Origin of the sequence: Chitinophaga sp. RCC_12 (assembly GCF_041360695.1) — a bacterium.
In the GTDB taxonomy this organism is placed as follows: Bacteria; Bacteroidota; Bacteroidia; order Chitinophagales; family Chitinophagaceae; genus Chitinophaga.
Map to the genome: position 1 here is coordinate 57,672 of NZ_JBFUPS010000006.1, position 115,343 is coordinate 173,014.

General features: G+C 47.6%; 93 protein-coding genes (2 of these 93 cut by a window edge). 33 read left to right on the top strand and 60 right to left on the bottom strand.

Features of this window, described 5'->3' with window-relative positions:
• Both AB6805_RS18605 and AB6805_RS18610 read right to left on the bottom strand, forming a co-directional pair.
• Nucleotides 1-18: the start of an SDR family oxidoreductase gene (locus tag AB6805_RS18605; protein WP_370910950.1), read on the bottom strand. The gene continues 822 nt to the left of window position 1, outside the view; the window shows 18 of its 840 coding nt (coding positions 1-18); it begins with the start codon at nt 16-18; its stop codon lies beyond the left edge, outside the window.
• Between the two features lie 173 nt (nt 19-191).
• Nucleotides 192-542 carry a winged helix-turn-helix transcriptional regulator gene (locus AB6805_RS18610; RefSeq protein ID WP_370910951.1) on the bottom strand — a complete coding sequence of 117 codons (351 nt, stop codon included), beginning with the start codon at nt 540-542 and terminating at the stop codon, nt 192-194.
• A 107-nt stretch (nt 543-649) separates the two neighbouring features.
• Between AB6805_RS18610 and AB6805_RS18615 the strand changes: the two genes are divergently transcribed.
• Nucleotides 650-1,420, top strand: a complete 771-nt coding sequence (locus tag AB6805_RS18615) for an SDR family oxidoreductase (RefSeq protein WP_370910952.1) — start codon at nt 650-652, stop codon at nt 1,418-1,420.
• 73 nt (nt 1,421-1,493) lie between these two features.
• Here the strand turns inward: AB6805_RS18615 and AB6805_RS18620 are convergent, their stop codons facing one another.
• Entirely contained in the window at nt 1,494-1,943 is a 450-nt protein-coding gene (locus tag AB6805_RS18620; protein WP_370910953.1) for an SRPBCC family protein, read from the bottom strand.
• Nucleotides 1,944-2,214: 271 nt separating this feature from the next.
• Between AB6805_RS18620 and AB6805_RS18625 the strand changes: the two genes are divergently transcribed.
• From AB6805_RS18625 to AB6805_RS18635, 3 genes are all read left to right on the top strand, one after another.
• Entirely contained in the window at nt 2,215-3,186 is a 972-nt protein-coding gene (locus tag AB6805_RS18625; protein ID WP_370910954.1) for an aldo/keto reductase, read from the top strand.
• Nucleotides 3,187-3,285: 99 nt separating this feature from the next.
• Nucleotides 3,286-4,041, top strand: a complete 756-nt coding sequence (locus tag AB6805_RS18630; protein WP_370910955.1) for a helix-turn-helix domain-containing protein — start codon at nt 3,286-3,288, stop codon at nt 4,039-4,041.
• A gap of 17 nt (nt 4,042-4,058) precedes the next feature.
• Entirely contained in the window at nt 4,059-4,469 is a 411-nt protein-coding gene (locus AB6805_RS18635; protein ID WP_370910956.1) for an SRPBCC domain-containing protein, read from the top strand.
• 71 nt (nt 4,470-4,540) lie between these two features.
• On the opposite strand, the gene AB6805_RS18640 is transcribed toward AB6805_RS18635, so the two are convergent.
• The 7 genes from AB6805_RS18640 to AB6805_RS18670 form a co-directional block, all read right to left on the bottom strand.
• Complete coding sequence (locus AB6805_RS18640; protein WP_370910957.1) at nt 4,541-5,092, bottom strand: ferritin; 552 nt, start codon at nt 5,090-5,092, stop codon at nt 4,541-4,543.
• A 219-nt stretch (nt 5,093-5,311) separates the two neighbouring features.
• Nucleotides 5,312-6,049, bottom strand: a complete 738-nt coding sequence (locus tag AB6805_RS18645; RefSeq protein WP_370910958.1) for a protein phosphatase 2C domain-containing protein — start codon at nt 6,047-6,049, stop codon at nt 5,312-5,314.
• Nucleotides 6,050-6,136: 87 nt separating this feature from the next.
• A complete protein-coding gene (locus AB6805_RS18650) occupies nt 6,137-7,438 on the bottom strand; it encodes a RagB/SusD family protein (protein WP_370910959.1) in 1,302 nt (433 codons plus the stop codon).
• Between the two features lie 19 nt (nt 7,439-7,457).
• Nucleotides 7,458-10,610, bottom strand: coding sequence for a SusC/RagA family TonB-linked outer membrane protein (locus AB6805_RS18655; protein ID WP_370910960.1), 3,153 nt, complete (start codon nt 10,608-10,610; stop codon nt 7,458-7,460).
• Between the two features lie 168 nt (nt 10,611-10,778).
• Nucleotides 10,779-13,265 (bottom strand): glycoside hydrolase family 9 protein, encoded by a 2,487-nt coding sequence (locus AB6805_RS18660; protein WP_370910961.1) that lies wholly within the window; start codon nt 13,263-13,265, stop codon nt 10,779-10,781.
• Between the two features lie 65 nt (nt 13,266-13,330).
• Nucleotides 13,331-15,715, bottom strand: coding sequence for an ABC transporter permease (locus AB6805_RS18665; RefSeq protein ID WP_370910962.1), 2,385 nt, complete (start codon nt 15,713-15,715; stop codon nt 13,331-13,333).
• A 139-nt stretch (nt 15,716-15,854) separates the two neighbouring features.
• Nucleotides 15,855-16,223, bottom strand: coding sequence for a hypothetical protein (locus AB6805_RS18670; protein ID WP_370910963.1), 369 nt, complete (start codon nt 16,221-16,223; stop codon nt 15,855-15,857).
• Between the two features lie 58 nt (nt 16,224-16,281).
• Between AB6805_RS18670 and AB6805_RS18675 the strand changes: the two genes are divergently transcribed.
• Nucleotides 16,282-16,677, top strand: a complete 396-nt coding sequence (locus AB6805_RS18675) for an SRPBCC domain-containing protein (RefSeq protein WP_079469530.1) — start codon at nt 16,282-16,284, stop codon at nt 16,675-16,677.
• A gap of 55 nt (nt 16,678-16,732) precedes the next feature.
• On the opposite strand, the gene AB6805_RS18680 is transcribed toward AB6805_RS18675, so the two are convergent.
• Entirely contained in the window at nt 16,733-17,371 is a 639-nt protein-coding gene (locus tag AB6805_RS18680) for an SMI1/KNR4 family protein (protein WP_370910964.1), read from the bottom strand.
• Between the two features lie 39 nt (nt 17,372-17,410).
• A complete protein-coding gene (locus AB6805_RS18685) occupies nt 17,411-18,238 on the bottom strand; it encodes a metallophosphoesterase (protein ID WP_370910965.1) in 828 nt (275 codons plus the stop codon).
• 212 nt (nt 18,239-18,450) lie between these two features.
• Between AB6805_RS18685 and AB6805_RS18690 the strand changes: the two genes are divergently transcribed.
• The gene (locus tag AB6805_RS18690; RefSeq protein WP_370910966.1) at nt 18,451-19,968 is read left to right on the top strand and encodes a malate:quinone oxidoreductase; all 1,518 of its coding nucleotides are present in this window, start codon (nt 18,451-18,453) and stop codon (nt 19,966-19,968) included.
• A gap of 211 nt (nt 19,969-20,179) precedes the next feature.
• A complete protein-coding gene (locus AB6805_RS18695; protein ID WP_370910967.1) occupies nt 20,180-21,541 on the top strand; it encodes an alpha-L-fucosidase in 1,362 nt (453 codons plus the stop codon).
• Nucleotides 21,542-21,777: 236 nt separating this feature from the next.
• Here AB6805_RS18695 and AB6805_RS18700 read toward each other — a convergent pair whose 3' ends face one another.
• Nucleotides 21,778-22,173, bottom strand: coding sequence for a DUF1634 domain-containing protein (locus AB6805_RS18700; protein WP_370910968.1), 396 nt, complete (start codon nt 22,171-22,173; stop codon nt 21,778-21,780).
• 2 nt (nt 22,174-22,175) lie between these two features.
• A complete protein-coding gene (locus tag AB6805_RS18705) occupies nt 22,176-23,012 on the bottom strand; it encodes a sulfite exporter TauE/SafE family protein (RefSeq protein ID WP_370910969.1) in 837 nt (278 codons plus the stop codon).
• A gap of 144 nt (nt 23,013-23,156) precedes the next feature.
• On the opposite strand from AB6805_RS18705, the gene AB6805_RS18710 reads away from it, so the two are divergent.
• Nucleotides 23,157-23,993, top strand: a complete 837-nt coding sequence (locus AB6805_RS18710; RefSeq protein ID WP_370910970.1) for a S1 RNA-binding domain-containing protein — start codon at nt 23,157-23,159, stop codon at nt 23,991-23,993.
• A 45-nt stretch (nt 23,994-24,038) separates the two neighbouring features.
• Here AB6805_RS18710 and AB6805_RS18715 read toward each other — a convergent pair whose 3' ends face one another.
• The 15 genes from AB6805_RS18715 to AB6805_RS18785 form a co-directional block, all read right to left on the bottom strand.
• The gene (locus AB6805_RS18715) at nt 24,039-25,496 is read right to left on the bottom strand and encodes an ATP-binding protein (protein ID WP_370910971.1); all 1,458 of its coding nucleotides are present in this window, start codon (nt 25,494-25,496) and stop codon (nt 24,039-24,041) included.
• 51 nt (nt 25,497-25,547) lie between these two features.
• Nucleotides 25,548-26,969 (bottom strand): DHA2 family efflux MFS transporter permease subunit, encoded by a 1,422-nt coding sequence (locus AB6805_RS18720; RefSeq protein WP_370910972.1) that lies wholly within the window; start codon nt 26,967-26,969, stop codon nt 25,548-25,550.
• A complete protein-coding gene (locus tag AB6805_RS18725) occupies nt 26,966-27,313 on the bottom strand; it encodes a hypothetical protein (RefSeq protein ID WP_370910973.1) in 348 nt (115 codons plus the stop codon). The genes AB6805_RS18720 and AB6805_RS18725 overlap by 4 nt, the downstream gene beginning before the upstream one ends.
• Complete coding sequence (locus AB6805_RS18730; protein ID WP_370910974.1) at nt 27,306-28,262, bottom strand: DnaJ C-terminal domain-containing protein; 957 nt, start codon at nt 28,260-28,262, stop codon at nt 27,306-27,308. The genes AB6805_RS18725 and AB6805_RS18730 overlap by 8 nt, the downstream gene beginning before the upstream one ends.
• 167 nt (nt 28,263-28,429) lie before the next feature.
• Nucleotides 28,430-29,662, bottom strand: coding sequence for a DcaP family trimeric outer membrane transporter (locus tag AB6805_RS18735; protein ID WP_370910975.1), 1,233 nt, complete (start codon nt 29,660-29,662; stop codon nt 28,430-28,432).
• A 25-nt stretch (nt 29,663-29,687) separates the two neighbouring features.
• Nucleotides 29,688-31,391, bottom strand: a complete 1,704-nt coding sequence (aspT, locus tag AB6805_RS18740; RefSeq protein WP_370910976.1) for an aspartate-alanine antiporter — start codon at nt 31,389-31,391, stop codon at nt 29,688-29,690.
• A gap of 226 nt (nt 31,392-31,617) precedes the next feature.
• Nucleotides 31,618-31,956: a DUF6686 family protein gene (locus AB6805_RS18745; RefSeq protein ID WP_370910977.1), complete on the bottom strand. Its 339-nt coding sequence runs from the start codon at nt 31,954-31,956 to the stop codon at nt 31,618-31,620.
• 419 nt (nt 31,957-32,375) lie between these two features.
• Nucleotides 32,376-33,968 (bottom strand): RagB/SusD family nutrient uptake outer membrane protein, encoded by a 1,593-nt coding sequence (locus AB6805_RS18750; protein WP_370910978.1) that lies wholly within the window; start codon nt 33,966-33,968, stop codon nt 32,376-32,378.
• Between the two features lie 24 nt (nt 33,969-33,992).
• Nucleotides 33,993-37,208 carry a SusC/RagA family TonB-linked outer membrane protein gene (locus AB6805_RS18755; RefSeq protein ID WP_370910979.1) on the bottom strand — a complete coding sequence of 1,072 codons (3,216 nt, stop codon included), beginning with the start codon at nt 37,206-37,208 and terminating at the stop codon, nt 33,993-33,995.
• A 36-nt stretch (nt 37,209-37,244) separates the two neighbouring features.
• Entirely contained in the window at nt 37,245-38,192 is a 948-nt protein-coding gene (locus AB6805_RS18760) for a FecR family protein (protein WP_370910980.1), read from the bottom strand.
• A 90-nt stretch (nt 38,193-38,282) separates the two neighbouring features.
• Complete coding sequence (locus AB6805_RS18765; protein WP_370910981.1) at nt 38,283-38,837, bottom strand: RNA polymerase sigma factor; 555 nt, start codon at nt 38,835-38,837, stop codon at nt 38,283-38,285.
• Nucleotides 38,838-39,014: 177 nt separating this feature from the next.
• On the bottom strand, nt 39,015-39,866 hold the full coding sequence (locus tag AB6805_RS18770; RefSeq protein WP_370910982.1) for a DUF4249 domain-containing protein: 852 nt from the start codon (nt 39,864-39,866) through the stop codon (nt 39,015-39,017).
• A 10-nt stretch (nt 39,867-39,876) separates the two neighbouring features.
• Entirely contained in the window at nt 39,877-42,519 is a 2,643-nt protein-coding gene (locus AB6805_RS18775) for a carboxypeptidase-like regulatory domain-containing protein (protein ID WP_370910983.1), read from the bottom strand.
• A gap of 50 nt (nt 42,520-42,569) precedes the next feature.
• Nucleotides 42,570-43,547: a FecR domain-containing protein gene (locus AB6805_RS18780; protein ID WP_370910984.1), complete on the bottom strand. Its 978-nt coding sequence runs from the start codon at nt 43,545-43,547 to the stop codon at nt 42,570-42,572.
• Nucleotides 43,548-43,645: 98 nt separating this feature from the next.
• On the bottom strand, nt 43,646-44,176 hold the full coding sequence (locus tag AB6805_RS18785) for an RNA polymerase sigma-70 factor (protein WP_370910985.1): 531 nt from the start codon (nt 44,174-44,176) through the stop codon (nt 43,646-43,648).
• A gap of 106 nt (nt 44,177-44,282) precedes the next feature.
• On the opposite strand from AB6805_RS18785, the gene AB6805_RS18790 reads away from it, so the two are divergent.
• Complete coding sequence (locus tag AB6805_RS18790) at nt 44,283-45,320, top strand: quinone-dependent dihydroorotate dehydrogenase (protein ID WP_370910986.1); 1,038 nt, start codon at nt 44,283-44,285, stop codon at nt 45,318-45,320.
• Here AB6805_RS18790 and AB6805_RS18795 read toward each other — a convergent pair.
• From AB6805_RS18795 to dnaB, 3 genes are all read right to left on the bottom strand, one after another.
• Entirely contained in the window at nt 45,297-46,001 is a 705-nt protein-coding gene (locus AB6805_RS18795; RefSeq protein WP_370910987.1) for a 16S rRNA (uracil(1498)-N(3))-methyltransferase, read from the bottom strand. The two genes, AB6805_RS18790 and AB6805_RS18795, sit on opposite strands and share 24 nt — an antisense overlap.
• Before the next feature lie 54 nt (nt 46,002-46,055).
• Complete coding sequence (locus tag AB6805_RS18800) at nt 46,056-47,414, bottom strand: MATE family efflux transporter (RefSeq protein WP_370910988.1); 1,359 nt, start codon at nt 47,412-47,414, stop codon at nt 46,056-46,058.
• A 266-nt stretch (nt 47,415-47,680) separates the two neighbouring features.
• Nucleotides 47,681-49,252 carry a replicative DNA helicase gene (gene dnaB / locus AB6805_RS18805; protein ID WP_370910989.1) on the bottom strand — a complete coding sequence of 524 codons (1,572 nt, stop codon included), beginning with the start codon at nt 49,250-49,252 and terminating at the stop codon, nt 47,681-47,683.
• A gap of 472 nt (nt 49,253-49,724) precedes the next feature.
• Between dnaB and pheT the strand changes: the two genes are divergently transcribed.
• The 7 genes from pheT to AB6805_RS18840 all read left to right on the top strand — a co-directional run bounded on the left by pheT (nt 49,725) and on the right by AB6805_RS18840 (nt 56,904).
• Nucleotides 49,725-52,154 carry a phenylalanine--tRNA ligase subunit beta gene (gene pheT / locus AB6805_RS18810; RefSeq protein ID WP_370910990.1) on the top strand — a complete coding sequence of 810 codons (2,430 nt, stop codon included), beginning with the start codon at nt 49,725-49,727 and terminating at the stop codon, nt 52,152-52,154.
• Nucleotides 52,155-52,163: 9 nt separating this feature from the next.
• Nucleotides 52,164-52,472, top strand: a complete 309-nt coding sequence (locus AB6805_RS18815) for a hypothetical protein (protein WP_079469556.1) — start codon at nt 52,164-52,166, stop codon at nt 52,470-52,472.
• Between the two features lie 17 nt (nt 52,473-52,489).
• Nucleotides 52,490-52,783 carry a cell division protein ZapA gene (locus AB6805_RS18820; protein ID WP_142683921.1) on the top strand — a complete coding sequence of 98 codons (294 nt, stop codon included), beginning with the start codon at nt 52,490-52,492 and terminating at the stop codon, nt 52,781-52,783.
• 171 nt (nt 52,784-52,954) lie between these two features.
• Nucleotides 52,955-54,520, top strand: a complete 1,566-nt coding sequence (gene rny, locus AB6805_RS18825) for a ribonuclease Y (protein WP_370910991.1) — start codon at nt 52,955-52,957, stop codon at nt 54,518-54,520.
• Between the two features lie 126 nt (nt 54,521-54,646).
• Entirely contained in the window at nt 54,647-55,258 is a 612-nt protein-coding gene (locus tag AB6805_RS18830) for a DUF1080 domain-containing protein (protein WP_370910992.1), read from the top strand.
• A gap of 12 nt (nt 55,259-55,270) precedes the next feature.
• Nucleotides 55,271-56,059, top strand: coding sequence for an SDR family oxidoreductase (locus AB6805_RS18835; RefSeq protein WP_370910993.1), 789 nt, complete (start codon nt 55,271-55,273; stop codon nt 56,057-56,059).
• Between the two features lie 23 nt (nt 56,060-56,082).
• The gene (locus tag AB6805_RS18840; RefSeq protein WP_370910994.1) at nt 56,083-56,904 is read left to right on the top strand and encodes a purine-nucleoside phosphorylase; all 822 of its coding nucleotides are present in this window, start codon (nt 56,083-56,085) and stop codon (nt 56,902-56,904) included.
• Nucleotides 56,905-56,994: 90 nt separating this feature from the next.
• Here AB6805_RS18840 and scpB read toward each other — a convergent pair whose 3' ends face one another.
• The 3 genes from scpB to AB6805_RS18855 all read right to left on the bottom strand — a co-directional run bounded on the left by scpB (nt 56,995) and on the right by AB6805_RS18855 (nt 59,969).
• The gene (gene scpB, locus AB6805_RS18845) at nt 56,995-58,218 is read right to left on the bottom strand and encodes an SMC-Scp complex subunit ScpB (protein ID WP_370910995.1); all 1,224 of its coding nucleotides are present in this window, start codon (nt 58,216-58,218) and stop codon (nt 56,995-56,997) included.
• A 116-nt stretch (nt 58,219-58,334) separates the two neighbouring features.
• The gene (gene atpG, locus AB6805_RS18850; protein ID WP_079469563.1) at nt 58,335-59,219 is read right to left on the bottom strand and encodes an ATP synthase F1 subunit gamma; all 885 of its coding nucleotides are present in this window, start codon (nt 59,217-59,219) and stop codon (nt 58,335-58,337) included.
• 168 nt (nt 59,220-59,387) lie between these two features.
• Complete coding sequence (locus AB6805_RS18855) at nt 59,388-59,969, bottom strand: DJ-1/PfpI family protein (protein WP_079469564.1); 582 nt, start codon at nt 59,967-59,969, stop codon at nt 59,388-59,390.
• Nucleotides 59,970-60,187: 218 nt separating this feature from the next.
• Between AB6805_RS18855 and AB6805_RS18860 the strand changes: the two genes are divergently transcribed.
• A complete protein-coding gene (locus AB6805_RS18860) occupies nt 60,188-60,706 on the top strand; it encodes a hypothetical protein (protein WP_370910996.1) in 519 nt (172 codons plus the stop codon).
• A 77-nt stretch (nt 60,707-60,783) separates the two neighbouring features.
• Here AB6805_RS18860 and AB6805_RS18865 read toward each other — a convergent pair whose 3' ends face one another.
• The 7 genes from AB6805_RS18865 to AB6805_RS18895 form a co-directional block, all read right to left on the bottom strand.
• Nucleotides 60,784-62,292, bottom strand: coding sequence for a TlpA family protein disulfide reductase (locus AB6805_RS18865; protein ID WP_370910997.1), 1,509 nt, complete (start codon nt 62,290-62,292; stop codon nt 60,784-60,786).
• Nucleotides 62,293-62,301: 9 nt separating this feature from the next.
• Nucleotides 62,302-63,651: a RagB/SusD family nutrient uptake outer membrane protein gene (locus AB6805_RS18870; RefSeq protein WP_370910998.1), complete on the bottom strand. Its 1,350-nt coding sequence runs from the start codon at nt 63,649-63,651 to the stop codon at nt 62,302-62,304.
• Between the two features lie 10 nt (nt 63,652-63,661).
• Nucleotides 63,662-67,213, bottom strand: a complete 3,552-nt coding sequence (locus tag AB6805_RS18875) for a SusC/RagA family TonB-linked outer membrane protein (RefSeq protein WP_370910999.1) — start codon at nt 67,211-67,213, stop codon at nt 63,662-63,664.
• Nucleotides 67,214-67,490: 277 nt separating this feature from the next.
• Nucleotides 67,491-68,654 (bottom strand): FecR family protein, encoded by a 1,164-nt coding sequence (locus tag AB6805_RS18880; RefSeq protein WP_370911000.1) that lies wholly within the window; start codon nt 68,652-68,654, stop codon nt 67,491-67,493.
• 103 nt (nt 68,655-68,757) lie between these two features.
• Entirely contained in the window at nt 68,758-69,345 is a 588-nt protein-coding gene (locus tag AB6805_RS18885; protein WP_370911001.1) for an RNA polymerase sigma factor, read from the bottom strand.
• A gap of 129 nt (nt 69,346-69,474) precedes the next feature.
• The gene (locus AB6805_RS18890; RefSeq protein WP_370911002.1) at nt 69,475-71,088 is read right to left on the bottom strand and encodes a RagB/SusD family nutrient uptake outer membrane protein; all 1,614 of its coding nucleotides are present in this window, start codon (nt 71,086-71,088) and stop codon (nt 69,475-69,477) included.
• A gap of 40 nt (nt 71,089-71,128) precedes the next feature.
• On the bottom strand, nt 71,129-74,137 hold the full coding sequence (locus tag AB6805_RS18895) for a SusC/RagA family TonB-linked outer membrane protein (RefSeq protein ID WP_370911003.1): 3,009 nt from the start codon (nt 74,135-74,137) through the stop codon (nt 71,129-71,131).
• 262 nt (nt 74,138-74,399) lie between these two features.
• Between AB6805_RS18895 and AB6805_RS18900 the strand changes: the two genes are divergently transcribed.
• The 3 genes from AB6805_RS18900 (at nt 74,400) to AB6805_RS18910 (ending at nt 78,388) form a co-directional block, all read left to right on the top strand.
• Nucleotides 74,400-75,767, top strand: coding sequence for a DUF1080 domain-containing protein (locus AB6805_RS18900; RefSeq protein ID WP_370911004.1), 1,368 nt, complete (start codon nt 74,400-74,402; stop codon nt 75,765-75,767).
• Nucleotides 75,768-75,881: 114 nt separating this feature from the next.
• The gene (locus tag AB6805_RS18905; RefSeq protein WP_370911005.1) at nt 75,882-77,672 is read left to right on the top strand and encodes a DUF885 family protein; all 1,791 of its coding nucleotides are present in this window, start codon (nt 75,882-75,884) and stop codon (nt 77,670-77,672) included.
• A 359-nt stretch (nt 77,673-78,031) separates the two neighbouring features.
• Entirely contained in the window at nt 78,032-78,388 is a 357-nt protein-coding gene (locus tag AB6805_RS18910) for an MmcQ/YjbR family DNA-binding protein (protein WP_370911006.1), read from the top strand.
• Here AB6805_RS18910 and AB6805_RS18915 read toward each other — a convergent pair whose 3' ends face one another.
• The 5 genes from AB6805_RS18915 to AB6805_RS18935 all read right to left on the bottom strand — a co-directional run bounded on the left by AB6805_RS18915 (nt 78,389) and on the right by AB6805_RS18935 (nt 85,112).
• Nucleotides 78,389-79,171, bottom strand: a complete 783-nt coding sequence (locus AB6805_RS18915; RefSeq protein WP_370911007.1) for a sulfite exporter TauE/SafE family protein — start codon at nt 79,169-79,171, stop codon at nt 78,389-78,391.
• Nucleotides 79,172-79,448: 277 nt separating this feature from the next.
• Nucleotides 79,449-80,786, bottom strand: a complete 1,338-nt coding sequence (locus AB6805_RS18920; RefSeq protein WP_370911008.1) for a Gfo/Idh/MocA family protein — start codon at nt 80,784-80,786, stop codon at nt 79,449-79,451.
• A gap of 474 nt (nt 80,787-81,260) precedes the next feature.
• Nucleotides 81,261-82,628: an alkaline phosphatase family protein gene (locus AB6805_RS18925; protein ID WP_370911009.1), complete on the bottom strand. Its 1,368-nt coding sequence runs from the start codon at nt 82,626-82,628 to the stop codon at nt 81,261-81,263.
• A gap of 118 nt (nt 82,629-82,746) precedes the next feature.
• Entirely contained in the window at nt 82,747-83,958 is a 1,212-nt protein-coding gene (gene eboE, locus AB6805_RS18930) for a metabolite traffic protein EboE (protein WP_370911010.1), read from the bottom strand.
• On the bottom strand, nt 83,958-85,112 hold the full coding sequence (locus tag AB6805_RS18935; RefSeq protein ID WP_370911011.1) for a 3-dehydroquinate synthase: 1,155 nt from the start codon (nt 85,110-85,112) through the stop codon (nt 83,958-83,960). The genes eboE and AB6805_RS18935 overlap by 1 nt, the downstream gene beginning before the upstream one ends.
• Before the next feature lie 605 nt (nt 85,113-85,717).
• Between AB6805_RS18935 and AB6805_RS18940 the strand changes: the two genes are divergently transcribed.
• Together AB6805_RS18940 and AB6805_RS18945 are read left to right on the top strand one after the other, a co-directional pair.
• A complete protein-coding gene (locus AB6805_RS18940) occupies nt 85,718-87,706 on the top strand; it encodes a tetratricopeptide repeat protein (RefSeq protein ID WP_370911012.1) in 1,989 nt (662 codons plus the stop codon).
• A 12-nt stretch (nt 87,707-87,718) separates the two neighbouring features.
• On the top strand, nt 87,719-88,357 hold the full coding sequence (locus AB6805_RS18945) for a response regulator (RefSeq protein WP_370911013.1): 639 nt from the start codon (nt 87,719-87,721) through the stop codon (nt 88,355-88,357).
• A 58-nt stretch (nt 88,358-88,415) separates the two neighbouring features.
• Here AB6805_RS18945 and eboC read toward each other — a convergent pair whose 3' ends face one another.
• From eboC to AB6805_RS18975, 6 genes are all read right to left on the bottom strand, one after another.
• The gene (eboC, locus tag AB6805_RS18950) at nt 88,416-89,294 is read right to left on the bottom strand and encodes a UbiA-like protein EboC (protein ID WP_370911014.1); all 879 of its coding nucleotides are present in this window, start codon (nt 89,292-89,294) and stop codon (nt 88,416-88,418) included.
• 96 nt (nt 89,295-89,390) lie between these two features.
• Nucleotides 89,391-90,377, bottom strand: a complete 987-nt coding sequence (locus AB6805_RS18955) for a TatD family hydrolase (protein WP_370911015.1) — start codon at nt 90,375-90,377, stop codon at nt 89,391-89,393.
• A 21-nt stretch (nt 90,378-90,398) separates the two neighbouring features.
• On the bottom strand, nt 90,399-91,298 hold the full coding sequence (locus tag AB6805_RS18960; protein WP_370911016.1) for an EboA domain-containing protein: 900 nt from the start codon (nt 91,296-91,298) through the stop codon (nt 90,399-90,401).
• A 435-nt stretch (nt 91,299-91,733) separates the two neighbouring features.
• On the bottom strand, nt 91,734-93,269 hold the full coding sequence (locus tag AB6805_RS18965) for an FG-GAP-like repeat-containing protein (protein WP_370911017.1): 1,536 nt from the start codon (nt 93,267-93,269) through the stop codon (nt 91,734-91,736).
• Between the two features lie 111 nt (nt 93,270-93,380).
• Complete coding sequence (locus AB6805_RS18970) at nt 93,381-95,159, bottom strand: RagB/SusD family nutrient uptake outer membrane protein (protein WP_370911018.1); 1,779 nt, start codon at nt 95,157-95,159, stop codon at nt 93,381-93,383.
• Between the two features lie 32 nt (nt 95,160-95,191).
• Nucleotides 95,192-98,428, bottom strand: coding sequence for a SusC/RagA family TonB-linked outer membrane protein (locus AB6805_RS18975; protein WP_370911019.1), 3,237 nt, complete (start codon nt 98,426-98,428; stop codon nt 95,192-95,194).
• A gap of 602 nt (nt 98,429-99,030) precedes the next feature.
• On the opposite strand from AB6805_RS18975, the gene AB6805_RS18980 reads away from it, so the two are divergent.
• On the top strand, nt 99,031-99,405 hold the full coding sequence (locus tag AB6805_RS18980) for a transmembrane 220 family protein (RefSeq protein WP_370911020.1): 375 nt from the start codon (nt 99,031-99,033) through the stop codon (nt 99,403-99,405).
• 214 nt (nt 99,406-99,619) lie between these two features.
• Here the strand turns inward: AB6805_RS18980 and AB6805_RS18985 are convergent, their stop codons facing one another.
• The gene (locus AB6805_RS18985; RefSeq protein WP_370911021.1) at nt 99,620-101,857 is read right to left on the bottom strand and encodes an alpha-L-rhamnosidase C-terminal domain-containing protein; all 2,238 of its coding nucleotides are present in this window, start codon (nt 101,855-101,857) and stop codon (nt 99,620-99,622) included.
• Nucleotides 101,858-101,993: 136 nt separating this feature from the next.
• On the opposite strand from AB6805_RS18985, the gene AB6805_RS18990 reads away from it, so the two are divergent.
• The 5 genes from AB6805_RS18990 (at nt 101,994) to AB6805_RS19010 (ending at nt 105,197) form a co-directional block, all read left to right on the top strand.
• On the top strand, nt 101,994-102,533 hold the full coding sequence (locus AB6805_RS18990) for a DinB family protein (protein ID WP_370911022.1): 540 nt from the start codon (nt 101,994-101,996) through the stop codon (nt 102,531-102,533).
• A gap of 67 nt (nt 102,534-102,600) precedes the next feature.
• The gene (locus AB6805_RS18995; RefSeq protein WP_370911023.1) at nt 102,601-103,341 is read left to right on the top strand and encodes a 3-oxoacyl-ACP reductase family protein; all 741 of its coding nucleotides are present in this window, start codon (nt 102,601-102,603) and stop codon (nt 103,339-103,341) included.
• Between the two features lie 289 nt (nt 103,342-103,630).
• Nucleotides 103,631-104,083 carry a MarR family winged helix-turn-helix transcriptional regulator gene (locus tag AB6805_RS19000; RefSeq protein ID WP_370911024.1) on the top strand — a complete coding sequence of 151 codons (453 nt, stop codon included), beginning with the start codon at nt 103,631-103,633 and terminating at the stop codon, nt 104,081-104,083.
• A gap of 61 nt (nt 104,084-104,144) precedes the next feature.
• Nucleotides 104,145-104,579, top strand: coding sequence for a DoxX family protein (locus AB6805_RS19005; RefSeq protein WP_370911025.1), 435 nt, complete (start codon nt 104,145-104,147; stop codon nt 104,577-104,579).
• 30 nt (nt 104,580-104,609) lie between these two features.
• Nucleotides 104,610-105,197, top strand: a complete 588-nt coding sequence (locus AB6805_RS19010; RefSeq protein WP_370911026.1) for a YceI family protein — start codon at nt 104,610-104,612, stop codon at nt 105,195-105,197.
• A gap of 68 nt (nt 105,198-105,265) precedes the next feature.
• Here the strand turns inward: AB6805_RS19010 and AB6805_RS19015 are convergent, their stop codons facing one another.
• The 5 genes from AB6805_RS19015 to AB6805_RS19035 all read right to left on the bottom strand — a co-directional run bounded on the left by AB6805_RS19015 (nt 105,266) and on the right by AB6805_RS19035 (nt 108,282).
• Nucleotides 105,266-105,790, bottom strand: coding sequence for a hypothetical protein (locus AB6805_RS19015; RefSeq protein ID WP_370911027.1), 525 nt, complete (start codon nt 105,788-105,790; stop codon nt 105,266-105,268).
• Nucleotides 105,787-105,969 carry a hypothetical protein gene (locus AB6805_RS19020; RefSeq protein ID WP_370911028.1) on the bottom strand — a complete coding sequence of 61 codons (183 nt, stop codon included), beginning with the start codon at nt 105,967-105,969 and terminating at the stop codon, nt 105,787-105,789. The genes AB6805_RS19015 and AB6805_RS19020 overlap by 4 nt, the downstream gene beginning before the upstream one ends.
• Nucleotides 105,970-106,011: 42 nt before the next feature.
• Nucleotides 106,012-106,251: a hypothetical protein gene (locus tag AB6805_RS19025; RefSeq protein ID WP_370911029.1), complete on the bottom strand. Its 240-nt coding sequence runs from the start codon at nt 106,249-106,251 to the stop codon at nt 106,012-106,014.
• Nucleotides 106,252-106,352: 101 nt separating this feature from the next.
• The gene (locus AB6805_RS19030) at nt 106,353-107,636 is read right to left on the bottom strand and encodes a DEAD/DEAH box helicase (protein WP_370911030.1); all 1,284 of its coding nucleotides are present in this window, start codon (nt 107,634-107,636) and stop codon (nt 106,353-106,355) included.
• Nucleotides 107,637-107,757: 121 nt separating this feature from the next.
• A complete protein-coding gene (locus tag AB6805_RS19035; RefSeq protein ID WP_370911031.1) occupies nt 107,758-108,282 on the bottom strand; it encodes a YceI family protein in 525 nt (174 codons plus the stop codon).
• Nucleotides 108,283-108,442: 160 nt separating this feature from the next.
• Between AB6805_RS19035 and AB6805_RS19040 the strand changes: the two genes are divergently transcribed.
• A complete protein-coding gene (locus tag AB6805_RS19040; protein ID WP_370911032.1) occupies nt 108,443-109,198 on the top strand; it encodes a DUF4184 family protein in 756 nt (251 codons plus the stop codon).
• On the opposite strand, the gene AB6805_RS19045 is transcribed toward AB6805_RS19040, so the two are convergent.
• Nucleotides 109,174-109,848 carry an SMI1/KNR4 family protein gene (locus tag AB6805_RS19045; RefSeq protein ID WP_370911033.1) on the bottom strand — a complete coding sequence of 225 codons (675 nt, stop codon included), beginning with the start codon at nt 109,846-109,848 and terminating at the stop codon, nt 109,174-109,176. The two genes, AB6805_RS19040 and AB6805_RS19045, sit on opposite strands and share 25 nt — an antisense overlap.
• 36 nt (nt 109,849-109,884) lie before the next feature.
• Between AB6805_RS19045 and AB6805_RS19050 the strand changes: the two genes are divergently transcribed.
• The 4 genes from AB6805_RS19050 to AB6805_RS19065 all read left to right on the top strand — a co-directional run.
• Nucleotides 109,885-110,415 (top strand): DUF1697 domain-containing protein, encoded by a 531-nt coding sequence (locus tag AB6805_RS19050; RefSeq protein WP_370911034.1) that lies wholly within the window; start codon nt 109,885-109,887, stop codon nt 110,413-110,415.
• Nucleotides 110,416-110,487: 72 nt separating this feature from the next.
• Complete coding sequence (locus tag AB6805_RS19055) at nt 110,488-110,964, top strand: RNA polymerase sigma factor (protein WP_370911035.1); 477 nt, start codon at nt 110,488-110,490, stop codon at nt 110,962-110,964.
• A 4-nt stretch (nt 110,965-110,968) separates the two neighbouring features.
• Nucleotides 110,969-111,499, top strand: coding sequence for a hypothetical protein (locus AB6805_RS19060; protein WP_370911036.1), 531 nt, complete (start codon nt 110,969-110,971; stop codon nt 111,497-111,499).
• A gap of 61 nt (nt 111,500-111,560) precedes the next feature.
• Nucleotides 111,561-115,343, top strand: partial view of a two-component regulator propeller domain-containing protein gene (locus AB6805_RS19065; protein ID WP_370911037.1) — the 5' portion only. 267 nt of this gene lie beyond the right edge of the window; 3,783 of the gene's 4,050 nt are visible here — the first part of the coding sequence; the start codon lies at nt 111,561-111,563; its stop codon lies beyond the right edge, outside the window.

The window sequence follows — 115,343 nt, forward strand, 5'->3', positions numbered from 1 at the left end:
AACGCTACTTTCTTTCATTGTGCTATATTTTAATGAGAAGGCAAAGGTAAAAACGGGTAAAAGAAGCAACAGATACATTCCACTACAAAAAAGGAAACAAATTACTGATTGGTATAAGCCTCTCCAATGGCCATTTGCAGACTCAAGCAAGCTGAGCATATAGCCGGCCACTTACCCGTATATAATCTCCTCTATCTCCCAATTATCGTCTTCCTATGCTCCATCCCCCAGTCGGAAAGATTATTAATCACTGTCTGCAACGTTTTACCGTATTTGGTAAGTTCATATTGAACGGTTACAGGCTGTGTATCTAAAACGGTTCGTTTCACCAGTTTATTGATCTCTAACTCTTTCAGTTCCTTGCTCAACATCTTGTTGGAGATACCATTTACATCATTCAAAATGTCGGAAAACCTTCTTTTATTGTAATAGCAAAGCGCCGTAATAATAGATATTTTCCATTTTCCATTCAGCACATCCATTGCATCGTGGACCGCCATGATTTCTTTCCTGAATTCTTGTTGAAATTCGTTGTCACCCATATGTTACCAGGTTACTCAAAAGTTACTGTTACTTTTTGTTACTTAATATCAAATATAAACAATCACTGCTTAGTTTTGCAGGGTAACCAATAAAAGAATCAAAGAAGATGGAAAAATTAAAGAACAAAGTAACAGTAGTTACAGGAGGTAATAGTGGAATAGGATTCGGCATTGCGGAAGCTTTCCAACAGGAAGGAGCTGTGGGTGCAATCACAGGAAGAAACCAGGCAACCATTGAAGCTGCGGTTAAAGCACTGGGCGAGGGTTTCATAGGTATCAAAGGGGATGTGACAAACCTGGACGACCTGGAACATGTATTCAAAGAAACATTTAGCCGGTTTGGAAAAATTGATACGCTGGTAGTCAATGCAGGCGGGGTTGTAGATGGCAGCCCAATGGCAGCCGTTACTGATGTTACGGAAGACAACTATGACCAGTACATGAACTTAAATCTGAAGAGTGTTTACTTCACTGTTCAGAAGTCACTGCCCTACCTGAACGACGGTGCTTCTGTTATTCTTATTGCCTCCACTGCTGCACACCGGGCCGCACCAGGCATGACGATATATGGAGCCGCAAAAGCCGCGGTTATATCTTTAGCGAAGGGCTTGTCGCTGGATTTATTATCAAGAAATATCAGGGTAAATGCACTTTCTCCGGGTTCTATTGACACACCGGTATTTGGTAAAATAGTGCCGCAGGAACAGGTAGAGCAGGTTAAACAAATTTGGAGAGATCTGACTCCTGCAGGGCGGCAAGGCCTTCCAGCTGATATAGGAAAGGCGGCAGTATTTTTAGCATCAGATGATTCCTCTTTTATCATCGGTACCGAGCTTCTTTCAGATGGTGGGATGACAAATATCAGCCTGATGAAATAACGCTCCCCAACAAAAACAAAAAGCCGCATAAATCATGAAATTTACGCGGCTTTTATTTCCGTCCGGAATATAATCAGGCATCCGGTATATTGGGTTCTACCAGTTTCGCTAATTTCTCCAGAGATTCCTGCCAGCCTAAATAGCACATTTCTACAGGTATGGCAGCAGGTATTCCTTCCTGTGTGATTTTTATTTCCGTACCTACCATTGTTTTGTCAAGCCATACAGTAGTGATCATTTCGCCGGGCAGGTTGGGATCGTCAAATTTATCAGTGTACTTCAAAAATTCATTGGGTTTGATTTCCAGGTAAGTTCCGCCGAATGAATGACCATTGCCGGTGGTGAAATTCTGGAATGACATCTTAAAAGAACCACCTGTCTCCGCCTTCATTTCATGTACGGTACACAAAAATCCGTAAGGAGGTAACCAGGAGGCGATTGCCAGGGCGTCAGTAAATGCGCGGAATACTTTTTCCGGAGATGTTTTAAGAACTCTGTGCAGTGAAACTGTATTGTTTGACATAAGATATATTTTGTTCCTACTCATCTGGCTTTTCGGTCCCGCCCGTTTTTTGTGGTTGCTGCTCCACTTTTTTGATTACTTCGTTAAAACAAAGATGATAAGAAATGAGGATTCGGGCAGGGGGAGTATACGACAATTGAGAGGGTTATTTGCGACCCGGCCATCTCCCTGAAAAAGGTGAGCCATACAGACAAGTAAATTGAGCCATAAAAGCAAGTGGTGGTAGCCTACAAAGCCGATCTTTGTACTGTTAATCAATAAAACAGCAATCATGACAACAATAACAAAGATGCCCTTAGGCAAAAATGGACCACTCGTGTCTAAACTCGGATTAGGCTGTATGCGGATGTCGTCCGTTTGGGGCAGCAAGGCAAATGACGAAAGCGAAAGTATTGCTACCATTCAAAGCGCATTGGACAATGGCATCAACTTTCTGAATACTGGAGACTTTTACGGTAGCGGCCACAACGAGCTCCTGGTAGGCAAAGCCATCAAAGGCAGACGGGATGATGCCTTCATCAGCGTGAAATTTGGCGCCATCTTTTACGGCAATCAAATGCTTGGACTGGACCTGCGTCCCATAGCCATCAAGAATTTCATTAACTACTCCCTGGTACGTTTAGGTGTAGATACAATAGATCTTTATCAACCTTGCAGACTCGATAACAGTGTTCCGGTAGAAGATGTGATTGGAACTGTTGCCGACCTGATTAAAGAAGGAAAAGTGCGTTACCTGGGTGTTTCTGAAATCACAGCAGATCAACTGCGCAAGGCGAATAGTGTTCACCCCGTAACAGCATTGGAAATTGGTTACTCTTTGGCAGATCGACAGATAGAAAACGACCTGCTTCCTGCCGCAAAAGAGCTGGGTATAGGAGTGGTGGCGTTTGCCAATACTGCCGAAGGACTACTCACCGGCGAAATGAAAGCGCCTCTTCCGGCCAATGACTACCATCTTCACTTCTCGCGTTTCCAGGGAGAGAACCTGATCAAGAATCTCGAGAAAATCGAAGTCTTAAAGCAGATGGCAAAGGATAAAGGATACACGCCAACCCAACTGGCGATTGCCTGGGTAAATGCGCAGGGTGATCATATCATGCCATTAGTAAGCATGAGCAGGAGATCACGGCTACCGGAAAACATACAGGCCATGGAGATCAGGTTCACCGCCGATGAATTAAACTCACTTAATACCCATTTTTCGCAAGGAGCAATACTTGGAGGCACCTACCTTCAGCGATAGTGAAATGACGCATACACCCCGCCTGTTTTATATCTTTACATCATGATGAGTCCAACTGAAATAATCCCAGGGGTCATCTTTTTCTCTTATCACTCCGCCATGAGAAAGGAGAAGATTGCATTCCTGGAACATAACACGCTGGTATTGCAGGTTTTAGGCCGGTTCACATTAGAAACTGCCAACCAGAGGATCTCCATGGAGGCCGGGGAAATGTTGCTGATACGAAAAAATCAACTGGGAGAAATTACCAAGATGCCTTTGGATGGCCAGGATTATCAAACCATTGTGATTCGCCTGACGGAAGACTTGCTCAGGAAAATCGCGCTGGAGGAACAAATACAGGTAGCGCAAAAATATACAGGAGCTTCCAATCTTCTGATCCCGGGGAACGATTTTTTGCATGCTTTCTTTCAATCCCTGATGCCCTATGTCCGGCACCCGGAAAAGAAGATAACGAATGAAGTAGGTATGCTTAAAGTAAAAGAAGCTGTATATCTTCTCCTGGATATCATGCCCGGGCTAAGAGAATTCCTGTTCGACTTTTCGGAACCTTATAAGATGGATCTGGAAAAATTCATGCTCACCAATTTTCATTACAACGTTCCCATTGAGAAATTTGCACACCTCACGGGAAGGAGTCTTGCGGGGTTCAAACGTGATTTCCAGAAAATATTCGGCATGGCGCCCCGCCGGTGGTTATTGGAAATGCGGCTAAAGGAAGCGCTGCATCTTATAGAAAAAAAGAATAAAAAACCATCCGGGATTTATCTTGACCTGGGATTTGAAAGCCTCTCTCATTTTTCTCATTCTTTTAAAAAGAAATTCGGTAAGGCACCTACCGAATGGTTAATTTAAAGCTGCAAACATAACATATGAACAAACCGGTTATTACAAAGACGATTGAAATAAACGCCTCCCCAAAAAAAGTATGGCGCGTTTTCACAGATCCTAAGGTAACGAGGCAAATGGGCGGTGAATATGTTTCTGAATGGCAAGTTGGCAGCTCTTTTGGATGGAAAGGGAAAGACAGCAGCCTTTATACGAATGGAGTAATCCTTGAATTGGAACCGGAAAAATTATTAAAACATAATTTATTTGACCTCAAAGATAAAAGCAGGTTGCTTTCCGTGATAACGTATGAATTTACAAAAAATGGAGATGGAACCATTCTTTCAGCAAGAGAGGAAATTAATTATGAAATAACGGACTACCTGTTTAAAGAAGCAAACGAAGGTTGGGATGCCGCGCTTCAATTGGTAAAGTATGTAGCCGAGAAATTATAACACAAGGCTGGTTATTATAAAGGAGGGATTGCCAATGCAACCCCTCCTTTATATCATTATGAATAGCTCTACTATGGATTCTCAACTGTTTTTGTTTCTGCCAGTTCCGCCTCATCCGGTTCTTTTTCCAGATCCCTATCCAGGGCATACAATGCTTCACCGGTAGCCTTTTCCCCGCCTGCCACTTTGATCTTATCCAACAGGTTCAGCGCGAGGGTTTCTTCTTCCGTTTGTTCCTTCACAAACCACTGCAGGAAATTCCATGAAGCCCAGTCGCCTTCGTCAAAACTCATCTTCACCAATTTATAGATTCCCGTTGTGTTATTAACCTCCTGCTGAAATACCTGCTCAAAACAGTTTTGTACGCTGACAGGATTTGCAGGCGGTTGCGGAATAGCGGCTATCTCCACTTTACCACCTCTTTCCAGGATATATTCCAGGAACTTCATCATATGATTACGCTCCTCGTTCGCATGGCGGAAGAGGAAATTGGCAATCCCATTATATCCTTCACTTGCAGCCCAAGATCCATAAGACAAATATATCTGTGCTGCAAACGCTTCCTGGGTCATTTGATTATTAAGTCCCGCTTGTAAGCTGGCTGAAAGCCTGTTCTTGTTCATGATAGTAGTTTTTAGGATTTCGCTACGAAAGGCCAAATCAAAAACTACACCACAACAATGTTGCTTTGCTCCTGTGTTTGCTTCATGTGTCGGGAAACGCCGTGCCTGTATGGTATTGGCAATCAGCAGGCGGTGGGCGGGCTTAGTTCAGTAAAATATAATGGGACATCTTTCTCTTAATATCCGCGGGGAAAAATATGGACGTAATGCGGTATGAAATTATTTTATCATCCTTATCACTGCCAGATCATCTGTATGATTCAATCCAAACTTGTGCTCAATCACTTTTAATTTCATATTCAGCATTTCTTCATTACCTCTCCCGGTTTGATCATTTAACAGAAAATCTACCGGGTTTATCACATCAGAATTTTCCGGCGCTGCCACCCTGGTAAATGTTTCTATACCATCAGTAGCAATACTGATATCGATGAGTTCATGCAGAAATATTTTCTGCAACTGGCATTCATACCAATGATCAAAATCTTCCGACAGATGATAACCCAGGTAATCGGGCTTGTTATCCTGGTCAAAAGTAATAATGGCGCCATTAATGTTCACTATGCCATCTCCTACTACTAATACCAAACCTTTATCTGCTTTGGTATCTGCCAACAAAATAATTAATGTGGTTAACAACTCTTCTCTTTCCAGTTGTATTTGATTTTTGATAATTTTTAATTCTGAGAATAATTCTTTTAAGATGATTTTTAAATAGTCATCCAATGACATTTCGGGGTATTCTTTGGAATAAAACGATTTATAGCTTAGCGATTTACAGATTTTTCTCAACAGCTTACCTACCAGTGAAGAAATCAGATAGCTATCCTTTCCCATTGTACAGCCGTCCATGACGGCACAAATGATCTTATTGCTATCGATATGATCGAAGAAGAGATAGTCTTCACAGTGGTTAACATGATAGGCGCCTATCTGAAGGGTTGTATATATTTCCATACTTAAACATCAAGATAGCAACTTTGCCCTCCATTTCAAAACGTTTTACAGGTTGCCGCCACCCGCGGCAACCTGTAAAACGTTTCATTAAAATGCAGGATCATCCGGTGTATTCGGATTATCATTCCGTTCCACAAACGGATACGGGAAATAACTCCGCTTCCGTTCCAACACTGGTCTTCCAAACCGGCGGCTATCCTCCAGTTCCTGGGCGCCCATAAACAATTCTATTCTCCGGTGCTTATAGATCAACGTCAGCAATTCCGCTTCAGTGACCGCCACTACCGGCGGCAATGCCGCACCAACACCAAATGCGTCTTCAGATGCCTTCTTGGTAACAACTTTGTTAAGGTAAAGCAAGCCATTCACGATGTCATGCTGACGGGCATAAGCTTCTGCTTTAATAAGCAGCATTTCCCCCGGCAGGTAGATGGGCACTGCAGTTAAACTACTTCTGAAAAAGCCGTTGATATTAAACTTCGGCTTTGCTGGCCGGGCAATATAAAACGGTACCCGCTGGTCAGCCAGATCCGGCTGTATAGGCACCGGCAATCCCATCGTAGAGTCAACAACGTTATAGATGTTGTTGGTAGCCGTTACCAGCGAAAAGATCGGGTTGTTGATCTGCGGATTAAACGAAAGCGTAGACTGTACACCCAGGTTTACTTTATCGGCTGCACTTATTGCAGCCGGGTAGTCACCTGCGTAGAGGGCGTATCTCGCTTTCAATGCATACAGGGTATTAATGATATCCACATTCTGGGGGATATTGGCTAAAAAGGCAGTCCCTATAGGCGTAGCCGTTATAGTGCTGATCGCGTTGTCCAGTGCGGCTACTGCCATCACATAACCCTGCTTGGCCGGAACAAACTTCACCCCGCCGGATGACACAGGGGTACCGGTATTTTCCGGTACCTGCTCCCAGAAGTTCGCCTGCACGCCGAGGGCGAGGGCCTTAAAAATAGTGGTATAACCAATGAGGCCACTGGCAAAGCTCTTATCGGCAACAACCACGCCGGTACGGCGTAAAATGCTGTCGGCTTCATACCTGATTTTATTGGACACATTCCACATACCGGTAACTACCACGTTGGTGGTCAGGATTTTATTTCCTCCCGCGGCGACTTGCCCTTCATCTGCGTTACCTGGGTTGGTTACAAAGGTTTCTCCCAACAGCAAACTGCCGGAAGTAACAGTGGTGTATAACAATCCTGTGCGATCTTTTGCGTACCATGCCTGCAAACCCACTGCTGCATTCGCCAAAGTGGCGGGCGAGCTGTAAGCCTGTTCTGATGAAGGACCCGATGGATCCTGGTAATCTTTCTTACAGGCGGTGAAAATGCAGAACAAAGCGATGGCGAGGATACTATATTGCATATATCGTTTCATAATAGCTCTTTTTTTGTGATTAAAATTTTGCACGGATAGCCAGGTTATAACTCCGGGGCACCGGCACGGCGCCAAAATCAATTCCGCGCAATACGGTACTTTGTCCTGCCGCATTTAATTCCGGATCGTATCCTTTGTAGTTGTCCCAGGAAATCAGGTTCCGGCCTCCAACACTTATCGTTAAATCACTGAGTCCTTTCAGCTTGCCAAAGCTATAGCTGAAGGCAACTTCCCGCAGCTTCACAAAGGAGCCGTCATCAATTCTCCATTCCTGTATGTTGTAGTTACCTGCCACAAAACCGCGTGGAAGCAACCCAAGATCTTCCTGCTCAGCTATCTTTCCGTTATCAACACCTTGCCTGGTTCGCCAGTCGGCATTGAATACATCTCCACCCTGCACCGCATCTATCTGTATATGAAGACCCAGTTTTTTATACTGGAAATCATTGGTAAGTGTACCGGTCCAATCGGGGTTAGGGTCACCTATTTTTTTATTCAATGCCGTAACACCTGTTGTTGGCGGCAACCCGGTAGCCGGATCACGTGCAACCGTATACGTTAGTGGTGAATTTTGTTTTCCTGCTTCCGTAACCGGTATGCCGGCAGGTGTTTTCAGGAGATTACCACTTTCGTCCCTGGCGAAGAAGGTACCATAGAAAAAGCCGATCGGCTCTCCATTGGCAATGCCCACAGGAGCGCCGCCTACAGTGTTATAGAGGATCAGCGACTGTCCGATATCCACCGCTTTATTGCGGTTACGGTTATAGATAGCGGTCAGGTTCCAGTTGAAGTTAGTCGTCTTCACCGGCATTACATTCAGCACTACTTCTACACCGGTGTTTTCCAGTGTCCCGATATTATCCTGGTAAAAAGAGTAGCCTTTGGTGGGGGCGACTGCGCGGCTGATCAACAGGTTTTCGACACGTTTTTTATAGTAGTTAACGGAGAGGCCTATACGATTATTCCAGAACGCCAGGTCTGTACCTACTTCCAGTTCCTTTTGCTTCTCCGGTTTCACATCCGGGTTTGTATAAGTGGAGGGCGACTGGAAAGCAGCGGCTCCTATGAATGCGGTGGCGCCATAGGTATTGTAACGGCCATAGGCGGGAATACCGGTCAGGTTACCGGATTCACCATAGGCAGCTCTTAATTTCAGCAGGTTCCACCATGCAGCTACGGATGATTTCTCCCAGAAATCGGTGCCGGATATCACATAGCTACCGCTGAGTTTAGCATACAACTGATTCCTTTCATCTACCCCAAATACGGAGGATCCATCCACGCGCAGGGCGCCGGTAAGAAACAGTTGGTTGCGGTATTTAAAATTCTGCTGGATGTATTCTCCGGAAACAGATAACTCCGTCCGTTGATCTGCACCGGGAATAATAGTAGTGGCCTTATCTGCTGTTTGCACAAAAGGAGGCAGCCCTCTTCCCTGTTCCAGGGTGTAGTGCATGCGCTGGTATTGTACCGAGTAGCCCACCTGTGTTACCGAACTGAGTTTATCATTGATATCCCAGTTATAGGTAGCATTGAGATCGTGGTTGATCAGAAAGGAATTATTATTACCGGCGCTGGCATAACCATTCTGCGCAGGATCCAGGGTAGGACCGCCGCCATAAAAACCCGGGCTTACAAAGTAGGCGAATGCGGGCATGAAGGTGGTACCTTCCTGGTTATAGTTGTCGATACCGAGCCGGTAATCTACCGTAAGGTTTTTGATTGGCCGCAGCTTGATACCGGCGCCGGCAATCACCCTGCCTACATGTTGTTGCTGTTTAAAATCTTCCATGATAGACACGGGGTTTACGCGGCCGCGTTCCCCTACTTTCATCAGCTGGCCTAAGGCGTTACGCTTTTGTATATCATAGTAGTTACCGATGATGGTTACACCATTCATGGGAGAATAGAAAGTGTTGCCATCAGGTTTTTCATTTGCTTTGCTGTAAACATAGTTCAAACTGGCACTGAAGCTTATCCAGCTGGCCAGCTCCTGATCGAGGTTTAAGCGGAAACTGAACCGGCTGAAATCTGTTTTATTGACAATTCCCTGGTTATAAAAGTAACTGCCGGATGCGTAGTATTTTGTTTTGTCTTTGCCACCGGCCACGGATATATTATTATCCGTTCCAACGCCGGTGCGGAAAATATAATCCTGGTAGTCGTACCTGTTTACCGGTGTTTTACTCACGATAGCGGGAGTCAGGATATTTTGTGTGGAATCGTCCGGAGATCCGCCAAACTTCACCGGGGCCTGATTCACGTCCAGTTTTTTACGCAGTTGATTCACAGAAAAACTGGTGGAAAAATTAACCACCGGCGCTCCGGCGCTGCCTCTTTTGGTGAAGATCTGTACTACACCGGCGTTGGCGCGGGAACCATAGATGGCAGCCGCAGCAGCGCCGTTCAGCACTTCTATGCGCTCAATATCTGCCGGGTTGATATCAGAGATACGGCTTTGCCCTACGTTACCTACAAAGTTATTGCCTGCGCCACCTGCCGGATCCGTTGTTCCTCCAACGCCGTAGCTCGGATCTGCATTGGTTACACGCGTAGTAGAGTTATCAATGATTACCCCGTCGATGATATACAAAGGTTCTGTAGAACCTGATATGGTACTGATACCACGGAGTTTTACAGAGATGCCTCCCGCGGGGTCGCCGGAGTTCTGGGAGATCTGTGCACCGGCAGTTTTACCCTGCAAGGCTGCCAGCACATTACCCGAGCCGCTTTTGCTCAGTTCATCAGCTTTCACCGTGCTGATATAGTTACCCAGCTGCCGGCGCGTGGTTCCTTCGGAGGTACCGGTTACCACGATCTCATCCAGTTTGGACACTTCTGCCAACAATTGAATGTTTTGCGTATAGGTGGTGGTGCCGGCGCTTATTACCAGCACCCGCTCACCAGGTGCGAAGCCAATACCTGAATAACCAAGTGTGTAATTGCCTGGCGGCAGGTTGCCGCTGATGGTGTAACGTCCGTCCACATCTGTTTTGGCGCCCAGTTTTGAATTCTTCACTACTACCGTGATGCCGGGAATAGGAGATTGCTGGTTATCCGTTACCTGGCCTGAAATTTTTACCTGGGCATAGGTAGCAACGGCCAGCACGTTCATGAACAGGAATAGCAAAAAGGACCGGCCTTTAGCCATCTTCAATAGAAACAAGCTCATAGAAAAAATTTAGCGGGTTTAAGTTTGGTCGATTACAGTCATGGGTAGTATACTAACTACCGTTTCTAATTTTGGTTGTCTTTGTTTTGATTCAATTCTCGCATTTATGTGTTTATCAATACTTTAAGTTCGCTAAAAATTGGCAGGTGACCAAAAGGACCATTAATGTTATTGCAGCACCTGTGCCAGCGGATTGAAATGATATCCCCGCTGCTTCAGCGCCGTGATCAATGCCCCCAGCTGTTTGTAAAATTTATCTGTTCTGCGGGGATCCGTGCCTATATGCAGCAGCAACAGGAAGCCATTCAAACCGCCTGGGCGGTTTGCTTCATATTGCAGAATGGATTGATAAATTTCTGCGGAGGTACGGTATTGCTTTCCCAGCGCCGGATAGGTATAGTCTGCATTGGAACGGGTTCCCGGTGTAAAGTTAATCAGCTGCAAACCCACTGTGGCAGTCCATGCAGCGATGCTGTCATTGTACCATTCATACGCAGGCAAAAACCAGGGAGCAGCTTCTTTTGAAATTCCTGCTGCTGCCATTTTTTTATAATTGGCCTGCAGGTCATCGAGGAACTGTGTTTTTGTAACCAGCAAACTATCCCTGTTTTGCCAGTCGCAATACAACAGGTGCTGATCGCCATGCGCACCTAAGTAATGCCCGTCTGCTTTCAGCTGCCGGATGAGTGCCTGGTTAGCGGGTTGCTGATAAAATTTCCCGGTGAAAAAGAATGCAGCTTTCACGTGCTGTAGCTGCAATGTGTTGCGGATTACCTGTGCGCCGTCTGCATATTCATCTCCTGTGAAAACAAGTGTCAATTGTTTTTTGCTGCTATCTCCGCGGATTAATCCACCATGATCGTATTGCCGCTTCCCGGCCCCTTCCTGCGCTTTGGCCGCCAGCAGGTACACCAGGGAAGCCGTGCCATCCATGGTGGGTTCATTGGTGCTGTAATCGCCAACATCATCGTGATACACGGCGAGGTCACTTTGAAACGCCGCATATTCATCGGGGTTCGACAACCGGATGCCGATGAGGTTTTTGTAGATGTTGGTATATACAGGTCCGTCTACCAGTCCGCCATCTACCGGGTAGTGGCCAACAGCGGAGAAGGCGGCGTGCGGATCTGCAGGCGTATCGCCGTTTGCAGGCAACCCGTATACCATGCTGGTGCCCCAGGGATTACAGCCAAAAAGCCAGTCGATGTTTGCCTGCTCCAGTGCCGCAAAAGTATTCTTATGACTGAGTTGCCGGTACCAGTAACACTGGATGGCAAAGGCGGTAGTCAGGTTATTACTGCACCAGATAAATGGTATGCCGCGATAAAAAGCATTATGCTTTGCTTTGTTCCACACCCGCCGGATACCGGTCTCATAATAACTGGTGAGACGGTCCTTTTCTGCACGGTTGCTTTGCTGCGCCAACGCATAATGTCCCAGGTTGATGAATGGATACCACTGGTAATGATGCGCGGTATCGGCGCCCAGCCATGGTGTTACTTCTTCCTGCGCGGCATAGCCGGTGGCCGCCTGTTGGTATGCCGTTTCTTTTGTGATCTGGTACAGTTGTGCAGCGGCCAGCTCCATGTCATCGGTCCAGTTATCTTCTGCATAAATGTAGGGCGATAATACCGATGCTGTTTGGCATACGCCGGGTTGTTTTCTTCCCATTTTCCAGGCAGACAAAGCCCGGGTTTTCAGCAGCTGCGCATAGGTAGGCGCAGTTGTTTTGAGCAGATCGTATCCCAGTGCGAATGCGCTGGAAAACTTTCCTGCCGTAGAAGCTACGCCGGTGCTTTTGTTTTTGTATTTGCTTAGGCCCTGCGGCTCCCCGGTGCAAAAATATACGGGGCGTTCAAAGCCTTTGCCATAAAAGTTATCTTCACCGGGCAGGCGAAGACCATGATGATCGCGGTCGTCAGCTAACTGGTTAAACATCAGGTTATCCGACGGATGCATTTTCAACAGCCAGTCGAGGCCCCATTTTGCCTCATCCAGTACATCGCTGATATGATTGCTGCCCGGCAGGCCATTGGCCGAATAGCTATCTCCAAAAACACCCGGAAAATCGCGGTAAGCTGCCAGCAGGTGAAAGGTGGCATTGGCAGAAGTAGTTACATACTGGAGGTAATCGGTGGCATCATGCCAGCCGCCGGTTACATCGATGTGCGTACTGTCCGGCATAGGACCGTACATGGTGTAGCCGTCGTGCGTGTGACACGAATCCCTGAGCGTGGGATTAAATCCGCTTCGCTGCTGCCGCATATAACGCAGCAAAAAGTCCGGCGTATGCGCGTACACGTTATCGCCTATACGAAATTCAGGAGAAATGATACTGTCTGTTTTCAGGTAATATTTCCCGGGAGATGAATACGCGGAGAAGTCCAGCCGATAGGTTTGATCAAACGGTCCGTAGGCGCCGAAGGGCTTACCTGTTTCTGCTGTAAAAACAACTTTACCGGTAACCGCCGACACCAGTTGAAAGGTGCGTGGCTGCATGCTTCCTTTGCCGCCCCAAACGGCTACTTTAACGCCACCGGGAAGATAGCCGAGCTGGTTAATGCGTATCCATGCGGCAGGCGCCTGTGCATGGCCACAGGCAGCTATGCACAATAAGAATAACAGGTATGCCGCAAACAGCCGGACGTTTTTCATTATTCAAAAGCGGGTTGAGGATATTCAATAAAAATACCTTTTTTACCGCACAGGGAAAAGAAAAATTATTCTGCCCGCAGGCTCTTCACCGGGTTCGACAGTGCTGCTTTTGCGGCCTGGTAACTTACGGTGAGCAGCGCTATCAGTAAGGCTCCCAACATGGTGAACACAAATATCTGCCACACGATGGTGGTGTGGTATTCGTACTGCAGCAACCATCTGTCAAGGCAATACCAGGCTACCGGAACCGCAAGGCAACAGGAAATACTGACCAGTATCACAAAATCTTTCGACAACATTTTCCACAACTGGAATACAGACGCGCCCATTATTTTACGGATACCTATCTCTTTGGTACGCTGCTCTGCGAGGTAAGAAGCAAGGCCAAACAAACCCAAACAACTGATCATGATAGCGAGTATAGCGAAGAAGGTGGACAGCTGCCCGATGCGTTCTTCTTCACTGAATTTCTTTGCGTATTCTTCGTCGGCAAATTTATATTCAAACGGTGCAGCCGGATTATATTTCTGCATTACCTGCTGTATCACTGCCATTGCTTTACCAGTGGTCACGTCCGGGTTGATCCGGATGTTTACAAAATTGCCGGGTTCACTCAACAGGTAATAAATAGCTGGTCTTACTTCTTCATAGGGAGAAGCCATGATCATATTATGCACCACGCCGAGTACATGATACTCGAGGCTGTCCTTACGTATAATTTCACCCACTGCATTATCAAATCCCATGTACTTGGCAGCTGCTTCATTCAAAATTATTCCCATAGAATCGGAAGCAAATTGCTCGGAGAAGTCCCGGCCTGCAATAAACTGCCAGTCAACTGTTTTGCCATAACCCATTCTGCCGCCAATTACAGCGAAACCGTCCTCCTGGTCAGATCGCTGTCCTCTCCACTTGTAACCGCCGGCGCCGGCCCATATGTCGGTGAGCGGCCCCTGCGACTCCGATACAGCGGTAACCATGCCCGAACCTTCCAGTTCATTCTTGATGATCTTATAGTTCTTATAGATCTCCGGGGTGGTCATTTGTATGGAAAGCAGGCCGTTACGGGTATAACCCACAGGACGGTTCTTTGCAAACTGGATCTGCCGGTAAATAACAATGGTGCCGATAATTAAAATAATAGATACGGTGAACTGTACTACGATCAGCGCTTTACGGGGCACAGCAGCGAAGCGGCCGGCGCGGAAAGTGCCTTTCAATACTTTCAGTGGCTGAAACGAGGATAGATACAGCGCGGGGTAGCTGCCTGCCAGTAAGCCGGTGAGCAAACTAAATCCCAGGCCAATGAGCCAGAACACCGGGCTGCCCCATAATACCCCAATATGTTTGTTGGCTACCTGGTTAAACCAGGGCAGCACTATTAACACAATCAATATGGATAACACAAAAGAGAAGAATGCCACCAGCACCGATTCACTTAAAAACTGCCAGATCAGTTGCCGGCGCATAGAACCAATGGCCTTACGGATGCCTACTTCTTTTGCCCGCTTTTCCGACCGCGCGGTGCTCAGGTTCATAAAGTTGATACAGGCCAGCATTAACACAAACAAGCCTATCAGGCCAAATAATTTCACATAACGTATTTGCCCGCCGGTATTCACGCCATTTTCAAAAGAAGAATACAAATGCCACTTACGCATCGGGTGCAGGAATAATTCCTCTTTCAGGCCAGGCTCGAGGGTTAAATGCGGTGTTGCTACCTGGCTTATTTTTGCTGATACTTTGTCCATATCCGCATTATCTGCCAACTGCACAAATAGTTTCGTCATGTTGAAGTCCCACTTGTCTCTCGCGTCGCCTATCCAGGTCCAGTTATTTATAAACAGCGACCATGGCGCAATATAATCGGTGCTACTGAAAGAAGTATTTTCGGGCAGGTCTTCATATACACCGGTTACTTTCAGCACGAGGTTACGGTTGTTGTCCATCTTCACCAGCTGGTCCATTGGATCTTTGTCGCCAAACAAAGCTGCTGCTAACCGGGCAGACAGGAATACAGATGCTTGTTCTTTCAGGCCGCTATAGGTGCCTTTCAGCATTTTCAGGGAAAGCATTTCAGGGCCGCCGGGTTCTGAAAAAATACCGGTCCGGGTAAACTTTTTTTCTCCTGCAGCAATGGTATGTGTACCATCTGCCATAATTACCACCTGTTTAAAATCATCAGGATAGGAGGTCCGCAAAGCAGCTGCCAGGGGAATGGGTGTTGAATTAAAAGCGCCCGCCTCGTCGCCCTTCGACATCCGTTGCCATACCTGGGCAATACGATCGTAATTAGCGTGGTACTTATCGTACGACAATTCATTCCAGATCCATAGTCCTATGAGCATGGTTACCGCCATGCCGGCAGATAAGCCGAAGATGTTGATAAAGGAGGTGCCCCTGTTCTTCAACAGGTTCCTGAAAGCTATTTTCAAATAATTCCTGATCATGGCAAGGCGGATTTGATGGACGCCCTTAAAGACACAAGAAGACCGCCATAGTTGCATGGCCTTATCCACAAAGGATTACAAGGGAAGTATTCGTCTTCTTTTGTCCGGAAATGGACGGCAAATGCCCGGAAATGAACAATCAGGAAGGCTGCTGGAGAATCACGCACACGTCTTCTGTATCTCTCAGGGCAAATTCCAGCGCTCCCCAGGGTTGGAGTTTGATCTCCGGTAAATTGGGGTGTAGTAACTCAGGGTGACTTCCTTTCACCAGTGCATATGCTGCTTCTATATCATCGGTTTCGAGTCGTATTTCCGGCCTGTCTTTGATTGCCCATTCATGACTTTCAATCAGGTGAATCACCAGGTTGTCCCGCTTGATGATGCAAAACGGCTGTTCTCCGCTGTCGTCCCGGTAAGCCACAGAAAAGCCCAGCGTATCCACAAATAGCTGCAAACCCACATTCATATCCGAATAAAAGATATTCGGGATCAGTTTGGTTAGTTGCATATGCTCAATTTTTATAGAAAAGTAAATAATAATTCATCAATTCAGTAGCTTTGAAACCATGAAAGATTACAAAAAACATTTTATACTCGCGGCCCCGCCTGAAGAAGTATATGCGGCACTGACCAATCCCGCCACCATTCAGCTGTGGACAGGCGAAGTAGCTGAAATGTCGACAGAGCCGGGTTCTGAATTCGCTTTATGGGAAGGAAGTATTGTGGGTAAAAACCTGGAATTTGAGCAGGACAAAAAGATTGTGCAGCAATGGTATTTTATGGACGATGAAGAGGAAGAAGAAGAAAATCCATCCATTGTCACCATCAAACTGCATCCATCTCCCAAAGGAACCGATGTGGAGTTGAAGCATGTGAATATTCCGGATGAAGCCTATGAAGATATTATTGCAGGCTGGAATGAGCAGTATTTTGGCTCGCTGATAGATTTTTATAAAGATTAAAATAAGCGGGGCCGGCTAAAAATGTGACCTTACCCCAACATTTTTAGCCGGTTTGTTATCCTCTTGTCTGGTAAGGAAAGCTGCTGTCCAGCCATTCAAAGCTCATTTCTTTCTCTACAATTTCATGCAGGGCCACATTGGTCAATCTTCCAAAATCATATACTGCCTCTATAATACCTGCCTGGCGTGGTGTGAGGTAAGGTGCATGTGTGCGCAGGAAGTTGCTGCAGTTTTCTTTCATGTTACCATGTGCAATCAGCGAAGGGTTCCTGGGATCCAGGTCTGTTACTGCTTCCAGCATTTGTAAAAAAATAAAGTCCTGCAGGTTTTTAGCCAGGATGCAGGCTTCATTGGAATCATGAAACACCTGTACAATGGGCACATCGTCGCCGTTTTGCAGGTTGAAGTAAAAAGCGAACCAATCGCCGGCGCCGCTCATGGCAAAGGGAACGAATTGATGTACAGGATCCGCAAAGAGCAGTCCTTCGTCCATTTCTTCATCCACCGTGGGCAGGGCCATTATTTCGAGATCGTTGGCGTATAGCAGTAAAGGCGGTGCAGTTTTAATAGCAGGGTATACTTTATCCAGCCAGTCTTCCCCAAACTCACCCCAGTTCAGCATACCATCCTTATATAATTGTTTATAGAGCGTAGGATAGGTAAATCCGTAGTCTTTTTCAAGTTCCTCCAGCATAGATTTTCTTTTAGCATCCCGATTGGACCGGCAAAATAGCTAAACTTTCGGAAAAACCCTTTCGTTCTGTCTTTTCAGCGGGTTCATAATAAAAGAGAGCAGGCTGCCGTCTTCCTTTAACTCCACCACCCGGAAACCGTGATAGCCAACTCCCCAGCTCCCCCCTACATGACCATCGAACAGGAATGGGATGGGGCAGTTATCGAGCATTTTTACGCTGTCCTGGTCATGGTCATGCCCGTTGAAGATGGCCCTGATATTCGGATACTTCCGGATGAGCTGTTGAAAATCCTGGCAATCCAGCCCGTTATCTGTCCATTTTACCGGGGTAATATGTAAGAAGATGAATATATTTTGAGCTGTTTTATATTGTTCGAGCTTTTGTGTGAACCAATCAACATCGGGGCAGATGTATTTTCCTTTCTCATCAGCGGTGTTGCCAAGGAGGATAACATGGTTGCCCATTACGACATCGTGGTTGAGTGGCATTCCCCAGGCCTGTTCCCAGGCGGCGGCCGGCACCATGTCGTGGTTACCGTGGGTAACCAGCAGTTTGGGATGCAATTGCTTCAGTTTGGCGGCGGCAGGCAGCAACAGGGCAGGATCGTTGTGAATAATATCCCCGTTGAGCGTAAAAAATTCGCAGGGATATTGATGCTGGTATTGGTTAAAAGCGGTTTGCAGATCCAGGAAATACTGGTCGTAATTGGTTTTAGGCTCGCCGTAGTGCCAATCGGACCCCACCGCGAAGCGGAAAACGGTTTTACTGTCGAAGTGCCGGGGCGTTACGGCGTTAACTATTTTGCCGCAGGCAGAAATCACTACTGCTGCGGATACTCCTTTTAAAAACAGGCGTCTGTTCATCATAAAATAAAAATAAACTTTCCGGGCAGTCAATTATTTCATTGCCAAATGCTTAACCAAAATATAAATTTATATATACGCAACGAGAAATTCAAAACTTTCAATCCGTTCAGAAAGAATTGTAATAATATTGTTAAAGTGTAGTAAACGATCAATTTATTCTCCCTGCATAAGTGTTTTGATTGTAACTTTGCACCTCGAATAAAAATGGGGTTATGTTTAGAAGCAAGAGTACAGCTGGAACAGGTCCGGATGTGGTTTTAATCGGCGCCGGGATCATGAGCGCAACACTTGGAATGCTCCTCAAAGAGCTGGAACCTGAGTTAACCATTGCAATTTTTGAACGACTGGATGTGGCAGCTGCAGAAAGTTCCGATGCATGGAACAATGCGGGCACAGGACACTCTGCATTTTGCGAGTTGAACTACACGCCACAGAAACAGGATGGATCAGTAGACATTAAAAAAGCGGTGAACATTGCAGAGCAATTTGAAGTATCCCGCCAGTTCTGGTCCTACTTGGTAGAAAATAACATCATTTCCAATCCGCACAATTTTATACAGGCTGTTCCCCACATGAGTTTTGTTTGGGGAGAAGAGAATGTGGATTACCTCAGAAAGCGCTACAATGCCCTGCAACAGTGCCATCTGTTTAAAACGATGGAGTATTCTGAAGATCCGGAAAAGCTGAAAAACTGGATGCCCCTGGTAATGAAAGGCCGCGATGCCTCCCAGAAAGTAGCGGCTACCCATATGGAAATGGGTACAGACGTAAACTTTGGCGCATTAACCCGTGCTTTATTTAACCATCTCGCAAAAATGGATGGTGTAAGCATGCACTTCAACCATGATGTGCGCGACTTTAAAAAAGAAGACGACGGCAGCTGGACCATCAAGGTGAAAAACCGTGGTACACGCGAAAGACAATCCATCAACACTAAATTCGTATTCATTGGCGCCGGCGGCGGTTCCCTGCCGTTGCTGGAAAAGTCGGACATTCCGGAAGGAAAGGGTTTCGGCGGTTTCCCGGTAAGCGGACAATGGCTGCGTTGCAATAATCCTGAAATAATTGAACAGCACCGTGCAAAAGTATATGGCAAAGCCTCTGTAGGCGCGCCTCCTATGTCGGTGCCGCATCTCGATACCCGCATGATAGACGGACAAAGAGCTTTGCTGTTTGGCCCTTATGCGGGATTCTCCACCAAGTTCCTGAAGAATGGTTCTTTCATGGACCTGCCTTTATCTATCAAAGCCAACAACATTGTACCAATGGTGTCTGCCGGCTTGGATAATATTCCGCTGACCAAATACCTGATTGCACAGGTAAGACAGAAGCCGGAAGACAGGCTGGAGGCGTTAAGGGAATATTTCCCCGAAGCTAAAATGGAAGACTGGGAACTTGAAATTGCCGGACAGCGTGTACAAGTGATTAAGAAGGATCCTGAACATGGCGGTATCCTGGAATTTGGTACCGAAGTGGTAAGTGCTGCCGATGGCTCCATTGCAGCGCTGCTGGGCGCTTCTCCCGGTGCATCTACCGCAGTATCCATCATGCTGAACCTGCTGAAACGTTGCTTTAACGAAGACGTTGAAACCGAAGCATGGCAGATCAAACTGAAGAAAATGATCCCGTCCTACGGACAGTCGCTCCTGAATAACCCTGCCCTCTGCGATGAGCTGCGTACCTGGACTACCCAGGTGCTGGAACTCGGCGAAATGGAAATGGCGCAATAATATTCCTCCAATAGTTGGATATTTTATTCCTTCTCCCGGAATAAAATATCCAACTAAAAAAATACCAGCTTCCGGTAAAATCATCCCATTCCGGACCAGTTTTTTTATAGACATTTATGTGAATTGAGTAAAGATCGGCGCGATAAGCGCTTATTTTTAAACCCTTTTTGCAATCGTTTGCATAACCGACAATACTTTCCACATGACGTTTATGAAAAAACTCACGCTATTCCTGATGGTGCTGTTATCCGCAGCTTCTCTTCACGCACAGAACACCCTTACCCGCGACCAGCGCATGCAATGGTGGCGCGAAGCCCGCTTTGGCATGTTTATCCACTGGGGCGACTATGCCGTACTGGCCGGCAACTACAAAGGCCACCAGGTAGGCCGCGGCGGCGAATGGATCATGAACCGTGGCAAAATACCGGTACTGGAATACCAGCAATACGCTAAACAATTCAATCCCGTTAAATACAACGCCGACACCTGGGTAAAAACAGCCAGGGACGCCGGTATGAAGTATATCGTGATCACCGCCAAGCACCACGACGGCTTTGCTATGTTCAAATCTGCCGCCAGCAAATGGAATATTGTGGATGCCACTCCTTATGGTAAAGATGTACTGAAGCCGCTGGCTGCCGCCTGCAAGAAATACGGCATCAAACTCGGCTTCTATTATTCCCAGGCGCAGGACTGGAACAACCCCGGTGGTGCCGCGGCCCGCAAAGTAGCCACCGAAGGCTGGCCCAACCCCGATTCTGCCAAAATAGATGCTTATACCCAGGCACACACCGGCCACTGGGACCCTTTGCAAACCTCCGCTACCATGTCGGACTACATCACTAAAGTAGCCGTACCCCAGGTAAAAGAACTCCTCACCAACTACGGCGAAGTAGCCGTGCTGTGGTGGGACACCCCTACCAATATGACCGACGAATACGCACAGCAACTACAGGATGTGCTGAAGCTGCAACCCAATATCATTACAAACGACCGCTTAAAAAGACCCAACTTCCCCGGCGATTATAAAACACCGGAACAAAAGATTCCCAACCAGTCGGAGCTGGATGGCAGGGATTGGGAAACCTGCATGACCATGAACGGCACCTGGGGATATAAAGACTACGACCAAAAATGGAAAAGCACGGAAACGCTTATACGAAACCTGGCAGACATCGCCTCCAAAAACGGCAACTACCTCCTCAACGTAGGCCCTGATGCGCTGGGACAATTCCCTGAGGGTAGTCTTGCTGCCCTGAAAGGAATTGGCCAATGGATGAAAGTAAATGGCGCCTCCATATACGGCACACAAGGCAGCCCGCTGCCACCCCTGGAATGGGGCCGCTGCACCCAAAAAATAAAAGGAGCCACCACCACGCTATACCTGCACGTTTTCAACTGGCCAACCGATGGTAAGCTGTATGTTCCTGGTATAAAAGGAAAAGTAAACAGCGCCCGCCTGCTGTCAAACGGCCAGCAACTCTCCACCACCGGCAACGCAGAGGACCTCGTGATCTCCGTTCCCGCAACGGCACCGGACCCTATTGACGCGGTGATCGCGGTAACCCTGTAGCGAAGGTTGTCTTTCTCAGGATTACGCTGATTATACTGATTTTTGGGATTTTGTTTTTTTTGATTTTGTTTTTTGATTTTTAAAGATCAGGGAAGACAGCAGCGGATATTTTGCTTTTATCTTCCCTAATCTTTAAAATATTCGCTGATATCTCCCCCAATCCTTTATAAAATCAAAAAAAACAAAATCCCAAAAATCAGTATAATCAGCGTAATCCTGAGAAAGACAAACTCCGCTCACCCCGCTAATCCGCCCAGCATGCTGAACAGGATGATGCCCAGTACCAGGAGTGTGATGCCTACGTACAGGTAGTCCTTCTCGATTAAAAAGGCGATAACGGAAAAGGCTATACGGATGATGGGTGTGGCAATCAATAATACGATGCCCAGCTGGATGATGTTCATGCCTTTATTTTCCATTACACCCTGCCAGATGCCGGGCAGGTTGGCTAAACCTTCTCTTACACCGGTAAAGTCGCCATAGGAAGGGTGTTCATGACCATGACGGACGAGGTAAATGACACCACCAATAAATACGATGATGCTGGAAACAATTACGCCTATACGCAGTTGTTTGCCGATGAGCTGCTGGATATCCTTATCCCGGAAGTACTTTGCGAGTGCCTGTTTCATAGTTATAATTTTCCGGTTATCCCATTATAGATCATCTGTAAGGCCAGTAATCCGATTACTACGCTAAAGACTATACGCAGTCCTTTCACATTGGCACGTGTCAGCAAGCGGGAGCCTGCAAAGGCGCCGGCCAGCACACCCAGTACTACCGGCATACATAAACCCGGAGAAATATATCCCCGTTGCAGGTATACCACCGCACTGGCAGCGGCGGTAACGCCGATCATAAAGTTGCTGGTAGTAGTAGACACCTTAAAAGGAATACGCATAATATTGTCCATTGCCATCACTTTCAGCGCGCCGGAGCCGATGCCCAGCAACCCGGACATGATGCCGGCGAAGGTCATCATAAAATAGCCGCCCGGTACGTGATGCACTTTGTAATTGACCATCTCACCGTCGGAGGGATAAGTTCCGTTGAGCCGTAGCTGCTCCGCTGCTTTGCTGTCGCTATGACCTGCCGGAAACTCCATTTTCTTACGGAAAGACATCACGGACGAGAAAATAAGGACCAGTCCGAAAATAATGGCTACGATATTGGTGGGCATATATACGGCTATCAGTGCGCCCACAACGGCGCCCGTGGTTGTGGCTATTTCCAGGAACATGCCCAGCCGGATATTGGTAATGCCCTCCTTTACATAAGCAGCCGCCGAGCCGGAAGAAGTGGCAATGGAGGCTACCAAAGCGGTACCAATGGCATACCGGATATCGGTATGAAATACCAGGGTTAGCAACGGGATGATCACAACGCCGCCGCCTAAGCCGGTCAGCGATCCCAGCAGCCCAGCCAAAAAGGCCCCGCCGAGGAGGATCAGGGTGAATAATAAAATCGTCATAAGATAGTTTGGTTGGTTTTAGACCGGATACCCGGGAATTACCAATACTGCCCGGTATCTGATGCTTACAAAAGTAAGCAGAATATGATTCTCGCAATCCGGCAATCTATAAGTAACTTGCAGCCTGACAATTAATCGTTTTTTATGATAAAGGTGGGTGAATACAACCTGTTAAGGGTGAAAAAAGAAGCTGATTTTGGTGTGTACCTCGAAGGCGTAGAACAGGAGATCCTGCTACCCACAAGGTTTGTACCCGACGGTACCCGTGTAGGCGATGAACTGGAAGTATTTCTTTACCATGATTCCGAAAACCGCCTGATTGCCACTACCCAACGCCCCTACGGGATTGCAGGGGATATTGTGATGCTGAAAGCGGTAAGCGTTACCAAACAGGGCGCTTTCCTGGACTGGGGACTGATGAAAGACCTGTTTGTGGCCTCTTCCCAACAGCTTACCCGCATGGCGCCGGGACAGGAATACCTGGTAAAAATATACATCGATGAGCTGACCGGCCGCCTTGCTGCCACAGAGAAAATTGACCGCTACCTCAGCAATGAAAACCTCACCGTACAGGAAAAAGACCAGGTAAACCTGGTGATTTACCGCCGTACCGACATCGGCTACGTGGTGATCATCAACAACCTGCATACCGGTATCCTGCATCACAACGAAATATTCCGGACCATTGAAATCGGTGATAAATTACCTGGCTTCATCCGCCAGATTAAAGACGATAAAATAGATGTAATCCTGGGTAAACCCGGATTTAATAAAGTAGAAGACGAGTCAGAGAAAATAATGCGGTTACTGCAGGAAAACAATGGCTACCTGCCGTATCATGATAAATCGACACCGGAAGAGATACAGGAGTTCTTTGGGATGAGCAAGAAAACATTCAAAATGACCATTGGCAACCTGTACAAGCAACGGAAGATCGTGTTTACACAAACAGGCATCAAAGCAGAAGAAGAGGATAAATAATATCAACGGCCGGTAAGTGCTGTAAAGCATTTACCGGCCGGTAGTTTATTCACTCTGGCTTTCTCCGTCAATAGGAAAACTTATCAGGAAAGTAGTCCCTTCTCCCAATATACTATCTACTGCAATGGTACCCTTATGCTGAAGTATAATATTCTGGGTAGCCGTTAATCCCAATCCCGTTCCTTTTGTTTTGTTGGTAAAAAAGGGCTCAAAAAGTTTCGCCAGGTTCTGCGGGGAAATGCCACTACCGTTATCGGTTATACGAATAAATACTTTCTCCGCGTCTTTCCATGTATTGATGGTAAGTTTTCCTTCCCCGGCTTTCATGGCTTCAATGCCATTGATAATAATGTTCAGAAAAGCGATGAGGATCTTGTCTTCATCCGCCAGGATCATACAATCCGGATCGCACATTTCCTTTACCACGTTAACGTTGCTTAACTGCAACCTGTCGTCCGCAAGATGCAGCGCTTTTTCCACCAGCATATTCAGTCCCAGTGGCAGCATATTCAGCTCCGACATCCGGGTGGACTGCAGTAATTCGGTGACCAGGTGATTGATACGATGGCAGTTGCGCTCCATAATATCCAGGTATAAGGTGGTATCTTCTGTTTCGGCCACCGGTTCCGTTTTAAGCTGGGAAACCGCCAGCAGGATGTTGGTCAGCGGGTTACGGACTTCATGCGCTATCAGGCGGGCAATGCGCCCGGTAATCGCGAATTTTTCCTGTTGCTGCTTTTCCCTTTCCTTCCGTTTGCGGGCGGTGATATCCTGGATAATGCACAGGTATAACTGCTTTTTTTCATCCAGCAGCGAAGCGTTGATCATTACATCGAGCTGTTGACCCAATTTGCTGCGGAATATATATTCCTTTTGCACCACACCTTCATCGCTGCACAGCTGGTCAAGGAAAGCGTTGATCACTCCTTCTTCCGCAAACAGGCCCTGGAGATGGCTGCTGTACAGCTCTGCTTCCTCATACTTTAATACATTAAGTGCAGCCGGGTTAGCCGCTACAATTTTGTGCTCACAGTCTGCCAGCAGGATGAGATCATTGGATTTTTCGAAGATGCTGAAATAGCGTTTTTCACTTTTTTCAATGGCCAGGAGGTGGCTGAATTTATCGAGGGTATAACGAATCGCCCTTTCCAGCAAGGCTGCGTTGATCTCGCTTTTTACCAGGTAATCAGACGCACCGGCCAGCATGGCTTCCTTGTCTATATGATAATCGCCCTTCCCGGTAAATAAAATAACGGGGGCTTTATATCCCAGGTTGCGGAAATGATGCAACACATCAATACCTGTATGAGCGCCAAGGCGATAATCTACCAGGTAAAGATCGTGTGCGCGTGCTTCAATTGCCAACAACCCTTCTTTGTAGGAAGAAACCCACTGCAAAACGTATTGATCGGGCGAAATATCCTGTAGTAAAGAGTTTACAAGGAAAAAATCATCTTCGTCATCGTCGATCATCAATATGTGCTTCTTACCATTTGTTATCATAAATGCCGGAAAAGTTAACCTATCCTCTTCAATAATCATGCACTAAAAAAGTCAGGTATCAATGTGGACATCTGAATCTTTTAATACCACGTTCCGGCGCGGAAGGAACCAGGCTGGTATCAGGGTTATCAACAGGATAAACAGGGAAATATGAAAACCCTGCTTCAGCGCCAGGTGATGGGCATAGTGGCCTTCCTGTCCGGCCAGTACATGTTTATTGTAGGCAGCCTGGGTTACAATGGCCAGCACTGCAATGCCTATGGCGCCGCCCACCTGTTGCATCAGGGTGCTGATAGATGAGGCCATTGTTACTTCGCTTGGCCGTACTGCGCTTAATGTTGCGGCATTGAGCGGGGCGAGCAAAAGCCCCATGCCCAACCCTCTCACTGTCATGGTGATGATCACGCCGGAAATAGTACTGCCTTTATCCAACAGGGCAAACAGGTACATGGATACCGCCAGCAACGCAATTCCCAGCATAGATATCTCCCGGGAGCCGTGTTTATCGGACCAGCGCCCGGCAAAAGGCATCATCGCCGCCATAAATACGGAATTGGGGAGTATCAGCAACCCCGACATCCCTTCTGAAAAACCCATCTGTTCCTGCAACAGGAACGGCATCAGGAATAAGCCGCCGAACAGCGCAGCCGACCTCGAAATAGTTACGAGGATACAACTCACAAAAGAATAATTGGCAAAGAGATCCAGGTTAATGATCGGCTCTTTTTTATGTTTGTCTATCCAGATAAAAACAGCAAACGCAATCAGGGCCACACCCAGTGTAGTCAGTATTTCGGGAGAAGTGATCCCTACTACTTCTGCCCGTGCCACACCATATTGCAGGCAAACCAGGAATATGGTGAGCATTACAAAACCGGTAAGATCAAATGGCAGTTTCAGCTTAGGCTGCTTCCGCAGTACATCCAGGTAACGGAAAGCGAGGATCACCGTAAGGATACCGATGGGAAGATTGATATAAAATATAGAAGGCCACCCGAACTTTTCAGTGAGTATCCCTCCCAGCGTGGGCCCCATGGCAGGCCCCACCAGGTTACCAAGTCCCCACCATCCGAGCACAGTGCCCCGCACCCTGGCGGGGAACACGTAAGAAATGATAGCCATAGAGGTAGGCGCCATAGCGCCGCCTCCCAGCGCCTGGATCACCCGGGCGGTGAGCAGGCTGTCCAGGCTGGTCGACAAGGCGCACATTAAAGATCCCAGGGTAAAAAGGGAGATGGCGCCAATATAGAGATTGAAAAAGCCAATCCTGTTTTTCAGCCAGTTGGTGAGTGGCATCAGTACGGAAAAACTGAGCATGTATACGGTAATCACCCATTCAATCTCGTCGAGCGTACAGTTAAACTGCCTGCTCATAACGGGAAGGGATATATTAACAATGCTGGAGTCTATTCCCGCCATAGTGGTGCCCATGATCACTACTATGAGGATGCCTGTCCGGTTGATATCTCTCATACCCGGTCTTTCATCATAAATATCAGCTGGGCTTTCGCCACAAAAGGATTCAGCGGATTACAATTAATCATGAACAGGTAAGTAGCCAGTTCCGATAACTGCCAGTCGGTGGTAAGTTCCCCATCCCGGAAGCAGTATACTTTCTTGAAATTATAGTCCACCGGGATGTTCAGGGCGGCACACGCATGCATGGCCCTGTCGAGCGGCTCCTGTTCCATGCCCGACTGGCCATATCCCATTTCCTGCATAATTTCGCTGGCGGTATACAGCAGGCGTGGGTTATTGAGTTGTGAAATCCGTTCTGTGGAAATCACTTCTTCCAGATAATCAAAAAGTTTAAGCATGGCCATTCTCATTTAATTGTGAAAGTTGCTGAAACAATTCTTTTTCCTTGTCGGATAGCTTTGCCGGTATATGTACCATTGCTTTGAGGTATAGATCCCCGGCAGTTCCGCTGTTGTCGTAAGCGGGCATCCCCTTGCCTTTTAACCGAAAAACCTTGCCGCTATCTGTTCCGGCCGGAATATTCATATTCAGGGAAGCGCCCGGTGTGTTTACGGTCAGCTTTCCTCCCAATACGGCAGTATACAAAGGCACTGCCAGATCTGTATAAATATCTTTTCCTTTCAGTTCGTATTGCGGGTTTGGCGCCAGTTGTACCGTAATGAGCAGGTCGCCGTTCTCCCCGCCTTTGCGGCCGGGGTTCCCTTTTCCCTTTAACCGGATCACCTGGCCTTCGTACAGTCCCGGCTTCAGCTTGATATTAAGCCTGCTGCCACCTACTTCTACCTGCCGGGTAGCGCCGGTATAAGCATCCTCCAGGGATACTTCCATGGTTGCCTGCACATCGCGGCCCCTGCCAGGGCCCTGCTGCTGCCGGCGGCCACCGCCGGCGCCTGAAAACCGGCTGCCAAAAAGCTGTTCAAAGAAATCGGAGAAGTTACCTTCACCACCGCCGAACATATCATCCATATCCCCGCTGCCATAAGAGTAGGTGCGGCGCTGCCCGCCGCCACCACCGTACTGCGACCAGTCGTAGTCTTCCGGCCGGCCTCCGTGCTGCTCGTAATATTTGTAGTTTTCGCCAAACTGGTCGTACTTCTTACGCTTTTCAGCGTCACTCAGCACCTCATAGGCTTCATTGATCTCTTTGAATTTATCTTCAGCGGCTTTATCATCGGGATTCTTGTCCGGATGATACTTCACCGCCAGTTTACGGTAGGCTTTTTTAATCTGTTCAGCTGTTGCCGTTTTCTCTATCCCCAAAATCTTATAATAATCCTTTACGTCCATAGCTCTAAAACATGTTAAGGTGATAACTTGTTTTATGAATTTACGAATTAACGGGGAAAAATAACGGGTAAACAGCCACAGCATAGCCAGCAGGGACTTACGCCGCCGTCCGGCAGGATGGTCAGCTGGGGAAGCGCAACTACAGCGTTCTATTTTTATGCAGATGATCAGAATTTGAAGAATGCGCTGAACTGAGCGCGGATATCATCGCCGGAATGATCATCCGTATTCACCCTTTTCCCATACAGTACTTCGCCGGCTATTTTAAAGAAAGAAGTGAAATAATAAGTGGTGTTAAAAGAACCGTAGTGCGTTGCTTTCAGTGTGCCTACGGGCATATCGAGATCCGGCGTGTTCAGTTGCAGGTAACCATAGCCGAGAGTAGATCCGAGACTCTTTGTCCAGAAATGATCGAAGTACAGCCAGGTAGCCAGCATGCTGATATTGCTGATGCTTTTATCATCTGCCGTTGCATATCCGTCGTATCCCTGCCCGCTGATATCTTCGCTGTATTTTGCATAGCCGCTGCCATAAGCAAACTGGAATTTCACATCATCGTTTTTAGCGAGATTAATATTTCCGGAGATATTAAAGGCGCCGCCTATACTTGTTTTCGTATCTGCGTCACTGTTTTTGTAATCGATCGGGTGCAGCAGGCCGGACAGCCGTACATGGCTGGCATTCTTTTTTCCAAAGTTTTTCTGAAAAGCGGCTGTTACATCCGGGTAGATGGTTTTGCTGCTCCAGGTGGAAGGAATGGAAATATCGCCACCGGGTTGTTCTGCAGAAACGGAGAAAGTCATTGATTCAGATATGGCCTGTGTAAAGCGCAGCTGTACCTGGCGTGTCCATACATAGGAATTGGGGCCCCAGTAATCCATGATGTTAGGCCAGTTATCACCATCCATAAAGTTGCTCCAATACTGACCGAAGATCCATTTGCCGTGTTGAATATAAGCATGCCGCAATCTTGGCGCACCGGATAAATTACCCCACAGATCAAATTCCAGCACGGCTTTCAATGTGCGTCCTTTAGCGTCCGGAACACCAAAGGCAGAAAAAGCAAAACGGGACTGCCGTATGGTAAAGGCCGTGTTGCCATCACTCAACGTGGGCACCGTGATGGTAGATGGCTGCATGGCATGTATGTTGCCGATTTCGCTGAAGTCGTGGATAAAATCTGCCTGCACATACCCGCTGAACTGCAGCCGGATGCCCTTTACATCCGTAAAAAGAAAGCCCTGCGTTTTCCCGCCCTCAATCATATTACGGGTAAGTCCCTTTCCGTTTTCAGCAGTATCTGTTTGTGCATGCGCCTGCGCCGCCCACAAAAGAATGGATATAACGTAAACGACCAAACGTAAATAACGGGTAGGGGTATCTGTCACGGTGTATCTCATTTATGATGAATGGTTATTCCCAACGTCAGGTCATCAGCAGCACAATCACCACGCCCCAGATGATGAGCAGCGTATTGCCCACCGCATATGTAATGGTATAGCCCAATGCAGGCAGGTTGCTTTGCACCTCTTCCTGGATAGCGGAAAGCGCGGCGGTAGTAGTTCTGGCGCCAGCGGTACAGCCAAGCACCAATGCCGGATGAAATTTAAAAATATACTTCGCCATCAACACCCCGGATAACAACGGGATAGCCGTAGCTGCCATACCTACTAAAAAAAGTCCCCATCCCACTTCTTTGAAACCCGCCACAAAGCTGGGACCTGCGGTGATACCCACTACCGCAATGAAAGTATTTAAACCCACATTGTTCATCACCCACAATGCCGGCTCCGGAATCCTGCCAAAGGCAGGATGCTGTGAACGTAACCAGCCAAAAACCAGTCCTGCTATGAGTGCACCGCCACTGGTACTCAGGCTGAGTGGCACCCCTCCTACATGTATGCTCATGGCGCCAACAAGACCACCTAACACAATACCAAGGCCCACAAAAATCATATCTGTTTTATCAGTCGGAATATCCGCGTAACCAATTTCTTTGGCCGCTTTGTCCATATCTTTTTTGTAGCCCACCAGTTCCACATGATCTCCTTTTTCCAGTACAGCCCCGGGATACACCGGCATGGCGATGCCTGCGCGCCGGATGCTTTGTACCGGGATACCGTGCATATAATCCATGGCGCGTAAGGCTTTCACTGTTTTCCCAACTACGTTTTTATTCATCACAAATACCTGTACATTTTCCACGGGGAAATTCAGCAATTCCATATCTACTACTTCTTTACCGATACCCTGCTCTTCTCCGAGGATAAATTCCCTGCGGCCACTGAGTACAATTTCATCACCGGGATTAATTACATAATCCGGCGTTGCTTCCACCAGCTTCTTGTCTTTCCGGCGAATGCGTTCTACAAACAGGCGGTGATTGCGTTGCAGCAATTCAGCTTCCAGTTGCTGTACTGATTTGCCTGCGGCAATGGATGATGCATCAATTAAATAGGCGCGGAATGTAACCGGGATAAAGGCGGAGCGCATGCCGGGGTCCTGTGTGGGATCACCGGCGCCCATTGTTTTTTCCAGCTCTTTACATGCGGCTCTTACCTTTTCAATTCCGCCCATCATCATGGGAGCAATACTGGATAGCAACCACGCCGAACCTGCCGTTCCGAAAATATAGGTTACGGCATAACATACCGGCATGGCATTGATCCATGTAGCTTTTTGTCCGGCAGACACATTTAACTGGTTAATGGTATCAGAGGCCACTCCCATAGTAGCGGAAATGGTTTGTGAACCAGAGATCAGACCGGCCGCCTGCCCTACGTTGTAGCCACAGGCCAGCGCCAGTAACCACGGCGCCACCAGGCAAACCACGCACATCAATACAGCAAACAATACCTGTGGCAGCCCATCTTTTTTCAAACCACGAAAAAATTGCGGCCCCACACTATAGCCTACTGCAAACAGGAACATGAGGAAAAAGACCGACTTCACATTGGCAGATACCTGTATATCCATCTGCCCAACAATTACTCCGGTCAACAAAACACCGGTTACGGATCCTAACGAAAATTTACCTACCCGTATGCTACCTATAAAAAACCCTGCGGACAAAGTAAGAAATACGGCCAGTTCAGGATATTCCTGGAATGTATGCTGTAACCAACTCATTTATATGTGGATTATGAGAAGAAGAATATGGTCATCATTCAATTGTAATAGGTAACACAAGTCGTTCTGCATTTGTTCACATAAAATCAATTTTGATGATAGCTGAACAAGTAGCCATTCCGGTTGTTAAACAACAGCGCGTGCTGTCATATTCCATTTGAAGGCGGAATATGACAGCACGCGCTGATCCGGGATTATACAAGTAAAAAAAAGGGCGGCATTATCACTAGCCGGCAGACTGGTATCCGGAAGACGTTTCCAGGATATCATAGGCATCAATCAATGCCTGTACTTCCGCTGTTATATTTGCCAGTGCAGTTATTTCAGCAGGGGTTACCAACATCATCACGTGATCCGCCGGCAGGGGCAAACAAATCATCTTTTCATTTTCTGCTGTGTGATAGTGTTCATCCGATAACCGGTTGACCATCTTTTTGAAGCACTCAAATTCGGTGATATCAAGGTTAACAACCGTTGTACCAAAGGCTAACTGAATGCCTTTGCAATGCGGGCAGCGGATCACATATCCTGCAGCGCCGTGGTATAATGTCTGGTAATTACACATGGGCCTATGGGTTTGTGCCTCCAGCGACCGGGTTACGGCCGCTGTCAGGACTTAATTCATCACTCTTTACCTTTGAAAAATGGTGGTGGCAAACAACGGATGTATGGACTATGTATAGTTAATAACTCCGGGGTATTATTTATATCTCACAAAAATACAGCAGGAAATCGGGTACTAATGATCGGATCAGGAAAACGACTTACGCAAAAGGGAAAAGATCTTAGCGGATTTTGTCTTTCTCACTGATTACGCTGATTATACTGATTACTTTGATTTTTACTTTGGATTTTATAAAGGATTAAGGGAGATAGAAGCGGATAGTCGCTTTTATCTCCCTTATTATTAAAGTAAAAATCAAAAAGTAAAAATCAAAGTAATCAGTATAATCAGCGTAATCAGCGAGAAAGACAAAATCCGCGCTAGTAGCCGGGATTCTGCACCAGCTTTGGATTCAGCGTGATTTCATCTACAGGTATGGGGTAAATGCGGTGCTGGGTATTCACGTCTGATTTAAAACCCCAGGTGCCTTCAAATACGCCAAAACGGATCATATCATTCCTGCGCCACGCTTCCCAGGCTAATTCCCGGGCGCGTTCTTCCAGCAAACCGCTGAGGTTGATACCGCTTACCGACGGAGCATGTGCCCGGGTGCGGATTTTGTTCACCAATACGTCTGCATCCTGTAATTCGCCTTTCACCGCTGTGGGAGCAGCACCCCTCAGGATGGCTTCCGCCTTCATGAGCATTACGTCTGCCAGCCGGAAAACGGGCACATCATTATTGGAGTTACGTTCCGACGGTTCGGTGTTTTTATCAGGGTAGTACTTAATGGAACGTACACCGGCGGCTTTTGCCAGTTCATCATTCCCGATATCCATGGTGGTATCTACACGTAGGGTCATGGTTTTAGAGAACGTAAGCTGCCATTTGATTTCCTTCTTAGGTTCCGAGCCGGCATACTTATCATCTAATCCTTTGTTGGTAGTGGTAATCAGGATAGGCGAGCCGTCGGAGTTAACCTGCGGTCCTTCCAGCCAGGTATTATTGCGGACATCCCCTGTTAAATTGAATTTATCATAGAAAGAACCGATGGTGCTCATCGCAATACTTGGGCGGAAAGGTAATGAGTACTTTGCCACCAGGTTTGGATGTAATCCGAAACGGGAAAACTGGTTGCCTTTAATCACATATCCATCATAAGGAATCGCAAAAATAGTTTCCATAATAGCGGGACCGTTATCAGGCATAAAAATGCTGGCGTAGTTGGCATCCAGCTCATATTTGCCGTTGGTCAGGATGCTGTCTGCCATTACTACCACGTCGTTATACCTGGGTTTGCCGGTGTATACCATTGAATTCAGGTACATTTTTTCCAGCAGTGTAAATGCAAACCATACGGTGGGCTTCGAATAGGTGATTTGCCCACGTTCCCTTCTCAGCAATGGCAACACTTCTTTCAGCTCCTTTTCTATAAAATTAAATACCTCCTCGCGGGATGATTGTTCTGGCGGCGTTGGGTTACCAAATGTGGTGATGATGGGTACTTTGCCGTACAGGTCCATCAGGTAAAAGTAATACAGCGCACGCATTGCCCTGGCCTCGGCCATTGCCTGTGGTTTGGAATCGCTGTCGGGCGCTTTTTCAAAAAGCGCGAGAATACGGTTGCAGGTGTTCACGCCGCCGAAAGCCCAGCTCCACACATTTTTCACGGTGGTGTGATCTTTCGTCCAGGAATGCCTGTGCAACTGCGCGTACACGCCTCCATCCACGTAGTTACCACCGCGGGCGGGGATAATGGCTTCGTCGGTAGAGAGTTCCTGCATCCGCCAGTAGTCAACGGCGTAGCCTCCGCTCAGTTGCGTATAAATGGGGCCGGATGCGGCGATAAAGCCATCGGGTGTGGTCGGAAAATTTTCCTTTACATATTCAGATTCCACCTTTACATCCAGCTTCGTACATGCTGAAAGTAACGTAAAACTGATTGCTATTCCTGTGATAAAAATATTTTTCATGTCGCTATTTTTAACCGTCAGTTTTTAGAATGTTGCGTTTAAGCCAAAGAGGAAAGAACGTGTCTTTGGATAAAAATTGCTGTTGTCAATTCCCGGTGTAAGACCGCCCATATTGATTTCCGGGTCAATACCTGAATAATCGGTAATAACGAACAGGTTATTACCGGAAACGTATAAACGCAGTTTCCTGATATACTTATTCTGCATGGGAACCGTGTAGCCAATAGTAGCGTTATCGAGCCGGAGATAAGCACCATTTTCCAGGTAGCGGGAGGAGATGTAAGGTGCATTTACATCACTGGGCGACTCCTGTTTAGAGTACTGTGGGATATTGATAATACCCGCTTCATAAGGTGCATTCAGGTTAGCCAGGGTAGCGTTCAGTATCTTGTTTCCGGATACCCCACGCAGAAATATATTGGCATCAAAATTACGCCAGGTAAAGCTGTTGCTCCAGCCATAGGTAAAGGCCGGCTGTGCATCTCCGGTATAAACCCGGTCGGTGGAGGTTGGGCCGGTAACCAGGTTGCCTTTTGCATCGCGGAATTGTGAAAGACCGGCAGCATTTTTATCCACGTATTGCCAGAGGTAGAACGAACCCAGTGCATATCCGCCTTCCACACGCTGTGATTTATTGCCTGATTGTCCCCTGCCGCCAAGTTCCGCGGTTTCAATATATTTCACGGAAAAAATATCATTGGAGAGGGAGAGTACCCGGTTCTTATTATGCGCAATATTGGCGGAGGTAGTCCAGTTGAAATGGGCCGTTTTCACAGGTACCGCATTCACCTGGAATTCAACACCCTTATTGCTCATAGAGCCTACGTTCGCCAGCATGGTAGATACAAAATACTGTGTGGCAGGTACATTGTAGGAGTAGATCAAATCAGTGGTACGTTTATCATAGTAATCCACTGCGAAGCCGAGGCGTCCTCTCAGCGTGGTGAAATCCACGCCTATATTAGCCATGCCGGTGCGTTCCCATCTGAGGTTGGGGTTATCGTTCTGTACGGGTCCGATAGCGTTGATCAGCCTGCCGTTGTTATAAAATTTGCCGGTGATATCATACCGGAGCGTGGCGATCAACGGATCGAAGCCCAGTGAGTTACCGGTAACGCCATAGCCTGCACGCAGTTTAAGATCTTCTATCCAGGATACGCCGGAGAGGAAGCTTTCCTTATTGATTTTCCAGGCGGCGGATACAGCGGGGAAATAACCCCAGCGGTTGTTTGCGCCGAAAGCAGAGGAGCCATCCCTTCTTACAGAAGCCATCAGCAGGTACTTCCCATCAAACTGGTAATTGGCTCTCGCATAAAAAGAGATGAAGCGCAAGGTTTGAATGCGGGTGGTACCAAAGTTAGGCTGGAAGGCGCCATCGGGACTTCCCAGGCCGAGGTTATCGCCTTGCGTGGCGTCTGATACAAAGCCCTGGTTGGAGGTCTGGAATCCGTCGCCGCGGCGGTCTTCCTGCCAGGAGTAACCGGCCAGCAAACGCAGGTCGTGTTTACCAAAAAGCACGTCGTAATTGAAATAGGTTTCCAGTACTTTCCGTGTATTCGTATAGGCGCTGCGGGTAGCCCTTCCGTTAACGCCCTGTGCCAGGCCGGAAGCGCGGTTGTTATAAATGTCCCGGTTGATCTGCTCATCCTGCATGGATACATTCAGCGTATAACGCAAACCCGGCAAAAGATTCAGCTCCGCACGGGCATTCCCCAACATGATCTTGTTTTTGGTGCGGTCGCTGTTATTATTGAGGAGTGATAAGGGATTCAGGTAGTTGCGTGTACGGGAGAAATCTTCTTTATAAGTACCATCCGGGTTAAAGATATTCACGGTAGGCATATAGTTCAGCATGTTCATAAACACCAGTTCCGGGATCTGGTTTTGTGTGCTTACGCTGTTACTGATCGACAGATTTAGTTTCAACAGGTCGTTGAACGCGCGTTGCTCCAGGTTGGCTCTTACGTTTAGCCGTTCCAGTGATGACTTCTGCATGATACCATTATTTTGGAGGTAGTTCACGCTTCCGTCGAATACGGTTTTCTCATTACCGCCGCCAAAGGAAATGTTATGGCTGTGCGACAGGCCGTTGCGGGTTACGAGTTTCTGCCAGTCGTTATTAGCGTTATCATCATAAGCCGGTGTAATACTTTTGCCGTTGTCTTCCAGGTATTTCGTGAGGTCGGCGCTGGACATCATGTCAATGGAATTGGAGATGCGCTCGCTGGCTACGTAGGCATTGTAGCTGATCCAGCTTTGACCGGGTTTTGCGCGGCGGGTGGTGATCATAATCACCCCGTTGGCAGCGCGTGCACCATAAATAGCGGTAGATGCCGCATCTTTCAATACATCCATTGATACGATATCTGACGGAGATACCAGCTGGATATTAGCGCCGGGTACACCATCAATAACATAGAAAGGCTGTTGTGCTTCACCATCGCGGAAAGTGGACGGGCCACGGAGGATCACTGCGGGTGTAGCGTTTGGATCGCCGCTGCGGGTAATATTCAGGCCAGGTACTTTTCCCTGTAACAGCTGTTCCGGGGAGCTGAATACACCGGTATTAAAGTTTTCAGCGCCTACATGGGATACGGCACCGGTAAGATCGCCTTTGGTGGTTGATCCGTAACCAACTACTACCACGCTGCTTAACAGGCTGGCATCGGTTTTCAGTTTAACCGCCAACCGTTGCTGCCCGTTTAACACCAGGCGGGTGGATTTATATCCCAGGGAAGTAAATAACAGGGTATCGCCGGCGTTATCTGCCTGCAAGGAAAAAGCACCGTTAGCATCCGTGATGCTGCCTTGTGTATTTCCTTTTACCAGTACGCTGACGCCGGGTAAACCCACGCCGGTTTCTTCGTCGGTGACTTTACCGGTGACCGTTGTTTTGTTCTTTTCTTTTTTAATGATGTATACGCCTTCTGTAGCGGAGAAGTGGAACCCGCTTCCTTTCAGTAAAACGCGCAATACTTCTTCTATGGGCTGTGAACGGAAGTCCTGTGTTTTCACCGTCAGGTTCTTCAATAAAGCTGCATCGTATACAATGTCAGCGCCGCTTTGTTTTTGCAGCATTTTCAGTGCGTCGGCAAGCGGGCCTGCGGTAATATGCAGTTCCTGCACAACGGTTGTTTTTTGCTGGGACATGACGCTGCCGCATAGCGACAGCATAAGCGCTACAAGAAATATCTGTTTCACAGAGTTCCTTGTACGCAAGTGGGTACTACGTACATTCATAACCGGTGTTTTAGTTTCAGTTCAGGGAATAAATATTTATTGACCTATGTTATAATTTCCTGCGCCGGCAGGTGTTATTTTCAGCTGATGATCCGTAAGATCTTCCAGTACATTTATGATCTGCGTAATTGTTAAGTGCATGTTGAGCGATCCGCTGATCTGCCTGCCGGGCACTCTTTTAACGTGGAACTTCACCGGGTAATAATTCTCCAGTAACCTCAATGCATCCATAACGGGCATATTATCGAACACTATTTTATCCTGCTTCCAGCCATTTATATCTGGTGAGGATACAGACAACCGGGAAGAAGTATAATTATTTCTGTTAACCTGCAGTAGTTGATTGGCTGTTAAGATATCCATTACCTGGCCGCCTTTGTTAACGCTCACCTTCCCCGTATTCACCCCTATTTCCAGCAGCTGCCGGGGATAGGCCCTGATGTGAAACGAAGTGCCCAGCACCTGCACCTGCAGGCTGTCGGTGATTACGCTGAAAGGTTGTCCCGGAGCCTGGGCTATATCAAAAAAGGCTTCCCCCGATACCAGTTGTACCTGCCTGCTATCAGTAAAATGATCCGGGTATTTCAGTACGCTATTGGCGCCCAGCCAGATCCGGCTGCTGTCGGGCAATAACAGCACTTTCTTTTCACCTATGGCCGTACGCAGTTCCAGCCAGGCGACCTTTTGGGACAACCGGTAACTCATCATCCACCAGCTGCCTATGCCCACCATCAGCAATACTACCGCCGCTGCGGCCAGTTTCTTCCAGATGGGATATCTGGCTGCCGGCTCGCCGGTACGTTGCTTTATGACCTTTAAAATGCTGCGGCGCAGCCGTTCCCGGCTACGGGCATCCTGTTCCGTTACCGGACCGGCATCTTCTGCCAGTGCATCCAGCCAGTGGGTAAGCAATTGCTCCTCCCCCGGGGTGGCTTTGCCTTCCAGGTATTTACCGATGAGTGCATTTATTTTTGATCGGATCAAGGTGTGGTGTTTATGACTAAGTTGCACAAACCACCCTTTTTAACTATCCGGAATCCCGGCTTAACGTTAAGGTAACATGGAGAGGAAAAATCAGAGGAACATTAACAGGCGGTTCAGCAATGGGCGGGCTTTCTTGTAGGCGTTTCCGAGCTGGTTACGTACCGTTTGCTCGGCCGTGCCATGCATCATGGCTATTTCGCGGATGCTCAGCTCATCGAAGTGGTACCATTCAAATACCTGCCTTTCTTTTTCCGGTAAATGCTGGAGATCTTGCTGGAGTTGGTTCAGAATATCTTTATGGATCAGGGAGTTAAGGGTAAGTTCAGACCGCAGCTCACTATGGGTAATAAATTTTTCGAGGTGCTTTTCTTTTAATCCGTCGTCGCGGAACTTACGCAGGATTTGCTTCCTTACCGCGCTAAACAGGTAATAACGGATATGGGTATGCAACTCCAGCTGCTGCCGGCGCTCCCAGATACTGGCAAACAAATCCTGTATGATATCCCGTGCATCTTCTTCACTACCCGTAACCTTTGCTGCGTAGGCATACAGCTCTTCCCAGTATGTATTGAAAATCAACTCAAAAAGCTTAAAGTCACCGGCACGTAACCGGTGAATAAGATCAATGGGGAATTGTTCAGGCATATAAAAATATATATCCTAAAAATAGAGCAGGTTTTTAAGATAAAAAACGGGATAACAAAAATATAGCGAAGTATTAATATAGCGGCGTAAAACGGCTTAAAGCATGCCCGTTTCTTTAAATGGCAGCGTCTTCACTGTGATATTATCTTATTTAGCTATGTTATATCACCGCGGGGATCACTGTATTTTAAAGGTCATCTTCCTCGTATTGATACCGCCAACAATGCCATAGCCATTGGTTACATTGGTAAATACCCTTACATGGGCTCCCAGGGATATACCTGCGTCTTTTTGGGCAGCCAGGGTATTGAAGTATTGATAAGAAGTATAGGTCAGCGCACTTACCTCTACAGTGATCTCACCTGCATTCATGATGGGATCTGCTGTTTGCAAAACGAAGTTCACGGGTTTACCATTAAAGCGCTCATCATTCATGATCAGGCTGTTATAATTATCCTGGGAAAAATAGTCAACCAGGTTATTATTAAAGGCAGGGTCCAGCCTGAAAAGCAGGAAGGCGCCCTTTCCGGTGGAGGCATCTGTCATGTAAATACGGATCCGGTAATAATCCGCGGAGGCTGGCTGGTCTTTCAGTGTGAACTGCACCCGGCTGCTGCTGCGCTGCGCGGTGGCATTGTAGGCCACCGGGGCTCGCGGGAGTGTATCCGTAGCCGTTACCGCCTGTAATCCCGGCGCCGCTACGGCTACTTTGTATCGTTGTCCCAATACCGCTTTTTGATCAGACACATAGTAGGAAAGCCCTTTTATCGTTTGCAGCTGCAACGGCATCACCGATGATTCATTTGTGGTAAGCGTTACGGTGGCGCCGGGAATATCCTTATACACGCCATCGTTATACACATTAGAGGGTACGCTGCGCGTTACCCGGATATAAACCACACTATCGGGTTGTATCAGCGTGTTCACCACTATTTTATCGCCTTCATAAGGCAAACTAATTTCTTCCCGCTTTTCACATGCGCTCAATAGCATGGATAACCCGATCGCACCCACGAAAACATATTTCATACTCATCTCTTTAAAACTTAACCGAATAAGTAATACTGGGTAATATAGGCAGGATGCTTACCCTGGACAGGTACCGCTTCTGTGCTGCCGCATCTTCACTGATATAATAGAAGTAAGGATTTTTCTGGTTATAGGCGTTAAACACGCTCAGATTCCAGCTCCGGATCCAATACTTTTTTTGCTTACTCCAGGTAACACCCACATCGAGCCGGTGAACAGCCGCGCCCCGGTAATTGTTCCGGTTGTCGAAACGATCAATACTGCTATTACCGGTACCCGGCTCCCAGGGAGACGAGCCCTCCGTTCCGGCATACGTGGATACCGGCAAAGTAAACGGCGTTCCACTGTTAAAATGCCAGGAGGCAGAAAGTTCCCATTGTTTTCCCAGTTGCTGTACCAGCACCAGTTCAATATCATGCCGGCGATCATATTTATAGGGATAGATATGCCCGTCATTCACGCCGGGAAACCGGCGGGTAGACCAGGCCAATGTATAAGCCAGCCATCCCGTAGTGCTTCCTTTTTTCTTCTGCAACATTAATTCCGTACCATAGCTCCAACCTTTACCCACGGTTACATTTTCATCCCACCGGGTGGCGGCAGTAGTAATGATACCGTTGGTTTCCCGGGTTTCAATCATGTTGTGCATGGATTTGAAATAACCCTCCAGTGAAAATTCATACTTCAGGTTAGCGGAAGTTTTAGCTACGCCGGCAGCCAGTTGCCGCGAAAACATAGGCGCTACATGTTGCGTGGATGGCACCCATATGTCTGTAGGCAAAGTAGTTCCATCGCCGGACAACAGGTGAATATACTGGTTCATATGCGTAAACGCCGCTTTTACCGCCCAGTTGCGGGGCAGCACATAACGTAATCCCAGCCTGGGTTGCAGGGAATAATAAAAACGGCCTTCCACTAAAAACGCAGATGCGTGCAAGCCTATGCTGGCAAAAAAATCAGGCCTGATCTGCCAGTCATCTTCCGCATACAACGACAATTCATAGCCGGTTACTTTCAACGAAGCATCAGCCGTATCCAATGGTATCACCTGGCTGTCCCTGTCTTCGAAACTGGAGTTGCCGGGTTTAAATTTATGAATGGTAGTGATGGCGCCAAAACGAATAGAATGGCGGGGATCCGGGCGGTAGTCAAAATCTATCCTGCCACCGTTATTCTCCATCCTCGAGTTGTATTTTCCATATACATCCGCCTTTTCGCCGGAAGCGGCCAGCATATACCTATGCTCGATTTCTGTAAAAAACTCGTATTGCGAATAGTTCAGGGTTACATTGGAAAACAGCTTGGGATTATAGATGTGGTTCCAGCGTATGGCGCCAATAGTATTACCCCATCCAAGCCGGAACCGGATGCTTTCAGCAATGTACTTCGACGGACTGCTGATGCGGGAAGTATCAGGTACCGTTTGTTTCAGCAACAGGTTATCTTCTCCCTTATAAAAGCTAAAAAAGAGCCGGTCTTTGGAAGAAAAAATATGATTCACTTTTGCATTCACATCAAAAAAGAATGCCTTAAAATCCCCATCCGGGCCTAGTGTATTATCTGATTTGAAAGCTGCATTGAGCAGCAGATCCGGGTAAGAACGGCGGGCGGAAAACATGAAGGATGTTTTGTCTTTTACGATGGGTCCCTCGATATTAAATTTAGCCGCAATGAAGCCGATGGACGCATCTCCATGAAAATTCTTCATATCCCCTTCTTTCATCGAAATATCCACCACAGAAGATATTCTGCCGCCGAAGCGTGCCGGGAAAGCGCCTTTATACAGGTCGGTTGTTTTTACCACGTTGGCATTCAGCATAGAGTATACGCCGAAGAAATGGGAGAAATTAAATACCGGTGTGCCGTCTATCAGTACGAGGTTCTGATCAGGGCCACCGCCTCTTACATATAAGCCACCGGCGCCGTCGGTGCCACCGCTTACGCCCGGAAGCGATTGCAGGGCGCGCATTACATCCACTTCACCGAGTAACCGCGGCATCGCCTGCAAATCAGACGTACTAAGATGTACCCTGCTCATCTGCGTTTGCTCCTGCAGCTTGCTGCCTTCCTTTGCGCTGATCACCACCTCTTTTAGGCTGCCGAGTGGCTGCAGGTGGATGTTGATCAGCTGGTCGCCCTTAGCCTTTACCTTTTGCAGATAAGGCTTGTAGCCAATGTAAGAAATCAGCAGGCTGTTGGTGTCTTTCACGGTAGTTAAACTATAAAAACCATACTGATTGGCAGTAGTGCCCTGTTTGAGCACAGGCGAATAAACAGTGGCCCCAATCAGGTTTTCACCACTGACCGCATCTTTGACATAACCACTGATAGTACGGCTACTGCGTTGCGCGGGCGATAGCACGATCTGATCGCCTACACGGGTAAAACGGATATCATCGGGAGAAAACAATTCGTCCAGTAATTTTTTAAGACGTTGCTGATGGGCGGTTAACGTAACCTTCCGGGACAAGTTGACAAGTTCCCTGCTATATGAAAAATGAATACCATATTCTTTTTCCAGTAATTCACATACTGCCTCCAGGGGCAGATCCTTTGCTACTATTGTTACTCTTGTTTGCCAGTCCCACCCGAAAACCTGTAAGGGGAAACTACATATTAATATTCCCGTCAGCAGTTTTAAGGCTAACGACATAGTATATCTGAATTGAAAGTGTGACTACAGCTTTAGTTGACGGCTAAAACCTATTTTAATTTGTATTGACGGTCGTTTACTTTTTCGTATGATGCGTTCAGCATAAGTGCCAGCGATTTCATCACTTCTTCTGTTGACTCATCTGTAAAGCTGGCACGTACCGGCAGTTTCAGCAGGTCGGTGTCCATTACTTCTATTTTAACATCATACACCTCGGTGATCGTATGCAGTACTTCTTCAAGCGGGGTATTGTTGAACGACAACGACCGTTTACCCATATCAGTTACATGGGAAGCGATCCGGAAAGCGGGCCTGTCGTTATCCTTTTGCAGTAACATACCATCGGTGAGCACTACGCTGTCTTTTTTATCATGATTAATCACCATTACCTTACCGTTGCTCACATGTACTTTCAGCGTGGCTTCGCCGGGTTGATAATTGATCATAAACCGGGTGCCCAGTACTTTTACTTCGTTATGCCCAAGTATGATCACAAAAGGGTTTTCCGCACTGCCATTTATATCAAAACTGGCCTTACCGCTGAAGGTTACTTTCCGGTTGCGGTCATTAAAGCCCCTGGCCACTTCCATTTTTGCACCTGCTGATAATTCAATCTTACTTCCGTCGCTGAGCACCGCGCTTACCGGGCCGGCATATACCTGTTCTGGCTGATTACGGGTGAGGAACCACAACCCGGCGCCCAATGCAACCAGCAGTACAGCAGCAATTTTCAGCCAGGTAAAGCGGGGTTTGGACCTGATGGCAATCAATGCCGGCTTATCATCCATTTTTTCCTGGAGTTGCGCCCAGGCGCTACCGGTATCTGCCGCCACTGTTTTTTCGTTGGCCGCAGCAGTATCCAGCACTTTCCCCAGCGATACCAGCAGGGCCATATTACCGGGGTCCGTTTCCCTCCATGCTTCCACCCACGCACGCTCTTCCTCATCCGCTTCATTCAGCAGATACTTGCAGAGCAAGGTATACAGCGCCTCATCGGGCAGTGCCTCGTTAGGAAAAGATGGTGTCATCAGTTGTTGTAAGTTTTTACAGTCGTCGCCCTTCGGGCGGTAATATATTAATAAGACGCACCGGAAATACAGATGCCCCTATGCGCCCGGAAATATTTTTAGAACAGGAACCCTGTCAGTAACGGCAGGTACTCCTTCAACTCCTGGTGGAGGATCTTCAGGGCCTTGCCCATCTGGTTTTCCACCGTTTTTACGGAAATATTCATCGCTTCCGCTATTTCTGCATATTTCATATGCTGCTGGCGGCTGAGGATAAACACTTCGCGGCAGCGCTCCGGCAACTTTTCCAATGCCACCCGGTACAACCGCTCCAGCTCCTTCACTTCTTCCCCCGCGCCAACCGTTGTTTCTGTTATTTTCCCATACCCGTTCTCCTTTTCCGAGCGCACAACATCCTTTCGCCACTGGCTGATGGCGGTATTACGGATGGCAGAAAACAAATATGCTTTTACCGGGCCTGTAATAGTGATAGTGTCCCTTTTTTCCCACAACCGCAGGAATACCTGTTGTACTATTTCCTCCGCTACATGGGTATCCCCCGTGTAGTGAGTGGCAAAGGCCAGGCAATGAGCATGGTTTTCCTTAAATAATGCTTCAAATGTTTGGAGCTCCAGCATGATGAAGGGCAAATATAGGAAGGATTTTCACTTACGCGAATTTTGTCTTACCCCAAACCACACAAAATTCGCCCCCTGTCTTGCTCCCAATCGCGTAATGCTTATCTTTGTTCCCGCAATGTACAACCTGATTAAAAATTTCCTTTTCCGCTATCCGCCGGAAAGTATTCACCACAGCGTTATGCGTGGTATGAAAACAATTTATTCGCTGCCACTTGGCAAGAATATCCTGAACGCCTTTTGCGGAGTAAAAACCCCGGGCCTGGAACGTGAAATATTCGGACTTACCTTTTCTAATCCCGTGGGCTTAGCGGCAGGTTTCGATAAAGATGCAAAGTACATTGATGAACTGGCCTGCCTGGGTTTTGGTTTTGTGGAGATAGGTACCGTAACGCCGCTCCCACAGCCGGGTAATGAACTCCCGCGGTTATTCCGCCTGCCGGAAGATAAAGCCCTCATTAACCGCATGGGCTTTAATAACGAAGGCGCAGTGGCTGCCGCAAAAAGACTGCAACGCAAAAGATCCAATATTATAGTAGGCGGCAACATCGGGAAAAATAAAGTAACCCCGAATGAAGAAGCAGTCAGCGATTATGAAAAGTGTTTTCATGCGCTGTACGATGTGGTAGACTATTTCGTGGTAAACGTAAGCTCTCCCAACACGCCGAACCTCCGTGCCTTACAGGAGAAAGAGCCGTTGAAACAACTGCTGCATCACCTGCAGGTATTGAATGCACAGAAAGTAAAACCTAAGCCTATCTTGCTTAAGATAGCACCCGACCTCACTACCGAGCAACTGGATGATATTATTGAAATAATAAAAGAAACAAAACTTGCCGGCATTGTAGCCACCAATACCACTATCAGCCGGGCGGGATTAAAAACACCGGCAGCGGAAGTAAATGATATCGGCGCCGGTGGACTCAGTGGTTTACCTGTAAAAAAGAAAGCCACAGAAGTGATCCGCTATATTCACACGCATAGCCAGGGCAGTATTCCCATTATCGCTGTGGGCGGCATTTTCACCGCGGAAGATGCGCAGGAAAAACTGGATGCCGGCGCATCGCTGGTGCAGGTGTATACCGGGTTCATTTATGAGGGCCCAACGATCGTGAAAAAGATCTGCGCGGGCTTACGCACAGCTGGCATTCATTAGCGTTACCGCCACGATACCGGCCGTTTCCGTACGCAGGCGGGTATCTCCCAGCGATACGGGTATATAGCCTTCGTCCAGCGCCAGCTTTATTTCTTCCGGTGTAAAATCACCTTCAGGGCCTATCAGTATAATGGTATCCTTTGCAGGCTGCATCACCTGCTGCAACGGGGTTTTCTGCTCCGGCAAACAATGCGCAATCAGCCGCTGCGGATCTTTATTATTTTTCACCAGCTTTTCAAAAGCCTGTGGTTCCTGCAATTCAGGTAAGTAAAACTGCTGCGATTGCAGCATAGCCGACACCAGGATATTCTGCAACCGCTCTGCCTTCATCTTTTCTTTCTCTGTACGCTGGCTTACCAGTGGGATAATCGTTTGAATGCCTATCTCTGTGGCCTTTTCCAGGAACCATTCTATCCGGGAAGCATTTTTTGTAAACGAGATGGCGATCCGCAACGCCCGCGCAGGCGCTGGCATCGTTTCAGAAGAAACAATCTTTACGACACATTTCTTGCGGTTATCGTCGGTGATCACCGCGGTAATTTTATGCCCGCGTCCATCTGCCAGCAACACCTCATCGCCCTTTTCATGACGAAGCACCTGGATACAATATTTGGAAGTATCCTCATTCATGGTATACGTTGCGGCATCCTGCTGTATTTCCGGCGCGTAAAAAACTGACATATATTTTTTGATTATCCTGATGTACGAAGATAGTATACGGAGATGATATGGATTTTATCCGGCAGATGATATCCGTAGTTTCCTGGTTTTAACCTGGAAACGCACAAACAACAGCACAGAAGCCACCAGTAAGCCCAGCAGCAACGCCCACCACACGCCTTCCACGCCATAATCCAATTTGATACCCAACAGGTAACCCAAAGGAATCCCCAGCACCCAGTAAGCCAGCAGTGTTATCACGGTAGGAATACGCACGTCGCCCAGGCCGCGCAGAATACCAAGTCCCACCACCTGCATACCATCAAACAGCTGGAAGAAAGCCGCAATGATCAGCAGGCGGGAAGCGATCTGGATTACCTGCGGGTCCTGGATATAAAATGACGGCAACAGCTGATTACCCAACGTGAACAACAGGGCCGCGGCTCCCATCAGCAACAGTACCATATGATAACTGGCGATGGCGGATAAACGCAACGCCCCGAAATCTTTCTTCCCAAAATTATTCCCGCTTTTGATACCCGCTGCCGCGGAAATACCGCTGGCCATCATATAGGTCATGGCAGCAAGACTCAGCGCTATCTGGTGCGCCGCCAGTTCTGCCGCTCCCATCCAGCCTACCATCACAGCCGCGCCACTGAAGGCGCTTACTTCAAACAGGTATTGCAAAGCTACCGGTGTACCGATGCCCAGGATCTTTTTAATGGCGGCGGCCTTCAGGTTCTTAAACCCGAACGATTGCAGGTATGGTTTGAAGCGGGGCGCACGCAGCACATAAAACGCCATCGTAATTCCCATGACAAGGCGGTCGGTAAAAGTGGCGATACCCACGCCAATCACACCCATCCTGGGCAATCCGAACAGGCCGTACACCAACGTAATCCCTATCAGTATATTCAGCACATTCCCGATGATACTGATATTCATAGCCTGGCGGGTAAACCCAAGCCCTTCGGCAAACTGCTTGAAGGAAAGGAACAGCATCAGCGGAATAAAGGAAAATCCCAGGAAACGCAGAAAGGGCCGGGCCTGATCAGCCACATCCCCTTCCTGGTGCAGGAAAGATAAATGGGCGCTGCCAAAATAAATAACGGCAGACAGCACCACACCCACCACCATATTGATAATAAGACTATGACTCAGTAAATGCCCGATGGCGCCTTTGTTGCCACGCCCGTTTTCCTGTGCAATCAACGGGGTTAATCCGTACGACATACCAATACCGGCCACCATAAATACGGAAAACAAGCCATTGCCCAGGGATACTGCTGCCAGCGGCACTTTCCCGGTATGACCAATAATAATACTATCTGATAATGCCACTAACGTGTGTCCCAGCTGGGAAATAACTACGGGGTAGGCTAAACTGAAATTGTCTTTGTAATGACCTTTGTACTTTAAATACAGCTGTTTCATTGATTGTTCTGTTATGCGGATTTTGTCTTTCTCAGGATTACGCTGATTATACTGATTACCTGGATTTTATTTTTTGGGATTTTTTAAGGATTTGGGGAGATATAAGCGATATATTCCGCTTACATCTCCCCAAATCCTTAGAAATCAAAAGTGATCAAATCAAAGTAATCAGTATAATCAGCGTAATCCTGAGTAAGACAACCTCCGCGTATAAAAAAAGCCGGCGATCATTTCGATGCCGGCTTTTAGCAATATCTTTTTATGCGCTAAAATGGTGCATCTTCAAATCCTTCATCGAAGTTCATGTCGTTCATCTTGGATCCCTTCTGTATGTACAGTTTCGCTTCATCGTTGCCGCCACCACCTTGTTGCGGACGGTTCATGCCTGCGTAGGGATTGCCGCCGCCACCGGGGTTTTCCAGGCTGCCATCATCTTCAAAGCGTTGGTATTCCAGTACGGCTCTCAGTTTGATGGTATCCAGCTGACCATTACGGTGCTTGGCTATACGAACGTGGGTTTCACCTTTATTGGATTCGCCCATTTCATTGGTGTTGATTTCATAATATTCAGGACGGTACAGGAACATTACCATGTCCGCATCCTGCTCGATGGCTCCCGATTCACGGAGATCACTCAGCTGCGGCATCTTGTTACCGTCTTTACGTTTTTCCACATCACGGCTCAACTGCGAGAGGGCGATTACCGGTACCTGTAACTCTTTTGCCAGTCCTTTCAGATCGCGGGAAATCTTACTGATTTCCTGCTCACGGTTGGAACCTTTACCATCGCTGCTGCCGCTCATGAGCTGGAGGTAGTCGATGATGATAACGCCTACGCCGTGGTTATGTACCAGCCTGCGGCATTTGGCACGTAGTTCAAAGATGTTGAGGGCCGGAGTATCATCAATGAAGATGGGGGCTTTTGCCAGGCGTTCGATACCATGGGTCATCAGCTTCTTCATTTCATATTCTTCCAGCTTACCGCGGGAAATCTTTTCCAGCTTTATTTCTGACTCGGCCGAGAGGATACGTTGTACAATCTGGCCGGACGACATTTCCAAAGAAAATACCGCTGCTCCTTTAGGGAAGCGGGGGTGGAGGGCCGCGTTACGCGCGAGGTTCAGCGCAAAGGCGGTTTTACCCACAGATGGACGGGCAGCGATGATGATCAGATCCGTGGACTGCCAGCCATAGGTTACTTTGTCCAGTGAAGGGAACCCTGACGGTACCCCGGTAATATCATCTCCTTTATTCCGCAGGTCCTCGATACGTTTCATGGTGTTCACCAGTACGCGGTCGATGGAATCGTAGTTTTTACGAAGGTGATTATTTGTTACTTCAAATAGCTTTGATTCGGCGCTGTCGAGCAGGTCAAACACATCCGCAGTGTCTTCATAAGACTCTGTGAGGATTTCTCCCGAAATGCGGATCAGTTCCCGCTGGATAAATTTCTGGAGGATGATACGGGCATGCGCTTCGATATTTGCAGAAGACACCACCATGTTGGTGAGCTTCATCACGGTAAATGGTCCGCCGATCTGTTCCAGTGAGCCCATGGATTTCAGCTCTTCTGTTACGGTGAGGATATCCACCGGCATCGACTTACCCGCCAGGCGGGTCATGGCACTAAAAATAATCTGGTGAGCTTCTACATAGAAACACTCCCCTTTCAATATCTCGATAACGGTGTCAAATGCACCTTTTTCCAGCATTACGGCTCCCAAAACAGCTTCTTCCAATTCTTTAGCCTGTGGTGGTATCTTGCCATACACCAAGGATGACACATCAATGGACGGTTTTCTGCGCACATTGCGGTCCTTCTTAAGATTGAGATCCATTTATGGTTAGTGTATTAAAAAAAGTTAATAAAAGGTTACTGTCAATGGGCCTTTCCTGTTGTTTTTACAATCGATATCTGCATTTTCCCGCATTCTATAGGGGTCATAGCTACGTTAAGAAATTGTAAACTTTTTCAAGCCGTACAAACTAAGGTAAAGGCATTTTTCCGATTAATACCCTCTCCTTAGTTATTAAATTTATTAAGCCTCATACACAGGTTATCCACAAGCAAAATGTCAGTTATCCACTGACAGCACCATGGTTATCCACCAAAACACAGGAAATTCCCTGGCAAAGGTCCGATTATTCACACACATTGTGTAAAAAGATTTTCCACATCCTGCAAGAATACAGCACTGTAGCGGTTTCGGGCTATTTTTAATTTCAAAGAATCAAAGCAGATAAGCCGCGAAGCCCGAAAATCAATTCTAGTTGTTAACTTTACGCCACTTATATAAACCGAGCAGATAAATGACGATTTCATACAACTGGCTATGTGATTATTTACCGGTGAAGCCTACACCGGAGGAACTGTCTACCATTTTAACCAGAATAGGCCTGGAGGTAGAAAGCCTGGAGAAATTTGAAGCAGTAAAGGGAAGTCTGGCTGGATTAGTGATCGGAGAAGTACTGACGGCAGAAAAACACCCCAATGCAGACAAGCTGAAACTCACCACCGTTAACATTGGCAACGGCGAGCCCCTGCACATCGTTTGCGGCGCCCCCAACGTGGCGCCCGGACAAAAAGTAGTAGTGGCGCCCATCGGCACCACCATTTACCCGCTGAGCGGCGAACCGCTGACCATGAAAAAAGCAAAGATCCGTGGAGAAGAAAGCCAGGGAATGATTTGCGCGGAAGACGAAATCGGGCTGGGTAGCAGTCACGACGGCATCCTGGTGCTGGACGCCTCCCTGCAGCCAGGCACTCCTGCCAGTGAAGTCTTTAAACCCGCACAGGATTGCATCTTCGAAATAGGTCTTACTCCCAACCGCATGGACGCCATGAGCCATATCGGTGTGGCCAAAGATGTTTGCGCATTCCTTAATAATTTAGAACATACGCATAAATACCAGGTACAGCTGCCTGAAATAAAGGCCCTGCCCAAAGCAGATGCTCCTTTAGCCATCAGCGTTACCATCGAAAATACAGATGCATGTCCCCGGTACAGCGGTATTTCAATTACCGGCGTACAGGTGGCGCCGTCCCCGGAATGGCTCAAAGCCAGGCTCACCGCCATCGGCGTTCGTCCTATCAATAACATTGTGGATATCACCAATTTCATCCTGCATGAAACCGGTCAGCCACTGCACGCATTTGATGCGGCAGCGGTAAAAGGCAATGCCATCGTGGTGAAAAACCTCCCGCAGGGAACGCCCTTTGTTACCCTGGATGAGAAGGAAAGAAAACTGGACGCCACCGACCTGATGATCTGCAACGGCGCCGGCGAAGGCATGTGCATAGCAGGCGTATTCGGCGGATTGCACTCCGGCGTAACCGATACCACCCACAACATTTTCCTGGAAAGCGCCTTTTTCAGCGCCGGTGGCATCCGTACCACGTCGTTCCGTCATGGCTTACGTACCGATGCGGCCACCCGTTTTGAAAAAGGAGTGGATATCTCTAACGTCGTGTTCGCCCTGCAACGCGCCGCAGACCTGATCTGTGAACTCAGCGGCGGAAAAGCAGCTTCTGAGATCATCGATGTATATCCGGCTGTAAAAGTAAAAACGCAGGTGGAAACTACGTATAGCTATATCCGTAAACTCAGCGGCGGTAACTATCCCGGCGATAAGATCAAAAACATCCTGCGCAGCCTGGGCTTCGATATCCTGTCGGAAACCACCGAAGGACTCCGCGTAGCCGTGCCCTTCAGCAAACCGGATATCAGCCTGCCGGCCGACCTGGTGGAAGAGGTAATGCGCATCGATGGCCTCGATAATATAGAAATACCGGCTAAAATAGCAATTTCGCCCGCCCTCTCCGCCCAACCGGACGCTGAAAGGGTTAAGGAGAAGATTGCAGACTATCTCGCCGGCAACGGGTTCAACGAAATATTCACCAACTCCATCACTAACAGTAAATACTATACGCCGGAAGTACTGGAGCATGCGGTGAAGATGATGAACAGTCTTACCGTGGAACTGGACATCATGCGCCCGTCCATGCTGGAAACCGGCCTGGAAAGCATTGCCCATAACCTGAACCGCAAAAACGAAAACCTCCTGTTCTTCGAATTTGGTAAAACCTACCAGGTGCTAGAAAAAGGCTATGGCGAAAATAATCACCTGGTATTATATCTCACCGGTAAAAAAACAGCGGAAACCTGGATGCACAAATCCAGCCCGGTAGACTTTTACTTCCTGAAGGGTTTTGTGATCAATATCCTGCAGCAACTGGGTTATAAGCAGTTCACCTGGGCAGAAAGTACGGAAGCGGGCCTGCAGCCATCCTGGGATATCAAGGTAAAAAACCAGGTGGTGGTTACACTGGGAGGCGTGCCCACAGCTAAACTGAAGCAGTTTGATATCCGTCAGCCTGTATGGTTTGCTACCTTCAACTGGGATAAAATACTGGGACTCTTGCAAAAAAGTGATAACTTTTACAAGGAAATTCCGAAATTCCAGGCCGTTAGAAGGGATCTGGCACTGGTGCTCGACAAACAGGTTAAGTTTGCCGCCGTGGAAACAGCCGCACGCAGCGTGAAATCCGGCCTGTTACAACAGGTAAATCTGTTCGATGTATTTGAGAGTGAAAAACTGGGTACTGATAAGAAGTCTTACGCCGTGAGCTTTACCTTCCTGGACGCTCAGAAAACATTGACAGATAAAGAAATTGACAGTGTAATGGACAAACTTATCAAAACGTTTGAAACGCAGTTACAGGCGGAGATAAGAAAATAAGTAAATGAAATGGTGCTCGAGCAATACATTCAACGTGTAGAAGAAAAATTGCACCTGCTGGTAAAAAAGCTCCAGCAGGTGCAGGCTGAGAATGCATTGCTGAAAGAAGAAGTGAGCATACAGCAACGGGAGCTGCAACAGCAGCAACAGGCGGTACAGGGACTGGAGGAAAGACTGCAACTGATGAAAATTGCATCTACCGCCCAGGGAGGTACCACCATAGCAGCAGAAGACGAAGCGTTCAAAAAAGAGATCCGGGGCAAAATCAATGATTACATTAAAGAAATTGACCGTTGCATCGCTTTGCTGAACAGCTGAATTAAAAATCATACATCATGGAGCAACTCATTCCTGTTAATATTATCGTAGCAGACCGCTCTTACCGGATCAAGATAAAACCGGAAGAAGAAGCGGAAGTACGTCGTATTATGAAAGAAGTGAATGAGAAGATCGTCGATTTTAAAACTGCCTATGCAGGGAAAGACCTGCAGGACTATATCGCTATGGCCCTTATCATGTACGCCACCCATCCTGTAACCAGCGGCGGTAAAGCCCAGGCTAGTACTGCGCCTTTTTTGCAGGAGAAGCTGGAAAAGCTGGAAGAAATTATCAACCAGGCATTGGGTTGATCACGTTACCCATTGCTTAACAATGAATTAGCTAATTGGCTAATTATCACGTATCAAACACGCTTTAACTGCTATTTTTTTGTATTTTCGCGGGTCAGTTCTCGCCCCTGTCGTGTTTTAGCAGCGATATGGGTATGAGGATACTACATAAATCAAGTATAAATAATTCATATGGATGTTACACTTATCACGACAATAGCTGCAGTAGTGGCATTGATCATTGGGATTGTGCTAGGTAAGGTGATTTTTGCCAAAAATACGCAGCATAAGATAGACGAAGCTGAACTACAGGCTAAAAAAATCATTGCAGATGCGCAGATCAGTGCAGAAAATCTTAAAAAAGACAGACTGCTGGAAGCCAAAGAAAAATACCTGCAACTAAAAAGCGAATACGAAAAAGACGTATTGCAGCGCAACCAGAAACTGGGAGAATCGGAAAACCGCATCAAACAGAAGGAACAGGCATTAAACCTGAAAAACGAGCAAATCCAGAAGCAATTAAATGAAAATGAGGCGATCAAGGAAACCCTGAACCGCCAGATGGAACTGGTAACCATCAAACGCACCGAACTGGAAAAACACCAGGAAGAGCACATCCGCCGCCTCGAAAAAGTGGCCGGCTTAACAGCAGACGAAGCGAAACACCAGCTGGTAGAGAGTTTGAAAGAAGAAGCCCGCTCACAGGCCCTCTCTCATATCCAGGAAATCATTGAAGACGCTAAATTAAAAGCGAACAAGGAAGCAAAGAAAATCATTATCCAATCCATTCAACGTACTGCTGCAGAGCAAACCATTGAAAATACCATCACGGTATTTACCCTGGAAAGCGATGAAATCAAAGGCCAGATCATTGGCCGGGAAGGTCGTAACATCCGCGCCATTGAAGCGGCTACCGGTGTGGACCTGATTGTAGACGATACCCCTGAAGCCATCGTATTATCTTCCTTCGACCCGTTACGCCGTGAAATTGCCCGTTTATCCCTGCAACGCCTTGTTCAGGACGGACGTATCCACCCCGCACGTATCGAGGAAGTAGTAGAAAAAACCAAGAAACAACTGGAAGAACAGGTAATGGATATCGGTGAACGAACCGTTATTGAACTGGGTATCCACGGCCTCCATAAAGAACTGGTACGCCTGGTAGGTAAGATGCGTTTCCGCTCTTCCTACGGTCAGAACCTGCTCATGCACTCCAAAGAAACCGCTAACCTTTGTGCGGTAATGGCAGCTGAACTGGGACTGAACCCTAAACTGGCCAAACGCGCCGGCTTACTGCACGATATCGGTAAAGTACCGGATGAAGAAACTGAACTGAGCCACGCCCTGCTCGGCGCCAAGCTCGCTGAAAAATATGGCGAACATGCCGCCGTGGTAAATGCTATCGGCGCCCACCACGATGAAATGGAAATGCAATATGTTATTTCCCCGATCGTTCAGGCCTGTGATGCTATCAGTGGTGCACGTCCGGGCGCACGCCGCGAAATCATGCAGAGCTACCTGCAACGTATCAAAGACCTGGAAAACCTGGCGCTTGCCCACGATGGTGTGGAAAAAGCATACGCTATCCAGGCTGGCAGGGAACTGCGTATCATCGTAGAAAGTGATAAAGTTTCCGATGGAGACGCAGATCGCCTATCCTTTGAAATTGCCAATAAAATACAAACAGAAATGCAATATCCCGGCCAGATCAAAGTAACGGTAATCCGTGAAAAAAGAGCAGTGAATATAGCAAGATAGTTTTCTGATTTAATAATTCAGGAATTTGAACTTATATTGGAGTCCTCCGGTTTTACCGGGGGACTTTTTTTATAGATCAATGACTGATCTTCATTCACCTGAAAATCACTAAATCTTAGCAGTGTTATGAAAAAAACCTTTTTCAATTGTTTACTGGGAACCGCCCTGTTATTGGGTTCCGGCAGTGCATTCGCACAAAAAGCACAGTCTTTATTCAATGGTAAAAACCTCGATGGCTGGAAAGTATATGGTACAGAGAAGTGGTACGTGGAAAACGGAGAACTGATCTGCGAAAGCGGCCCGGATAAAGAATATGGTTACCTGGCCACCGATGGGCAGTACAAGGACTTTGAGCTCACCGTACAATTCAAACAGGAAGCCAATGGCAATAGCGGCGTGTTCTTCCACTCTTCATTAGAAGGCACCAAAATCACCGGCTGGCAGGCAGAAGTAGCGCCGCCCGATATGCATACCGGCGGTATCTACGAATCTTATGGCCGTGGATGGCTCATTCAGCCCGATAAAGAGAAGGAAAAATTTCTGAAAATGGGCGAATGGAATACCATGAAAGTAAAGGTGCAGGGCGACAATGTAACCACCTGGCTCAATGGTCATGAAATGATCACCCTGAAAGACGACAAGATTGGCGCGGCCAACGGCCAGATAGCCCTCCAGATCCATTCCGGCGGCGGTATCAAGGTAAGATGGAAAAACATCAAACTGGTGCCTTTAAAATAAATACACCGTTGAATGCACTTTACGGACAAAGTAATATTAATTACAGGCGCCAGCTCGGGTATAGGCCACGAGCTGGCGCTTCTGCTGGCAAAGGAAAAAGCCCTGCTGATACTCGCAGCAAGGAACCAGCCCGCCCTGGAAGCAGTACGCAACCAATGCCTCCTGTACACGCCTCATTGCGAAATATTGCTGATGGACGTAACCGATGAAGTCCAGGTAAATGAAGGCGCCCAACGCGCCCTTCAATTTTTTGGGAAGATAGATGTCTTCGTGAATAATGCCGGCGTTACGCAACGGTCCAAACTGATAGATACCTCCACAGCGGCTATCCGCCAACTGATGGAAGTGAATTTCTTTGGTGCGGTGATGCTCACCAAAGCCCTGCTGCCACATTTCAAAGAACAGGGCAGCGGCCAGATCGTGGTGATTAGCAGCATGGCCGGCCTTATGGGCTATCCCTGGCGCTCCGGCTATAACGCCGCCAAACACGCCCTGCAGGGGTACTTCGAAACACTGCAAACCGAACAACCCATCCCCCGGTTATATACCACCATTGTTTGCCCGGGCCGCATACACACGCCAATTACCTATTCCGCCATCACTGCCAACGGCGAGCCTTACGGAAAAATGGACCCCGGCCAGGCGAATGGCATACCGGTTGACCGCTGCGCGCGGCAGATCCTCAAGGCCATGCATAAACGAAAAAAAATAGTGCTCATCGCCCGGGAAGAAAAGCTCCTGCTATGGATTAAAAGATATTTTCCACCACTGTTTTATGTGATTGCGCGCAAAGGGAATTAATTTGCAGCAAATTCAACAAACGTATGGACCTGTTACTGCAACAAATAGCTGCGGCTACCACCTATCTGCAATCCTTTTCCTTTGAACAGCCGCGTGTAGGCGTAGTATTGGGCACAGGCCTCGGGGAACTGGTAAATCATATTAAAATAGCCCGTTCCATTCCCTACCAGCAAATCCCTCATTTCCCTGAATCTACCGTAGAATCACATAAAGGCCACCTGATCCTCGGGCATATCGGCGAAACCCCGGTGATCGCCATGCAGGGCCGCTTTCATTACTATGAAGGCTATACGATGCAGCAGATCACGTTCCCCATCAGGGTGATGAAAGCGCTGGGCATTCAGCAGCTGCTGCTCAGCAATGCCGCCGGTGGCATGAATCCGGATTTTAAGAAAGGCGACCTCGTATTGCTGGATGATCATATCAATATGCAGCCGGAAAACCCGCTGCGGGGCCTCAACTCGCCGGCATACGGTCCACGCTTCCCGGATATGAGTTGCCCTTACCATCCGGAGCTGGGTAACAAATTACAGGCGGCTGCCGCATCACTGGGCGCCACGCTAAAAAAGGGTATATACGTATCCGTTATGGGGCCGAACCTCGAAACACGGGCGGAATACCGCTTTCTCCGCATGATAGGCGCAGACCTGGTGGGCATGAGCACCGTGCCGGAAGTAATTGTGGCCAATCAGCTGCAATTGCCTTGTGCTGCGGTTTCCGTGGTAACGGATGAATGCGACCCGGATAACCTGCACGCCGTTTCCATAGAAGAAATTATTGCTGTAGCCGGCAAGGCGGATAAATTGCTAAGCGGACTTTTTGCGGGGGTGATTACCGGATTGTAGCGTAGGTTGTCTTTCTCAGGATTACGCTGATTATACTGATTACTTTGAGTTTTTTAAATAAAACAGCGGCTTCGATGAGCCGCTGTTTCTTTATTTTTTTCCGGAATTATCGTCTTTTTCATCTTCGTTCTCCTCATCATCATCGTCTTCCTCTTCCTCTTCTTCTTCTTCTTCCTCATCCTCATCTTCATCTTCCACACCAGGTCCACTGACTACCAACAACTTTTCTCCTAAAATGGCATCTTCCATCATATCATCCGGATCTTTATCGCCATCGTCCTCATCTTCTTCAGTATCTTCTTCTTTCTCCTCTTCCACATCTTCTTCTTTTTCTTCTTCTCCGGAGATGACATCTTCCACGATACCATCGGGATCTTCGATTTCTTCGTCAGTGGTACGGGGAGCAGTGTCCTTCACGGCATAAGGGTCTTCGTCTTCTTCCTCCCCGTCCTCTTCGGCGGTACTGGTGTCGCTTTCACCTTCTTCTCCGCCGCTGAGTTCTTCATTTACTTCTTCAATAATATCATCAAAACGCACAATTTCATCGTCAGGTTCCACTTCCTCATCTTCTGAGGCGGGTGGCTCTTCTTCGGCGTCCGGGGCGGGGGGGGCCAGGTGATCCAGCTGGTGATCGGGGTCCAGGAGTTCTCCGTCTTCCGACACCATCAGGGAATGGGCTGTTTCTGCTTCGGCGGTATGGGTGCTGTGTTCTCCCCGGCCGAGGGTAGCGGTATCGTCGGTGATAAGGGTAGGTTGCACCATTTCCTCATCAAATAATTCTTTCAGTTTAGGCAAATCAGCTACAGAGCTGATGCCGAAGTAATCCATGAAGGAACGGGAAACGGCGTACAGCAGCGGTTTACCGGGTTGGTCTTCGCTGCGGCCGGTAATCACGATCAGTTCCTTTTCCAGGAGTTTCTGGATAGAATAATCGGTGCTTACTCCGCGGATATATTCAATTTCGCCTTTGGAAATCGGCTGCCGGTAGGCGATGATAGCCAGGGTTTCCAGGGCGGCAGTGGAAAGGCGCTTCAGGAATTTATCCCCGTTGAGCTGAGCCACTGTCTGGTAATATTCTTTTTTGGTGAGGAACTGGTAGCCTCCCCCGCTGCTACGTACTTCGAACGCATAAAATTCAGAGTTGTATTTCTCCCTGATCGCCTCCATAGCGGCTTCCACCTGATCCAGGTTGGTACGGTCTTCCAGAAAAGCCAGTGCATTGTTGAGCAGATCCACTATTTCCAGCAAAGGTAACGGCCGGTCGGCGGCGAAAATTAATGCTTCCACGTGCGGGATGATCTGTGATATTTCCATACGTTAACAGGAGATGTGGATTTACAAAAAAGGTCAAAGACCGAAAATACAGTCTTTGACCCTAATCTGAAAATATTAATTCAGTTGTTGACTTAGTGTTAATAACCCCTCTATCCTTAGTTCGCCAATGCCGCCGCACCACTCACGATTTCTGTGAGCTCGGTGGTAATAGCAGCCTGACGGGCACGGTTGTAAGAGATCTTCAGGGAACGGAGCAATTCGCTGGCATTTTCTGTAGCCTTATCCATCGCAGTCATACGGGCGCCATGCTCGGAAGCGTGGGAATCCAGGATGGCTTTGAAGAACTGGGTGTTCAGGATCTTAGGCATCAGTTCAGCAATCAGGGTATCTTTTTCAGGTTCAAAGATGAAGTCCGCTTTCAGACCACTCTTTTCCTTATTTTCTACTTTCGCGATTGGCAGGAACTGCTCTGCTACAAAGATCTGCGTAGCAGCATTTTTGAATTCGCTGTAAACGATTTCAACGGCATCGTAAGTACCATCGGTAAAACCCTGCAAGGCTACTGCTGCCGCTTCTTTCACGTGATCAAAAGTAAGACTGCCAAAAAGCTGCCAGAACTTATCATTTACTTTGTAACCGTTCTGTACAAAGTGATCATATCCTTTTTTACCAATTGGTAAGATTTCTACCTGGCCCTGTTCAAACTGTTCAGCATACTTTTCGCGGATCACACGTTTAGCTGTTTTGATCAGGTTGGAGTTAAAGGCGCCGCACAACCCCCTGTCTGAAGTGATGACCACAATCAGTACTTTTTCAACCTGACGCTGAGCTGCCAGTGGTGTATCGATATTGCCTTCGCTGTTGGAAACAATATTCTGCAACATTTCCTGAAGCTTTACGGCATACGGACGCATCAGCATGATGGCATCCTGTGCACGTCTTAATTTAGCAGCACTTACCATTTTCATGGCTTTGGTGATCTGCTGACCAGATTGAATAGATTTGATTCGGTTACGAACTTCTTTAAGCTGTCCGGACATATATAAAAATCAATTACGAATTACGAATTATCAATGACCAATGCAGGGATAGCCTCCTGAATTTGGCTGCAAAGGTAAGCAATGGCCGTTTAATTTGAAAATCCGTGGAAAGATAATTTAAACTTTCTTTCCTCTTCTGATAATCAACTATTTATACATGCCTATCGGTTACAGGGTGATGCTGGTTCCCAGTACCTGCAGAAACGCTGCAATCCACTGCGGATGAGCCGGCCATGCGGGCGCCGTTACCAGCTTGCCATCTACCACCGCCTCGTAAACATTTACAGATACATAAGTACCTCCGGAAGCGGTTACCTCCGGCGCTACTGCCGGGTAAGCCGTCAGTTTCTTTCCACGTACCACGTCGGCAGCCGTCAGGATCTGGATACCATGACAAACAGCCGCCACCGGTTTATCTTCCAGGAAAAAATGCCTCACCAGCTCCAGCACATTTTTATTCAGCCGCAGGTATTCCGGGGCACGGCCGCCGGCTATTACCAGCGCATCGTAATCAGCGCCGGCCACATCGTTAAAAGTGGCATTCAACACAAACCCATGACCCGGCTTTTCACTGTAAGTCTGGTCTCCTTCAAAATCATGGATGGCCGTTTTGATTTTATCTCCTGCCGCTTTATCCGGACAAACTGCATGCACATCATGACCAATCATCTGCAGCATCTGGAACGGAACCATTGTTTCATAATCTTCTGCGTAATCTCCTGTCAGTAATAATATCTTTTTCTGTGCCATAGAATTGAAAGTTTTATTGCGTTAAAAAAGGCTAATGAAGATACGCATTTAGCTTTTAGCAAAAATGTAGCAAACGATCATGGTGTGATCTCCTGCTGCATTTTTTTACTCCCATAATAATTTTTGTTTAAATTCGGCTATGGGTTTATAATTCAGGCCATTAAAGTTTTCATGTTAAGCTCATCATTACCCTATATCAAAGCAAATTCCAGATAGAAATGAAACAATTAACCTATTTTCTTACAAAGAAATTTTATCTGCCACTGTTATTTCTGGGTGCCGTAAGTTTCGGACCAGGGTGTCAGAAAGCAAAACACGCCGATCCCTGTGAAGACGTACTGAGCGAAGGCATGCCTACCCAGGTGGGGATAATGTTTATAGATGGACAAACAGGAGAGAATATTCTTTTGTCAAAAAATATTGATACTGCCACTATAACAATTACCCCGGAGCCGGCAGATCTTCCTTCAGAACGGGGAGTGATAGAAAAACGACCGGGGGCGCCTATGTATGGATCGCTGATTTTTCATATTGCTGATACAAAAAAGGGCGCATTCAAATATAAAATAAACATTCCCTCTGCAGGAAGTGCTATCCTGTCTTATATTAATAAGGAAATAAAATCAGACAGTAAATGTAAACCGTTTTATATCAGTGTAACTGATCCTGTAATTGAGGACCATCAGTTTACAGTTTCCCGCACCACCTCCCGGCTGATATTTAAAATAACGCTTTAATTTTCATTTCATCATAACCGGTAACTGCTACTCATAAAATACAGTAGCAGATACCGGTTTATTTTATCTGCCGGCATTTATCCTTCCGCCAGCAATTTATCCAACAATGCCTGCAGCGCAGGATTGGAAGGCCGCAGCGCATCGGCACTCACAATCTTCCCATCGGGCCCGATCAGTATAAAACGCGGAATGGCATTGATATTGAATTTCTGGATGAAATCAGATTGAAAATCTTTATCCGCCAGCAACTGTATGCCTTTCAGGTTTCCTTTCTGCACAAAATCTATCCATTTTTGTTTGTCTGCACTTTTGTCTACCGACAGGCTTACAAACCGGATCTTTTTGTGTTCATACAACGCTTCTATTTTCGACAAATGCGGGATTTCCATTTTACACGGGCCGCACCACGTTGCCCACACATCTATATAAACATACTCACCGCGTAAATCTTTCAGAGAAACTTTCTTGCCATTAACATCTTCATAAGAAAAATCGGGAGCAGGCGTATTGTCGCTGTAAGTATTGGCATTGCGGTAAATTTCCCGGATCTCTTTCAGGTAAGCAGGATGCTTTGCACTAGCCACGTAACTGTTATACAAACTATCCCGCACCTGTTTATCCTTCAGCATTTTTAAAGCATTCCGGGTGCCGGTATAAGTGTAGTACTGGAGCATAAAAGAATCGCTGATTTCGCCCTTTGAAATATACAATCCCATCAGGGTCCGTATATTATTATCCTCTACAGATGCTTCAAATAAATGCCTGTATTTGTAATACTGGATAGTAGAAAGATACCGATCCAGCACCTCCCTGTACCAGGCGGATTGTTGAAACAATGCAGCATCATTCTTATCCCAGTCGCTCATTGTCAGTTTATCCAGCAGCGCACGTTCTGTGCTGTCAAGCCTTTTCACATGCATGGCGCGGCCTGCTTCCTGCATGAGCCGCTGGTATGCTGTATCTTTCCTGTTACCGGTTTCCATCAGTTTATAAAACGCCTCCTGCTTCTTCAGGTCCGTTCCGTAATAGAGGCTGTAGTGGGCTAATACATATTTACCGTAGTACGCCAGGTCCTTACCGGCCATCTCCCGGAAAAATACGCTGGAGGATTGGTCAAACAAATGTTGCCCATCTTTCACGAAAGCATCCATCTTCCCGATAAATTCCGGAACAGGGGTATACAAAGCTTCCTGCCCAAGCATATATTCGGGGTCGGTGGCTACATATTTGGATAATGCTTTCCGTGCGTCTGCAGTGGCATTGTTTTCAAAGCTACCCTTGCCGCTGAAGCGGTAAGTACTATCTGGCGCCAGTGCCATCTGAAGCTGATAGCCAGGCTCCAGGTACACCTGCCCAACGCCGGTGAGGGAATAAAATCCCTTTGCAGGCAGGGCTACTTTTGAATGAAAGGTGCCGTCTCCATTTACAGGAATCAGCAGGTCGGCGCCGGTCATATTTTTCAGGTGCAGTGGTGTGGTAATATCGTTGCCACTCAATTTTCCTGAAAGCGTAGTAGTCGTTTTCTGCGCAGCAGCGGTTGTAAACAGCAGTGTGCAGGATATCAGTGCGGAAATAATATTTTTCATATAAGATGATTAACGGTCATTTAATTGCATGTCTGGATTAAATTGTTGTACACGGGCGGGGATCTGGAAAACGTACTTCTTGCTGCCTGGTTCCAGCGTGGCTTTCAAAGCGCCGGTGCCGTGCACTCTGCGTTCTACGAGCGGCATCCGCCCTTCGCGGTCGAGGCGTTTCATATCCATCCAGCGTTGCCCGCGGAAAGCCAGTTCCCTTCTGCGTTCCTGCAACACTTTCGTTAACGCGTCTTCCTTTCCGGTAGCAGTTAGCGGCGTATAAGCGTCTGTTTTAAACCGGTATTTCCGCAGCTCATTCACTATGTTCATGGCGGCCCCGATTTGATTATCACGCACCAGCACTTCTGCTTTTGTCAGGTACATTTCCTGGAATGTAGTGCCAAAATTGGCGTAGCCGTTTGTGCCGGAAAAGTAATAGTCATCAGGAAAGTCGTCGAATGCATAAGTGAGCAACAGTTTCCGGAGATCACCGGCTTCGTATAAATCACTCAGCGCGTGTTGCATGCCCATCATAGAAGGAATCGTATAATCCAACGAAGCGCGTTGCCAGAGCACTTCCGGGCTCAGGTCCGTTTCCGGGAATGAGTAAGGATCTTCGTAATCATTATAATTGACCATGCTATGCGGCGCCGTTAATGCCAGGTCGGTATACTTCTTCGTATTTTCATAATCCTGCATGTAGAGATAGATCCTCGACAGCAAACTATACGCAGCATATTTTGTGGGCCGGTACTTATTGAGATTGGTGAGCGGCAGCGAGGCAATGGCATCCGTTACATTGGTGAGGATCGTATCCAGCGTTGTTTGCACAGAAGACCGTGGCGGCGTTTTATCGGTCACATTTGTACTCCTTACCAGTGGCAAGCCCGGATCATTCGCAGCGGTAGCCGGATTATAGGCTTTTGCAAACAGCGTCAGCAACATAAAGTAACAATCTGCACGGATCACCAGCGCTTCCGCCAGTGTGGAAGCACGGGCCGCCGGCGTACCATCTGTGGTAGCCATTACATTATTGATGATCACATTGGCATTGTAAATAGTGTTATACAGATCGCCCCATGCAGCGGGGTTTTCTTTTTCATTCTGGTCAATGCCAGGGCGCCAGTAAAAAGCATTGGCTGGCGGTACCGTGCTCAGGTCATCAAATTCCTCGTAATAATCGTCTGTACAATACAACAATGCAGGCGGAAAGGTAAGCGTCATTGACCTGGAATTCAGCATCAGTTGGTAATCGCTCAGCTTCTCCGGAATCACGATCCCTTTTGGCTTTACTTCCAGGAACTTATCACAGCCGGAAAAAGCAGCGATGGCAAGTAAAAGGATAAAGACAATATTGATTGATCTCATAGATGAATGATTAGAAGTTAGTAAAAAGGGAAATGCTGTAAAGTGGCCGTTGCGGCAGTTGGCGCACCCCACTGGTCCGGTCTATCGCTTCCGGATCAATGTCGTTTCCGCTAAACGTATAGTAGAACAGGTTCTGGCCCTGTAACCGGATCTGCGTTTGGTTAAGTCCCATCCGTTTTATAAAATTAAACTTCGGGTTATAGGTAATGATCAGGTCACGCAACCGGATATAATCCGCCCGGCGTACGAACTGCGATGCATACTGGTAACCGTAACGGGCATACGAAGAAAAATAGAATGGATCCTGTGCAGCACCTGGTGTAAACCCGGGAATATTGGTATGCAGTTCATCTCCTGCTTTCTTCCAGTAATTGGCAGATCCTTCCAGTAATGATGCGCTGTAAGTACTCAGGTTTACAGGATTGGGCTGTTCTACCCGCATCACATGACCACCATAATACATGAAGAGAAATGACAGGTCAAAGGCGCCTATGGAGAACTGGTTATTCAGGCCCAGTACATATTTGGGAGTGGTAGTACCGTTGTAGATCAGGTCCTCAAATGCTACATCTACCTTTGCATTACCATAAAAATACAGGATATGCTGGCCTCCTTTCCGGTCATACACAAATGGTTTGCCCATGTTCGTTAGTCCGCCGTAATTATAGCTGAATAACGCATCCATCGGATACCCCTGCCGGTTAATACGGCTACTGGTTATATCCTCTGTACTTTCATATTCACTGGCTTTTACCGCCAGTACTTTATTATTGTTTAATGAAGCAGTAAGACTTGTACGCCACCCGAACCGGCGGTTTTGTACATTCACGGTAGAAATCAGCAGATCCACGCCGCTATTCCGGATAGTAGCGGTATTGGCATTATACTGGTTAAACCCGCTGGTGGGATCAGCATCATATTGTCCGAACACATCTCCCGTTCTTTTATAATAATAATCCACAGAACCAAACAGGCGGTTGTTAAAGAACCCGTAGTCAAGGCGCAGGTTATAAGTGCGGGTGGTTTCCCAGCGCAATGACTGGTTCTCGGGTGTTATCACATAAAAGGACGGTTGGGGTACCACAAACACATTGTTTAGCTGCGAAGCCAGGATCAGGAAAGGGCCGTTGTTACTCACCGGCACATTACCATTGAAACCCGTAGTAGCATTCAGCTTCAGCTCACTGATCCAGGTGTTGTCTTTCAGAAAATCCTCCATGTGCAGCCGCCAGGCGGCGCCGGCTGACCATAACGGACGATATTTATATTTGGGGTCCACACCAAACAGGTTGGATTGGTCGATACGGTAACTGCCGGTAACAATATATTTACTGTTGTAGATATAGGTGCCTTGTGCATAGTAAGAAAGAAAGCGCCGGTCGGCACTGGTTTCATTGACATAATCCCTCATGGCAAGAGCACCGCCGAACTGGGTTACATCCGGGAAGGCAGAATTGATATAAAGGCTTGCACGTTGCAGGTTAACGGGTCTGCTGATCAGCGATTGTCCGTCATACCCGAAGTAACTGTTAAGATAGCTGTCGTTAGTGGTTTTTCGCTGTTCTACGCCCAGGATACCCGACATTTCATGCCGGCTGTTGGCAGAGCGTTTATCAAAATTCAGTTGTGCGCGCAGGGTGTAGTTGATGGCTTTCTGATCCGTCCTCCGGAGAATATTGCCCTGCGGAATGTCGATGAACATCGGTTTCCCACTGGGGTCTTTGGTGGCTTTAAGGTTCAGCAGCCTGCGTACGGTGTAAGATTGTTCATCCAGGAAGTTGTCCTGGATGCCTTGCTGCCGTTCATAATTACCGCCTACTTCGGCAGACATCCAGTCTGTGATCTTTCCTTCCAGGCGGGCCTGCACCCGAAACGCATTTGTGTTGACCTTAGTTGTATTGGCAGTGAGTTCCCGGTAAGGATAATAAAGCTGGTCATATAATCCCAGGGCGATCAGCCGGTTGTTCCTTGCCCGGTTTACACCAAAGTTGAGGTAGTCCCTATTCACTCCCTGGGCTACCGGCAGCGGGGTGCCATCGGCATCAGCCAGCTTTTCATAAGGATAAAAATCATTCATGGGAGCGGTGGTGCCTTTCTCCGATTCTGCATGCGAATACACGCCGCGAAAATCCATTTTCAGCCGGTTGGAAAGCTGGTAGGTATTGGCAAAATTCAGGATCAGCTGGTTGTTCTTCGATCCTACATTCACCGGTTGCTCCGCAATGTAGTTCACTCCCAGCAGGTAAGTACTTTTTTCATTTCCGCCGCTTACATCCAGGTTAAGATTGGTGGCCTGCCGTGTACGGAAATAGAGGTCTTCGTATTCCCGTGTATTATCATAGCTCCTCAGCGAATCCAGTTTCTGCCGTGCTGCCTCCGGGCTAATGCGTTTTTGCTGCTCGTCGAAGAGGATGGCAATGGCAGGAGCCATGGGCCGGTCATAAGCGGTATAGCCGATTTCATTCGGATTGGCACGCTTAAACTGTGCTTCCTGTAAGGTCACAAATTCCTTTGCACCGGCAAACTTCAGGTAGCCAAAGTCGGGCGACTGCTGCAATGCAGTAGTCGCGCGCAAACTGAATTTTGCCTTACCGGATTTCCCGCGCCTGGTTTCTACCACAATTACACCGTTGGAAGCGCGCACGCCATAAATGGCGGCTGCGGCGGCATCCCGCAGTACAGAAATAGAAACGATATCAATAGGATTGATGGTGTTAAGATCTATTTCTGTAGGAAAGCCGTCCACCACTATCAACGGCTTCTTTACCGCATCAAAGGTAGAAACGCCACGGATAGATAACTCGCCGGACTGACTGTTATACACCAAACCAGGGACCTTGCCTTCCAGGCTTTCCAGGAAGTTACCGGTAACGGCTACACGCTGGTCGTATTCTTTTTGCGTTATCACAGAAGCGGCGCCGGTCAGCTGGTATTTAGGAATCTTTTTGTACCCCGTGGAAATGGTTACATTTTCCAGGTTCCGCACATCTGCCTGAAGGGCGATGCGGATATCGCTGCGGCCATTCACGGCAACTTCCTGCGAGGTATAACCGATCATCTTTACCATCAGTGTTGCTCCGTCTTCTATATCGGCAGTGATCAGGAAAGCGCCGTCATCATCGGTAACGGTACCACGGGTACTGCCTTTCAACAGCACGGTTACACCGGGCAGGGGTTCCCCCTTTTCATTGACCACCGTTCCTTTTAACAGGACTGGCCGGGCAGCCGCCAGGCTGGTTTGTGCGGGGTTCGACGCCTGCTGTGAGCGTGGCTTCCCCGTTACAAGGATGGTATTGTTCCGGATCACATATTTCAGCGGCTGCTCTCTGAACGCAAGGTCCAGGAACGTTTCCAGTTGCATGTTATGCGCATCTACCGTCACCTTTCTGGCATCTTTCAACAGGTCAACATTATACACCACCAGGTACCCGGTTTGCTCCCTGATGACGGAAAACGCTTTCTCAAGCGGTACATTTTTTCCGGAAAAGGTGATCTGTTGCGCATAGCTGCCCGCGGTTACATGCAGGAATGCAGCTGTAAGAAGAAGCATGGTCAGTTTCATGACTTTCAGTATTGGGATCCCCATTCGGTAAAGGGATCCTTCGATTTTAGTTGACAACCGGGCGCTGCACATAGCTGGTGCTCCGGGGGCATGCGGGCGTCGCATACCTTTCCCGGACCGGTTACAAAGAGCATTTAATTGCATAGCTTTGCAATGGTTTAGTTGATAAATAAGCAGTCTTGCGGGACTTGTTTTTTTCAGTTAAGCCAATCTTTAACCGGAAGTGCTTCGAACCGCTTCCGGTTTTTTGTGGCATATGACCTGGTTGATAAAAAAATTAAGGCATGACCGTCAGTTTTCTTCCCGATAATTTAAAATGAACCCCTGATTCCTGCAGGAATTCCAGCACGTCTTTCAGTTCAAGGTCCCGTCCCATTTCGCCGCCGAAAGTAATGGCCGGGATATTTTTTTCATACACTACTTCTACATCATACCAACGGGCAATTTGCCGCATTACCATTTCCAGCGGGGCCCGCTGGAAATTGAAGATGCCGTTTTTCCAGGCAATTGCCTGACTGGTATTGGCATGCGCATCTACCGTAATGGATCCGGCTACCACCGCCTGTTCCCCGGGCAACAATACCTTGCTGGCGGTAGCGGATTTTACGAGGATCTTTCCCTGCAGCAGGGTAGTCCGTGATGCCGATTCATCCGTATAGGCGTTTACGTTAAAGCTGGTGCCCAGTACCTGGATGGCCGTGCCGTTGTCTGTTTCCACGGTAAAAGGTTTGCGGGCATCAGCGGCCACTTCCAAGTAGGCTTCTCCCGTAATCATCACATTCCTTTCTCCTGCGGGAAAAGCAACCGGATACCGGATGGAAGATGCGGCATTGAGCCAAACGGTGGTACCATCCGGCAGTATTACCTGGAACTGGCGGCCCCTTGGTGTAGCCACCGTGTTGTAGGCAAGCAAAGCGGATGAAGCTCCATTCCGGCTGTTGTACAACAACTGTCCGTTCCGGAGCTGTACGTCGGTGCTTCCCTGCTGCGTGATCACGCCGTTTTTCAGGCTGTCCAGTACCACCTGCGAACCATCCGCAAGCGTAAGTATGGCACCTTCCCTGCCTGGATGGATGATGTTGTTGGAGCGTTGCGCTATTTCCATATGTGCTTTCTGACGGGTAAGGAAATAAAGGCCCGTACCCAGCAATAATAAAACCGCTGCCGCCGCCCACCAGGTGCGCATGCCCACCACTCGTGCACGCGGGAGCGGAGCAGTACGGCGGTTCGCTTCTTCCAGTATATAACTAAACACTACCTGTTTATCTGCCGGCATTTCACCGGGGTAGCTACTTTTTTGCAGCACCGCTGCTATGGCAGCTTCCTGCATATCTACGTCTCTTTCTTCCAGCACCCATTGCCGGAAGCGCTGCAATTCCTCTGTGGTAATGCTATCGTCCAGGAATTTTTGTACAAGGTGCTGAAATTCGGATGGCGACATAATGATGCGTTGTTAAAATGGTAATAGTACCTGCAACCCGAAGGTCATTCCAGGTAAAGACAACCAGATGAGCAGGGGTAAGACGTTTGGAAAAAAATATTTTTTATCTGTAGAGGAAAAAGATCACGATTCCCAATTTACCGGCATTTTTGCCAAGATGCCTGCGAATCGCCAGGAGGCAGCGGACCATATAGGTTTTGGAAGAAACAACGGAAATATTCATGCGGCGGGCAATCTCTTCATGCGTTAACCCTTCCTGCCGGCTTAGCAGGAATACCGTTTGCATTTGTGGCGGCAGGTTTTTAATGGCCTGATGAACAGCTATTTCCAGCTCCTTATATTCTATCCGTTCCTGCGGTGTTAAATTATTGTCCCTGAAATAAGCATGCAGCAACTCTGCGTTCTCCACCGGCAACACCTTTTTCTTTAGCTCATTGCGGATTACATTCCTGGCCACTGTAAACAGCCAGGCATCAAAGCGATCTACATCAGCCAGTTTCAACCGGTTCATCCATATCCGGATAAATATTTCCTGTGTGAGGTCCTGCGCCAGTTCTGCTGATTTCGTAAAATGCAGCGCATTCATATACATCCTGTCCGAATACCGGTCAAATAATACCCGGTACGCCTGCTCGTCCCCGGCAGCTACCTGCCGGAGCAGTTCCCGTTCGTTGTCTGAATTATTGGACATCCTGAAATGTGCTATCCTCCGCAGCTATTGGTTGATTTCTGCTAAAAGTAGCAAAAAAGGTCAAAAAAGGGGCTGACCAATTTTACCTGGCCAGCCCCTTTTTGATTTTTTTTGAAAAAGAAAGAAGTATTAATATCCCGGGTTCTGCGGGAACTCGTTCACTGTTCTATCGATCTGGTCCTGCGGAATAGGCCGCAGCATATGTGTAGGCTTGATGTTACTACGTGCTTCGTCGTTATGCAGCTTCACTCTTTCCACCAGTTTATAGGTGCGGGTGAGGTCAAACCAGCGCAGTTGTTCACCTACCAGTTCCCGGCCTCTTTCATCCAGGATAAAATCGATGGTCATGTCTGCGGCGGTTACGGTCATCGCATCACGGTTAGCCTGTGTTTCGGCAGGTGTAGCGCCAATACGTGCAGATCTCCAGCGCACCACATTTACGAGGTCGGCGGCTTCCTGTTTTTTGCCATCCATCATCAGGGCTTCTGCTTCTATCAGGTAAGCTTCGGCAAGACGCATCGCTATAAAGGGTCTTACGCCGGAAGCCTGGTTATCAGGACGGAGCGCATCGGCAAATTTATTCAAAGAAGGATACAGCTTTTCAGTGTACAATCTTGGTGGCACCAGCATATAAGGTTTGGTGGCAATCACTGCGTCGGATACGTCATAACCAGGCAGGAACACAGCGGTATCGCCTGTTTTCAGGTTATCAACCGGTGCATTGGTTCTCCACAGGGTGGTATAGAATTTTTCATAACGTACATCGTGTATCCTGTCTTTATACAGTGTATCGATCAGGAACTTTGTAGGTCTGAAACGCTTCCAGGGCGTGCCGTTGGCCAGATCGCGCTTCATCCCTTTCAGCACATCATACTGCATCAGGAAAAAGCGGCAGGCGTTGTTATCAGGGTAACCATAAAGCGGGTCGGTGGTGTATTGCGCTGCCCAGATGGTTTCATCGTTATTTTCTTTTCCCTGTGCCCATACCTGTCCAACGTCGGCGAGTAATTTGAAGCCGTAGTTTTTAATGACCATGTCGGCATACTTGGCGGCATTGGCATAGTCTCCTGCTTTTGCCTGCGGAGAGGAGGCGCGGGTGAGGTAAACTCTTGCCAGCAGGTGTTCTGCGGCAGGCTTGGTAGCACGGCCCCATTCTGCCTGTGTAGCCGGCAATTCAGCTTCTGCTGCAAGCAGGTCGTTGATCACGGCATCGTAGATGGCGGATACTGAGTCGCGGTGAGCTTCTCTTATAATTTCAGCGTTTTCGTGCAGGCGTAAGGGTACGGCGCCAAACATCTGCATGAGTACAAAATGATAATGCGCCCGGCAGAACAGCGCTTCGGCCACGCCTTTTTTCTTTACTGCTTCGTCGAGGTCGGGGATCTTGTCGGCCCGGTCTACCACCACGTTACAGGTGTTGATGGTTTGATAGAAGCTGTTCCACACTTCCCTGACATGATCATAACGGGAATCCAGCTGTGAGGTATACTGACTTGTAAATTTGAAGTTACCATCCGAACCGTTGGTGATGATATCGGTACCGGTTTCCGTAAGCGTCATACCGCGTTCTGTACTGTAAAAGTTGCGCATAGACACGTAAGAGCCATTCACGGCTGTTTGAAAGCCGGCTTTAGTATTATAGAAATCATCTGTTACGTTGGTGACAATCTCTTCATCCAGCATTTTATTGCAGGAGGCGGAACCAACGGCCAGCAGCATGATGAGAGGAACTATATATTTCATAACGTTTTCTTTTAAAGATGTTTAATCAGGATCCGTTGATTTAAAATTTGGCATTTATTCCGAACTGCAGCATCCAGGTGGCTGGTGCATCGATGCCGATCACATTTACGTCTTCAGGATCAACTCCTTTCCAGGTTTGGCGGTAAGGCGCCAGGATCATTGGATTTTTCACTCCTACGTTTACCCGGAGATCCTGCATGCGCATACGTTTCACCACAGCGTCCGAGAAGGCGTAGCTGAGTGTTATGCTCCTGATCTTAAAGAAGGAGCCATCAAAGTAGCTGAGCGACTGGTAGTTGCTGGGGCGTTCCTGGTTGGCATTAGGCCGTGGGAAATCGTTGGTGGGATTGGCCGGTGTGTTATAATCGATATTCAGGTTATTATAGCGGCCAAACAGGGTATTATAGTTCTGGTAGAAGTCACTTTTGATCATACTTCCCATACGGGCAAAGGCTACAATGGACAATTCAAATCCTTTATAGGAGAAGCGCTGGGTAGTACCTGCCGACCATTTAGGTTCCGGGGAACCGAGAATCTGGCGGTCGTTTTTAGCATCGATGAGCGTATCTTTATTTACATCTTCCAGCCTGATTTCTCCTGGCTTCAGGTTGTAAAGTTTAGCCAGCTGGGCATCCTTTTCCTGCCATACGCCAGTCTTCTTAAAATCATAGTATACATAGGTAGGCTGACCTACAAACCAGGCGTTTCCAATATCGGCAGTTCTGCCATCGCCGAGCGACAGGATCTTAGACCTGTTCAGGAACATGTTGGCATCCATTTTCCAACTGAATCCATTAGGGTTGTCGATAATGGTGGCGCCTATTCCGAATTCAAAACCGCGGTTCTGGGAAGTACCGAGGTTCATCAGCACTTCATTAAACCCATTGCTGAACGGGAGCGACTGTGGCATGAGCAGGTCGGTAGTGCGTTGGTTGTACCATTCCACCACACCGGTGATACGGCCGTTCAGGAATCCGAAATCAATACCAATATCGGTAGAGGTGGTAGATTCCCAGGTGAGGTTAGGATTACGCAGATCGAGCGGTACAAAGCCCAGCACGCCTTTGTTTCCGAAGGAATAAGGAATCCTGCTCAGGTTACCCTGTGTAGCATATGGGTTAATACCGGTGTTACCGATACGGCCAAAGCTGGCGCGCAGTTTCAGGTTATCCAGGACTTTCTGTTCTTTCAGCCATTTTTCACTTACCATGTTCCAGGCTGCTGCAATGGAGGGGAAATAACCCCATTTTTTGCCGGGTGCGAACCGGGAAGATCCATCCGCACGAAGGGTGAGGGTCAGGAGATAGCGGTCGTCATATCCATAGTTCAAACGGCCCATATAGGAAAGGATGGTCCAGGAACTAAGGCTGCTGGTTACGCCGGTTACGTTGAGCGACTGACCCAGGTTGTAGTATTGTTGTGTTTCTACCGGGATACCTCTCACGTTGGTAGTAGAAATATCTACGTTCTGACGTTGAACGCTGTATAAGCCGGTGAAGCCGATATTATGTTTTTTGATTTCTTTGTTGTAGGTAACGATGTTTTCAATGGTGTACGCCATGGTAGAAGCGTTTCCTTTGGAAGCCGTAGCGTCGCCACCGCCGATCAGCAGGTTGGTATTGTTTTTACCCTGGAAAAGGCCATAGTTATAGTTCTGCACATCCGGACCTACGTTGAGGCGGTATTTCAGGCCATCTATGATTTCCACTTCTGCGAACAGGCTGGTGAAGATGCGGAAGCGTTTCATTAATTCAACGCGGTTACCGGGGACATAATCCAGTAACGGGTTAGGCTGCTGGCTATCGCCGGTGGGATAGGTGATCAGCTTTCCATTGTCGTCGTATGGAGCGGCGATGGGCAACATTTTCAGGGCATTGTCTATCCCGTTGTAGGTTTCGCCGTTACGTTCACTGTAGGCGCCCAACAGGGTAGCTCCCACGCGAACGCGGTCGCCGATCATCTGGTCGATGCCCACATTGAAATTATAACGCTCGTAATCCTGCAGTTTCAGTACGCCCTGGTCTTTGAAGTAACCCAGTCCCACGGTGTATTTTGTTCTTTCTGTACCGCCGGCTACGCTGAGGCCGTGATTGGTCTGATATCCCGGAGAGATCATCAGGTCTTGCCAGTCTACGTTTGTGCCTTTCTTGATATTGGCGTATTCAACGGTATTAAATATTTTCTTGTCGGAGGCATCGGGGTTGGCATCATCGTATTTGCCGATGGTGCGGTTGGCTTCCCGGCGCATTTCTATGAAGCGGTTAGCGTCCATCATGTCGGATTCGCCGAGCTGTTGTACATAACCGTAGGAGCCGCTGTAGGAAACCACGGGTTTTCCTTCCTTGCCTTTCTGGGTAGTGATGAGTATTACGCCATTAGCGCCCCTGGAGCCATAGATAGCCGTTGCGGAGGCATCTTTCAAAATATCCATCGATTGTATTACTCCTGTACCGATATCGCTGAGTGTACCGGCGTAAGGGATCCCGTCTACTACATAGAGGGGGTCGTTGCCGGCCCTGAGGGAGCGGCTACCGCGGATACGCACGGTAGGTTCATCACCGGGCTTGCTGCTGTTGTTGAGTACTTCCACACCGGGAGCGCGGCCCTGTAAGGCTTGCTGCGGGTTGGTTACCGGTACGTCCTGGATAGCTTTGGTACCTACGGAGGAAATGGAACCGGTTACATCTTTTTTCTTCTGCTGGCCATATCCCACCACCACAATTTCTTCCAGTTTTTTGCGGTCTTCTGTTAAAACTACGGAAACGATTGCACGACCTTTTACAGGTTCTTCATACGTGTTAAATCCGATGTAGGTAAATACGAGTACTGCGTTGGCGGCATCTGTAACTTTGAGCCGGAAATGTCCCTGGGCATCTGACTGGGTGCCTGCATTTTTCCCTTTGATAGAAACGGTTACGCCAACCAGTGGTTGCTTCTGGGCGTCGAGAACATTACCTTCTATGGTAATTGGGGTGCCTTGTGCCTGGGTGAGTTGGTAGAATAGCAAACATGCTATCATACAGATAAGACGTGAAAAAACTTTTTTCATAACGTAGTTTATAATGATTGTAGATAAAGAGTATTACTTTTTCGATTTTGGCTGTTGCTACGTGGATACTTTCGGAACCAAAATAAGATATTTTTACATTGCTGCAATCGTTTGCATGAATATTTTTATTTCTAATTCTGTAAAACCACATATTAGTCAGATTATCATGTGGTTAAAAAATAAAAAATAAGATTAAAGTTTTGCAATCGGTTGTAAAAATCATTTTCATTGTTTATTTTGGTCACCTTATTCCGTTTAAGTTATGAAAAAGACGATCCTTTTATTTGGCACCCTGCTGTGTATGTATGGTGGCCTTTTCGCTCAGAAAGCCCAGTGGCAGCAGCTTTTCAATGGTAAAGATCTGAAAGGCTGGAAACAACTGGGGGGTGAAGCAAAATATAATGTGCAGAATGGCGAGATCGTGGGCACCACGGTGATGAATACGCCTAACTCTTTCCTGGCTACTGAAAAAGAGTACGGCGACTTTATCCTGGAGCTGGAATTCAAGCTGGGCAAGGAATTCAATTCCGGGATCCAGTTCCGGAGTCAAAGCAGGCCCGACTACCAGAATGGCCGTGTATTTGGCTACCAGATGGAGATTGACCCATCCGACCGTAAATGGAGCGGTGGTATTTATGAAGAAGGCCGCAGAGGCTGGCAGTACCCGATGGAACTGAACCCCGCCGGTCAGAATGCCTTTAAAAAGGACGGCTGGAACAAATACCGTATCGAGTGCCGCGGCAATGAAATGCGTACCTGGGTGAATGGCGTACCTACTGCCCACCTGGTAGATACTGCACTGCCAAAGGGTTTCATCGCTTTACAGGTGCATAGTATCGGCAAAAATGCGGCTGACGACAACAAAAATATCTACTGGAAAAATGTAAGGCTGATAGAAAACCCGGCTGCTTCCCAGTATTCTCCCTACGACAACATCTACGTTGTTAATAATGTGGATAACACTATTTCCGGCCAGGAAAAGAAAAACGGCTACCAGCTGTTGTGGGATGGAAAAACCAGCAAAGGTTGGAGAGGCGTGTATAAAAAGGACTTCCCCACCAAAGGCTGGACCATGCAGAATGGGGTGCTCATGATTGGTCATTCCACGGGAGATGAAGAAGGCAGCGGCGGCGACATTATTACGGAGAAACAATACGGTGCTTTTGAACTGGAATTTACCTTCAAACTAACGCCGGGCGCCAATAGCGGGGTAAAATACTTCGTGAGCGAATCCTACGAAACAGGAGGCAAGTCGGCTATCGGGCTGGAGTACCAGGTACTGGACGACGAAAAGCACCCGGATGCCAAATTAGGACGTGATGGAAACCGTACTTTAGCAAGTCTTTACGACCTCATGACAAGAAAACAGGAAAAACGTGCCATCAACCCTATTGGAGAATGGAACAAAGGTCGTATTATTGTGTATCCAAATAATCACGTAGAACACTGGTTAAATGGATTTAAAGTGTTGGAATACGAGCGTGGCTCCCAGGCCTTCAAAGATCTGGTGGCGATCAGCAAGTATAAAAGCTGGAAGAATTTTGGTCTGTGGCCTGAAGGGCACATCCTTTTACAGGATCATGGTAATGAGGTTTCTTTCAAAAGCATTCGAATAAAAATTCTTAAATAATATTTTTTACCTTTTTTTTCATTGTTCACTGTTCTAAATAAGCATTCCGATTCTTCGGAATGCTTTTTTTCTTGGATAAAACGGTAAATTACTACCTGTTCACAACCCATCAATATGAAAATGTTACAACGAAAAGGCTACCTCCTCCTGTCGGGGGCTTTGCTGGCCGCGGCTTGTCAGCAACCGGGCAGTCATAGTAACCCGCAGGCCACGCAGGACTCCCTGCGTCAACTGGCCACGCGGTACTACAATGAAAGCATGGCCCTGAACCCGTTGCAGGCTACCCAGAATGGGGAAAACCAATACAACGACCAGTTGCCGATAGACATCAGTGAAGGTTACCGCGCAAAAGCCGATTCTTTCTATGCCAGCTTCCAGCAGGCCATTAAAGGCATTGATACAGCAGTCCTCTCCGGCAACGACCGTATTACCTACGACATGTTGCAACGGGAGTTCAGCATCAACCGCGAGGGGCTTACCTTTCACGATCACCTGATGCCGGTGCAGCAGTTCACCTGCCTGCCCATCACGCTGGCGCAGCTGGGTTCGGGGTCTTCTGCCCAACCTTTTAAAACGCTAAAGGACTACCATAACTTCATGCATCGTATGGAGCGCTTTGCCATATGGACCGACACGGCCATCGCCAATATGCGCAGGGGAATGGCCACCGGCTATGTATTGCCGCAAAGCCTGGTGGTGAAAGTGATTCCGCAGGTAACAGACCTGGCCAAAAAAGATACTGCCAATAACGTATTCTATTCGCCGCTGAAAACGATCCCGGATTCGCTGGATGCAGCCACCAAAGCAACCCTGGTGAAAGAGTACAGCGCGGCCATTGAAACATACATCCTGCCTTCTTTTGCGAAGCTGCGCGACTTTATGCAGCAGGAATACCTTCCTAAAGCCCGCACCAGCAGCGGCATTGGCGCTATTCCTGATGGTAAGGCGTATTATGCTTTCCTGATAAAAAGCTGGACGACCACCGACCTTACCCCCGAAGAAATTTTTGCTTTGGGAGAAAAAGAAGTGGCACGGATCCGCGGTGAAATGGAAGCAGTGAAGAACAGCACTGGTTTCAAAGGCGATCTGCCGGCCTTTTTTGCGTCGGTGCGTACCGATAAGAAGCTGCGCATCTTTAAAACACCTGCTGCTGTCCTGGATTCTTTCAAAGCCATCGAGGACAAGATCATGCCCGGTGTAAAAAAAATGTACGGTCATCTTCCCAAAACAAAATTTGAAATCCGCCAAACCGAAGCTTACCGGGCTGCTTCCGCCTCCGCAGAGTATATGCAGGGCAGCGCCGATGGTACAAGACCGGGCGTATTTTACGTGCCTATCCTTGATGCAACAGACTTTTCATATACCGGTATGGAATGCCTTTTTTTACACGAGGCCATTCCAGGTCATCATTTCCAGATTTCCCTGCAACAGGAAAACGACTCCCTGCCTAAGTTCCGCCGTTTCTCGTGGATTGGCGCCTATGGCGAAGGTTATGCCCTGTATTGTGAAAGTTTAGGAAAAGAACTGGGATTATACACCGATCCTTATATGTACTTTGGCCGTTTAACAGATGAAATACACCGGGCTATTCGTTTAGTCGTGGATGTTGGTTTGCATACCAAAGGCTGGACCCGTGAGCAGGCCATCAAGTACATGATGGATAATGAGCCGGTATCCACACAGGAAGCTACCGCTGAAATTGAGCGGTATATGGCCATTCCCGGCCAGGCGCTTTCCTATAAGATCGGGGAACTGAAGATCCGCGGACTGCGGAACCAGTATACAAAGTCGCTCGGCAGCCGGTTCAGCTTATCATCTTTTCATGATGAGTTGCTGAAAGATGGTTGCGTGCCACTGTCGGTGCTGGAACAAAAAATGGCGCGCTGGGCAGCTGCCCAACCTTAGTAAAGGCTTATCCATATTGACTTTCGGCTTGTATTACACCCCCGGGGGTGATAGTACAAGCCGAAACTTTTTTACCTGAAAGGGATTAAATTTCGATTAAGAAAAAAAACGATGTTCCCTTGAAATACCCGCTGGTACGGGGCAAAGGAATTTCCTGCCGGAAGGAAAGTTCATTTTAACATTCAGGATTGGTTTTTATTTCCTATTTTTATAGGGCAGTTTCATTCACTATTACAGCTTAGATTTACGTTAACCACACATACTTCATATTTTAATATGTTAGTCTGTGCATGTAAACTATTGACACATGTCGTCCTTAAAAAACGGCCCTAAATAATATTCTTTTAAAACCTGCTGCTATGTTTGATCATACCCTTGATCTGTGCCGGTCACTTCCGGCTGTCATCACTGAACAAAAGTGGGACAACGAATTGCGCTTTTACGTAGGCGAAAAATTATTCTGCATGATATCCCTGGAGCCGCCTCACCGGGTATCGTTTAAGTGCAGTCAATCGCAATTTCATGAATTGATTTCGAGACCTGGTATTGTACCGGCCCCTCACCTGGCGCGGTATCACTGGGTGCAGCTGAAACAGGAAGATATGCTGCCGGCTACCGAGCTGGAAACATTCCTGCAGAATGCCTACGAAATTATCGTGAGCAGCCTGCCCCCTTATGAGCAGGAAGCCATCCATAAGATGAAGGCGCATGCCTGATTACTTCCAGATAGTAAAGAAGATATCGTATACCCCAAATACGATAAGGGTAAGTGCAAATAATTTTTCGAGGACGGGCGTTTTCATTTTCACCGCCGTTTTGGCTCCCAGCCAGGAAGCAGGGAATGCAGTAAGCGACAGCAGCAGCGCTATATTCCAGTCTATATGACCCAGCCACCAGTGCGTTAAAGCGCCGGGTATGGATAAAACAGCCGATAACACTACTGCACAGGCCAGTGCCTGTTTAATGGGCATTTTTAATTTCTTTATAAAGAAAGAGCTGAACAATATCCCGCCGGCATTTGCCAGCAGCCCTGATAAAAAACCTATAAACAAAGCGGCTACCACTAATTTACCAGCCGGCACATCTTCACTTATTACGGTTAATTCACCAGTTGATTTACTGCGCAGAAAGGAATACATGAGCGACATACCTGTGGCCATGATAAAGAGGGCCGTCATGATCATCAGCGTTTTGCCGGGCAGGTAACTGCTAAGCCAAGACCCAATGACAGTGGCCGGGACACCAAAAGCAGCCCCCAGCAGGATCACCCGTTTATTAAACAGTTTCTCCTTACTGTATACTGCCGTGGCAGATAAAGTGCTGGTGATAGATGCCGGCAGCGGTGATGCCAGTGCAAAAAACGGGTTTACGCCTGCAAAGATCTGCAGGGCTGGAGTGCTGATGGCACTACCCCCTTTCCCTAATAAACCGGACAAATAGCCTACTACCAGGCCTATCAGCAATACTGACAGGTACTGAGATTGTTGTAAAAATTCCATTCAAATCATCCCTCCGGGGAACGCGCAACTTTTGTGGTTGGTGTGGTTGGTTATAAAAAATTACAGGTAAGTCAAAAGTAGGGGATCATTATTAATTACAACGATAACTAAAAGTTATGGGGGATAACAAGATATTATATTTATTGTTAGCCTATAAACCCAATAGGAGAAAGGGTTTATAACTTCGTAAAGATAGGAATTCCGGGTAATAGTACAAGCATTTTTTTTAGAAATTTTGTGCCTGGTGGTACTATTACCCGGAACCCGTTTTACTGATTTATGCTTTCGGCGTCCAGCCTTTTTCATATTCCCTTTCCCACATTTTCATGGCTTCCTTGTCGTTCAGGATATGGCCATTGGAAGGATCGGTATGAAGGATGCGGCCGGTACGTTGCGCTATATTGCCCAGCAGGCAAAGCAGCGTACTGCGGTAACCGATATTGATTTCGGAGTTGAGGGTAGCGTTGCCGCGGATACTTTCCAGGAAGTTGTTGATATGCACGGCGTCATAAAACTCACCGGCGGGACTAACGGTATTGGTTACACTCTGGTTAGGATTGGCGGCCTGTTTTACTTCTTTGATCACCTTACCTTTGGTGTCGATCAGTTTGTAGCTGTCGCCGCCGGAATTATACAGGCTTCCGTTTTCGCCAAACAGGGTAAATCCGCGGCCGCTGCCTTCCAGGTTAAACGGGCTACAGCTGCGGCCTTCCCAGGCGATGGCTTTATTGCCTTCAAACTCGAAGTTCAGGGTTTGGGTATCCGGTGTTTCCCAGTCGTCCTTAGCATAGGCGTAGCGGCCACCGGCAGAAGTGACTTTGGTAGGGAATTCCACATCCATAAACCAGCGTAGGCAATCCAGTTCGTGGGTGGCGTTGTTGCAGGTTTCGGAGGTACCCCAATGCCAGCGCCAATGCCAGTTGTAGTGTACAATGTTATCCAGGTAATCGCGGCGGGGAGCGGGTCCCTGCCACAGGTCCCAGTCGAGCGTACCGGGAACCGGAATCTTTTTCCCGATACCAATGGGTTCGCGGTTATTTACGTACCACCCGCGGCCATAATATACTTTACCCAATACGTTTTGCTCTTTCACTTCTTTTACTGCCTGCTGGAGATTAGGCCAGGAGCGGCGCTGGTTTCCCATCTGCACGAGGCGGTTGTGTTTTTTTGCCGCTGCCAGCAGTATTTCGCCTTCGCCCGGATTGTGGGCACAGGGTTTTTCCACGTACACATGCTTACCTGCCGCCGTGGCCATGATGGCCGCAGGAGCGTGCCAGTGATCGGGCGTTGCCACGATGAGTGCATCAAAATCTTTGCGTTCCAATAGTTTCCGGATGTCTTTAATTACTTCCGGCTTGCGGTCCTGCGCGCCCGCAATGGCTTTGAGCCCTTTGGCGATGGCGCCGTCTTCCACATCGCAGACATAGCCTATTTCAGCTCCGGGCAGTTTCGCTGCACATTGTGCCAGCCAGTTGCCCCTGGAGTTAACGCCCATTACGCCCAGTACCAATTTGTTGCTGGGAGCATTTTTTCCAAATACGGGGAAATTAAGGATGGTTAATCCTGCTCCCAACCCGGCCATGCTACCGGTTTTGAGAAAATCTCTTCTTTCCATAACGGTGATATTATTTATTCGTTTCAATCGGTTGCATGAATGTAGAAAAATAAATCAGTGATGGGGAGTTTTTTTGATGAACGCACGAACGCGAGTTTTGTCTTGAGCACTGATTACGCTGATTATACTGATTTAGCTTTGGGATTTTTGGAGATTTTTGGATTTTTTAGACGGTTTTGAGAGATTTTTGAGGATGGAATATGGATTAGGTGGATGATACTTTTGATATGAAGCAAAGTTAGATAAGTGATGCTTAGCATATGCTTTGGACATACTTAGGACATGGAGTAAACGCGCTCTTGATGCGGAGGTGAGGTGGACTTGATCGGTAACTGATTGTTTATCATTTGGTTACAGGCACTTTTTTGGAGCTGCTTAGAACAGCCCTGTAGTCGTAACCAGATGGTTATGAATAAGTTAATTCAACCGGAGGGTTATTTACCTGCCGGCTGATTACTGGTCATTGCGGAGCCGTTATTTGCCTGTCAGCTGGTTCCAGATAACCCCGTACACGTCTGTTGCCTGTAGCTGCGACTGGGGAGCGGGTTGGGAACTGATGACCACCGGGTGATAGGCGGGGTTTTCTTCGATCCTGCCGTGAGAGCCTTTGATAAGGGTTGCATCGAGCGGGATGACGTTCATCAGGTAGCGGAAACCCAGTTTCTTTTTGAGCAATTTTCCTGCCGCTTTCAGCTTAATGAGCGGGTCGGCGGGGTCCATGAACATCTCCACGGGATCATAGCCTGGTTTACGGAATATATCCACAATCCTGGCGAAATCGGGGGCTTTGTTGTCATCCATCCAGTAGTAATACGTGAACCAGCTGTTGGCATCGGCTACGGCAATCAGTTCGCCGCTACGGCTGTGATGGAGATGATGTTGCCGTTTGCCTTCCCGGTCCAGCACCAGTTGTACACCCGGCACCTTTTCCAGGATGGAACGCACTTTTTTATAACAGGAGGGATCATTAACATAGATATGCGCGATCTGGTGATCTGCAACGGCGAAGGCTTTGGAGGCGCCAGCATCCAGCAGTTCAAGGCCATTTTCCACTCGCAGGGCCAGCAGCCCTTCTGCCCTCAGGATCCTGTTAAGATGCACGGGGTTATTTACATTGGTGATGCCGTATTCCGATAGTACAATCGGATCACAATTCTTCTGCTGATAATAAGTAATCAGCTGTTTGCATACCGCGTCTATTTCTGCCAGTTCCTTTGCATTTTTTACCGGGTCCTGTCCGAATTTCTGCAGGCAGTAATCGAGATGAGGGAGGTAAATAAAAGTAAGGGTGGGATCGTACAGTTTATCCGTGAGGATAGACGCATCAGCGATCCATTGGCTTGATTTTATGCTGGCTGTGGGCCCCCAGTAATTAAACAGGGGGAACTTGCCGAGTTGTTCGGTGAGATAGTCCCGGAGTGTAGATGAGGAAGTATAGCAATCGGGCACTTTACGGCCATCGGAAAGATAGTTGGGACGGGGTGTCAGTGAGTAGTCCACATTCGCGTACATATTGTACCACCAGCACATTTGCGAACAGGTAAAAGATGGATCCAGTTTCCGGGCGCGGTCCCATATTTTGGGAGCATCTACCAGCCGGTTGGATTGTTTCCAGAACTTAACTTCCGCATCGGTTCTGTCGTACCAGCCATTGCCTACTATTCCATGCTCACTGGGCCATTCGCCGGTAAGATACGTGCTCTGTACAGCCGTAGTCACCGCAGGTAACATAGGCATTACGGTGGCCAGGTGCCGCTGTTGTGTATAAGCCTTTAAAAAAGGCAGGTACTCCAGCAAAGAAGAGGAGAGCCCTACTACATCAATTACTACTGTCTTTCTCATATATTCAATCGCCGTTACAATTCCGGCATAAAGCTATAATACCGGGGGGACAATTCCAAGATTGCATGTTGCCACCGGTGTTTATCCGGTGGCACCGCGCGGCACTATGCAAAGATACTTATAACTGTTCCCTTATCCAGTTCAGCTCACGGGAAACGGATAAAGACATCTCCTGTTTAAGGGCGGGTGGTAACACGTCCCAGGTATATGTTTCCGCCTCCATGTGCTGTGTAAAAGGATGTTCCCGTTGTATGGCCAGTACTTGTTTTATGTCTTCCTGCGTGGATTGCAATACGCCGAATTTATCGAGGAACACCGGTACATGAAAATGGGAGCGCCATTCTGTAACGGCTGCATTATTTTCATCTGCCAGCGCTTCCGGTAAGTCGGGATAATGAATAAAAGTGCCATCCTTTCTTTTCGCGATCACCTGGTGCAGGTATACCGGTTCATTAAATTTTCGGAAGGCATCTGTCACTTCATTGCGTGCGGTGGTATCTGCGGGCATATCAGCTTTCAGTGCCGCGCTGATCTGCAGTTTGCCGATCTTCAAACCATGATGCTGCATACGTTCGATAACCCGCTGAGGCGCTTCGTATACAAGTGCAAAATGGCAAACATCGTAACACAGCTGGATATGCGTTTTGATGATATCGGCTGCTGCCTGGTCATCTTCTATATTAAATTTCTCTTTGATAAACGGGATGCCGGCAGGCAGTAAATTTTCGAAGTACCAGTTAATATACTCGCTGGTATTTTCCATCATGCCATCGGGTTCCGGCTCAATATCGAGGTGCATCAAAGGGCCGCCGCTGCGGTGTGTGCGCACCAGCTGTTCCAGCACCAGCAACATATTCAGCGTAGCGCTTTCCGTGTAAGAATTCTTGTCTTCTTCGCAGCGGTTGCACCAGTGTTTATATCCGAGCGGATTAGTGGAAATACCTCCTTCCATACCTTCGGGCAGCAAGGCTGCCAGGATCCTGAACAGGCGGATGGTATAGGCTACACGGTCAGCGCTGGTCCAGTCGGGCGCATGTACCTGGTCTTTTACCACTACGTTGTGAAAGCCGCCATAAGGAAAGCCGTTCATCGTAAACACGTAGCAATCTTCTTCCCGGAGCCATTGCTGAAATGCCTTCAAAGGCGCTTCCTTGCTTAGTTCCAGGCTGGCGGTGTTAGCCAGTCGCAATCCTATTCCAAAAGGTTTATCCGGTGATACCTGTTGTTTAATGGCAGGTATAAATTTTTTGAGTTGCGCAAAGTGGTCGTCCCAGTTTTCGCCAGGATGAATATTTGTGCAGTAGGTAAGATGTCCTGCAGCTGTTTTCATTACTGATTATTTTTGCAGATAGCTACTGCTTTATATAATAAGTTAAGGTCCATTTCGTGCACTTCTTCTCCTTTTCCTACTGCGCGCAGCAGGGAAATTGTTAAGCGGCCGCCGAGATGTTCACGGAACTCTTCCAGTCCTGCTACCACCGGAGAAGGTTTACCATCCTGCATTTCCAGCAAAGGATGCCATACCGGCAGTTTCATATTTTTTAACACCGTGAGAATGCGGTGCATATCTGTTTCGGGCAGCCATCCTAACAGGAACGAGTATACGCTGTCGACGGCAATACCGATAGACACTGCTTCACCATGACGTAATTCAAAGTTGGTGAGTTGCTCCAGTTTATGTGCGCTCCAGTGACCGAAGTCCAGTGGACGGGAGGAGCCGCTTTCAAACGGATCACCGGCGCCGCCGATATGTTGGATATGCAGTTCTGCGCAGCGGTAAATAAGTTCGTGCATAGCGGCCATATCACCACCGGTTAGCGCCACTGCATTTTCTTCTATGCGGTTAAAGAAGGCGGCGTCTTTAATAAGGGCTACTTTCACGGCTTCCACCATACCGGAGCGCCAGTCGCGCGGGTCCAGGGTGGTTAAAAATACCGGGTCGTTGAACACGGCTGCAGGCGGCGCAAAGGAACCGAGGAAATTTTTCTTCCCCTTATAGTTTACGCCGTTTTTCACGCCAACGCCGGAATCGTTTTGCGACAGTACGGTGGTTGGAATCCTGATATGTTTCACGCCACGGTGTGAAATCGCTGCGGCAAACCCTACGAGATCCAGCAGGGAACCGCCGCCGATGCCTATCACATAGGAATGGCGGTCGATGCCATATTTATCGATGGCATCAACCAGGCTGAAAAGCAGGGGCAGATCATTTTTCACGCCTTCGCCCCCGGCGATGGTGATGATTTCAGGGGCCAGCTGAAAGCCGCGCACCTGTTGAAAGTACTGATTGATCTGTTGGGTTAGTTCCGGGTGATGCGTTGCAACGCCACCATCCAGTATAACGAGTAATTTCTTAACGTATGCACTCTCCGCTTTTGATTCCAGGAAGGTAGCTAAACAGGTGTTGGCAGGATCGAATAAATTGCTGCTAAAGAAAACACCGTAAGAGAAGTTGACATTGAAGTTTTGTTGAATATATTCCATGGCTAAATCCGCATCATCTGACTAAAAAAAACTATAGCCTTTAAAAGTACATAGAAAAACGTGATTTTTTACAAAGAAAAAGGCCCCGGGAACGGAGCCTGTTTTTTTGGGGTTAGTCTGTAGAATCAATTTATCGGTATGCAAAGAAATCTGTTTTACCCGGTTTTAGCTACGGTATAAACCATTATTTTATAAATTGCGTAGTTCTACTTATGTGCGCAGGGCACCCGCCAATGCCTTACCAGCAGGCAATCTACGTAGTTATCCCGATCTCCTGATCCGCTCCTGCTTCCGTTCATCCCATACGCTGTTGCGTATTAAAACAGAAATACTGAACTTTAGGCCGCTGTAGAAATGAACGACGGTTTCACAGTCTGAGAATTAAATTGTTTGACCAAAAAACATGGGACGCCCATGTTGTTAACCCTGTAACATCGGTTGTATTTCACATCTTTTGTTGCATGCTGAGCATTTGTCAACGCACTGCGCGATGGCGGGCAATAGCTTTCCGGCTGTTATCCGCCAGGGCATTCATTGTGCGTGATAACCGGTAACCTTGAATTATTAACAATAACAGCCTTTCAGGCCGTAAAAGTGTATCAGAAATGCTGAGAATATTACTTTTTGTTTGTTGTATTTCGATGGGCAGCGCCGGGGTGCTGCAGGCATCCACGTCTTCCGCGGCTGACAGTGTGTTGCAGACGATTAACCTGCAGCCGGCAGGTGCAAACCAGGTACAGGCGCTGATTGACTATGGCTGCCGGCTTTTCCCTTACCAGCTTGATAAGTCGGCTGCCGTTTTCATGCGTGCCTTGCGGATCAGCAGGCAATTGGGGTACCATAAAGGGGTAGCCGATTTTGCGTGTTACTATATGTATATCCAGGATATGCGGGGGCAGTATTTACAGTCGCTGTACATGCTGAAGCAGGCGGTGATCATTTATGCTTCATTAAAAGATACGCTTAACCAGGTGAGGGCCATCAGCTATTGCGGGATGGAATACCAGCAGATGGCGAATTTCCCGGCTGCGGCGGCCGCCTACCTGGAAGCGCTGAAGCTGGCCGATGCGGCGAAAGACAGCGCCAGCACAGGCATGATCATGAACTATTTATCGGATGTTTTTATTTCCCTGGGAGATTATAAGAAGGGGTTTAATTATGCGGTGCAGGCTTATAATCATGGACGCAGGCTGGGCAGCAATTCGCGCATGGCGGCGGCCCTGCTCAACCTTGGAGAAAGTAAAAGCCGGGAGGGTAACTATACGGCTGCCGGCAGGTATTTCAACCGGGCGCTGGAGCTTGGTAAAAAAGCGGGCGACCAGCTGCTGGTACTGAATGCGCTTACTGCAACCGGGCGGGTATATACTGATCTTTCGCAACATGAGCAATCCCTGCGAACCTTTGAAAAAGCACTGCTTATTTCCACCGATGATCCCGGGCTGGAAAACCGGATGCAGTTATACATGGGATATGCCAATGCCCTTTACCGGAGCGGGAAGCACCTCGCTGCCGGTATTTATCTACAGAAAACAATTACCCTGGCCAGGCAATATTATGCGGGCGATGAACTAAGGCGGGCTTACCTGGCGGCATCCGACAATGAAGCCGCGCAGCAGCATTACCAGCAGGCCTTTCAGCTGCGGAAGGCTTATGAGCAGCTGAATGATTCACTGGTAGGGAATGCCACCAGGCTGAATGTACAGCAGCTGGAAATGCAGTACCAGTCGGAGAAAAAAGACAGGGACCTGGCGGAGAAAAAATTAGAGCTGATCCGGAAAGACCTGCTGTTACAGCGGAAGAACCGGTGGCTGGGTTTCATCTTTGCCGGCATAATACTGATCCTGGTTGGTTCATTCCTGATATGGCAGAAATTACTGCACCGGCACCGGTTACAAAAACAGCAGCTTCAAACGCTGGAAGTAGAAAAAACCGTACAGGTGCTGGAGGCGATGATGCAGGGCGAGGAAAAAGAGCGCACGCGCTTGTCGAAAGACCTGCACGACGGTGTTGGTGGCTTGTTATCTGCCGTGAAAATGCATTTCTGGGCGCTCAAATATGAACATACTTTTCTGCAACAGGACAAAGGTTTTAACCATGCGCTGAGCATGCTGGACGATGCCATTGGTGAAGTCCGCAAAACCGCCCATAACCTGATGCCTGAAATCCTTTCCAGGATGGGGCTTGCGGGTGCGCTGGAATTATTCTGCCATAATGTGAGTCACTCCCGGAAGCTGCAGATCACTTTCTATACTTCCGGCGACATGCAGCGGTTCAGGGGCAACTTTGAATTATCGGTATACCGGATTGTGCAGGAGCTGATCAATAATGTGATTAAGCATGCCCATGCCACCGAGGCGCTGGTACAGCTTACGCAACATGACCAGCTGCTTACCATTACCGTGGAGGACAATGGCGTTGGCTTTGAAGATATTGCGAAAAGCACGACCGGTATGGGATTAAAGAACCTTCATACGCGGATCAAATCATTAAACGGACACCTAACGCTGACGGCTATACCGGGTTGCGGCACAACGGCATATATAGAATTTAATATTGCCATTATGCAGCTGATGGAAGTGCAGTCATCGTTTTAATTTAAAAAGAAGATGAGTATCAAACTGGCTATCACGGATGATCACCTGCTGGTGATCAGCGGCATCAAGGCGATGCTGACGCCTTACCCGCACATTTCCGTTGTTTATGAAAGCAACCGGCCGGGGGCGCTGATGGAGGCTTTACCGGGTATACAACCCGACGTGCTATTACTGGATATTCAGATGCCTGAAATAGATGGCATAGCACTTTGCAAGCAGGTGAAGAAAAAGCATCCGTCTGTAAAAGTGATTGCGATCAGTAGTTTTATGGAATCGCATTATGTGAAGCAAATGCTGCGTAACGGCGCCGCCGGCTACCTGTTGAAAGGCACTGATCCGGAAACGCTTATCCGCGCCATTGAGGAGGTGCATGCCGGCGGGCAGTTTCTCGACGACCTAATCAGGAATCAGATAGTGAATGAAGCCATTACCGGTCAAAAGCGCATTAATTACGAGATTCCGCTTACGCGCAGGGAAAAGGAAATCCTGAAACTGATTGCGGACGAATATTCCAACCAGGAAATTGCAGACCTGTTGTTTATCAGTTTGCGTACGGTGGAAACGCACCGGTTAAATCTTACGCAGAAACTTGCGGTGAAGAATACCGCCGGGCTGGTAAAAGAAGCGATGAAGCGGGGAATAGCGGAATAGGCTATCACCGGAATAATGGTGCCGGTACCCGGCTTGTGGCCGGACACCGGTAATGTGCTCACGTGACGGCAAATATTTTACCCAGTACCAGGGATATTGGCAACAATAATATTACGGCAATTGCGAAAGGTATGGTAGCAAAAGCGGCCACCCAGGCGGCATTCATGGCAATCAGTGCGATGATCCCTCCTTTCACTGCCTTTCCTATATTCGGACCCGAAGGGTTTTTCATGGCTTTGAAAAGCGGCACATTGATCATAATAATAAACAGCGCGATAAAAGGCAGTGCCAGCCAGAAGCGGTGGTGCATATATGCCAGGATACCCATTGTTATATATACCAGTGCATAACATACGGCGGTAAAGCGCAGGCTTTTTACGCTTCCACCATGTACTTCTCCCCTGCTGATGTTGGTAACAGCGGCGATATAGAGAATAGGAATGAATCCCATCCACCAATATATTTCCAGCATTTCCGGTACAATACTGATGCCCAGCAGGAGGTTAAGTCCGCGGCAAAGTCCCATGTTGAGAGGGCCGAGGAAGGCGTGATGTTTCCCCCATTTATCATAAACGAGTGCGCTGGCAGCTACGCCGATGGCGAGCCAGCCGGCATAGCCGGTAAGGCGGCCTACGGAAAAAGCGGCCAGGATACCTACCAGGAGCAGGTAGCTGCCGAGGATAATGGCCTGTGTTTTTGAGATTACCCCGCTTGGGATGGGCCTTTCCGGGCGTTCTGTACTATCCAGTGTGGCATCAAATACATCATTGAATACCACGCCACCACCATACAGCCCCATGGTTGCGAGGCACAGGCATACCACCGGCAGCGTAAGATCCAGTGTAACAGTACTGAACGTAACATTTATAAAATAGGCCGACACAGCGACGCCTGCCAATATATCTGCTATTGCAGTTACGATGTTGGCTGGTCGCATCAGGCGTAGGTATCCAAATAATTTGCTAACAATATAACTCACCGCGTAATTAGGTTTTCATGGTTCATTGCCAGCAGGGACGAAGCTGTCAGGCCGTTACCGGATGATGGTTGTGTTTTTATCGATTCGAGGTTGCTGTCCTCCCCGAAGCACAGAGCTTCCGTTAAATTTCTCACTTTGATCAATATTTGCTGCTACATCAAAATCTGCTTCATTCATCTGGCCGCTCTGCGCAAAGGCTTTTACAGCATTGGTGTAAGTTACCAAATGAATGTCATTCAAGTCAATACCACTTTCGTGCATTAAAGCGGCGGTTTTGGGAACTGCCAGGGGATCGCTGATTCCCCAGTCGGCAGCGGAATTCACCATAATACGTTCACTTCCATACTGTTTAACCACGGCTACCATGCGTTCATTCCCCATTTTAGTGAATGGATAGATGGTAAACGCAGCCCAGAAGCCACGATCCAGCACTTCTTTGACTGTTTCCTCGTTATTATGGTCTACAATGATCATGTGAGGCTCCAAACCATGTTCCAGTGCAATATCCATACTGCGCTGGGTTCCTTTTTTCTTATCGCGGTGGGGGGTGTGAATTTGTACGGGGAGCCCGGCTTCTTTGGCCAGTTCCAGCTGGGCGCGGTAATATTTTTCTTCAAGGGGGGTTTGGTCATCGAAACCGATTTCGCCCACGCCTACCACGCCTTCTTTATAAATAAACTGTGGTAATATTTCCATTACTGCTTCCGCGAGCTTTTCATTATTGGCTTCTTTGGAGTTGAGGCCAATGGTGCAATAGTGTTTGATTCCGAACTGGGAAGCGCGGAAACGCTCCCATCCCAGGAGGCTGCTGAAATAATCGCGGAAGGTATCTACGCCGGTGCGTGGTTGTCCTAACCAGAAGGCGGGTTCAATGATGGCTACTACGCCTGCATCGGCCATTGCCTGGTAGTCGTCGGTAGTACGGGCGGTCATGTGCACATGCGGATCAAAGAAGCGCATGCCTTTTATTTTATTAAGATAAGCGGGGCTATAGGTGAGTGGTTGAAGATCTTTTTCTGTTAAGTCATGAATTCCGCACATATCTGATCAGTTTTAATTTGATTATTTAATTATTTTTTGTGCCAGGGTATCCCAGGAGATAGTACCGGCGTGTGTTTCCGCCTGCAATGCCGGTTCTGTGGCCAGCAATGCTTTAGCGGGTTCGTAATGGCATTGGGCACAAACCAGTGCAGCGGCTTCTTTTTCCGCGCTGTTGAGGGAGTGCCAGATGCGGGTAATGTCGGCAAAGTTACCTTCGTTTACAAAATTCACCAGCAGCCGCCACTGCATGGGATCGAGCGTTCTGCCGGCAGCCCATCTTTCATGGGCAAAGTCCACGAGAATGCCGGCCAGTGCAGCATTGGCTCTTTCATCCAGCCCGGTGATCAGGTGTAATGGCTTATCGGTAAAGATGGCTTTCATGACCAGCTGGTTCCAGGCGGGTTCCGGGAGATATTCGGCCGGGTAAGGATTGTGCAGCATAATGGCTTCCTGTACAATACCAATATTGGACCGGATCCCTTCCGAGGTGCGGGCGATCCATTCTTCCGGCCAGGGCAACAGCGGGAGTGCGCTGTATAAAGCTGCCAGCTCATTCATTTCCGCGCCATTGAAGAGGTTTTCCAACACCTCCAGGTACACGGCTTTGTTTGTTACCGGCAACTGGAGCAGCCACCATACCCGTACGAGGCGATCTAACGTCCACCCACGTACGAATAATGATGGCCGCAGCGCTTGCAGCTGTTCATTTTCCGTTGCGGAAAGATGGATCATTTCTTTACCTGTGAAGCGCGGAATAGCTGTGAAAGTTTGATTAAACTGCGGGATGGCACCGGTTTGCTGTTGTAGCTGCAAACGTTGTTGCAGCCAGGTATTCGCTTTTTCGTTTCCGTTGTTCCTGATGATCGTTCCAAGCAGCGTGCTCACTTTATCCTGATCGTATACATATTCAGCCACTGACATATCCTGTTTAAAATAATAATGCTGATTTCCCAATAAAATTAACCAGTAATAATGGGATTTTAAGAATCCGGCCACTTTTTTATGATAGATGGCAAAAAAAGAAGATTAAACCGTTCACATCAATGGTTGAACGATGGGATATGCCCAAAATAAAAGAGAGGCATTACTGCCTCTCCTTCCGCCATTCTAAAACCTGATTATACATCAGGATATCTTTAGCCACGGTGCCTCTGACGACAGGCACAGCGCAATAAGGTATATGTTGGGAAAACGTTGATCAAGAACGATGGCACTTTAAAGATCTGTAATATATGAGTGCTCTTCCTATAAATTCAGATCCGGCAATAAAGCAAAAATCCATGCAGCAATAAATACGGCCGTAAGATACATATTTCTCCTTTCATTCCAAATAAACAAGTGATTTTTACGTTCCGTTTAATGTACAGCATTGTTCTGCAATACTATAAACGGCTGATACTCTTTCCAGTCAGGCTTATAATCATCAAGTATAATAAAACCCTGCGCATAGTTTCCTAGTACGATATCCTGATCGCCATCGTGATCATAATCTTTCACATCCATGCAGATCCACCTTCCTTCCTTCTCCAGTGGCGGTGAATGAGGAATAAACGTAAGTGGTTTATTTCCACCTTCAAAGAAAATAAATTTTTCTTCCGGGCGGTGTTTAAAATCGGCAAAAAAGGCGATGGAAGCAATATCCACTTTGCCATCACCATTAAAATCCGCTGCCACAGCCTTTGTACAGCCATTCACCGGGTAATGCCATGCTTCTGTATATTTATTATTTCCGTCATTCAGGTAGACGAATAATCCGTGATAAGGTTTAAGCACCATAGAAAAATCTGCATTGTCACCGCAGGTATATAAAATATCCAGGCTGCCATCTCCGTTAAAATCTGCCAGTTGAAACCCGGTAGAACCATTGACAGGAGGGAACTTCAGCAGGTTGGTAGATACAAAGCCACCTTTCCTGTCGTTTTCAAATAACCAGATCCCTTCATCACCGGCGGCGAACAATACCATAAAGTCCGTATAGCCGTCGTGGTTAAAATCGCCGGTTTCTGCATGGATTGCGCCTGGCACTTCCCATATGGGAAATTGCTGGTACTTGTGGTCCGGTAACTGTTTCAGCCAGTACAGGCCTCCCTGGTTATGTCCGAATGCGCATACCAGCAGGTCGGGCAGACCATCTTTATCAAAATCCGCCTGCAGGGTTTGTACCGGTCGTTTGAGGAAAGCCATGAGGTCGTGCTGCCTGCTTTCCGCGTCGTTAGGCCGGATGCTGGTGATAATGCCGGCAGGCGCGTCCAATGCGCGCATGTTGCCTATTTCTGTGAGTATGGCCTGTTGTTGTCCTGCAGTATCTTTTACAAAAAGTATATCAACAGCTGGAGAAGGTAAATTCCGGATGTTAACGACTTGTAAATTTTCGTCCCATTGTGTGAGTGTGCTGGTGAGACCATCGCTGGTCATGAGGTGGCCATTGTCCGGGTTAAAGGCCACCATAGTAGTAGCTACGGGAACGGTATCTTTCAGTGCGGGGCGTTTCAGGGTGAAGAAGGACCAGTCGCGTTGCAACGGCTGCGGTATTTTTTCTGCCGGCAGTTTATCCGGGGCGGTATGTTCATAGTATTCCACCAGCAGTTCCCAATCCTGGATGGAAATAAGCCCTGGTTTTTCGCCGGGCATTGGTGGGTAATAAGAATGCTCTCCCCACACTTTAATGCCCAATTTGGGGGCCATAGCGGGCAATACATGCTTTGTCCAGGTTTCCTTATCCAGGAGGTTGGAAGACACCGGCAAATGGCAGCCAGAGCAATATTTATCTGCCAGGGCTTTTCCTTTTTCTTCCGGGGTAGGGGTATGACAGCTGATGATGACAACAAGGCTGGTGGTGATTAAAAATAAAGCGGCGAGACAATACCGGTTCCTCATTGGTTGGTTGGTCATCAGTGAATATTTTAACGGGCATTGTAAAGTACTAAAATGTTATATAAAAACGAATGCAGCGAAAAAGATCGCTGCATTCGTTTTGTTTAAAAAGGGCGACAGATATAGCTATTAATAATTCGGGTTCTGATCGAGTACTCTTACTCCGCCCACCATTGTCAGATCGATCTGGCGTTGCGGGATGGGGAAGTATTCATTTTTCCCTTTGGTAAAATGCCCGCCTTTCAGGTCGTCGGTGATGGCTGATTCGTATTGGATGAAGGCATTCAGCGCCACATCGGCAATGCCCCATCGAACGAGATCGAAGAAGCGGTGGCCTTCTGTAGCCAGTTCCAGTTTGCGTTCAAAATAAATGGCTTTTAACGCCTGGTCCTTACTTGAAAAAGTAGCTGTGTACCTACCTATTTTATAATTAGCGGCCATTTGTGTTGGATCGAAACCTAACATGGGTTTCGTATTGTCTTTGTATTTATGGAGCCAGTTTTCAGGGTGATTGATCATCCTGTCGCGGATCTGGTTTACCAGCGCGGTAGCGCCGCCGAGGTCGCCGGTTTGGGCATGGCATTCAGCGGCCATGAGGATAACATCTGCAAAGCGGATCAGCAACACGTTGATGGCAGATCCTGGCGCCCAGGAGTGTGCATCTTTGTATTTATCCTGGTTAAACTGCCAGTACACCATTTTCTTTGGTGCATAGGGGCCGGCATATTTCTGGTCCCTGATCCAGTTAGCACCTGGGTGATTGCCCCAGTCGTGATACGGCAGTCCGCGGCGGCCAACGGTCCAGTCGAGGCGTGGATCCAGTGTACCTGTTTCCGGCGTGAACGCGGTGCTGGATACAATGCCCTGGTCATTCTTCACGGGGTTTGCATTCCAGGTGTCGAGGTTAGGCAACCCGGTGGCAGGGTCTGTACGATATGAGTTTACGAGGTCCTGGGTAGGCTGATAAAATCCGCAGCAGCCGAAGGGGCTGTTGTACGGGAAGTTCAGCATTTCTCCCTGGTTTGCGTTTGCGATGGTATTGGTACCATCGTTTGCGGTCATTTGAATAGCAAATACAGACTCTGAGTTATTCTTTTTGGCGGCATCGAAGTTGTCTTCGAATGCGTTGGTGAGTGCATATTTAAGGCCATTGGAGGTAACACCGGAGGCGATTGCCTGGTCGAACAGCGGCATTGCCTCTGTATACTTTTTCTGATAGAGATAAGTTTTGGCCAGGTAGATCTGTGCGGCCCATTTATTTGCTCTTGCCACGTCGCTTTGTGTTGGCGGCAGATTATCTGTTGCAAATTTAAAATCGGCTTCAATAAAAGGCCAGATATCCTTATCATTCTTGATGCGGACTTCCAACGTGGTATCTGTGATATAAGGTACTTTATTGAACAATTTTTTCAGTTCAAAGTAATAGTGGCCACGAAGGAAGCGGGCTTCTGCTTCCACTTGTGTTTTTTCGGCGGCACTCATATCTGTTGCCTTTGGAAGTGCTACCAGTACTGCATTGGAACGGATCACCCCTTCATAAACAGCTCTCCACTTGGTATTAAAGAAACCGTTGCTGGGATCTACCGTAAATTTTGCGATGGGATCGATACCTGGCTGGTCACCACTGAAGCTGCCTTTATGTGCATCGCCACCGGCTACGCTGCCATAGATCCAGTTGGTAGGAGACGCTTCCCATGGGCCGCCACCACCGAGTGCTGCCTGGGCGGTTTGCTGTCCGTCGAGTGAGGCATAGGCGCCTACGAGTAAATAACCGATACCGGCTTTATTCGCCACAATTTCGTCACTGAGGGAGCCGAGTGGTCCCCGTTCGAGGAAGCTCTTTTTACAAGCACTGATTCCTACTGCTGCCAACGCAAGAATTACACTTAAATATCGTAATGTTTTCATTTTTCTCAATTTTACTTTTCAGGAAAAAATTATCAGAATGTTACATTCACACCAAGCAGGTACTGACGCTGATTAGGATATGCTCCTTCATCCACACCAAAATTGCTGGTACCACCGGTAATTTCAGGATCTATACCTGAGTATTTTGTAATGGTAAACAGGTTTGCAGCCTGGCCATATACCCTGAATTTTGTAATACCCACTCTCTGGAGTATGTTGCTGGGTATGGTGTATCCCAGCATGATATTTTTCGCACGCAGGTAAGAACCATTCTCAACAAAATAGGAGTTCGGCACATTGGAGGTACTGAAGGACGGAGATGTTTCCTGGATAGGCGCTGTTGCGTTCTGACGGGTTGGCAACCAGGAATCATAGAGGGCGGTTTTGCTTTTCGCACCTTCGAAGGAAGGATAGAAGTCGGTCCACCATTTCACCTGGTTCCAGATTTTGTTGCCCTGTACTCCATATACGAACATGCTGAAATCCCAGGCTTTATAAGTAAGGTTGATATTGAGGCCGTAGCTGAACTTCGGATTAGGATTACCGAGGTAAGTACGATCTGCTTCTGTGATCCTGCCATCGCCATTCACATCTGCATATTTGAAACGACCTGGTTTTGTATCTGTCTGGTATACCAGTGAATTGTCGTTATACTGTTTCCTGGTAGCTTCGTTTGCAGCATCTATCTGTGCCTGGCTATTCCAGAATCCATCTACTTTATATCCAAAAAATTCGCTGATGGACTGGCCCACAGCATTACGGATAATAAATGTACCGTTAAACCGGCGTTGTTCCTGGTCGAAGTAAGGAGCAGCGTCTGATATTTTAACGATTTCGTTATTATAGGTAGTGATGTTACCGTTCACTTCCAACTTGAGGTCTTTAGTAAGATTCAGGTTGGCGGTAGCAGAAAAATCGAATCCTTTATTTTTCATTTGTGCCACGTTCACATAAGGAGCGTTGGCGATACCATAAACACCTGGTAGTTCGGGGTTATACAGCAGATCTTTTACATCTTTACGATAGTAGTCTGCAGTAACTTCCAGTGCGCCTTTGAACAAGGTCGCGTCGATACCGATGTTGGCGTTTACGTTACTTTCCCATTTTGCATTGGGGTTACCGATACGTGTGCGGTAGAAGCCCTGCATGATGGAGTTACCGGTGCCTTTCAGGTCATAGAAGGAGTTTCCTTTTTCGAATCCGTAAGCGGTGAAGGAGTTCTGGGGATCTACGTTGATCTGGTTACCCATGATACCATATCCTCCGCGGATTTTCAGATCTGAGATCCAGCTGATACCTTTCATGAATCCTTCCTGCGACATACGCCAGGCGGCACTTACAGCGGGGAAGTTACCATACCTGTTGGATGAGCCGAACCGGGAAGATCCGTCACGGCGAATCAGGGCGCCCAGGAGATAACGGTCTTTATAGGAATAGTCTACCCTTGCGAACAGTGAGAATAGTCCATCAGAGAAACGGCCGCTATAATTGGTTGGCGTACCGCTACCTGTGCTAAGGTTGGTGAAGTCGGGATCAAAAGTAAAATAATCGAGGTTGCTTCCACCAACGGTGCGTCCCTGGTTATCGAATGCCTCTGTACCCAGCAGTACTTTCAGGTCGTGTACCTGATTAAAGTTCTGATGGTAAGTGAGGGTGTTGGTCCAGGTCCAGTCGTAACCATTTCCTGCGTTTTCTGTGTACGAGTTCACCTTATTGTTCTCGGCGTTCTCGTATTCAGGCAGCGTAAAGCTGTGGTTATTGAAAGAATAGATTTCACCGCCAAAGCTGGTGCGGAGGGTGAAATGTTTCAGGATGTCTGCTTCTGCAAACACGTTACCCAACAGGCGGTTAGCCAGTGTTTTGGTAGTACCGAAGCGATCCTGGATGGCTACGGGGTTACGGGCATTACCCAAACCTTTACCGAAGCTGCCTGCATAGTTGCCTTTGATGTCGTGTACCGGGATGATAGGCATTTCGCGGAAAGCCATACCGATACCGCTACCTTCCGTAAGTGCGCCGATCTGCGGGTTATTGATCAGGGAATATTCCATATTCTGCCCTACACGGATATGATCCGTAACGTTATAAGTGCTGTTAGCGCGAACTGCATAACGTTTGTTATAGGTGTTGGTTAATGTACCCTGCTGGTTAAAGTAATAGAAAGAGAAAAAGTAACTGCCGATATCGCCGCCACCTGCTACTGATATATTGTGGCTGGTGATAGGCGCCGGGTTAAATATTTCGTGAAACCAGTCGGTACCTGACTTGTTGGCCTTTACAATGCGGTGAAAAGCATCCACATCACTGGCTACCTTGTAGTTTGGATTTACGAAATAAGTAGATGGATCTGTGCCGGGATCTCCTTCCATTGCGCCCTGCGGCGCGATATAATCCGGCAGGCGTGGTGTGGCACCGGAGCCATATTGTTCATCATTATATACAGGGTTGGGCGTTGTATTGGCGATCGCCATCCATTTCAGGTTTGCCTGTTCCTGCGGGCTGAGGATATTCCATACATTTCCGCCTTTAGGACGCTGTGTACCATAATAGCCATCATAAGAAACCTTTACTTTTCCGGTTCCTCTTTTGGTGGTGATGATGATAACGCCGTTGGCTGCACGGGCACCGTAGATAGAGGCAGCGCCTGCATCTTTCAGTACCTGCATGGTTTGCACATCGTTGGGGTTTATGTCTGTGATGTTAGAGATGGGTACTCCATCTACTACATACAGTGGTGTATTATTTCCGAAGGTATTTACGCCACGGATCTTCACTTGTGGTTCCTGGCCGGGCTGACCGGAGCCGAGGATGGTAACGCCGGAAACCTGTCCCTGCAGCTGGTTAGCTATCTGGGAAGTGGGTTGTTTGGTGAGATTTTCCACTTTTACAATGGACACTGCACCGGTAAGGTCTTTCTTTTTCTGGCTGGCATAACCGGTTACTACTACTTCTTCCAGTGATCCTACTTTCTCGGTGAGAGAAACGTTTACTGGTCCGGTTCCTACTACTGTTTCCTGCGGATCGTATCCCACAAAGGAGAATACAAGTGTTTCGCCTGATTTGGCCATGAGGGAAAATGCACCGGAGGGATCTGTGGCAGTACCCCGGTTGGTACCTTTCACAAACACCGTAACGCCTGGCAGCGCATTGCCGGAGGCTTTGTCTGTTACTTTACCCGAGATTTTTGTTTGTGCTGATACAGTGTTGCCGGCCAATAGCAACAAGAGGCCGCATAGAACGGCGAGTGCCTGGTAAAATTGCTTTTTCATAACGTGATTTAAGGGAAACGTTTAAGAAAAAAAATTGTTAGTAAATAAGGATTCCTATCTATTCTATATATGTCACCTTATTGAACAGTCACAACTTTGCATACAGATTCCTTACCCGCTGCATTTATTTTTTGCGGCAGGTCAATTTTCAATAAATACAAAGCATTAGTTTTTCATCACTGTGCATGATGCGCTACACGGTGTCAAAAAAGAAACAAGTGTCTGTTCAACAGTTAAACGATAACTACTAGTGAATGATGAATTATACTATAAAACAAACACTGATGGTCAAGCTGATTCAGGTCATTTGACTTTGTTTAATTGTTTAATCCGATACGATAACTTAATTAATAATAATGTGAGAATCTTTTGCTCTAGTAACAAACATTTCTAATCTCAGATTTTGGTTCTCACGTGGAACGATGTAATGAACCGAATATATAACATTATTTTAGCCCAAACAAGTAGTCTTTTAACATTTTCTTTAAAAGTGACAAAATTGCAGACTGTCATTCCACTATTCCACACTGCCGGGATAAAATAATACAAGGAATATAGTTTTGAAATTCTTTTATGTATGTTTAAGTCCTAATTTTTGTGTCATGAAAATATTGAATATTGTGTTTTGCCTGATGTTCGTTTTGTTTGCAGGTTTACAGTACAATGATCCTGATCCTTATATATGGATGCCCATTTACCTTTATTCTGCCTTGTTTTGCTGGTTTGCCGCCCGTAACCGATTTTACCCGAAGTGGTATATTGCTGGTATACTGGTATACCTGGCTTATGCCATTTATAAGTTTTTTGATCAGAACGGGGTGGAGGACTGGTTCACCAAACACAATGCAGAGAACCTTGCCGAAACCATGAAAGCAACCAAGCCCTGGATTGAAGAAACACGCGAATTCTTTGGATTGTTCATTTGTATCGGCGCATTGGGGATAAATTATTTTTACTCGCGAAGAAAACGCGCGTAACGCGGATGTTGTCTTGGCTCAGGATTACGCTGATTTTACTGATTAGCTGGATTTTTACTTTTGGATTTTTTTTAGATTTTTAGATTAATAATTAAGGGAGACAGCAGCGAATATATCCGCTGCTGTCTCCCTTAATCCTTTATAAAATCCAAAAGTAAAAATCCAGCTAATCAGTAAAATCAGCGTAATCCTGAGCCAAGACAAAATCCGCGCGTTACAAAGCGATTTCCTGCGGCCCACCGTGCAGCGTGATCTCCTTCCCGCGCCAGCGGAATTTGCCGGTGATACCGAACGGAACCCTAACGGTGCCGGTTACACGATTATTTTTAAATGCAAGGTCTACTTCTATTAAGCCATCAGGATGTACCATGGTGGCTTTTACCTGCGGCGAAGCGCCGGGATCCGGCGCTATTAATACGGTTCTAAAGCCATAGGAGGAGGATTGGATACCGGCCGTAATGCCCAGCAGGAAAAGATTGGCCACTGAGGCCGTTGCCTGGTAAGCGGCTGCATTGTTTTGTTCCAGCAGTACGGTGAGCGGCCGCAGTTCTGCCGGGAAGGTTTCTGTGATGCCGGTTTCCTCCATTGCTTTGAAGATGTAATACTTTTCACGCAGCGATTCACCTGGCGCCGGTTTTTCTGTCAATAACCGCTGCATCACGTTTTTTACCTGCCGGGGTGGCACCGCCTGTGCCAGTACAGCCAGGGCGTTGGTATAGCGCGAAAAAGTTTTCTTTGCGGCGGTTTCCGCGTACAACCCTCTTTCCGCATCATAACATTGCTGATACCATACTTCCCTTGCTTTATCTGCCGTGCGGGTATAGGCGAGAGAGTCTGCCGGCTTGTCGCAATAGCCCGCAATAACAGCTGCCTGCCGCAGCGCATACAGGTACTGACCTGTGGCGGGCGACAGCGCCACGCTATCGTTGTAAGGCATATTGCCGGGTAAACCGGTAACGGGGTCCTGGTAGCGATCCACCCAATCGAGGATGCTGCGTACTCCCCGGAAACATTGTTTCGCCAGTTCTTTATCTGCTTTATAGCACAAATAATCGTGGATAGCGCCGATCCATACCAGCGCATCTGTTACCGATACCAGCCGGTCGTCTGACGGATAACGGGAACGGACAAGGCCTTCGGGAATGCGCGACTGGTCTGTTTGTACCAGCGCATTTCTGAGCAGTTGATCATCTCCCGAAAAAAAACTGATGGCAAGCCCCTGTATTCGGGCATCCTGTATATACTGAAGCTGCTCATTGAACGGATCATTGTACAGGTTATCCTGTGCGCCTGTGAGTGCGGCCCTTTTACCGGCTGCCCAGAGCGAATCCGCTGCCGCGCCGGCGGTGAAGGTTGACTTATCATTCAGCAGGTACTGTGTATATACGTTATAGTAGTCGTGTAACGTAACAGGCGATTTGCCGGTTTCAATATCCAGTTGCACATACCGGAAGCTGCGGTACCCGGAAGAGATGAACTTACGGCGGGCGCCGCCATCAGGATGAATAGCATCCTGTATCACGGTGCTGCTGACATATGCCGGCTGGTAAGTAATTTTGATGGCAGCATCGAGTCCACCGCTGATCAGCATTTCAGGGAAGCCGATGGTTTGTTGTCCTGCGTCCAGCAGCAGCCTTACTTTTCGTTTAGCCGGAATCGTTAATGGCGCGGTGCCTTTCAACAGGGCTGCTTCTGCAGTAATTCCCTGTTGTGCCGTAATGCCGGCGAACGACTGCCGTTCCTGGTACAAGCGGCCTATCGGAGATGGTGCAAGCAGCGGCCAGTTGTCCGCGCTATTGCCTTGCAGCGCCACGCCATGCCCTGCTGCTGCGGGTTCCCAGGCACTGTCGTTATATGCAGGCTGTTCCCAGCCCCAGGGATGGTATTGCGCAATTATGCTATCGCCCGGGAATGCGCCGTAGAAAGCGTTACCGGTGGTTTTTACGGCAGCCGGATGTACCGACTCATCTTCCATTACTTTCCACGAAGCAGAACCCGTGTTGATAATAGCGGCCTCGCGTGGTGTATGTCCCTGTATCAGCAGGCCGGTGCTATTGGTGAACTGGCCGCGCGGCTTACAGGGGCCGAAGTTGATCACTTCTGCAGCAATTACGTTGACGCCATATTTCAGGTAAGGGCTGATATCTATTGTTTCATAGTACCAGTTGGCAGCGTCGGAGCGTGCAGGTCCCATTCCGGCAAAGCGTCCGTTTACATACAAACGGTAACGGTTATCCGCAGAAAGGTGGATGATAAAAGGACCGGAATAATTGAGCAGCTGGAACTGCTTCCTGAAAAGATATACCCCATAGGCAGCCGGGGTGGTATTATTACCGGAAATCCACCTGGCGTCCCATTGGGAGGGGCTATCAGGGCTCTTCTCCTGCGCGTGCAGGGTGGTGGCAAATCCGATGAGCGCCTGCAGCAGCAGGCCCCGTAACAGATATTTCATAGAAAGAGATTGTAGGTAGTCAGGATATATTACTTACAAATATATTAAATATATTATTAAGATGATATAATAAGGGGAAACGGTCTGCTGCCAGGGGAAAATGTTCGTATATTCAGTTTCCTTTAAAACTCACCAGATGAAAAAAAATGCCATCCACCCCGACCCGGGATATTATTCCACCTACACTAACCTGGTACCGGACGTAGATATCAAAACTGCCCTGGAGCAGTCGTTACACGCACTGAATGAATTTGATGCCGCAGAGCTGGAGCCATTGGGGAACTATGCCTATGGTCCCGGCAAATGGACTATAAAGAATGTACTTCAGCATATTACGGATACCGAGCGGGTGTTTTCTTTCCGCGCCCTGTTATTTGCCCGGAAAGATGCCCAGATACCGCCCACGATGGAACAGGACGACTACGCAGCGAATGCAGAAATAGATGAGCGGAGTGTATCTGAAATCCTTGCGGAACTGAAAGCCGTACGTGCGGCCAGCATTATGCAGTTCAATAATTTCTCGGAAGCGGCGCTGTTACGGACAGGGATGTGCTGGAAAACGGAAATGTCGGTGCTTGCCCTGGGCTTTGCCATTGCCGGGCATCAGACACACCACCTGAATATACTCCGTGAGAAGTACCTCCAGCCCAATTCTAACATGAAGGTTAGTAGTTAACAATTAGTACTCCTCTTCTTTACACCGGTTAGCGGGGCTAGTTTTGCCAGCATAAAATCATTTATTTATGAAACGTCTGGAGAATAAGATAGCCCTGGTAACAGGAGGTAGTCGTGGTATGGGCGCCGCCATTGTAAAGCGTTTAGCCGGAGAAGGCGCCACCGTGGTATTCACCTATGTAAAGGGCGCAGCGCCGGCAGCAGCGCTGGTGGAAGAATTAACCGCAAAAGGACAGCAAGCTACCGCCGTGGCAGCAGACAGCGCTGATGTGAATGCAGTGCTGGCCGCTGTGGAGCATACGGTTAATAGTTATGGCCGTATAGACATACTCGTTAACAACGCCGGTACTGCCGTCATGAAACCGTTTTCCGATTATACACTGGAAGACTATGAGCATACCATGGCAGTAAACACCCGTGCCGTATTTGTAGCCACACAGGCAGCCACGCGGCATATGGGCAGCGGCGGCAGGATCATTACCATTGGCAGCTGCATGGCCGACCGTGTGGTTGGTCCGCAGGGTACCCTGTACAGCATGAGCAAATCTGCACTTACCGCTTTCAATAAAGGATTGGCGCGCGACCTGGGTTCCAGGGGTATTACCACCAACCTGGTACAACCCGGACCAGTAGATACCGATATGAATCCGGCCGATGGCCCTCATGCCGATTATCAACGCCAGCACATTGCGCTGGGTCATTACGGCACGGCCACTGATGTAGCCGGCCTTGTGAGCTTCCTGGCAGGTCCTGAAAGCGGCTTTATCAACGGTTCCGCGCTGACGATTGATGGCGGGCTGAATAGCTAGTCCAGCGGATGTTGTCTTGGCTCAGGATTACGCTGATTTTACTGATTACCTGGATTTTTACTTTTGGATTTTTTTGGATTTTTTTGATTTTTTTAAAATAATAATTGAGGGAGATAAGAGCGGATATCCGCTTCTATCTCCCTTAATCCTTTATAAAATCTAAAAGAATAAAATCCAGGTAATCAGTAAAATCAGCGTAATCGTGAGCCAAGACAAAATCCGCATAAAATTTGGCAATATGAAAAATACACTTACCTTTGTTGTATAAACAACAGTTGTAAATGTAATTATGAAACTGGAAGAGGAACTGAAGCAAACCCGATTTAAAGACGAATACCAAAAAGCTATTCTGAATATCATCTTTACTGGTAACTGGCTGGAGGTGGGCGCTTCTCATATGCTAAAGCAGTATGATTTGTCCAGCCAGCAATACAATGTATTACGTATACTTCGTGGAAGCAGTCCCAATCCGTTGAACCTGCTGGATATCCAGGAGCGGATGATGGATAAAATGAGTAATGCCACCCGGTTGGTAGAGAAGTTACGCCAGAAGGGATTATTAACGCGTCAGCAGTGCGACAGCAACCGCCGGAAAGTGGAAATTGAGATCACCGACAAAGGACTGGCTTTATTAAAGGAACTGGATCCGGTGATAGAAAACAACCACCAGGAAGTGACCATGAAACTGACCAAAGATGAGGTGAATACCCTCAACAATTTGCTGGATAAATTACGCAGTTGATTTTTTTTGCCCTAATACTTGTATATACAATAAAAGTTCAAACGCTAATAATTATACCCTTATGTTTAAAAGATTACTTCGCACAGACGATCACCTCACTTCCTTTATTATCCGTATCACAGTCGCACTGGTGATGTTGCCACACGGCGCACAAAAACTACTCGGCATGTTTGGCGGTTATGGCTTCAAAGCTACAATGGGCTACTTCACTTCCCAGGGTACTCCTTCTATCCTTGCTTTCCTGGTAATATTTACCGAAAGCATCGGTTCACTGCTGATCCTTTTTGGATTTACCACCAGGATATGGGCAGCCATGCTAACTATTATCATGCTGGTAGCTACGAACATTCATTCTGCTAATGGCTTTTTTATGAACTGGGGCGGTACGCAGGCAGGTGAAGGCTTTGAGTATCATTTACTGGTAATTGGAATCAACATTGCGCTGATCATCAAGGGCGCCGGACGCTGGTCCGTTGACCGTCAGCTTTCTAAATAAATAACTATCACATTCAATAAAAAAACAATCATGAAGAAAAGTTTCTTTTTCACTACCCTCCTGGTATTAGCCAGCATCGCCACTTTTGCACAGGTAAAATGGAATGCGGATCCCGCCCATACCAGCATCATCTTTGGCGTAAAACACTTAGGCCTGAGTTATGTACAAGGTCATTTCACCAAATTCAATGGCACCATTGAAACGGCCGACAGCACCAACTTTCAGAACGCAAAAGTAGATTTCACGGTAGATGCCACCAGCATTTCCACTGGCGTAGATCAACGTGATGGTCACCTGAAAACAGATGACTTCTTCAACGTAGCAGAATATCCTTCTATTACCCTGAAAAGCGTTTCCTTAAAGAAAGTGACAGGCGATAAATATGTATTGCTGGCAGATCTCACCATCCGCAATACAACAAAACGTGTAACCTTCGACGTTACTTACAATGGTGTGATTAAAGATCCGTGGGGTTTGAGAAGAGCAGGGTTCACTGCTAAAACTACCATCAATCGCCTTGATTTTGGAGTAAAGTATGCAGACAAATTACCTTCCGGTGTATGGGCAGTAGCACCTACTGTTGACATCACTGTAAACGTAGAGGCAGTAAAGCAATAGTTACAGATTTAGATAGTGTTTTTGAGTAGTGGTCCCGGTGTAAGCCGGGACCGCTTTTGCTGATGATATTAAATATGTACATTCAGTTTATGCTGTACAAACTGCTTTTCCTTCTTCCTGATAGATTTATCTGTTTTAATAAAATGTTCTTTTTTCTTTTCCACTAAACGGTACCAGTAGTCGGCGGGAATGGCCCGGTTAGAGTGCAATTCCAATCTTACTGTTACATAATCAGGCGGATCCCGTTTCAAATTGATTAACTGGCTCAACAGGGTTTCATCAATACTGATTTCTTCTGCAAATACCTTCCGTTTCTTCTCCAACAGGCCAACATATTCACCAAGGAAATATCCGAATGACAGATCTGGATTAAAAGTATTGCCATTTATATAATCTTCGAGCTGAAAACGGAGACTTAATAAGCCACTGATAAGTTTATCCTTATCTGTTGCAGCCGCCCGTCTTTTTCCCCTGGCCATTGCCAGCTGTAGTGCTGCTTCTTTTTTTTGCTTTTCAGAGAGCTTAACCGGGAAGACAAAAGAAGATGCCAACTCATCTGGAGATTTTTCGTTTCTTAATTTCTTCTGTCTCATAAAGTATATTTTGCAACAATGTTATTTAATGCGTCCATATCGAGATAAAGTTGCCAGCCAGCATCGAGCATACCATATTTTTTCATATAGTGTTTTTTCAATGCAGTTTTTGGAACCAGCGAAACACAAGCATAAGGTCCATACTTAGCGAGCGCGGTGCGGCCGGCAAAGGCTATCATACAACCCGCAATTCCTTCATAGGGGCCATTTTTTCCTACATATTACCTGGAAACTTCCAATAATTTTATTTCTACCCGTTCTTCCACGGGATAATATATCAAACATACTAATCCCAGAATGCTATGATCTGGCAAAACCAGTTTATAAACTTCGTCACCTTTAACCGCCTTCTTCCAATCAAATAAAAACCGCTCCCGTGACATCGTTTTAAAATCTTCTTTTTCAATCAATTGAATCAAAACATCTATAGATATCCCGGATGATTTTTCTATGATCTTCATCCTTGAAATTACAGAAAAATTGACAAAATATGCCAACTTAAGCTCAGAAAAAAAGCTATTCCGGAAGGAATAGCTTTTTTTCTGAGCTTTTTAAGATCGTTTTATTTCTTCTTCGCTTTTTTCTTCACATTCGCCGCCGCTCTCTTCTTCACCTTTTTCTGCACTTCCTCCATTTCCTTGTTGTGCTCATCCAGCAGGAGTTGCCAGTTGTCATTGGGAATATCTTCAGAGAAGCTGATGGTTTCGCGGTAATCGTCCTTATTGATCTTCATTTCAGTGATTTCCTTACCGAGGAATTTTTGGATTTCATCCAGGATTGGTTTCTCTTCTGTGCTGCAGAAGGAAACGGCCTGACCTTTCTGCACACCACGGCCGGTACGGCCTACACGGTGTACATAATTTTCAGGAACATCAGGCAGATCGTAGTTTACCACATAGTCGACATTGGGGATATCGATACCGCGGGCGTTTACATCTGTGGTAACGAGTACTTTTATATCGCCACTTTTGAACTCTGCCATTACATCGAGCCGGTCTCCCTGCTCTTTGCCACCGTGCATGGTGAGGGATTTGATCCCGATACGTGCCATAGCGGCCATTACCCGTTCTGCCCGTACCTTGGTACGAACAAATACGAGAATTTTGCTTTCTGGAAATTCCTTGATCAGTCTTTCCAGGAAGAAACGTTTATCATCCATCTCCACAAAGGCTACTGCGTGGCTTACGTTTTTAGCAACGGGATCCTTGGGAGATATTTGTATGCGGATAGGATTATTTACGACGGAATATGCCAGGTCCTTAATGTCTTTGTTCAGCGTAGCCGAGAAAAACAGGGTCTGGTGTTCGCGGGGAATGTGTTTGATCACATCGCGGATATCACGGATAAAGCCCAGGTCCAGCATATGATCGGCCTCATCGAGTACCAGGGTTTGCACCTGGCTCAGGTCAATATGTCCCTGGTTGATCTGGTCGAACATCCGGCCGGGAGTGGCAATGAGTACATCCACGCCCTTTTCCAGCACCCTGATCTGGGGAGCCTGCTCAACCCCGCCTACAAGAGCCAGGATGCTGAGTTCTGTATATTGGGCGATAGATTGGAAAACTTCTGCTATCTGGATGGCGAGTTCCCGTGTGGGCACCATTACCAGGCACTTCACTTCGTACTTATTTTTCCGGGAGCGGCGGTCCTGCTGTTGCAGGCGGTGCAGGATAGGGATGGCAAAAGCCGCTGTTTTACCGGTACCGGTTTGTGCGATCGCCATTACATCGTCCCCGTTGAGGATGGAGGGAATGGCCTTAAACTGTATATCTGTAGGCTTTTTAAAGCCCATTTCTTCTAAACTTTCCTTTATTTCTGAGGAGATATTATATTGTTCAAATTTCATGTGACATCATTGGAAAGCACAAAGATAGCCAATAGCTGTTAGCTTTCCTTTTTTAACAAAATGGCGTGGAGAAGAAAGGAAATCCCTTCTTCTCCACGCCATTATACGTTGCAGGGAAAGTTTATTCTTTCACCAGTTGTATTTCCATGTTGAGTTTCACTTCGTCGCTGAGCACAATCCCTCCTGCCTCGGTGGTGGCATTCCAGCGCAGGCCATAGTCGGCCCTGTGCAGGCGGCCCTTGAGTGCAAAACCGGCTTTGGTTTGACCGTAAGGATCTACGGTTACGCCCGCATGCACCACATCCAGTTCAATAGGATGTGTTTCGCCTTTAATAGTGAGGTCGCCGAGCAATTTATATTTCTCGTCATCAATTTTCTTCACTTTCTTAGAAACGAAGCTGATCTTCGGGTGATTGGAGGCGTCAAAAAATTCGCCGTTGCGCAGGTGCTCATCCCGTTGATGGTTTTGCGTGTCAATACTATCTGCTGCCGCTTCGAAAGAGATCGTGGCATCACGAAAATCATCGCTCTCTGTTTGAATTTTCCCGGTAAACCGTGTAAAATATCCACTCACGTTCGTAATCATGAGATGCTTAACTTTGAATCCTATTTCGCTGTGTGATTCATCAATTTTCCAGTTTGTCATAGCACATTGTTTTTTATGTTTTCAAAGACTCAATAAAAATAAGTGTAAATCACAGCAATGACGTTGGACATTTTACCGGAAATGGTGGACGATTATAACATTAACATTTCCTTACCAGATTTATTAAAATTCAATTAAATTTATTAGACAATTCCCGAAGATGCCATTTACGATATCACATGCAGCGATAGTTGTCCCCTTTGTAAATACCTCCCGCAAATACCTGTCAGCAACCGGTTTAATCATCGGCAGTATGGTACCCGACTTTCTTTACTTCATTTTACTGAACCCATACTTCAGTGGCGGACATCAGTGGTGGGGAATTTTCGTATATGATATACCGTTAGCCCTGCTGCTCGCGTATATTTATCATCTTATCGTAAAACCGGTAGTGCTTCCTTACCTGCCGGCGTGGGCCAGCGACCGACTGCATCTGTTCAGGCCGTTTAACTGGGATACCTACTTCCGCGAACATTATGGCGTAGTGATCTATTCCATTATACTGGGCATACTCACGCATTTCTTCCTCGATGCGTTTACGCATGAAGAGGGCGGATTTGTGTCATATATACCTTTTTTACAAAAAGATGTAATGGTATGGCATCATCCTATGAAGATGTGGTACCTGATGCAATACCTCAGTTCTGTAGCAGGGCTGTTAGTGATGTTATATTTCTTTCTGAAACTGCCACGGGTGAATAATCTCCCGAAAGTATCCCTGCAGCTGAAAGCTCGCTTCTGGATTACCGTGGCCGTAATAAGCGGATTAATGTTACTGGTGAATGAGTACTTTCATCATATTGACTGTAAAGGCATGGATTACCTGGCCACCGCGCTGGGCGGCGTTTTCTACGGCATCCTGTTTACCGTGGGGTGGTATTGGTGGGTTACTTATTCATCCCGGTCTATGCGGTAACTCCATTCCATGTGGAGCGTATCCATAATAACTTTATACTTTTCTTTCCGGCTGGTACCGATGTAGACCCCATTCACCTGTCCGTTCTGCTCGGTGGTAAGCACCAGGATATCTTCATAATCATTGGTAAAAAAACGTAACAACTGGTTGGAAATACCGGTTTGCTCCTGCCAGTTTGCAGTAACGGCAGTGATGTGTTCCGACGTGAGGTCTTCTTCCAGGTCGGTGAAGGCCGTGTATGGAAGTCCACCCAGCGCGCCGTTCCACCAGGCCATCGACAACAGAAAATGTTCCGTTGTATCGGCGTCGGTAAACCACTCCTGGCGGGCACTGTCGTAGGTACCAAATACCGGCGGATCCGGCAACGCGAGATCTGCTTTGGCAATGCCCCACAGTACCACCGCCTGATTCTCTTCATAAAAAATCAGGTGATCATCTTCCGAAAAACCAATTTCTCCCAGGGAAGTTAAACGGTTAAAACTATCGTTCACCATTTTGTTTTTACCTATAGCAAGATAGTATTGCCGCAATGCTACCGGTAATTGAAGCTGTAAGCGGGCTTCCAGCGCGGCTATTTCTGCGGCTGTATAACCGTGATTGGCATCTTCCGGTAAGTTGTATAATTTGTGGATGATTTGTAGATAGTGCATGATAAAACAAACATACAAAGTAAAGTTGAAAACCACATGGCCAGATACGTTGCATTTTTAAGAGCAGTAAACGTTGGGAAACGAACCGTTAAAATGGAAGATCTGCGCCGGCAGCTGGATACCGCAGGCTTCAAAAATGTAAGCACCTATATCCAGAGTGGCAATGTGATGTTTGAATCCGGCAGCAATAATGCGGCGGCACTGTCTGCAAAAATAGAAAAGCTGTTGTTCACTACCTATGGTTTTGAAGTGCCCACTATTATCCGGTCGGTGCCCGAACTGGAGAACGTGGTGAAACACACCCCGTTCCCTGGTGTTATGCCGGATAAAACCACGCAGGTGTACATCACCTTCCTTTCTGCCGACGCCGGCGCACATGCCGCATCCGTGATTGCCTCGCTGCAGTCGGCCGCAGAAACCCTGCATATGAAAGGCCGGGAGGTATATACCCTCATACGGAAAGACCTGGAAACCAAACCCCTCGATGTGATTACGCGACTGGAAAAAAAGCTCGGGCTTCCCTGTACTACCCGCAACTGGGCTACGGTGAACAAGGTGATCTGGTAACGGATTAATAATTTCTTTGTGAAAGTGTAAGTTTTTTCCGCATCCTGCAACTAACCCTGATAAATACCCTGCATGGACAAACCCGCATTTCTCGATACCATACAGCAGCACCAGGGCATCCTGCATAAGTTGTGCCGCCTGTACCGCGATAGCCGGGAAGACAGGGAAGACCTGTTCCAGGAGATGATCTACCAGCTTTGGAAATCATATCCTTCTTTTGAAGGCAATGCCCGTATCAGCACCTGGATTTACCGGGTGGCACTCAATACCGCGCTGGCCGACTTCCGCCGGAAGAAACCCGATATTACCTATACCGATAGTTTGCCGGAACTGCCCGACAGCGCTAACAATGCGGCGGCATCAGTACAACAGGAACAGCTTTTTGCCGCACTCAAACAACTGAGTGATGCAGAAAAAGCCATCATTGCATTGTATCTCGGGGATATGAGCTACCAGGAAATTGCAGATATTATTGGCATAGATGAAAATTATGTGGGCGTAAAACTTAACAGGATTAAAAGCAAGATCAAAAATATTCTAAAATTATAAACACATGGATCCTTTAAAATCAGCATGGGACAACGCTCCCACCCCTGACCGGGACATTTCCGCCATCATTGGCAAACACACTTCTCCCGTATTAAAAGATATCAGAAAGCAGGTGATACTGGAAGCCATCGGATACAGTATTTTCCTGATAGTTTACTATGATTTTTTTGACGGCGACAAAAAACCATATTACCTGAACCTGCTGTTGGTGGTATCGGTATTATGTATGCTGGCACAAAGCGTTACAGGGTATGTATTGGCCCGTAGCCCTGCGATGGAATACAATCTCCTGCAGAGCATGCGAAAAAAATTGCACAATATCAGGAAGTACGCGCTGATTACCATCTTCACAAAAATCCTCGCCTTTGCAGGCATCTTTGCGTTCTTTCTTGCCAGCATTCACTGGACGCAGCAAAAGTACCTGACATTGATCCCGCTCGTTATCATTGTTGGTGTACAGGCCTATTTCCAGTGGAAAATATGGGCAGGAAGAATTTACCGGGTAAAGCAAACAGTAGAAGAGTTAAATCAGTAAGAAGATTGATGGTGGTAATCTCTGGCAGAAATAATAGCTTTATGGCTGTTAAAATGAGCCTATGCACCATGTGAGGAAATTTTGTTTTATTTTATTACTGTTAGGAATAGTAACGGGAGATAGCTTCGCTATTGGTTACCCCATCAGATACCTGGGTATAGAGGACGGTCTTTCCAACAATGCCGTTACCAGCGTATACCAGGACCACAAAGGCTTTATGTGGTTTGGTACTTACGACGGACTGAATAGGTTTGACGGCTATAAATTCAGGATCTACCGGAATAAAATTAATGACAGCAGTTCCCTCGTGGATAATGGCGTATATACCCTCGCCGATGACATCCATCACCAGTTATGGGTAGGCGGGCGAAGAGGCGTTTGTGTGTTTAACCCGGTGAGCGAAAAGTTCACATTACCACGCTATCTGCCCCTTCACAGCAATACTTCCCGGATCATCAGCGAAAATACGCATACCATAAAATCAGATGAAACCGGCAATATTTTAATCGGCACCGAAAAAAGCGGGTTGGTACTGTTTAACGGCCGGCAGGCCACCGGCAAACAGATTCCCTTAACCATGTATCACGGTGATGTTACTGATTACGAAGTAACCGCCATTGAATTCAGCGGAGCCGCTGCCTGGGTATTTGTGCAAAATGTAGGTTTGTGCAAATATGATATTGCCAGGCAGCAGTTGACCATCATCAACAGGGATATCAGCAGGGGTAATTGCCTTACGGCAGATGGAGCCGGCAACATATGGCTGGGTACAGACGCCGGGGTATTCCGCTATGTTCCTTCCACCGGCAAATATTCAGAAAATGTGCTGTCTGTAAACAGTAAGATCGTTAACCTGTATATCGATAAAGACGGGACCATGTGGAGTGCCTCGGACGGTAACGGCATTTACCTGGTGAATACAGCCAACAGTACTGCCAAATCCTTTACCACCGCCGGCGAGCAACAACTGAGCAGCAATGCCGTGTATTCTATTTATGAAGACCGTCAGGGCCGCAAATGGATTGGTACCCTGCGTGGCGGCATCAACATTGTAGAACCCAAACGCAACCCGTTTGAATTTAATATGCCCAACAGGGACCCGGTGGCCCGGGTAGTGGACAATTTTATCTTCTCTTTCTGTGAAGACAACCACAAAAATATCTGGATAGGTACCGATGGTGGTGGACTTAAATACTGGAACAGGGAAAACAATACCTGGACCACCTATAAACATACCGGCAACAGTAATACGGATATCAGCAGCAACTTTATTACCTCCATTATCCAGGACGCCCGGCAGGACCTGTGGATTTCCACCTGGTTTGGCGGCGTAAACAGGTATAACGCCGCTACCGGCACTTTTGAACACTTTGTATGTTTTAACCCTTACACCCGCACCGCCGAAAACAATGTGTGGACTGTGTATGAAGACCGGCAGCAACAACTTTGGGCCAGCACCACCAACAACGGCACCCTGTACCTGTTTAACCGGCAGCAAAACCGTTTTGAACTTTTCGACAGCAGCCTGGTAAACCTTCAATGCCTGGCAGAGGACCGGGATGGCCAGCTGTGGGGAGGCAATTATTCCACCCTTATCCGGATAGACCGTGACCGGAAACAGCACCGGCGTTTCAACATTGGCTACACGGTGCGCTCCATCCACCAGGACCAGAACGGAACGTTTTGGGTGGGTACCGATGGTGGCGGATTATTGAACTTTGATCGTAAAAACGGAAATTATACACGATTTACCACCTCAGAAGGGCTTCCAAGCAACTCTATACTGCGGATGCTGGAAGATAAAACCGGCAATCTTTGGCTTAGCACCTTTAATGGTTTATCGCGGTTTGACCCGAAGAAAAAGAGCTTTCGCAACTTCTCTGCTTCCGATGGACTGCAGAGCAACCAGTTCAGTTTTAATGCCGCCCTGAAATTACAATCCGGGGAATTCCTGTTTGGTGGCATCAAAGGATTCAATATTTTTTACCCGGATAGTATTTATTCTCAAACCACAATTCCCCCGGTTTTATTAACTGCCGTGAGAATTAATAATACTTCCGTGACGGAGCTGGATCAATATGTATCCAAACGAAGCCAGGAAGAGATCCGGGAAATTACCGTGCCTTATGATAAGGCCACCATTGCATTTGACTTTGTTGCACTGGAATATACCTTACCGGATAAAATCAGCTACGCGTACCGCCTGCAGGGGTGGGATAATAACTGGAACTATGTGGGGCAAACCAGAACCGCCAACTATACGCATCTGCAGGAAGGCAGCTATATTTTTGAGATCAAAGCCAGCAATGCCGACGGTGTGTGGAGCAATGCCATTCACACGGTATCAGTGGTAGTATTGCCGCCCTGGTACCGGACCTGGTGGGCTTATCTCCTGTACATTAGCAGCATTATGGCCGCTATTTATGCCTACACCCGGTATAAGGCGCGGGAAGAAAGGCTGAAATATGAGATCAAGCTGGCGCATCTTGAAAATGAAAAAGAAAAAGAGCTGAATGAGAAGAAATTATCCTTCTTCACCAATATTTCCCATGAGTTCCGGACGCCGCTCACACTGATCATTACCCCGCTGAAGGAGCTCCTGCAAAATAAAGAATACCCTGACCTCAGTGTGGTATATCGCAATGCCCGGCGCCTGCTTAGCCTGGTGGACCAACTCCTGCTGTTCCGCAAAGCCGACCGGGAGGGCGATCAGCTGAACATCTCCCGGCTGGATATTGTGCACCTGTGCAACGAAGTATACCAATGCTTTTCCCAGCAGGCCAGGATGAAACAGATCGACTACCGTTTTGAATGCCGGGATACGCAACTGGAAATATATGGCGATAGTGAGAAACTGGAAATCGCTGTATTTAATCTTCTTTCCAATGCGTTTAAATTCACCCCCGAAAACGGCAGTATCATTTTTGAAGTAACCAGTGATGACGCAGAGGTTACGATTGTCATAAAAGACAGTGGCTGTGGTATTGAAGGCAGCGCCGGTAACCGGATCTTCGAAAAATTCCAGCGGGCGCAGGACCGGAAGGAGTCACTGCAAACGGGCTTTGGGATTGGCCTTTACCTGGTCAAGCACTTCATCGACAGTCATCATGGCAGTATCACCTACCAGAGTGAGGTCAACAAAGGCACCGCTTTCCATATCACCCTGAAAAAGGGAAGCGGACATTTTGCCGGTGTGCTGCTAAGGGAAAATGCGCCTCAGAAATCTGCTTTCCTCGAAGAACTCACCACTGTTGCGGCCTTGCCTCAACCGGAAGTTCCCGAGGCAGAAGGGACGACTACCACGATTACCGAAAAGAAATCGATCTTGCTGATTGATGATCATGATGAAATACGGCAATATCTCCGGCAGCTGTTCAAAGACAAATTTATTGTATATGAAGCTGACAATGGTACCAGCGGGTTTGCAGCCGTTCAGAAATTTATGCCCGACCTGGTGATCAGCGACATCCAGATGCAGGGTATGGACGGGGTGGAGCTATGCAGTAAAATCAAACAAACGGACACTGTGAGTCATATCCCTGTGATCCTGCTTACCGGGTCTTCCGCGTCGGATACGCGGCTCCGTGGCCTCGAAGGCGGGGCTGATGACTATATTACCAAGCCATTTGACAAGGACCTGCTGATGGCTAAAGTGAATAACATCATCAAGAACCGCAACCTGCTGCAGCAGTATTTCTTTGACCGCATCACCCTCAAAAACAGCAATATTAAGGTACCTGCCGAATACCAGGACTTCCTGAAACGGTGCATAGAGATCATTGAAGACAACCTCGAAAACGAGGAGTTCTCCATTAAAAAGTTCACCCTGGAAATCGGGATGAGC

Excerpts from the sequence above, each read along its gene's own strand:
- AB6805_RS18610 (WP_370910951.1), bottom strand. The coding sequence starts at position 542 with ATGGGTGACAACGAATTTCAACAAGAATTCAGGAAAGAAATCATGGCG.
- AB6805_RS18615 (WP_370910952.1), top strand. The coding sequence starts at position 650 with ATGGAAAAATTAAAGAACAAAGTAACAGTAGTTACAGGAGGTAATAGT.
- AB6805_RS18620 (WP_370910953.1), bottom strand. The coding sequence starts at position 1,943 with ATGTCAAACAATACAGTTTCACTGCACAGAGTTCTTAAAACATCTCCG.
- AB6805_RS18625 (WP_370910954.1), top strand. The coding sequence starts at position 2,215 with ATGACAACAATAACAAAGATGCCCTTAGGCAAAAATGGACCACTCGTG.
- AB6805_RS18630 (WP_370910955.1), top strand. The coding sequence starts at position 3,286 with ATGAGAAAGGAGAAGATTGCATTCCTGGAACATAACACGCTGGTATTG.
- AB6805_RS18635 (WP_370910956.1), top strand. The coding sequence starts at position 4,059 with ATGAACAAACCGGTTATTACAAAGACGATTGAAATAAACGCCTCCCCA.
- AB6805_RS18640 (WP_370910957.1), bottom strand. The coding sequence starts at position 5,092 with ATGAACAAGAACAGGCTTTCAGCCAGCTTACAAGCGGGACTTAATAAT.
- AB6805_RS18645 (WP_370910958.1), bottom strand. The coding sequence starts at position 6,049 with ATGGAAATATATACAACCCTTCAGATAGGCGCCTATCATGTTAACCAC.
- AB6805_RS18650 (WP_370910959.1), bottom strand. The coding sequence starts at position 7,438 with ATGAAACGATATATGCAATATAGTATCCTCGCCATCGCTTTGTTCTGC.
- AB6805_RS18655 (WP_370910960.1), bottom strand. The coding sequence starts at position 10,610 with ATGAGCTTGTTTCTATTGAAGATGGCTAAAGGCCGGTCCTTTTTGCTA.
- AB6805_RS18660 (WP_370910961.1), bottom strand. The coding sequence starts at position 13,265 with ATGAAAAACGTCCGGCTGTTTGCGGCATACCTGTTATTCTTATTGTGC.
- AB6805_RS18665 (WP_370910962.1), bottom strand. The coding sequence starts at position 15,715 with ATGATCAGGAATTATTTGAAAATAGCTTTCAGGAACCTGTTGAAGAAC.
- AB6805_RS18670 (WP_370910963.1), bottom strand. The coding sequence starts at position 16,223 with ATGCAACTAACCAAACTGATCCCGAATATCTTTTATTCGGATATGAAT.
- AB6805_RS18675 (WP_079469530.1), top strand. The coding sequence starts at position 16,282 with ATGAAAGATTACAAAAAACATTTTATACTCGCGGCCCCGCCTGAAGAA.
- AB6805_RS18680 (WP_370910964.1), bottom strand. The coding sequence starts at position 17,371 with ATGCTGGAGGAACTTGAAAAAGACTACGGATTTACCTATCCTACGCTC.
- AB6805_RS18685 (WP_370910965.1), bottom strand. The coding sequence starts at position 18,238 with ATGATGAACAGACGCCTGTTTTTAAAAGGAGTATCCGCAGCAGTAGTG.
- AB6805_RS18690 (WP_370910966.1), top strand. The coding sequence starts at position 18,451 with ATGTTTAGAAGCAAGAGTACAGCTGGAACAGGTCCGGATGTGGTTTTA.
- AB6805_RS18695 (WP_370910967.1), top strand. The coding sequence starts at position 20,180 with ATGAAAAAACTCACGCTATTCCTGATGGTGCTGTTATCCGCAGCTTCT.
- AB6805_RS18700 (WP_370910968.1), bottom strand. The coding sequence starts at position 22,173 with ATGAAACAGGCACTCGCAAAGTACTTCCGGGATAAGGATATCCAGCAG.
- AB6805_RS18705 (WP_370910969.1), bottom strand. The coding sequence starts at position 23,012 with ATGACGATTTTATTATTCACCCTGATCCTCCTCGGCGGGGCCTTTTTG.
- AB6805_RS18710 (WP_370910970.1), top strand. The coding sequence starts at position 23,157 with ATGATAAAGGTGGGTGAATACAACCTGTTAAGGGTGAAAAAAGAAGCT.
- AB6805_RS18715 (WP_370910971.1), bottom strand. The coding sequence starts at position 25,496 with ATGATAACAAATGGTAAGAAGCACATATTGATGATCGACGATGACGAA.
- AB6805_RS18720 (WP_370910972.1), bottom strand. The coding sequence starts at position 26,969 with ATGAGAGATATCAACCGGACAGGCATCCTCATAGTAGTGATCATGGGC.
- AB6805_RS18725 (WP_370910973.1), bottom strand. The coding sequence starts at position 27,313 with ATGCTTAAACTTTTTGATTATCTGGAAGAAGTGATTTCCACAGAACGG.
- AB6805_RS18730 (WP_370910974.1), bottom strand. The coding sequence starts at position 28,262 with ATGGACGTAAAGGATTATTATAAGATTTTGGGGATAGAGAAAACGGCA.
- AB6805_RS18735 (WP_370910975.1), bottom strand. The coding sequence starts at position 29,662 with ATGAGATACACCGTGACAGATACCCCTACCCGTTATTTACGTTTGGTC.
- aspT (WP_370910976.1), bottom strand. The coding sequence starts at position 31,391 with ATGAGTTGGTTACAGCATACATTCCAGGAATATCCTGAACTGGCCGTA.
- AB6805_RS18745 (WP_370910977.1), bottom strand. The coding sequence starts at position 31,956 with ATGTGTAATTACCAGACATTATACCACGGCGCTGCAGGATATGTGATC.
- AB6805_RS18750 (WP_370910978.1), bottom strand. The coding sequence starts at position 33,968 with ATGAAAAATATTTTTATCACAGGAATAGCAATCAGTTTTACGTTACTT.
- AB6805_RS18755 (WP_370910979.1), bottom strand. The coding sequence starts at position 37,208 with ATGAATGTACGTAGTACCCACTTGCGTACAAGGAACTCTGTGAAACAG.
- AB6805_RS18765 (WP_370910981.1), bottom strand. The coding sequence starts at position 38,837 with ATGCCTGAACAATTCCCCATTGATCTTATTCACCGGTTACGTGCCGGT.
- AB6805_RS18770 (WP_370910982.1), bottom strand. The coding sequence starts at position 39,866 with ATGAAATATGTTTTCGTGGGTGCGATCGGGTTATCCATGCTATTGAGC.
- AB6805_RS18775 (WP_370910983.1), bottom strand. The coding sequence starts at position 42,519 with ATGTCGTTAGCCTTAAAACTGCTGACGGGAATATTAATATGTAGTTTC.
- AB6805_RS18780 (WP_370910984.1), bottom strand. The coding sequence starts at position 43,547 with ATGACACCATCTTTTCCTAACGAGGCACTGCCCGATGAGGCGCTGTAT.
- AB6805_RS18790 (WP_370910986.1), top strand. The coding sequence starts at position 44,283 with ATGTACAACCTGATTAAAAATTTCCTTTTCCGCTATCCGCCGGAAAGT.
- AB6805_RS18795 (WP_370910987.1), bottom strand. The coding sequence starts at position 46,001 with ATGTCAGTTTTTTACGCGCCGGAAATACAGCAGGATGCCGCAACGTAT.
- AB6805_RS18800 (WP_370910988.1), bottom strand. The coding sequence starts at position 47,414 with ATGAAACAGCTGTATTTAAAGTACAAAGGTCATTACAAAGACAATTTC.
- dnaB (WP_370910989.1), bottom strand. The coding sequence starts at position 49,252 with ATGGATCTCAATCTTAAGAAGGACCGCAATGTGCGCAGAAAACCGTCC.
- pheT (WP_370910990.1), top strand. The coding sequence starts at position 49,725 with ATGACGATTTCATACAACTGGCTATGTGATTATTTACCGGTGAAGCCT.
- AB6805_RS18815 (WP_079469556.1), top strand. The coding sequence starts at position 52,164 with ATGGTGCTCGAGCAATACATTCAACGTGTAGAAGAAAAATTGCACCTG.
- AB6805_RS18820 (WP_142683921.1), top strand. The coding sequence starts at position 52,490 with ATGGAGCAACTCATTCCTGTTAATATTATCGTAGCAGACCGCTCTTAC.
- rny (WP_370910991.1), top strand. The coding sequence starts at position 52,955 with ATGGATGTTACACTTATCACGACAATAGCTGCAGTAGTGGCATTGATC.
- AB6805_RS18830 (WP_370910992.1), top strand. The coding sequence starts at position 54,647 with ATGAAAAAAACCTTTTTCAATTGTTTACTGGGAACCGCCCTGTTATTG.
- AB6805_RS18835 (WP_370910993.1), top strand. The coding sequence starts at position 55,271 with ATGCACTTTACGGACAAAGTAATATTAATTACAGGCGCCAGCTCGGGT.
- AB6805_RS18840 (WP_370910994.1), top strand. The coding sequence starts at position 56,083 with ATGGACCTGTTACTGCAACAAATAGCTGCGGCTACCACCTATCTGCAA.
- scpB (WP_370910995.1), bottom strand. The coding sequence starts at position 58,218 with ATGGAAATATCACAGATCATCCCGCACGTGGAAGCATTAATTTTCGCC.
- atpG (WP_079469563.1), bottom strand. The coding sequence starts at position 59,219 with ATGTCCGGACAGCTTAAAGAAGTTCGTAACCGAATCAAATCTATTCAA.
- AB6805_RS18855 (WP_079469564.1), bottom strand. The coding sequence starts at position 59,969 with ATGGCACAGAAAAAGATATTATTACTGACAGGAGATTACGCAGAAGAT.
- AB6805_RS18860 (WP_370910996.1), top strand. The coding sequence starts at position 60,188 with ATGAAACAATTAACCTATTTTCTTACAAAGAAATTTTATCTGCCACTG.
- AB6805_RS18865 (WP_370910997.1), bottom strand. The coding sequence starts at position 62,292 with ATGAAAAATATTATTTCCGCACTGATATCCTGCACACTGCTGTTTACA.
- AB6805_RS18870 (WP_370910998.1), bottom strand. The coding sequence starts at position 63,651 with ATGAGATCAATCAATATTGTCTTTATCCTTTTACTTGCCATCGCTGCT.
- AB6805_RS18875 (WP_370910999.1), bottom strand. The coding sequence starts at position 67,213 with ATGAAACTGACCATGCTTCTTCTTACAGCTGCATTCCTGCATGTAACC.
- AB6805_RS18880 (WP_370911000.1), bottom strand. The coding sequence starts at position 68,654 with ATGTCGCCATCCGAATTTCAGCACCTTGTACAAAAATTCCTGGACGAT.
- AB6805_RS18885 (WP_370911001.1), bottom strand. The coding sequence starts at position 69,345 with ATGTCCAATAATTCAGACAACGAACGGGAACTGCTCCGGCAGGTAGCT.
- AB6805_RS18890 (WP_370911002.1), bottom strand. The coding sequence starts at position 71,088 with ATGAAATATATAGTTCCTCTCATCATGCTGCTGGCCGTTGGTTCCGCC.
- AB6805_RS18895 (WP_370911003.1), bottom strand. The coding sequence starts at position 74,137 with ATGAAAAAAGTTTTTTCACGTCTTATCTGTATGATAGCATGTTTGCTA.
- AB6805_RS18900 (WP_370911004.1), top strand. The coding sequence starts at position 74,400 with ATGAAAAAGACGATCCTTTTATTTGGCACCCTGCTGTGTATGTATGGT.
- AB6805_RS18905 (WP_370911005.1), top strand. The coding sequence starts at position 75,882 with ATGAAAATGTTACAACGAAAAGGCTACCTCCTCCTGTCGGGGGCTTTG.
- AB6805_RS18910 (WP_370911006.1), top strand. The coding sequence starts at position 78,032 with ATGTTTGATCATACCCTTGATCTGTGCCGGTCACTTCCGGCTGTCATC.
- AB6805_RS18915 (WP_370911007.1), bottom strand. The coding sequence starts at position 79,171 with ATGGAATTTTTACAACAATCTCAGTACCTGTCAGTATTGCTGATAGGC.
- AB6805_RS18920 (WP_370911008.1), bottom strand. The coding sequence starts at position 80,786 with ATGGAAAGAAGAGATTTTCTCAAAACCGGTAGCATGGCCGGGTTGGGA.
- AB6805_RS18925 (WP_370911009.1), bottom strand. The coding sequence starts at position 82,628 with ATGAGAAAGACAGTAGTAATTGATGTAGTAGGGCTCTCCTCTTCTTTG.
- eboE (WP_370911010.1), bottom strand. The coding sequence starts at position 83,958 with ATGAAAACAGCTGCAGGACATCTTACCTACTGCACAAATATTCATCCT.
- AB6805_RS18935 (WP_370911011.1), bottom strand. The coding sequence starts at position 85,112 with ATGGAATATATTCAACAAAACTTCAATGTCAACTTCTCTTACGGTGTT.
- AB6805_RS18940 (WP_370911012.1), top strand. The coding sequence starts at position 85,718 with ATGCTGAGAATATTACTTTTTGTTTGTTGTATTTCGATGGGCAGCGCC.
- AB6805_RS18945 (WP_370911013.1), top strand. The coding sequence starts at position 87,719 with ATGAGTATCAAACTGGCTATCACGGATGATCACCTGCTGGTGATCAGC.
- eboC (WP_370911014.1), bottom strand. The coding sequence starts at position 89,294 with ATGCGACCAGCCAACATCGTAACTGCAATAGCAGATATATTGGCAGGC.
- AB6805_RS18955 (WP_370911015.1), bottom strand. The coding sequence starts at position 90,377 with ATGTGCGGAATTCATGACTTAACAGAAAAAGATCTTCAACCACTCACC.
- AB6805_RS18960 (WP_370911016.1), bottom strand. The coding sequence starts at position 91,298 with ATGTCAGTGGCTGAATATGTATACGATCAGGATAAAGTGAGCACGCTG.
- AB6805_RS18965 (WP_370911017.1), bottom strand. The coding sequence starts at position 93,269 with ATGACCAACCAACCAATGAGGAACCGGTATTGTCTCGCCGCTTTATTT.
- AB6805_RS18970 (WP_370911018.1), bottom strand. The coding sequence starts at position 95,159 with ATGAAAACATTACGATATTTAAGTGTAATTCTTGCGTTGGCAGCAGTA.
- AB6805_RS18975 (WP_370911019.1), bottom strand. The coding sequence starts at position 98,428 with ATGAAAAAGCAATTTTACCAGGCACTCGCCGTTCTATGCGGCCTCTTG.
- AB6805_RS18980 (WP_370911020.1), top strand. The coding sequence starts at position 99,031 with ATGAAAATATTGAATATTGTGTTTTGCCTGATGTTCGTTTTGTTTGCA.
- AB6805_RS18985 (WP_370911021.1), bottom strand. The coding sequence starts at position 101,857 with ATGAAATATCTGTTACGGGGCCTGCTGCTGCAGGCGCTCATCGGATTT.
- AB6805_RS18990 (WP_370911022.1), top strand. The coding sequence starts at position 101,994 with ATGAAAAAAAATGCCATCCACCCCGACCCGGGATATTATTCCACCTAC.
- AB6805_RS18995 (WP_370911023.1), top strand. The coding sequence starts at position 102,601 with ATGAAACGTCTGGAGAATAAGATAGCCCTGGTAACAGGAGGTAGTCGT.
- AB6805_RS19000 (WP_370911024.1), top strand. The coding sequence starts at position 103,631 with ATGAAACTGGAAGAGGAACTGAAGCAAACCCGATTTAAAGACGAATAC.
- AB6805_RS19005 (WP_370911025.1), top strand. The coding sequence starts at position 104,145 with ATGTTTAAAAGATTACTTCGCACAGACGATCACCTCACTTCCTTTATT.
- AB6805_RS19010 (WP_370911026.1), top strand. The coding sequence starts at position 104,610 with ATGAAGAAAAGTTTCTTTTTCACTACCCTCCTGGTATTAGCCAGCATC.
- AB6805_RS19015 (WP_370911027.1), bottom strand. The coding sequence starts at position 105,790 with ATGAGACAGAAGAAATTAAGAAACGAAAAATCTCCAGATGAGTTGGCA.
- AB6805_RS19020 (WP_370911028.1), bottom strand. The coding sequence starts at position 105,969 with ATGATAGCCTTTGCCGGCCGCACCGCGCTCGCTAAGTATGGACCTTAT.
- AB6805_RS19025 (WP_370911029.1), bottom strand. The coding sequence starts at position 106,251 with ATGAAGATCATAGAAAAATCATCCGGGATATCTATAGATGTTTTGATT.
- AB6805_RS19030 (WP_370911030.1), bottom strand. The coding sequence starts at position 107,636 with ATGAAATTTGAACAATATAATATCTCCTCAGAAATAAAGGAAAGTTTA.
- AB6805_RS19035 (WP_370911031.1), bottom strand. The coding sequence starts at position 108,282 with ATGACAAACTGGAAAATTGATGAATCACACAGCGAAATAGGATTCAAA.
- AB6805_RS19040 (WP_370911032.1), top strand. The coding sequence starts at position 108,443 with ATGCCATTTACGATATCACATGCAGCGATAGTTGTCCCCTTTGTAAAT.
- AB6805_RS19045 (WP_370911033.1), bottom strand. The coding sequence starts at position 109,848 with ATGCACTATCTACAAATCATCCACAAATTATACAACTTACCGGAAGAT.
- AB6805_RS19050 (WP_370911034.1), top strand. The coding sequence starts at position 109,885 with ATGGCCAGATACGTTGCATTTTTAAGAGCAGTAAACGTTGGGAAACGA.
- AB6805_RS19055 (WP_370911035.1), top strand. The coding sequence starts at position 110,488 with ATGGACAAACCCGCATTTCTCGATACCATACAGCAGCACCAGGGCATC.
- AB6805_RS19060 (WP_370911036.1), top strand. The coding sequence starts at position 110,969 with ATGGATCCTTTAAAATCAGCATGGGACAACGCTCCCACCCCTGACCGG.